Raw genomic sequence first — 109,639 nt, 5'->3', positions numbered from 1 at the left:
ACGCCGGCCTCCTCCACCGCCGCCGCACCGGCCGCTCAGTCCTCTACTACCAAACCCCCACCGGCCAAGCCCTCACCGCCGGCATCACCCATTGAGCAGCGACTCTCATCGAACTCGGGTGCTTTGCGAAGGCGTTCGTTGAATAACCTGTAGTGCTCATATCTGACACCGTCGGCGGGATTGACGTGCCTGCCGAGCACGACCGCCCCCACCTTGACCGCACCTGCGGCCTTCAGCGCGAATGCGAGCGACTGAACTCTCGCTCCCGTCGTCCAGGTGTCGTCGATGACCAGCACCCGAGGAACACCGTCGAGGGAGTGGCTGTCCACCGCGAATCTGTCCGGATGGAACTGTCTGTCGTCGGCGGGATATCGATCGTTTGCGGTGGCGAGCACGTGCGGCAACCGCACACCGCCGGCCAGGATCGTGTAGAGCGGATGCTGTCCCCGTCGCCCTCGCGTGGAGGGAACCGTGGCGATGTGGGTGAACGGGCCACCTAACGCGGCAGCGAAGCATCGGTGGTGGGTGCTCAGAAACGAGCTGCCGAGCGCGCGCAGATTGATCTGGGCATTCACGGAGGGTCGGACGGCAAGTGTCCATCCGGCACCGCAGGCTCCCCGGCACACCTGGCAGATATGTCCGCCGGCAGGGAAAGGATTTCGGAGGAACGCACGTTGCTGTGCAACCCGGGCGGCTCGATGCGCGGCACTGTCAGGTTGACAGCTAGGCATGCGACAAGTATGTCACACGAAGAGTAGTAGCGATCGTCAGTCAGGACACGAATTCACCAAGGCTGTCGGGTATCTGCCGAACGATCTCGTTGACCACCGTCACCAGCTCGTCGGGGTCGCGGACGACGTGGACGCCTGGCCTGGTCGCGTAGTCGCGTGCCCAGTCATGCACGAGCAATTCGTCCGGGAGTACAACTGGCCGGCCATGCTCCAATGCGAGCCGTGCCTGCATCCGGGCGCCGCTTCGATACTCGGCCTCCACGACGACGGTCGCCGCCGAGTAGCCGCTCATTACGGCATTCCGCATCGGAAATGAGAACTTGGTGGGGGCCGCGTCGGGCCAGAACTGGCTGATGACCAGGCCCTCGGCCGCGATCCGTCGTTGGAGCGCACGGTTCTCGGCGGGGTAATAGCGGGTTATCCCGGTGCCGATGACCGCAACTGTCCGCCCGCCCGCTGTCAGAGCGGCAGTGTGCGCTGCGGTGTCGATGCCCGCCGCGAGGCCTGAGACGACGGTGATGCCGTCCCCAGCCAGTGCGCCCGCGATCCAGCCGGCCATCTGAGCTCCGCGCTCGGTCGGCTTGCGGGTTCCCACTACGGCAACGGCCCGCCGGTCGGGCGCCAGAGTCCCTTGGCTGAACAGCAATGGCGGCGCCTGATGAACGTCACGCAGCCTCGTGGGGTAGCTGACATCGAAGAGTGAGTGGACACCGATGCCGCCCGACACCCACCCGTCGACGAGAGCGGCAGCCTCCGTCAGAGCGCGGTCGAGTGCCGCCTTGTCGTGGAAGAGGGTGTCGCCAATGCCGAACTGCCGGTTCAGCACCTCGACCGCGCTGCCGTTGTCGAGCAGCTCGGCCGTGACGTCGGCCCATTTGACCCCGGGTTGCCGCAGCAGGGTCACGAGAGCGACTCGCTGATCGAGCTCCGCAGGCATGGCGTCGATGGTATGCCCGAGGTGGTGGGGGTGCATCGGGAGTCCGCTCACTGTTTCTCCTCCTCAGAGACCATAATCGCACAGGTGTACGACACTTTGGTGTCAGGTGAGGGTGTGGCGGGCGGCTTGGCGGAGGTCGATTTCGTTGATGAGGGATCTGGCGGTTTCTTCGTCGACGGTGCCTTCGGTGACTGCGTGGCTGAGGGCTGTTCGTTGTTTGTCGTAGTCGTCGTCGGAGGTGCCGGTGGCGGCTGCGTTGACGAGGTCCTTGGCGTGCTGGCGCATGGCGGCGGACTGTTCGCGCTCTTCGCGTACGTCCAATCGAAGCCAATTCACCAGGAAGCGGATCGTGGTGCCCTGGATGAGGAGGGTTCCGAGGGTGACGATGAGGGCGATGGCCTGGATGGCGGATCTGCCGGGGAACTCCGCGCCGGAATCGGTGGTTTCCGGAATGCCTGCGGCGGCGGCCAGGGTGAGGATTCCGCGCATACCGGTCCAGCTCACGACGAGGGTTTCGCGGGTGCTCGGGGCACCCAGTGGGGTGTCGAGGCGTTTGCGACCGCGGGTGCGGCGGGTGCGGTGTTCTTCGAGGCGGCGGGCGAATTCGGGGTCGCGGGCCAGGCGGCGTTTGTTGAGGAGGTCGTTGAGGCGCCAGCGGCCGAAGAGGGCGTAGACGCCGGCGATTCTGATGACGATTGCTGCGAGGAGGAGGACCGCGGCCGCTATGAGCGTACGGCTGAGGCCTGGGTCTTCTGATTGCCGGAGGTCGTCGAGGACGAATCGGAGTTGCAGGCCGATGTAGGCGAACACGAACGTTTCCAGAAGGAAGTCGATGACCGGCCAGAACGACTCTTCCTGCAGGCGGGTCCGGTACGCCCCCGGATACTGGTGCCGCGGGTCCAGTGACGTGTTGATGCTGATCGAGAACGCCGCCATGACCACGGCGAGGATGCCCGAGGCGTGGACCTGTTCGGCGAGCAGGAATGCCGTGAACGGAACCAGCAGGGCCAGGGTGGTTTCGAGGGTCGGGTTGCGCAGGATCCGGCGTACCCAGAGGGTGATGAGGGCCAGACCCGCACCGATCGCCAGCCCCACCCCGGCGTTGTAGAAGAAGTCGCGGATGCCCGAGCCCCAGCTCGCGTGCACACCGCTGACCGCGCCGATCGCGATCGTGAAGAGCGTCAGCGCCGTCGCGTCGTTGACCAGGCTCTCGCCGGTGAGGATCGTGGTGACCCGGCGGGGTAGCCCCAGCTCCTCGCCGTGCGACACGGTGGTGATGGTGTCCGGCGGTGCCAGCACCGAGCCCAGGACGAACGCCGCGGCCAGGCCGATCGTGGGCAGCAGCCACGATGACAGGAACCCGAGCGCCGCCGCGGTGCCCAGCACCAGCAGCACACCCAGGTTGATGATCGCGCGCAGGTTCTGGCCGAACGCGGTGAACGACGCGCCCCGGGTCGCCGAGTAGAGCAACGGCGGCACCACGAGGGCCAGCATCACCTCGCTCTCGAGCTCGAGCCGCGGCATGCCGGGCAGAAAACTCGCCGCTGCGGCCAATGTCACCACGATCAGGCCGGGCTGCAGATTGCGCCGGTGGGCGACCGCGGTGATGACGATGCCGGCCCCGACGATGAGCAAGATCTGTACGCCGTTCACGAGCGACAGGGTAATAGCCGGTATGCTGGCCCGTGGGCCGTGACTGGCGCGTTCGGATGGATGACCATCGGGGAGCGGCCTCACCCAAGTAGTGGGTGACTCACCCAAGTAGTGGGTGAACTGCCGTGCGCCTGGGCCTCTTCACCTGTGATAGGGAGGCCCCATGTCTGAGCTCAACGCCGAATCGACCGCCTTTCGCGCGGCCCTTGATGTCGTCCGCGACGTCGACCCCCGCATCGCCGACGCGATCGCGAAGGAGCTGCACGACCAGCGCGAGTCCCTCAAACTGATCGCTTCCGAGAACTACGCGTCCCCCGCGGTGCTCCTCGCGATGGGCAACTGGCTCTCCGACAAGTACGCCGAGGGCACCATCGGCCGCCGCTTCTACGCCGGCTGCCAGAACGTCGACACCGTCGAGTCGATCGCCGTCGAGCATGCGAAGGCCCTGTTCGACGCGCCGTACGCGTACGTTCAGCCGCACTCCGGCATCGACGCCAACCTCGTCGCGTACTGGGCGATCCTGGCCGACCGGGTCGAGGTGCCGTACCTCAAGAAGTTCGAGAAGCGTCAGATCAACGACCTGACCGACGCCGAGTGGGCCGAGCTGCGCGCCGCATTCGGCAACCAGCGCATGCTGGGCATGAGCCTCGACGCCGGCGGTCACCTCACCCACGGCTTCCGCCCGAACATCTCCGGCAAAATGTTCGACCAGCGCTCCTACGGCGTCGACGCGGCAACCGGCCAGATCGACTACGCCGCCCTGCGCGAAACCGCCAAGGAGTTCAAGCCCGCGGTCATCGTCGGCGGCTACTCCGCGTACCCCCGCAAGGTGAACTTCGCCACGATGCGCGAGATCGCCGACGAGGTCGGCGCCACGTTCATGGTCGACATGGCCCACTTCGCCGGCCTGGTCGCGGGCAAGGTCTTCACGGGCGACTTCAACCCGATCCCCCACGCCCACATCGTGACGACCACCACGCACAAGAGCCTCCGCGGCCCCCGCGGCGGCGCGGTCTTCGCCCAGCCCGAGCTCGCCGACCAGGTCGACCGCGGCTGCCCCATGGTCCTCGGCGGCCCCCTCGCTCACGTCATGGCCGCCAAGGCAATCGCCTTCGCCGAAGCCCGCCGCCCCGAATTCGCCGGCTACGCCCAGCGCATCGTCGACAACAGCCAGGCCCTCGCCACCGGCCTCCTCAACCGCGGAGCCACCCTGGTCAGCGGCGGCACCGACAACCACCTAGTCCTCGTCGACGTCGACAAGTATGGCCTCACCGGCCGCCAGGCCGAGCAGGCCCTCCTCGACAGCGGCATCGTGACAAACCGCAACTCCATCCCCCAGGACCCCAACGGCGCCTGGTACACCTCCGGCATCCGAGTCGGCACCCCGGCCCTCACCAGCCGAGGCCTCGGCACCGCCGAAATGGACCAGATCGCCGACCTCATGCACACGGTCCTCTCCAGCACCAAACCCGGCGCCAGCAAGGCCAAATTCGACCTCGACCCGGCCATCGCCGACCGAGTCAGCAAGCAGGCCAACGAAATGCTCGGCGCCTTCCCCCTCTACCCCAGCGTCGATCTCGGAATCTGAAGCTCTAAAAGGCATTAAAGGCTGAAGATGTCGTAGGTCCGTGCGGGGTACAGACCGCAACTCCCGTCGAGGCCGGGCCCGGAGATCCAAGGAGCTGGCGCTCCAAAACGGACCTCCGGGCCCTTCCTTCTGCGTGCGTGCAAGACCAACACCCCGCCACTCCGATATCGCCTCTATCTGGAAATCCGACGGGCGGGAAACCGCCGGGACGCGATTACACTGAGTGCCGAATCCTATGCGGATCGGAGATCTCGATGTCACGACCGTGGGAAGCCGACCCGAGCGCCCGATTGGTCCGACGCCTGGGCAAGTCGGCATTGGAACTGGGGGCGACCAGCGCTGGGCCTACCTGTCCTGATGTCTGGGAGTTGGAGAACGCGACATCGCATTGATCGGGCGTGAGTACACCGCCGACTACATGGGACGTCTGCCCGATGGAGTCGCGATCGGCTCGGATGAGCGCCTCGTAATTATTCCCCGCAGCATGTTGATCGCGGCTAAGCTTGACATCCCCGATGCCTAGACTGAGTCCATGTCGCCGCTACTCGACGCTGTTGTCACAGAGTATCTTCCGCTCAAGGAGTACATCGCCGACTTCACGGTGGTCTCGGCTGATCTTGCCGGAGACATCTGGAAGTCCGAACGAGCGCAGTACTTTCGGGAACCCGGCAACAAGAGCTGGGAGTCATTCGTCGCCGGCCGGTGGGACGAAGCAGTCGAGACGGCAGAAGCCGATCTTCCCGATTTGACGGCCTACTACACGAGTCTTGCCCAACAGGGGTCCCGCTTCTACCGGGTGCGCGTTGTCGATTTTCCGGTAAGCGAATACCTGCGGTGGGAGCTGCACGTTCTCCGCGTTCGAGCCAAAGCGGGCGAGCGAATTAGAATCGCCCAGCCCGCCGTCACAGCTCCCGCCGAGCAGAAGTACGGCACCATTCCTGAGTTATTGATTCTGGGCGATCTCGCAGGCTATGTAGTTGACTATGGCGCCGACGGTGCGCCTTGCGGGGCGGCGAAGTTCGTCGAGCCCGCAGCGATCGCCCGGTGCCGCGCATCTCTCCGGGATATCTATGACAGCAGCGAAGAGTTCGAGGAGTTCTTTGCGCGGGAGGTTGCTACCGCCGAAGAGCACGACGACCGGTGAACCGCTCGGGTGCGATCGTTGGGCGTTCGTTGCGGGCTGCCATGTTGCGCACTGCAACGCTCGCGCTGATCGTGCTTGCCATCCTCGGCGCGTTGGGCGCCGTACTCCTCTCTCCATTCGCCCTGTCGCGGTTGCCGGCTGGGGAGCGCGTCGACTGGGGAACGCTGAGCGATGTCGGTCAGACCTACGGCGCTGCGTCCGCGGTTCTTTCTGTGCTCGCCCTGGGCGGCGTTGCCGTGTCCCTGCACATGCAAAGACGCGAATCCAAGGCGGCTCGAGAGCAGTCGATCCGTGGGCTGCACACCGAACTGTTGCGCATGGCGCTCGACGACGAGACTTTCCTTGAATGCTGGGGATCTATCGGGGACCCGGTCGACGTTGCCTGGTACCGCCAGCACATCTATCTCAACCTGATCGTGTCTCACTGGCAGATGATGTGGGAGATCGGTGCGCTCACCGAGGCGCATCTGCGGCTGACCGCAGCGGGACTGTTCGGCGGGCCGCTCGGGCGCCGTTACTGGGGGTGAGGCACGTGATGCCCGGCGGACCGTTGGACCGTGCCTCGGTGCATCCACGATCGTCGGTCCTGCAGAACGCTGCGTGGATCGGAGTGGGCGCGGCGGCGGGCGTCATGGTGTCCCGGGTTCTCGGAAGAAGATCTTTGCGTTAGATCCTTCTCAGGATTCGGCCGGGCCAGCAGGCCGAAGCCGGTCATCGGGTCGAGCTGATCGAAACCCCCCAGAACGTCCATCCCGGACTGAACTGCCTCAGTCCGGCACATAGGCGGTGCGGACCGGGACTACCTGGGCCTGCAGATCGAGCAATTCCCTGTTGCCGAGCGGCCGGGCCAGATTCAGAGTGGCGGTGCGGGTCGTGCCTTCCATGGTGCAAACCCCGCCGTAGGAATTGTGCTGCTCCAGAACAAGCACCACGACGACCGTGGCCGATTCCACAGCTTCACCCGCATAGTCGGCGCCACACGCCGTGCTGGCAGACCCTCGCGCGCCGGTGAAAGTGACCGAGATCCGTGTCGTGGCCGGATCTGCCGTCGCCGACAGAAGGGCTGCGCCGGCGTACATGTTCGGGGAGGGCCGGCCGGGATAGGTCGCCAGAATTGATTTCGCCTGTTCGCGTTGCGCCGACCAGGTCTCGCCCGGGGACAACGTCTGGTTGCCGATGCTGTCGTTCTTGGACCCGCAGCCGGACGTCAGCGCCGCCACTGCAAGAACGGCACACCACGCTCGCCCTGCAAAGAGGGTTGTCCTTCTCATCATGTTGATCTAACGAGCCGGCAGATTGTGGAGTTCGACGTCGAGGACGGAGCCTGACTCGATCGTTGCCGTCATGTAGGTGCAGGAGGGCTGGCGGCGGCGGTCGGTGGGGCTGCCGGGGTTGAGGAGGCGGAGTCCTCGTGGGGTTTTGGTGTCCCAGGGGATGTGGGAGTGGCCGAAGATCAGGACGTCGATGTCCGGGAAGAGGGCGTCGCAGCGGGCGGGGCGGCCCTTCGCATCGCCGGTCTCATGGATGACGGCCAGGCGGACGCCGTCGAGTTCCGCGCGGGCGATCTCTGGGAGTCGGGCGCGTAAGGCAGCGCCGTCGTTGTTGCCGTAGCAGGCGATCAGGCGCCGGGACCGGGCCTCGAGAGCGTCCAGCGTCGCCACGTCCACCCAGTCGCCGGCGTGGATGGCCACGTCCGCTGAGTCGATGGCTGACCAGAGGGCTGCCGGGAGGTCGCGCGCTCGCTTGGGGAGGTGGGTGTCGGTGGTGAGGGTCAGGCGCATGCTGCCACTGTAGGACGGGGGTGCCCTAAAAGTCAGAAATGACCGTCCTGCTTGGAGCTGTGGATTCCGGCGCCAGGTTCCGGAACCGGAAATGCGTTATCAGGGCTTGCCCAGCGCCTCGCGATGTGCCGTGCCGGCACCGGTCGAAAGTGCTGTTCTGGCAGCTCAGCAACGGTCTTAGGCGGTGCCGGGAGCGGCCGCGACGCATCGAGATCAAGTTATGGATTAACCAGGCCTCCCCGGGGTGGCGGAACCGGTTCCGTGGGCCGCGCGTAACAGCGTGGCCGAACCTTTGACACATCGGCGTAACGAACTTAGCGTCCACAGGAACCGGGTGAGCGCTCTCCGAAGATCGCTCGCCGGGTGGAGCTTCCCCTGCTCCCGGCCGCGTCCCCGCGCGTCCGTACCTCCGTAAAGGAGAAGTCATGACCGTCCCCACCACCATCCCCCGACCTCGCCGGCGGTGGCGCCTCGGCGCTGCCGGCGGCCTGGTCGTCGCGGTGGTCGCCGCATTCGGCGCTATGACCACACTGAGTGCGCACGCCGCTGAGACCCTGCTGTCGCAGGGCAAGCCCACCACCGCTTCGTCGTTCGAGAACGAGGGTGCGTTCCCCGCGGCCGCCGCGACCGACGGCAATACAGGTACGCGCTGGGCGTCCGCATTCGTCGACCCGAGCTGGCTGCAGGTCGACCTCGGTACGAGCTCGGCGATCAACCGCGTCGAGTTGAACTGGGAGGCCGCGTACGCGACGTCCTTCAAGATTCAGACCTCGGCGAACGGCAGCACCTGGTCCGACGCCACCGCGGCGATCGCGGGGCAGGCCGGTGTCCAGAGTGTCACCGTGAACGCGACCGCCCGCTACGTGCGCATGTACGGCACAGCGCGCGCCACGGCGTACGGATACTCGCTCTGGGAATTCAAGGTCTTCGGTGGCACCGCGACCGACCCGACCACGCCGCCGCCCACCGGGCCGACCGTGCCTCCGGGTGGCAGCCTCGGCGCGAACGTGATCGTGTTCGACCCGTCGCAGTCAGCGGCGTCGATCCAGAGCCAGGCCGACACGATCTTCCGGCAGCAGGAGTCGAACCAGTTCGGCACCGAGCGCTACGTGCTGGCGTTCAAGCCGGGCACCTACAACGGCCTGAACATCCAGGTCGGCTTCTACACCTCGGTGCTGGGGCTCGGGCAGAACCCGCAGGACACCCGGATCAACGGTGACATCACCGTCGACGCGGGCTGGTTCCAGGGCAACGCGACGCAGAACTTCTGGCGCTCGGTGGAGAACCTGTCGCTCTACCCCGTTTCCGGGGCGGACCGGTGGGCCGTCTCGCAGGCCGCGCCGTTCCGGCGGATGGACATCCACGGCGACCTCAACCTCGCCCCCGCAGGGTACGGCTGGGCCTCCGGCGGCTACATCGCCGACTCGCGGATCAGCGGCTCGGAGCAGCAGTACTCGCAGCAGCAGTGGTTCACCCGCAACAGCACGATCGGCTCGTCGCTGAACGCGGTGTGGAACCAGACGTTCGTCGGTGTGCAGGGCGCTCCGGCAACCAGCTTCCCGAACCCGCCGTACACCACGATCGCCACCACGCCGGTCATCCGGGAGAAGCCGTACCTGTTCCAGGCCGGCGGTGCCTACCAGGTGTTCGTGCCGAACCTGCAGACCAACGCGTCCGGGGTCACCTGGGCGAACGGCAACACGCCGGGCACCGCGCTGCCGCTGACGCAGTTCTACGTCGCCAAGCCCGGTGACAGCGCCGCGACGATCAACCAGGCGCTGGCGCAGGGGCTCAACCTGCTCTTCCAGCCGGGTGTCTACCACGTCAACCAGACGATCAACGTGACCCGGGCGAACACCGTCGTGCTCGGCCTCGGCTACGCGACGATCATCCCGGACGGCGGCGTCACGCCGTTGCAGGTGGCCGATGTGGACGGCGTGAAGATCGCCGGTCTGCTCTTCGACGCCGGCACCACGAACTCGGCGAACCTGCTGGTGATCGGCCCGAACGGCAGCAGCGCGAACCACGCTGCCAACCCGACCACCGTGCAGGACGTGTTCTTCCGGATCGGCGGCTCGATCGCCGGTAAGGCCACGAACAGCCTGCTGGTGAACAGCAACAACACGATCATCGACCACATCTGGGCGTGGCGCGCCGACCACGGCAACGCCGGCACGTACGGCTGGACGATCAACACCGCTGACAGCGGCCTGATCGTGAACGGTCAGAACGTCACCGCGTACGGCCTGTTCGTCGAGCACTACCAGAAGTACGAGGTCCAGTGGAACGGTAACGGCGGCCGTACGTACTTCCTGCAGAACGAGCAGCCGTACGACCCGCCGAACAACGCCACCTGGCGCTCGGGTGCCAACGGCTACGCCGCGTACAAGGTCGCCGACTCGGTGACCAGCCACGAGGCGTGGGCGATGGGCAGCTACTGCTACTTCAACGTGAACCCGGCGGTGCACTCGGACCGTGGCTTCGAGGTTCCGGTGAACAGCGGCGTGAAGCTGCACAACGTGTTCACGGTGTCCCTGGGCGGCCAGGGCGTCATCGACCACGTCGTCAACAACACCGGCGGCCCTGCTCAGGGCACCGACACCGTTCCCGTGAACGTGGTCAACTTCCCCTGACGGCACCGATAACAGAAATGTGAGCTGCCCCGCGGACGGAAGTCTGCGGGGCAGTTTTCTATGCACTTTGGCGACAAAACGACCGGTCGCCGAGAAGATCGTCCTAGCGTCGGACGTGGCCGCGGTGACGTTTCCCCGAACGCCCCGCGGCAAATCCCCCCTCGCTAGGAGCAAACGCTGTGAAGAAGAAGCGCTTAAGCGCGCTCGGAGCCGTGGTCGCCACAGTGGTCGGCGGTTACGCCGCGGTCACCGTGCTGCATGCCGATGCGGCCGAGCAGGAAGTACAGGCCGGCGGTGATCTCGGCTCGAACGTGATCGTCTTCGACCCGTCGATGGCCGCCACGGACATCCAGGCGAAGGCCGACGAGATCTTCAAGAAGCAGGAGTCCAACCAGTTCGGTACGGACCGCTACGTGCTCGCCTTCGAGCCGGGCACCTACAACGGCCTGAACATCCAGGTCGGGTTCTACACGTCGGTGCTCGGTCTCGGGCAGAATCCCGATGACGTCCAGATCAACGGCGACCTCACGGTTGACGCGGGCTGGTTCGACGGCAACGCCACCCAGAACTTCTGGCGGTCGGCGGAGAACCTGTCGATCACTCCCGTCTCGGGTGCGGACCGCTGGGCGGTGGCGCAGGCCGCGCCGTTCCGCCGCATGGATGTGCATGGAGACCTCAACCTCGCCCCTGACGGGTACGGCTGGGCGTCCGGCGGCTACATCGCCGACTCGCGGATCAGCGGGGCCCAGCAGCCGTACTCGCAGCAGCAGTGGTTCACCCGTAACAGCGAGATCAAGTCGAACGAGAACGGCGTCTGGAACATGACGTTCTCGGGGGTGAAGGGCGCCCCGGCCCAGAGCTTCCCGAACCCGCCGTACACCGTGCTGCCGACCTCGCCGGTCACCCGCGAGAAGCCCTACCTCTACGACGGCGGCGTGTTCGTCCCCGACCTGGCGCACGACTCTTCCGGCGTGAGCTGGGCGAACGGCAACACGCCGGGTAAGAGCCTGCCGCTGAGCGAGTTCTACGTGGCGAAGCCGGGTGATTCGGCGGCCACCATCAACGCCGCGCTGGAGCAGGGCCTGAACCTGCTGCTCACCCCGGGCGTCTACCACGTCGACGACACGATCAAGGTGACGCGGCCGGACACGGTGGTGCTCGGCATCGGCTACGCCACGATCATTCCCGACAACGGCGTGACCCCGATGCAGGTCTCCGACGTGGACGGCGTGAAGATCGCCGGTGTGCTGTTCGACGCGGGTACCGCCAACTCGGAGAACCTGCTGGTCATCGGCGAAGATGGAGCCTCGGCGGACCACGCGGCCAACCCGGTTTCCGTGCAGGACGTGTTCTTCCGGATCGGTGGCGCCGGGCCCGGCAAGGCGACGAACAGCCTGCTGGTGAACAGCGACGACACGGTCATCGACCACATCTGGGCGTGGCGTGCCGACCACGGCGCCGGCGCGGGCTGGACCGAGAACCCCGCCGACTCGGGCCTCGTCGTCAACGGCGACGACGTCACCGGGTACGGGCTCTTCGTCGAGCACTACCAGAAGGACAACGTCGTCTGGAACGGCGAGAACGGCCGGACGATCTTCCTGCAGAACGAGATGCCGTACGACCCGCCGAGCCAGGACGCCTGGCGCGCCGACGCCAAGGGGTACGCGGCATACAAGGTCGCGGACACCGTCAAGAACCACGAGGCGTGGGGCCTGGGCAGCTACTGCAACTTCACCGCCGACGAGAGCATCCACGCGGAGCACGGCTTCGAGGTGCCGGTGACCGACGGCGTCAAGCTGCACGATCTGCTGACCGTCTCGCTCGGCGGCAAGGGCACGATCGACCACGTCGTCAACCAGACCGGCGACGCCGCACAGGGTGCCGAGACCGTGCCGGTGAACGTGGTCAGCTTCCCGTAGCAGGCCGGATCTCCCCGGAACCGCGGGCGATCAGCGTTGTAGGGATGCTGATCGCCCGCGCTCCCTGCGTACCCCCATCGATCTGCTCGAAGAGTGCCCCCGCGGCCGCCCGGCCTGTCGCGGCAGGATCCTGAGCCACCACGGTGACCGCGGGTTCGAGCAGGTCAGCCGTGGGAAAGTCACCAAGCCCGACCAACGCCACCCGGTCCCGCAGCCCGCGCTCGCGCAGCGCCCGGACCACCTCGATCGTGACCGACGTGCTCCCGGCGAGAATCGCAGTGGGCGGATCCGGCAGCGCGAACACCGCGTGAACCTCCCGCTCCACAAACACAATTCGCCGATGCCCGTGGTTCCTCAGATGGCGCATCCCCTGACCGATCCCGGCCTCGCGGTCGATGACGACGCTCGGCAGGTCCACCACCGCCGGAGCCGTCAGGATCACCCCGTCCACGTGCCGCCGGGCGAACGCCTCCACCAGGTCCTGCGCCCGCTGCGGGTCGTCGTCGGTGCTGCCACCGAGCACATGTACGCCACGCGCGCGGGCCTCGTCCTCAACAGCGCGATGCACCGCCGCGGAGAACGGTCCGGCCAGGTCGGTGAGCAGGACCCCGATCATCCGGGTACGCCGATCGTTGCGCCGCAGCATGCTGGCACCGAGGTTCGGCCGGTATCCCAGCGCGGCAACGGCCGCCCGCACCCGCGCGGCGAGCCCGGGGTCCACTGTGGTCTCGCCGTTCACCACCCGGGACACGGTTTTCAGGCTCACGCCCGCGTTCCGGGCGACATCGTTCATGGTGGGCCGCCCCACGACAGACCTCCCAATGATCACTGTACGCAATCTGCCGGAAACTTATTGTTGACAGTCGATGCATGGCGACGTCTACTGCAAGACAACGTTGTCTCTCGATTTGTGCTAAATCGGTTTGGAGGGGACATGCGGCAATGGATCGTGCCCCGGGGCGGGCGACTCGGCCCGGCAGTGGTCGTCGGGGTGCTGGTGGTGGGCACCGCGGCGGCATGCGGCGGCGGGACGGGCGAACCGGTCGTCGGCCTCATCACCAAGACGGACACAAACCCGTTCTTCGTGACGATGAAGAAGGGCGCCCAGCGCGAAGCCGGCCAGCAGGGTCTCGAACTGCAGTCGTTCGCGGGCAAGCAGGACGGCGACAACGAGGCGCAGGTGCTGGCGATCGAGAACCTGTCGTCGTACGGTGCCAAAGGTTTTCTGATCACTCCCAACGATTCCAAGGCGATCGTCCCGTCGATCGACCTCGCCCATGAGCGGGGCATGCTCGTCATCGCCCTGGACACGCCGACCGACCCGCCGGACGCGGCCGACGCCACCTTCGCGACCGACAACTACCAGGCCGGGAAGCTCATCGGGCAGTGGGCGAAGGCGAAGTTCGCGAAGGACGGCCGGACGGCGAAGATCGCCATGCTGGACCTCAACGCCAACCAGGTCTCCGTGGACGTCAAGCGGGACCAGGGATTCCTCGACGGGTTCGGCATCCCGGTCGGCGACGCCAACAAGATCGGTGACGAGAGCGACCCGCGGATCGCCGGACACGACGTCACCGACGGCGCGGAGGACGGCGGGCGTACGGCGATGGAGAACCTGCTGCAGAAGGACCCGTCGATCAACCTCGTCTACACGATCAACGAACCCGCGGCGGCCGGCGCGTACCAGGCGCTCAAGGCCGCCGGGCGGGACAAGGACACGGTCATCGTCTCCATCGACGGTGGCTGCCCCGGGGTCGAGAACGTCAAGAAGGGCGTCATCGGCGCGACGTCGATGCAGTTCCCGCTGAAGATGGCGAGCATGGGCATCGAGGCGATCGCGAAGTTCGCCAAGGACGGCTCGAAACCGCAGGCCACGGCCGGTAAGGACTTCATCGATACCGGCACCACCCTGATCACCGACGACCCGCAGGCCGGCGTGGAAGCCAAGGATTCCACGTGGGGCACGCAGAACTGCTGGGGCTGAGCATGGCAACTGCCACCGAGACCGCCACCGACTTCGACGTCGCCAGGAACGACTCGTTCGGCCTGCGCGTCCAGCACATCCTGCACGGCAACCCGGTCCTCGGGCCGCTGGCCGTCCTGATCGTGGCGATCATCGCGTTCTCGATCGTCAACGTCCGCTTCTTCTCCGCCGCCAACCTCTCACTCGTCCTCGCGCAGGTCACCGTCATCGCCGTGCTCGCCCTCGGCCAGACGCTGGTGATCCTGACCGCCGGTATCGATCTCTCGGCGGGCGCCATCGCGGTCTTCTCCTCGATCCTGATGGCGGTTTTCTGCACCCGGGCCGGGCTGCCCGGCGTGCTTGCACTGCTGTTCGGTCTCGCCTTCGGCACGGCCATGGGCGCGCTCAACGGCTTCCTGGTAACCCGGATCAAGCTGCCACCGTTCATCGTCACGCTCGGCACGCTGACGATGTTCTTCTCACTGAACTCGGTGATCTCCAACAGCGAGACGGTCCGCGGCTCGGACATGCCCTCGATCATGACGTGGACCGGCAACTCCATCCCGATCGGCGGCTTCCGGCTCACGTACGGCTCGATCTTCATGTTGCTGCTGTTCGGGCTCTTCTTCTATGCCCTGAGCAGGACCGCATGGGGCAAGCACGTGTACGCGACGGGCGACGACATCGAGGCTGCCCGGCTCGCGGGTATCCGTACCAGTCGCGTGTTGTTCTCGGTCTACACGATCGCGGGTCTGCTCTACGCCGTCGGCGGCTGGATCCTGATCGGCCGCCTCGCCTCGGCCAGCCCCAACGTCGGCACCGACTACAACCTCGACTCCATCACGGCCGTCGTCCTCGGCGGCACCAGCCTCTTCGGCGGCCGGGGCAGCGTCCTCGGCACCCTGATCGGCGCCCTCATCGTCGGCGTCTTCCGCAACGGCCTCCAGCTCGGCGGCGTCGAAGTCGTCTGGCAAGGCTTCGCGATCGGCCTCCTGGTGCTCGTCGCCGTTTCTCTCGACCAGTGGATCAGGAAGGTGAAAACCTGATGACGACTCCCGTCCTGGAAGCGCGTGGCCTGACCAAACGGTACGGGCGGGTCGTCGCCATCAACGGCAGCGATCTCGAGCTCTACCCCGGTGAGATCCTCGCGGTCATCGGCGACAACGGCGCCGGCAAATCCAGCCTGATCAAGGCACTCTCCGGCGCCATCGTCCCGGACGAGGGCGAGATCTACCTCGACGGCGAACGGGTGACGTTCCGCAATCCGATGGAGGCCCGCGAGGCCGGCATCGAAACCGTCTACCAGACCCTCGCCGTCGCCCCCGGCCTCGACATCGCCGACAACCTGTTCCTCGGCCGCGAACAACGCAAACCCGGCGTGCTCGGCAGCGTCTTCCGGATGCTCGACCGCGGCCACATGCGCGCGGAGGCCCGGCGGCACATGTCGGAGCTGGGCATCGGCACCCTGCAGAACATCGGCCAGGCGGTGGAGTCGCTCTCCGGCGGCCAGCGCCAAGCGGTCGCGGTGGCCCGCTCCGCGGCCTTCGGCAGCAAGGTCGTCATCCTCGACGAACCCACCGCCGCCCTCGGCGTCAAAGAGGGAAACCGGGTCCTGCAACTGATCCGCGACGTCCGCGACAAGGGCCTCCCGGTCATCCTGATCAGCCACAACATGCCCCATGTCTTCGAAGTCGCCGACCGCATCCACATCCAGCGCCTCGGCCGCCGCGCCACGGTCATCACCCCGAAGAGCCACAGCATGTCCGACGCGGTCGCCATCATGACCGGCGCCGCCGAGCCGCCACCCACTGCTAAGGCTTGAGGACGACCTTGCCGAGGTTCCGCCGCGTCTCAATGATGCGGTGGGCCTCGGCAGCGTCGCCCAGCGGCAGCTCGGCGTGGACCGCGGGCCGAAGCCGGCCGTCCCGGGCGAGCTTCCAGAGCAGATCGTGGTGCTGGTCGTAGAGGTCCCGATGGGCGGCGGCGAAGTGCCGGACGGCCATACCGGTCACGGTCTTCGCGCCGCCCAGCAGGTCGGACGCGTCGATCGTCCCACCGCCCGAGTTGAAGAAGACCAGCCGCCCACCGGGCCGGACCGCTTTCAGCGCGGTGCCGAGCAACTCCCCACCGGCCCCGTCGAGCACCACATCCACCTGCACGTCATCGCCATACCTGACAACTTCGTCGGCCCCCAGCTCGCGGAGAAAGTCACCCTTGGCGAGATCACCAACTGCCGCAACCACTCTGGGTACGCCCTGCAGCTTGGCCAACTGCACAGCGAGGTGCCCCACCCCGCCGGCCGCCGCGGTGACCAGCACCGATTCTTCCGGCTTTACGTTCGCGACGCTCAACGCCGCCAGCGCCACGTGTCCACTACGGACGAGTGCGACGGCTTGTGAGGCGCTGCTGCCCTGCGGAAGGTGGGTCGTCATCACGGCGGGGACGACGACCAGCTCGGCATATGAGCCGGTGAAGGGCAGGGACACCACCCGATCCCCGACGGAAAACCCCGTGACGCCTTCACCGACCGCGAGCACCTCGCCGGCGACTTCCCCGCCGAGCACTCCGGGGAGCGGGCTCTTGGGGTCCCGCACCATGCGTACGGCGGGGAGGGTGACGCCGATGGACTCCGGGCGTACGGTCAACTCGCCCTGACCTGGCACCGGATCCGCTGCCTGCTCCACCGTCAGCACTTCCGGCCCGCCGTGCTCGTAATAACGCACTCTCCGCATGCCCGCCAGGCTAATATAACTCGTTGGGATATCCCAACGGTTTAGCTAGGCTACGGCCGTGACCGACGTCCCGTACGCCCCACACAGCATCCGAGTCCTGCCAAGCTGGCTACTGGGCCGGGCGGCCGCCCGAGGCCACCGCCTCGTCACCGAAGCCCTCGCCGCCGAAGGCCTGCGAATGATGCACCACGCAGTCCTCGCCACGGTCGCCGAGCTGGGCCCGCTCTCCCAGGCCGACCTCGCCCGAACCCTGCGAGTCGATCCCAAAGACATGGTCGCCATCATCCAGGACCTGCACGGCGACGACCTGATCGACCGCACCCCATCCCCGGTCGACCGTCGCAAGAACTCCATCACCCTCACCCCAGCGGGCCAGGCAACCCTGACCCGCACCACCCACCTCGGCAATCAGGCCAACGCCACCCTCACCGCCGCCCTGACCCCCGCCGAACAATCCCAGCTCATCGCCCTGCTCACCCGAGTGGTCGCCGGTTGAGTGGGGCTTCTCAGGCGATCTGTCGCAGGTCGTTGCCATAGGCGAAGATGATCCACATCTTGGCACCCAGCGCCTGCGCGTAACGGCTGAGCGTGGCGACCTCGTTCACATCGAGATCGCCGTTCTCGATCTGACTGACCCGCCCGGGCGTCACCCCCATGAGATCAGCCACCTGCCGCTGCGTCAGCCCCAGCCGCCCATTCCGCGTAAGGGTCTGCGTGCGTTCGGTGACCGTCCCGAGAATACGACACCACCCTCCGACGTAGCCGGTGGACGGAGTAACAGCCTGCTCAAAACGGCAAACCATGACGTGCCGGCCCGGCAATCATCGCCCTCCCGAAATCCATTCACCACCTCGCGGCTATCCCGATATTCACCATTCGCCATTCAGTCCCATGTGATATCCCTCAATACGATAAAGGCACACCCGCCCTTCCGATCAAGGTCCCCGCTGAGAAGGATCAAGGGATGACATTCGCTCAGCTGGAAATCTTTACCACAGTCGAATTGGCGTGGATTCGTGACCCGACCCGACGCCGAAACTACTCCCCAGCAACCGAGGAGTTCCGGCGTGAGCACCGGGTCCGGCGGGCTTTCGGAAAAGCACTAGGTCATGCCGCCCGGCTGCGCCGCGACTCTCCCGACGCCCGGACAGCGGACGGCAAAATCATGTGGATCGAGGCCGCACGTGCGTTGTTCCGCGACGCGAACACCAGCCGGGCTCAAGCCGACGCCGCATACGAGCGTGACCGCAGACGCGCCACCGGCGACCTGTTCGACTGGGGCCGTTTCACCAACCGCTGGCGAGTCAAATACGGCACCGCCTGCTGACAAATGACTAGACGATATCCACAGCCCCCAACGAGAGATGAAAGGAAGCCGACTTCATACAGAGCAGCACACGCCAGGCGACCTACGCCACCACGGGTTCCGCCTACAACGCCACACCGCCCGCATCCAAGGACACCGAACACCGGACGCCTCGCGACCACGACCCGAACCCGGCCGCTGGGCCGTTACCCAGCAGGCAACCCCGAAAGCCACACCCTGACCGCCGGCCGGGATGCCACACACCGGGCCGACACCCGCAGTCGACCCCCGAGAATCGACAAACACCACAACCACGCCGGGACCCTGGACCACCGGCCGGATCACCACGGCAGCCCTCGATCCCGCATATCGAACGCGGCCGCGCGACCCGAACAAAACCGTCACCCAACGTCAACGGCCGTTACCTGGAAGGCCTCATTGCTCGCCCCTCCGTCGCATTGACCGGCCGGTAGTTCTCCGGGTCGGTCTGTCGCAGGGTTCGCAGCCACGCGCGGACCTCTGTGGTGATTTTGATGGTGCGGGGTTCGGTTACCAGGAGGGGAGCATGGCTTCGGGGTAGCGGGAGCCGGCGGCGCCGTGGGGGAGGATCTGCTGGATGCGGGTGAGGTCGTCGGGGGTGAGGGTGACGTCGGCGGCGGCGACGTTTTCGGCGAGGCGGGCGGGGCTTCGGGTGCCGGGGATCGGGACGATGTGGGGACCCTGGGCGAGGAGCCAGGCGAGGGCGAGCTGGGTGACCGCGATGCCCTTGCTCTCCGCGAGGGTGGTCAGCTGCTGGACCGCGGCCAGGTTCTTCTCGTAGTTGCCGGGCTGCCAGCGGTCGTCCCAGCTGCGCATGTCGTCCGCCGGGTATTCGGTGGCCGGCTTGACCGTGCTGGTCAGGAAGCCGCGGCCGAGCGGGGAGTAGGGCACGAAGCCGATGCCGAGCTCGCGGACGACCGGGAGGACGTCGGCCTCGACCGCGCGTTCGAAGACGGAGTATTCAGTCTGAAGGACCGAGACGGGGTGTACGGCGTGGGCCCGGCGGATGATGTCCGGGCCCGCCTCGCTGAGGCCGAAGTAGCGGACCTTGCCCTCGGCGATGAGCTCACCGATCGTGCCCGCGACGTCCTCGATCGGGACGTCGGGGTCCACGCGGTGCTGGTAGAGGACGTCGATGTGGTCCGTGCCCAGGTAGCGCAGGCTGTTCTCGGTGACCTCGCGGATGTGGGACGGGCGGCTGTCCAGGCCGACGCCGACGTTGGCCGGGTCGCTCAGGTCGAAGCCGAACTTGGTGGCGATCACGATGTCGTCGCGGAAGCCCTTCACCGCCCGGCCGACCAGCTGCTCGTTGCTGCCGGTGCCGCCGCCGTAGAGCTCGGCGGTGTCGATGAGGGTGACGCCGAGCTCGTACGCGCGACGGATCGTGGCTGTTCCGCCTTCTTCGTCGCCGGCGCCGTACGCCATGGTCATGCCCATCGTGCCGAGGCCGATGGCGCCCACGCTGAGGCCTTGTGTTCCTAGATCGCGTTTGTTCATGAGCCCAACGCTACGAACGTGGCCGGTCACCGTCATGGGTTCTGACTCGCATAGGATTGCCTGATCCTCTCAGGGAGCGCCGCATGCTCGAACGCCTTGCCGAAGCCGTGAACCGGCACCACGTCGGAATCTGGGGCGAAACCGCCGTCCCCCGCCAGACCCTGGTCGCCCTCGACGAGTCCATCGCCCCCAGCGACCAGCAGTACGTCCCGATGATCTGCTTCACCGTCGCCGGCGCCAAACGCAGCGTCTCCGGCGAACGCAGCTGGGTCACCCGAGGCGGCGAGATGTTCCTGAACTCCCTGGCCACGCCGGTCAGCGCGATCTTCGAGCGGGTGCCGTACCGGTCGGTGGTGCTCCACCTCGACAGTCAGGTCCTGGCCGGCTCGATCCTGGAGATGGGCGACAAGGTCACGTCCGACGGCGAGGTGCGCACCACGGCCCCGATGACGCCGGAGATCGTCGACGCGGTCACCCGCTGGGTCTGCCTGCTGGATGCGCCGCAGGACATCGGTGCACTGGCCGGCCGCGTCGAGGGCGAGATCCTCTACCGGCTGCTGGCGGGCCCACTCGGCCCGGCGCTGCGGCAATGGTCGCGCACCGACACCGCGGCGGCCCGGATCCGCGAGGCCGCCGCGTGGATCGTCACCCACTATGACGAGCCGCTGGCCATCGACGGCATCGCGGCGGTCGCCCACATGAGCCCCGCGACCCTGCACCGGCACTTCAAGGCTGCGACGGGCATGAGCCCGATGCGGTTCCAGAAACAGCTCCGGTTGCAGGAAGCGCGGCGCCGCATGATGGCCGGCGAGGGAAGCGCGGCCGAGGTCGCCCAATCGGTGGGGTACGCGAGCGCGACGCAATTCAACCGCGAATACCGCCGCTTCTACGGGCTGCCACCGGGTCAGGACACGAAGCGCCTCCAGGTCAGGCGTTGAGGCCGCCGTCGATAGTGATCGTGGTTCCGGTGACGTGCCGCCCGCCCTCGCCTGCGAGGTAGGCGATCATGGCCGCGATGTCCGCCGACTGCCCGTAGCGCCCGAGGGCGATATGGGCGATGGCCTGGGCGGCGTGCGGTGCGTCCGCGGGGTTGCCGTCGGTGTCGGTGGGGCCGGGCTGAACGACGACTGCAGTGATGTTGCGCGGCCCGAGCTCGCGGGCGAGCCCCCGGTTGAGCCCCTGCAGCGCCGACTTGCTCGCCGCGTAGAGAGCGCCACCCAGGAAGGGCATCCGGTCTGCGACGTTGCTGCCGACGGTGATGATCCGCCCGCCGTCCGGCATGTGTCCGAGGGCAGCTTGGACGGCGACGATGGTCGACCGGACGTTGATGGCCAGCACCCGGTCGATGTCGTCGACGCTCATGGTTCCGATCGGGCCGAAGAGTGTCGCCGCTGCGTTGTTGACCAGGATGTCCACCTGCCCGAACGCCTCCGCGGCGCGCTCGACGGCACTGGTGACGGCGGCGGGGTCGATGCTGTCGGCCTGGATCGCCAGCCCGCGGGCGCCGGTCCCGGCGATCCGGCCGACAAGTTCGTCGGCCTGCTGCCGGGAGCTGACGTAGGTGAACGCGACGTCGGCGCCCTGCTCGGCCAGCATTAGTGCCGCCTCGGCACCGATGCCCCGGCTGCCACCGGTGATCAGGGCGGTCTTGCCCTTCAGTGCACTCATGAGCGAACCCCGTTTCTGTGTCGGTCAGCACAGAATTGGGTACGTAGAATCGGCCCGTCAAGGATTCTGTGTCGATCGGTAGAGAAAGGTGGGCCATGTCACCGCGAGGGCGTCCCCGCTCCTTCGACCGGGAGGCAGCACTGCGGGAGGCGATGTTCGTCTTCTGGCGCGGCGGTTACGAGTGCGCCTCGATGACCGACCTGACCACCGCGATGGGTATCGGCTCACCCAGCCTCTACGCCGCGTTCGGCAGTAAGGAGGCGCTGTTCCGCGAGGCGGTGATCCTCTACGGCGACACTTTCGGCTCGCTGACGCGCCGCGCGCTGGCCGAACAGCCGACCGCGCACGCCTCGATCTCCGCGATGCTCCACGACAACGCCGCGAACTACACCGAGCCGGGCCGCCCGCACGGCTGCATGGTTGTGCTGACCGGCATGAACTGCTCGGAACCGGGAGTGCAGGACTTCCTGACCGTCCTGCGCAAAAACTGCCACGAGTTGATCCGCGACCGTCTCCATAAGGGAGTCACTGACGGTGACCTGCCGCCCGCGACGAACATCGAGGCGATGAGCGCCTTCTACAACGCCGTGCTGAACGCGCTCTCCCTCCAGGCCCGCGACGGCGCCGACTTCAAGGAACTCACCGCCATCGCCGACGGCGCGCTGGCCGCATGGTCTTCCTATGCCCCGGCCCCCCGCGTCAGTGCAGGCTGATCGGCATGGCGTTGAGGTTATGGTTCTCCACGATGGTGAATGAGCGGGTCTTGCCGTTCACCTGGAACTTCGCACCCGGCAGGAACGCACCCACGACACCTTTGCGGAAGCCGTCGTCGACCAGGAAGATCGCCGAGTAGCCGCGCCCACCGCGAATGGTTGTGGTCCACGGTTGGACGATGTAGAGCTGCCCGCCGGAGCGGATCCAGAGATAGCCGGAATCGGTGTCGGCGGCATGGCTGTCCTCAAGCGGCGGGGGCGTCGGCGATGCCGTCGTGGGCGGCGCGGTGGTCGGTTCGGTGACGGGCACCGAGGTGGTGGCCGCAGGCGAGGGTGATGGCGTCGTCGCGGCGACCGGCTCACCGGGCCCGCAACCAGCAGCGCCGGCCAGTAGAAGAGCTGCGATCAGAACTTTCCCCGTGTTCACCGACCCATGGTCCGGCCCGATCCACCAGGCGCGCGACCCCGTCCGGGCGATACCGGAAAAACACGACACCATCATCCGCCCCTGCTATGCGCAAAGCCCGCTGGGCGCGTCGCCCTCGCGGACGTTGTGCAGGAATTCTGCCAGCGCCGTGGGGTCGGGATGTTCGCCGTTGAGCAGGGAGGCGCTGACGTTCGCCTTGTCGGACTCGGAGAGTGGCTCCAGGGAGATGCAAGGTCGTCCCAGAAGGCGCCGCGGTCCGGTTTGAACTCCTGGCCAGTCACCCCAGAAACGTATTATTAATGCCACGTTTTTGGCCAGGAGTTCAAACCGAGGCCGATGTCAGGCGCCCCAGCCGGCCTGTTCGCCGCCGACGCGGTCGGCGACGATCTTTTCCTGGTAGCCGCTGCGCTTGTAGGCGGCGACCGGGTCCGGGTCGAGGCCCAGGTCCGTGCGGACCTCGGCGAGCAGCGGCCGGACGTCCGTGTTGTAGGCGTCCATGATGACGGCGTTGGCTTCGAGGACGTCGCCGTCGTTCTGGGCCTTCGTCAGGGCGTCGCGGTCGACCAGGAGGGCCTTGGCGGTGGCTTCCTGGATGTTGAGGATCGAGCGGATGATCGCGGGGATCTTCGCTTCGATGTTGTGGCACTGGTCGAGCATGAAGTTGATGCCGTACGCCGGGTCGAGCGCGCCGCCGCGGACGATCTCGTACATGATGCGGAACAGCTGGAACGGGTCCGCGGCACCCGCCATCAGGTCGTCGTCGGCGTAGAAGCGGCTGTTGAAGTCGAAGGCGCCGAGCTTCTTCTGGCGCAGGAGGAACGCGACGATGAACTCGATGTTGGTGCCGGGGGCGTGGTGGCCGGTGTCGATGCAGACCGTGGCCTTGGGGCCCAGCTCGAGGCAGTGGGCGTAGGACGTGCCCCAGTCCGGGATGTCCGTGGCGTAGAAGGCCGGCTCGAAGAGCTTGTATTCGAGCAGGATCCGCTGGTCGTCGCCGAGGCGGGCGTACGTTTCCTGGAGGGCCGCGGCCAAACGGTCCTGGCGGTTGGTGAGGTCGTCCTGGCCGGGGTAGTTGATGCCGTCGGAGAACCACAGTTTCAGGTCGCGGGAACCGGTCGCGTCCATGATGTCGATGGCTTCCAGCAGGTGATCGGTGGCCTTGCGGCGCACGGCCGGGTCGGGGTTGGTGACCGAGCCGAGTTTGTAGTCGTCGTCCTGGAAGACGTTGGTGTTGATCGCCCCGATGCCAACACCCAGACTCTTCGCGTACGCCGTGAGCGCCGAATAGTCGTCCACTTTGTCCCAAGGGATGTGCAGCGCGACCGTCGGGGCGACACCCGTGTACCGATGCACGACGGCGGCGTCGGCGATCTTCTCCTGGGGGGTGCGCGGGACGCCCGCCTGGGTGAAGACCTTGAAGCGGGTGCCCGAGTTGCCGAACGCCCAGGACGGGGTCTCGACCCGCTGTGCGGTGAGGGCGCGCTTGACGGCGGCGAGGTCGGTCATGGTGTCACGCTTCTTCCGGTTCGGTGAGGTGGAAGACCTCGGTCAGCAGGGGGAAGCCGTCGTCGGGGGTGGTGCCCGCGAAGAACGGGGCCATCTCCGCCTGCCAGCGGGTGTTGACGTCCGTTGCGGCCATGGCGGCCTCGGACTCGGCCAGGTTGTCAGCCTCGACGTAACCGATGAGCAGGCCGTCGGGGCGCAGGAAGAGGGAGTAGTTGCGCCAGCCGGTGGCCCGAAGTGCGTCCTGCATCTCGGGCCACACGGCTTTGTGCCGCTCTACGTACTCCTCCAAGCGGTCCGTACGGACCTGGAGTTGGAAGCAGTAGCGGGGCATGTGAATCAGAAGTTGAACTGGTCGATGTTCTCGGCGGTGAACTCGGTGGGCGGGCCGAGGACGATCTCGCCGGCGGCACCGATCGTGTATTCGCCGAGCTTGCCGGCCTTGAACTTCTCACCCTCGGCGCCGGTGATCTGGCCGGAGGCGAGCGCGGCGCCGGTGAAGGCGGCCAGGTAGCCGATGTCGGCCGGGTTCCAGAGCGCGAACTTCTTGACGGTGCCGTCCTTGACGTACTGGCGCATCTGGTTCGGCAGGCCGAGGCCGGTGATCGCGACCTTGCCCTTGTAGTTCGAGGAGCTGACGTAGCGCGAGGCCGCGGCGATGCCCACGGTGGTCGGGGAGACGATCACCTTGAGATTGGGGTACGACTGGAGCAGCCCCTGTGCCTCCTGGAACGACTTCTGGTCGTCGTCGTTGCCGTACGCCGTCTTGACCAGCTTCAGCTTGCTGTATTCAGGCTTGGCCAGTTCCTTCTTCATGACGTCGATCCAGGCGTTCTGGTTCGTGGCGTTGGGGGTGGCCGAGAGGATCGCGATGTCGCCCTCGCCGCCGGCCAGCTCACTCGCCATCTTGGTCAGGCTCTCGCCGATGCCCTGGGTGGTGGCCTGGTTGATGAACGCGTCGCGGCAGTCCTTGGAGGCGTCGGAGTCGAACGAGACGACCTTGATGCCGGCCTGGCGAGCCTGGTTGAGCGACGGGCAGACCGCGTTGGGGTCGTTCGCCGCGACCACGATGACGTCCTGCTGCTGCTGGATCAGCGTGTTGATATAGCTGACCTGCGAGGAGGCGCTGGCGTCGTTCGGGCCGACAAGCTTGTACTCGCCCTTGAGCTCGCCGACCGCCACCTTGCCGCCGCCGGTCTCGACGTCGGTGTAGGGGTTGTTGAGCTGCTTCGGCAGGAACGCGATCTTCAGGCCGGCCTTGGTCTCGGCGTTCGGGTTGGCGGACGCGCCGGGCTGGGCCGCGCCGCCGCCGGTGCTCTCCGCGCTGTCCTTGGTGGTGCCCCCGCCACAGGCAGAGAGACCGAGGACGAGAAGTGAGGCGCTGGTGGCTGTCAGTAGTCGTCGGTGGGAACGGAACATGGCTGACTCCTATGGACGGGGGGAAATTCAGCTGGCTGCGGCTTGGCGGACTTTTCGCCTTTGCCGCGAGGTGCGGATCGAGGACACGACATTGGGCAGAAGAACGGAGAGCACGAGCAGCGTCCCGGTCACGATGTTGAGAGCCTGGCCGGAGACGTCCTGCAGGCGGAGGGCGTTCTGCAGGGCGGCGAGCAGGACCACCCCGGCGAGTACGCCCGGCAGGTTGCCTTTACCGCCGAAGATCGATACACCGCCGAGCAGCACCGCCGCGACCACGGCCAGTTCGAGCCCCGAACCGTTGTCGGCACGGGCGCTGGAGTAGCGCAGGGTCCACAGGATGCCGACGAGGGCAGAGACCGCGCCGCTCGCGACGTACAGCCAGAATTTGGTCCTGGCCACCCGGATGCCGGCGAAGTGCGCGGCCTGGTCGTTGGCACCGATCGCGTAGAGCGAGCGGCCGAACGGCGTCGCGTGCAGCACGATGCCGAAGACGATGGCGAGCGCCACGATCGGGATCAGGACGTTCGGGACGGAGCCGCCACCGATCGTGCCGGTGACCCAGCCGGTGTAGTCGAACGGGAAGTCCGCCACCGCGCCGTCGCCGAGCACCACGAACGCGAGGCCGCGGTAGAGCGCGAGGGTGCCGATCGTGACCGCGAGCGACGGCAGGCCCAGCGCGTTGACCAGGAAGCCGTTGATCGCGCCGAGCACCGCGCCGATCACGATCACGAGCGGGATGATCATCTCGATGGAGAGCCCGTTGTTCCAGAACCAGCCCATCAGCGAGCTGGCCAGGCCGAGGATGCTCGCCACCGACAGGTCGATCTCGCCGGTCACGATGATCAGCGTCATCGGCAGCGCGACCAGCACGATCGGCATCAGGTCGAGGATCAGGAACGTGAAGTTACGGCTCGTGCCGAAGTTGGAAACCCCGAGCGACGCCGCGACGATCACCACGACGGTCAGCAGGATGATGATGCCGTCCCAGGTCGCCAGCCTGCCGAGGCCGTCCTTGAGGCTGCGAGGGTTCGCTGTGGCATCAGACATGGGAATCCCTCTTTCGCAGCGAGCGGGCGATGCGGACCGCGACGATCCGGTCGGCGCAGATCGCGAGGACGATCAGCGCGCCGACGATGGCCTGCTGCCAGAACTGGTTGATGTCCAGCACGGTCAGGGCGCTGCCGATGACGGTCAGCAGCAGCGCGCCGAGGCCCGCGCCCCAGACCGTGCCGCTGCCGCCCGAGACGGCCACCCCGCCGACCACGACCGCGGCGACGACGTTGAGTTCGTAGCCGTTGCCGGCCGAGGCGTCGATCGTGCCGAAGCGGGAGGCGAAGAGCACCCCGGCGAGCCCGGCGAGCGCGCCACTGATGATGAACGCGGCGAGCATGTTGCGGGCGACCTTGATACCGGCCAGCTCCGCGGCGCCGGGGCTGGAGCCCATCGCGTACAGCTCGCGGCCGACCCGGTAGTTGCGCATCATCAGCGAGACGCCGCCGACCACGACCAGTGCGATCAGCACCAGCCACGGGATGCCCAGGATCGAGTCGTTCGCGAACTGCAGGAAGTGCCCGGGCAGCTCGTCGGCGTTGACCTGGTCGCCGCCGGCCCACGAGTAGATGAGGCCGCGGAAGATGTACATCGTGCCGAGCGTGACCACCAGCGCCGGCACCCGGCCGTAGCGGACCAGGACGCCGTTGAGCAGCCCGGCGATCGCGCCGACGGCGAGGCCGACCAGCAGCGCCACGATCATCGGCAGGCCAGGGTTGTCGCTCATCATCGAGGCGACCGTGAACGCGCTGATGCCGAGCACCGAGCCGACCGAGAGATCGATGTTGCGGGTGATCACCACGACGGCCTGCCCGGCGGCCATCACCGCGAGGATCGACGTGTTGAGCAGGATGTCCCGGATGCTCTGCGCGGACAGGAACCGCGGCTGGCTCGCGGTCGTGTAGATGATCAGTGCCGCGAGGGCGACGATGATGCCCAGCTCGCGGGTCTTGACCAGCCCGCTGAACACCTTCTTCGCGGGTGAATGCGTAGCGACGGCGGCCACTATGCTCGAGCCCCCTTAGGCATGCTCTTCTGGCCCTCACAGTCGCGGCCGTCGCGAGCTTCAGCCAGGTGAAGTTCGGTGCAGGCGATCATGCCGCACCCATTGCCGCGTACATGACGCTCTCCTCGGTGGCTTCTTCTCTGGTCAGCTGGGCGGCGATGTGGCCCTCGCGCAGGACGACGATGCGGTCCGCCATGCCGAGCACCTCGGGGAGCTCGGAGGAGACCATGACGACGGCGAGCCCGCGCGCCGCCAGGGACGACAGCAGCCTGTGCACCTCGGCCTTCGTGCCGACGTCGATGCCGCGGGTGGGCTCGTCGACGATCAGCAGCTTGGGGCCGGTGGCCAGCCACTTGGCGAGCACGACCTTCTGCTGGTTGCCGCCGGAGAGCGTGCCGACCGGGTCGGAGAGCCGGCCGAACTTGGTCTGCAACTGCTTCGTCCACTCGGCGGCCTCACGGCGCTCGGAACCGCCGAAGAGCAGCCCGAGTTTCGCCAGCGCCCGGGATCGGGGCAGCGTCACGTTGCGCTCGATGGAGAGCTCCATGACCAGGCCCTGCTGGCGGCGGTCCTCGGGGACCAGGCCCATGCCCGCCGCCATCGACGCGCGGGGGTTGCCGCCCTTGAGCTTCTTGCCGAGGAACGTGACCGTGCCGCTGTCGTACTTGTCGACGCCGAACACGGCCTGCATGACCTCGGAGCGGCCGGCCCCGACGAGCCCCGCCAGGGCGACGATCTCGCCGGCCCTGACCTCGAAGCTGATGTCGCGGAAGACGCCCGCGCGGCTGAGCCCCTCCACCCGGAGCACGTTCTCGCCGATCGTGGCGTCCTGCTTGGGGTAGAGCGCGCTCAGGTCGCGCCCGACCATCCGCCGGATCATGTCGTCGACGCTCAGCTCGCTGACCGGCTCGGTGCAGACGTGCTTGCCGTCGCGCATGATCGTGACGCGCTGGCAGAGCGCGGTGATCTCCTCGAACCGGTGCGAGATGAACATGATCGCCGCGCCCTCGTCACGCAGCGCCCGGGTGACCGCGAAGAGCCGGTCAACCTCGACACCGCTCAGGGCCGCGGTCGGTTCATCCATGATGAGTACGCGGGCCTGGCTCGACAGCGCCTTCGCGATCTCGACGAGCTGCTGGTCGGCGATGGAGAGGCCCCGCGCCGGGCGGGTCGGATCGATCTGCACGCCGAGCCGCGCGAACAGCCGCGTGGCGTTCGCGTTCATCGTCCTGCGGTCGATCTGGCGCAGCCGGGTCAGCGGCTGGTTGCCCATCGCGATGTTCTCGGCGACGGACAGGTCGGGAAAGAGCGTCGGCTCCTGATAGATGACGGCGATGCCGGCTGCCTTGGCGTCGGCCGGGCCGGTGAAGGTGACCTCCTCGCCGTCGACCAGCAGCGTGCCGGTGTCGGGCCGGTGCACCCCGGCGAGCATCTTGACGATGGTGGACTTGCCGGCGCCGTTCTCGCCGACGAGCGCGTGCGCCTCGCCGGACTCGAGGGCGAAACTGACTCCCTGGACGGCAGCCACCGCGCCGAATGACTTGCTCACGTCGCGGACTTGGAGCAACGCGCTCACGGCCACCTCCTTGCTTGCCCGCAGCGGAAACAGAGGAAAAGATTCTGGGGCGGGTTGAAATGTTTCAGACGCCGATGTGACGAAAGTAGGTGGCTGCGATCACACATGTCAAGGCTCAATTAGAAACCTTGCTGAAACACGGACCTGGCGGTGCTAATGGGTCGCGTACGATGCGACTTCAACGTTTCAAAGGGGGCACAGTGGCGATTGGCAGGAGCCCGTCGGTCAAGGACGTGGCCGCATCCGCGGGCGTCTCGCTGGGCACCGTCTCGAACGTCATGAACCGTCCGGAGGTCGTCAGCCCGGCGACTCGCGAGCGCGTCGAGCGGGCGATGGCCGAGCTCGGGTTCGTCCGCAACGAGTCGGCCCGGCAGCTTCGCGCGGGAACGAGCCGCACCCTCGCGTACGTGATGCTCGAAGGCAGTAACCCGTTCTTCCACGACGTGGCCGCGGGCATCGAGATGGCGGCGGAGGACTCGGACCTCTCGCTGTTCATCTGCAACAGCAACGGGCGCTCCGGCCGCGAGGAGGTGCACCTCGACCGGCTGATGCAGCAGCGGGTCCAGGGCATCCTGATCACCCCGGTCGACCCCGGCGCGCGGCACCTCGCCGACATCGCCAAGCGCGGCATCCCGGTCGTCATCGTCGACCGGGTCGGCGAGGGCGGCGCGTTCTGCTCGGTGGCCGTGGATGACGTTCTGGGTGGCCGGATCGCGGTCGAGCACCTGGTCGAGCAGGGGCACACCCGGGTGGCGGTGATCGGTGGCCCGGAGAGCATCGGGCAGGTGCGCGAGCGGCTCGAAGGCGCTCGCCAGGTCTGGGCCGAGCTGGGGATGAAGCCCGACGACCTGACGTATCTGCCGACCTCCGAGATGACCGTCGCGGAGGGCCGGTCCGCGGGGGAGCGGCTGGCCGGGCTGCCCGCGCGGCGCCGCCCGACCGCCGCGTTCTGCGCCAACGACCTTCTCGCCCTGGGGCTGCTCCAGCAGGCGATCGGCGCCGGCCTGCGGATTCCGGAAGAGCTGGCGATCGTGGGCTTCGACGACATCGAGTTCGCCGCGGCTGCCGCGGTGCCGCTGACATCGGTGCGCCAGCCGCGTCAGGAGCTGGGCCGCGCCGCCGCCGGTCTGGTGCTCGACGAAGCGACAAATCCGGCGCACGAGCACCAGCAGCTGACGTTCGTGCCGGAGCTGGTCGCACGGGCTTCCACGGTGGCCCGCGCTAGGTCCTACTAAGAACGTTTCAGAACCCATCGTTTACCCGCCGGGCTATTGACCCCGCGCATGTTGCGGCCGTAACCTGCTCGCAATCTGTGAAACGTTTCACGAAGGCGACGTGAAGGACACTCATGGCGAACCCGGCAGTCAGCGATCTTCTCGGCCGCAGCAACCGGCTCGGAGCGGACCCCCGCACCACGAACTACGCGGGCGGCAACACCTCGGCCAAGGCGACGGAGACCGACCCCGTCACCAACGAGCCCACCGAGCTGGTCTGGGTGAAGGGTTCCGGCGGTGACCTCGGCACGCTGAAGGAATCCGGCCTCGCGGTGCTGCGCCTCGACCGGCTCCGCGCGCTGGCCGGTGTCTACCCCGGCGTCGAGCGCGAGGACGAGATGGTCGCCGCGTTCGACTACTGCCTGCACGGCCGGGGCGGTGCCGCCCCGTCGATCGACACGGCGATGCACGGCCTGGTCGACGCGCCGCACGTGGACCACCTGCACCCCGACGCGGGCATCGCGCTGGCCACCGCCGCCGACGGGCCCGCGCTGACCAAGGAGATCTTCGGCGACAAGGTGCTGTGGGTGCCGTGGCGCCGGCCCGGTTTCCAGCTCGGCCTCGACATCGCCGCCGTGCAGCGGGCCAACCCGCAGGCCATCGGCGTCATCCTCGGTGGGCACGGGATCACCGCGTGGGGCACGACCAGCGAGGAGTGCGAGGCACGGTCGCTGGAGATCATCAACACCGCCGCGGCCTATCTGGCGGAGCACGGGCGGGCAGAGCCGTTCGGTGCGCTGGCGCACGAGCCGCTCGCCGAGGACGTCCGGCGCGAGCGGGCCGCGGCGCTTTTCCCGATCGTGCGGGGGCTCGCGTCGACCGACCGGGCGCAGGTCGGCCACTACACCGACTCGCCGGTCGTGCTCGATTACGTGGCTCGCGAGCGGATGCCCGAGCTGGCGGCGCTGGGGACGTCGTGTCCTGACCACTTCCTGCGTACCAAAGTGAAGCCTCTGGTCCTTGACACCGCGCCCGACGCACCGCTGGAAGAAGTCGAAGCGCGGTTGAAGGAGTTGCACGCGGCCTACCGCGACGACTACCGCGGCTACTACGAGCGGCACGCCACGCCCGAGAGCCCGGCGATGCGCGGCGCGGACCCGGCGATCGTCCTGATCCCCGGCGTGGGCATGTTCAGCTTCGGTGCCAACAAGCAGACCGCGCGGGTGGCCGGCGAGTTCTACGTCAACGCCATCAACGTGATGCACGGCGCCGAGGCGGTCTCCACGTACGCGCCGATCGACGAGTCCGAGAAGTTCCGGATCGAATACTGGGCGCTCGAGGAGGCGAAGCTGCAGCGGATGCCGAAGCCGAAGCCGCTCGCCACCCGGATCGCGCTGGTCACCGGGGGTGGCTCGGGCATCGGCCGGGCGATCGCGCTGCGGCTCGCCGCCGAGGGGGCCGTCGTGATCGTCGCCGACCGTAACCTCGCGGGCGCCACCGAGGTCGCGGCTGAGATCGGCGGGCCTGACGCCGCCGTCGCGGTCGAGGCCGACGTGACCTCCGAAGAAGCGGTGGCTGCCGCCGTACGCGACGCCGTGCTCGCCTTCGGCGGTATCGACCTCGTCGTGAACAACGCCGGGCTCTCCATCTCGAAGCCGCTGCTGGAGACCACCGAGGGCGACTGGGACCTGCAGCACGACGTGATGGCCAAGGGCTCGTTCCTGGTCTCCAAGGCGACCGCCAAGGTGCTGATCGCACAGGGGATGGGCGGCGACATCGTCTACATCTCCAGCAAGAATTCGCTGTTCGCCGGCCCGAACAACGTGGCGTACGGCGCTGCGAAGGCGGATCAGGCGCACCAGGTCCGGCTGCTCGCCGCGGAGCTCGGCGCCTACGGGATCAAGGTCAACGGGGTCAACCCGGACGGCGTGGTCCGTGGCTCGGGCATCTTCGCCGGCGGCTGGGGTGCGCAGCGTGCCGCGGTCTACGGCGTGCCGGAGGAGAAGCTCGGCGAGTTCTACGCCCAGCGCACGCTGCTCAAGCGCGAGGTGCTGCCCGAGCACGTGGCCAACGCGGTCTTCGTGCTGACCGGGGGCGAGCTGTCCCACACGACCGGCCTGCACGTCCCGGTGGACGCGGGCGTCGCGGCTGCGTTCCTGCGGTGACGGGGGTTGCGGCGGCTGCAAAGGCGGCCTCAGGCGGGGCGGCCCGTTTCGCCGCCGTCGATCTCGGCGCTTCCAGTGGGCGCGTCATGGTCGGCGAGGTCGGGCCCGGCGAACTCACGCTGACCGAGGCGCACCGGTTCGTCAACGAGCCGGTGAGCGTCGGCGGCACGCTGCACTGGGACATCCTCGCGCTGTACCGCGGTGTCCTCGAAGGACTGCGCAGGGCCGGGCCGGTCGACGCGATCGGCATCGACTCGTGGGCCGTGGACTACGGCCTGCTGGACGAGAGCGGGGCGCTGCTCGGCAACCCGATCCACTACCGGGACGCGCGGACCGACGGCATCGCGGCGCAGGTCGGCCGGCTCATCCCCGAGCCGGAGCTCTACGGCGCGACGGGGCTGCAGAAGCTGCCGTTCAACACGATCTACCAGCTGGTGGCGGCCGCCGGGTCGCCCCAGCTGAGCGCCGCGCGGCGGATGCTGCTGATCCCGGACCTGCTCGCCTACTGGCTGACCGGGGTCGCGGGGGCGGAGGTCACCAATGCCTCGACGACCCAGCTCCTCGATCTGCGCTCGGGGGAATGGGCCACCGGGCTGATGAAGCGCGTGGGGATCGAGCCCGGCCTGTTCGCGCCGCTCCGGGCGCCGGGTTCGGTGATCGGGCCGGTGCTGCCATCGGTCGGGATCGGGACGCCGGAGGTGATCGCGGTCGGGTCGCACGACACGGCTTCGGCGGTTGTCGGGGTGCCGGCGGGTGACGACGATTTCGCGTACATATCGTGTGGGACCTGGTCTTTGGTCGGGGTTGAACTCGACGCTCCGGTGCTGACCGAGGCTTCGCGCCTGGCCAACTTCACGAACGAGGGCGGCGTCGACGGAAAAATTCGATATCTCCGGAACGTCATGGGATTGTGGCCTTTGCAGGAGTGTCTCCGAGAGTGGCCCGACTCCGACATTTCTGATTTGTTGGCGGCGGCGAGTGACCTCGAACCCCGCGCCCTGGTAGTTGACCTCGATGACCCGATCTTTCTGGCGCCGGGGGACATGGCGCGACGGGTGGCGGGACAAATCGGACGAGAATTGACGCGCGTGGAGACTGTCCGATGCATTGTGGACAGCTTGGCGCTCGCGCATCGGAAGGCGATTCGGCAGGCTTCGGATCTGTCGGGAAAATCGGTCAGCGCCGTGCACGTGGTCGGGGGTGGCGCGCGGAACGAACTGCTCTGCCAGCTCACCGCCGATGCCTGTGGCCTGCCCGTCCTCGCCGGCCCGGTCGAGGCTACGGCGCTCGGCAACGTTCTGGTCCAGGCTCGCGCGGCCGGCGCGATCAGCGGAGACCTGCGCGCGTTGCGGGCCCTGGTGCGGCAGACTCAGCACATCGTGCGTTACGAGCCGCGCGGCGACGAGGCAGCGTGGCAGGCAGTCGAGCGCCGGTGGGGAGGCTGACGTGCGCATCGCCCTGTTCGTCACGTGCCTGGCCGACACCATGTTCCCGGCGGCGGCGAAGGCCACCGTCCAGCTGCTCGAGCGGCTGGGCCACGAAGTGGTTTTCCCGCCCGGCCAGACATGTTGCGGCCAGATGCACGTCAACACCGGATATCAGGATCAAGCTCTGCCGTTGGTACGCCGCCACGTGCGCACCTTCGCCCCCTACGACGTGATCGTGGCGCCGTCCGGGTCCTGCGTCGGCTCGGTGCGACACCAGCACGCGATGGTGGCCCGCAACGCCGGCGACGCGGGACTCGCCGCACGGGCGGAGGATGTCGGCTCGAAGACGTACGAGCTGTCCGAGCTGCTCGTCGACGTGCTCGGCATCGAGGATGTGGGCGCGTACTACCCGCACCGGGTCACGTACCACCCGACCTGTCACTCCCTGCGGATGCTGCGGGTGGGGGACAAGCCACTGCGGCTGCTGCGCAACGTGCGAGGGATCGACCTGGTCGACCTGCCCGACGCGGACCAGTGCTGCGGGTTCGGCGGCACGTTCGCGATCAAGAACGCCGACACCTCGACCGCGATGCTCGCCGACAAGATGGGTCACGTCCTCGAAACCGGCGCCGAGGTCTGCACGGCGGGCGACTCGTCGTGCCTCATGCACATCGGCGGCGGGCTGTCCCGGCTCGACTCGGGCGTGCGTACGGTCCATCTCGCGGAGATCCTCGCCTCCACGTCGTCCTCGTCGGAGGAGAGCTGATGACCACGTTTCTCGGAATGCCGACGACCGCGCCGCGTGGGGTGGGCAACCTGCGTGGCGATGAACCGTTCCCGGCGGCAGCCCACAAGGCGCTGCAGGACGGACAGCTGCGCCGCAACCTCGGGCACGCCACCACCACGATCCGGCGCAAGTCCGGTGCGGTGATCGGTGAGCTGCCCGACTGGCAGGAGCTGCGCGAGGCTGGCTCGACGCTGAAGGCCAACACCATGGCCCGCCTGCCCGAGCTGCTCGACCAGCTCGAGGCGAACGTCACCGCGGCCGGCGGCGTCGTGCACTGGGCCGCCGACGCCAACGAGGCCAACGAGATCGTCACCGACCTGGTGAAGGCCACCGGGCACGACCGGGTCATCAAGGTCAAGTCGATGGCGACCCAGGAGATCGGGCTCAACGAGGCCCTCGAAGCGGCCGGGATCGCCGCCGTAGAGACCGACCTCGCCGAGCTCATCGTGCAGCTCGGGAACGACAAACCCAGCCACATCCTGGTCCCGGCGATCCACCGCAACCGCGCGGAGATCCGCGAGATCTTCCTGCGCGAGATGCCCGGCGTGGACCCGGCGCTGACCGACGAACCCGCCGAGCTGGCCGGGGCGGCCCGGCGCTACCTGCGTGAGACGTTCCTCAGCACCAAGGTCGCGGTCTCGGGGGCCAACTTCGCGATCGCCGAGACCGGGACGCTGGCCGTGCTCGAGTCCGAGGGCAACGGGCGGATGTGCCTGACGCTGCCGGAAACCCTGATCACCGTGATGGGCATCGAGAAGCTCGTGCCGACCTGGCGTGATCTTGAAGTCTTCCTCCAGCTGCTGCCGCGGGCGTCGACGGGGGAGCGGATGAACCCGTACACCTCGATGTGGACCGGGGTCACCCCCGGCGACGGGCCGCAGAACTTCCACCTGGTGCTGCTCGACAACGGGCGCACGGCGGTGCTCGCCGACGAGGTGGGGCGGCAGGCGCTGCACTGCATCCGGTGCTCGGCGTGCCTCAACGTGTGCCCGGTGTACGAGCGGACGGGCGGGCATGCCTACGGGTCGGTGTATCCGGGGCCGATCGGTGCGATCCTGTCGCCGCAGCTCACGGGGGTGGAGGACAACGCCTCGCTGCCGTACGCGTCGTCGCTGTGTGGTGCGTGCTTCGACGCGTGCCCGGTGAAGATCGATATCCCGTCGATCCTGGTGCACCTGCGCAACGAGGTGCCGCACCCGCGTGCGGAGAAGGCGGCGTTCGGCGCTGTGGCGTACACAATGGATCATCCTGCGCTCTACACCCGCGCGCAGCATGCCGCGAAGCTGAGCAGACATGCGAAGAAGCTGCCCCCGCCCCTGAACGGCTGGACGGCCTCCCGCGACCTTCCCGAACCGCCGGCGGAGACGTTCCGCGACTGGTGGGCCAAGCGATGAGCAGCCGCGAGCTGATCCTCGGCCGCATCAAGGCCGCCCTCGGTGACACCGCCGTGCCCGAGGTCACCCGGGACTACCGCCCGGCCGCCGGCCAGGAGCCCGACATCGAGCTGCTCATCGACCGGCTCGTCGACTACAAGGCGGTGGTGCACCGCAGCGACGACGTGGCCGGCGTCGTTGCCTCCCTGAATCCCGGGCGGCTCGTGCTGCCCCCCGGCCTCGACCCCTCCTGGGTGCCGTCCGGTGCCACGATCGTCGACGACGAATACCAGGCCGAGGCCGTGCTGACCGCCTCCACCGTGGCCATCGCCGAGACCGGCACGATCGTCCTCGACGGCTCCCCGGACCAGGGCCGGCGCCGCATCTCGCTCCTGCCCGACCTGCACATCTGCGTCGTACGTCCGGACCAGATCGTGGCCTCGGTGCCGGACGCCATCGCCCGCCTGGACCCGCGCCGCCCGCTCACCTGGATCAGCGGCCCGTCGGCGACCAGCGACATCGAACTCAACCGCGTCGAAGGGGTCCACGGCCCCCGCAATCTGCACGTCGTTCTCCTGGGAGGTTCCGTTGAGTAAGCCCCGCGTCGGACTGGTCGCCGGGGGACTCGGCACCTATTGGCCGCAGTTCCCCAATCTGCTTCCGCAACTTCAGGAATCTGCGGCCTACGTGTCGCAGCGGTTCCAGGAGATGGACGCCGATGTCATCGACGCCGGTTTCATCTCGGACGCCCAGGAAGGTGCGGTCGCCGCTGAGAAACTCCGCCTCGCCGACTGCGACCTCATCGTCGTCTTCCTGGCCACCTATCTGACCGCCTCGATGGTGCTGCCGATCGCGCAACGGACCAACACCCCCGTACTGATCATCGATCTGCAGCCGACCGAGAAGATGGACCACGCCACCTTCGGCACCGGCGAATGGCTCGCCTACTGCGGCCAGTGCCCCGTCCCGGAAATGGGCAACACGTTCCGCCGAGCCGGCATCCCGTTCCGCTCGGTCTCCGGCTGGCTGCGCCAGGAATCCGCCTGGGAACGCATCGGCCAATGGATCCGGGCCGCCCACGTCCGCGCGGCATTACGGCACGCACGGCACGGCCTGATGGGCCACCTCTACCCCGGAATGCTCGACGTCTCCACGGACCTCACCCTGCTGCCCGCGACCTTCGGTTCACACGTCGAGGTCCTGGAATTCGACGATCTGCGCGTACGCGTGGAGAAGGTCACCGACGCCGAAGTCAGCGACCGGATGCAGGAAGTCCGCAAGATCTTCACCCTCGACGACACGGTCAACGAGGACGACTTCGCGTGGGGCGCCCGCGTATCGGTAGGCCTGGACCGCCTCGTCGCCGACTTCGACCTCGACAGCCTCGCCTACTACCACCGCGGCCTCGACGGCGAACAACACGAACGCCTCGGCGCCGGCATGATCCTCGGCGCCTCCCTGCTCACCGCCCGAGGCATCCCCACCACCGGCGAATACGAGCTGCGCACCACCGTGGCGCAGCTCGCCACCGCGGCGGTAGGGGCGGGCGGCTCCTTCTGCGAGCTCCAAGCCCTCAACTTCGAGGACAACGTCGTCGAAATGGGCCACGACGGCCCGGCCCACCTCGCCGTCAGCTCCCGCGAGCCCCTCCTGCGCGGCCTCGGCGTCTACCACGGCAAACGAGGCTGGGGAGTCAGCGTCGAATTCGACGTCCGCCCCGGCCCGGTCACCCTGCTCGGCCTCGGCCAGGACCGCGACGGCTCCCTGTCCTTCATCGCCGCGGAGGGAACGGTCGTCCCCGGCCCCCTGCTGGCCATCGGCAACACCACCAGCCGCGTCGACTTCGGCCGTGACCCAGGAGAATGGGTCGACGCCTGGAGCGCCTCCGGCGTAGGCCACCACTGGTCTCTCTCCCTGGACCACCGCGCCGCGGACTACCGCGCCGCAGCCGGACTACTGGAGATCGGATTCACCCAGGTCTGACCGTTACCAACTGGCCCTCGTCCAGGTCCCACGCACATCCGCCGCCTCCTCGAAATCACCGGCCTGGCCGAGATCTCCCTGCTCTGACAACCGATGCGGATGCGCTGTCCGAAACAGGACAAAGTCTCCGGCCCGAGCGGCTGTCGCCATGTTGAACAGCGGTCTTGTGCGTCAGTGGCCGGCAGTGGGCCTGTCGGCGGATCGCGGGATTGCCGGCGCCGCGCTACGGTCAAAGCAGACTTTTTGATAGCAGGCGTGATCGAACGACCGGATGGCAAGGTCGTGCTCGGAACCGAACTGCGTAGGCTCGGGCGCGCCCAGCTCCTGCACTACGACTTCGTGCGGCCATTCGCCGGGATCCGACCAGCGCTGTCCTTGAGCTGAGAGCCGCCAACTACACCGCGATCGAGCCGGACCAGGTCACTGCACGGGTGGTGCCCATCGGTTCTGGGCGTAAGCCTCGGCTCGGCAGGCAGCGTTAGGTGTGTCGGGCGGATAGCGGTCACTCGGTGTCCGCAATGGTGGGCAATCTAGTGGTATGACGCTTGACCGTTCTGGGTCCAGGATTGATCACCTCAACGTTGCCGTGCCGGATCTGGCTGCCGCTGTGGCGTTTTATGAGCCGGTGCTGGCGAGTGTCGGGATCACCAAGATGTTGGAGATTCCGCCGAATGCCACGCCGAACCAGCCGACTGCGATGACGGGCTTCGGGTTGGCAGACGTGAAGCCCTACTTCTGGCTGATCGACGGTGGCACGGTCGGGACCAACATGCACGTGGCCTTCACTGTCGACAGTCGTTCGGACGTCGCTGCCTTCTATGAGGCGGCCCTCGCTGCCGGGGCCAAGGACCTGCTGGCGCCGGCTGTTCATCCGGAGTATCACGCTGACTACTTCGGTGGGTTCGTGCTCGATCCGCACGGCATCAACCTGGAGGCCGTCTGTCATCAAGGATCTTGACGGCGTGCTGCGTAATGCCCGGCTCCGGGCGCTGCGCTGGTGGGCGGGCGGTCTCACGGCGGCCTACCTCGCCGCGCTGGTCCTCTGGGCGGTGGGACCGGACCGCGCCCCGAGCCTCTCCAAGGATCTCCACCCGGTAGCCGCCACGGTCATCGTCGCCGCGGCGGCTGCCACCGCAGTCGCCTACCACGTCCTCCGCCGACGCCGCGAAATCTAGCCCGCGGCAGGGTCCGGCCCGCGGCGGAGTCAAGCTCGCGGTAAAGCCTGCGGCGAAACTTCGGGCCGCAGCGAGACTCCGGGCCGCGGCAGAGTCCAGTCGCGGGGGAATCTAGCGTGGTTTGAGTCTTTGATCCGTTTGCGGTGGGCGGCGAGGGCAGCAGGATCTGGCCAAAGGCACGAAGTTGCGCCGAAACCGGCTATGCCGCAATCTTCTGCGGCGTCAGGTGTCAAGCGTGGGCCAATCACGTCTGGCCATGAAGCATACTTTCTTCCGTCAGACGTGATTGACCGGATTTGAGGAGCAGCACCGCAGAAAGTTCTCGTATCCCGGTGTCCGGCGCAACATTCAGCCTCGCGGCATGGACTGCGACAACTCGGGCGCGGCCGGTGGGTGGTTAGGGAAAGCGGTGATCCACCCGGACCGCACTGACAAGCAACTACCGACTCAGGACACTAGGCCGAGGGGATGTCGCGGTGGCGGAAGGCGAGCGTGCCGGCCGTTGCCAGGACCGCCGCGATCGCGGTGAGGGTGACAAATGGTGTGGCGGACAGGCCGTGGCCGACGTGGGTGAACGGGGAGAGGTCCAGGACCCACTGGTCCAGCCCCAGCACCGCCCCCATCATCAGGATCAGGAAGCAGGCCGCAACCGCGCCCCAAGCCGCCGACGCCTGCCGGGGAAACGCCCCGAAGAGCAGAACCGTCAGCGCAGTCAGCACCCACACCGCCGGGAGCTGAGCAGCAGCCGCGCCGAGGACCGTAGCCAGCTGATGGCCTCCCGCGGTGAGCCCGCAGAGCAGACCGCCGACCAGCAGAGCGGCAGCCGGACCGAGTAGCGAGAACACCACATGACTGGCCAGCCAGCGCAGCCGGCCAACGGGGGTCGCCAGGATCGCTTCGGTGTGGCCGGTGGCTTCTTCGTCGCGGAGGCGCAGGGCGGCCTGGACGCCGTAGGCGGCGGCGATCAGGCCGAGGACGGCGATCATGCCGACGAGGAAGCTGTTGCCGCCGAGGCGTCGCAAGATGGCGGCGAGGTCGGAGTTGTCGGCGGCGAGGTCGGCGATGCTCGATGCGACGCCGCCGAAGACGAGGCCGAGGGCGGCGAAGCCCAGGATCCAGCCGGTCAGGACGCCGCGGTGCAATCGCCAGGCCAGGCCGATCGGGCCGCTGATGGTGCCGGTGGCGGGGCCGGGCCGCGCGGCGATCAGCCCTTCGCCGACGTCGCGGCGGGACACCAGCACGCTGCCCAGGACAACCAGACCGGCAACAAGAAGGAGCGCCAGGAGAAGCGGCAAGACGTCATTCTCACCGTACGCAAAAACGTGCTGAACCCACCCGATAGGCGAGACCCACGACAGCCACGAGACGCCAGTGTCCACATCGCCGGCGAGCCGCAGCACAAAGGCCACCCCCAGCACGACGATCGCGATGGACCGGGCGGTGCGCGCCGACCCGGAGAGCTGAGCGGTGACCGCGCCGAGAGCAGCGAAAACGCAGCCGGACAACGCGAACGACAACCCCAGCAGCACCGACCCGCCGACCGGCTGGCCCTGGCCGATCATCGTCACGCTGATGATGGCGAAGAGCACGAGGTTGGCGCCGACGGTGGTGATCAATGCTGCGGCGAAAGCGGCGTGCCGGCCGACGATGCCCGAGCCGATCAGTTCCGTGCGGCCCGCCTCCTCCTCGGTGCGGGTGTGGCGGATGACGGTGAGCAGGCTGATGAGGCCGATGATCACGGGGAAGAAGCCGGCTCGCCACGCGACGATCTCGCCGAGGCTGTCGCCGCGCAGCGGGCCGTAGAGCGCGATGAAGCCGGGGCTGGACATGCTGACCCGGGCGTATCCGGCCAGGTCGGCGGCGGTGGGGAAGAGGCCCTTGAAGGAGCTGGCGTAGCCGGCGGGGATCAGGGCCACCAGGATCGCCCAGAGGGGTAGCAGGACGCGGTCGCGGCGCAGAATGAGCCGGATGAGGGTGCCGGTGCCGGTCATCGCGCGTACTGCCGGAGGAAGAGCTCTTCGAGCGTGGGTGGTTTGCTGGTCAGGCTGCGGACGCCGGCGTCGATGAGCTTGCGCAGGGCGGGTTCGAGCGTTTCGGTGTCCACATCGAACGTCACGTGGTGGTCGTCGACGCGCAGGTCGTGCACGCCGGGCAGGGTGCCGAGGCCGTTGACGGCACCGACGAGTTCGGCGTCGATGGTGGTCCGGGTGAGGTGGCGCAGCGAGGCGAGGGTGCCGGTCTCGACCGTGCGGCCCTCGCGGATGATCGTCAGGCGGTGGCAGAGCGCCTCGACCTCGGTGAGGATGTGGCTGGAGAGCAGCACGGTCCGTCCGCCGCGCCGGTGCTCCTCGAGGACAACCTGGCGGAACACCTCCTCCATCAGCGGGTCCAGGCCGGAGGTGGGCTCGTCGAGGATCAGCAGCTCGGCGTCCGAGGCGAGCGCCGCGACCAGGGCGACCTTCTGCCGGTTGCCCTTGGAGTAGGTCCTGGCCTTCTTGCGGGGGTCGAGGTCGAAGCGGTCGAGCAGTTCGTCGCGGCGTCTGCGGTTGAGGCCGCCACGCAGCTGGCCGAGCAGGTCGATCACCTCGCCGCCGGTGAGCGTGGGCCAGAGCGTGACGTCGCCCGGAACGTACGCCAACCGCCGGTGCAGCGCGGTCGCGTCCGACCAGGGGTCGCCGCCGAGCAGTCGCACGTCGCCGCCGCTCCTGCGCATCAGGCCGAGCAGGATCCGGATCGTGGTGGACTTCCCGGCGCCGTTGGGCCCGAGGAAGCCGTGCACCTCGCCGGCCTCGACGTGCAGATCAAGACCATTGAGCACCTGGGTACGCCCGAAGCTCTTCACGAGCCCCGTGACACCGATCGCTTCCGTCATGGCGGTTACTCCTGAGCGGTGATGAGCATGGCGGTTACTCCTGAGCGGTGATGAGCCGGTCGAGCGCCGCGCGGGCGTCGGCGGCCATGTCGGGGGGCAGCAGCGGCTGCGCGAAGATGTCGACGGCGGCCTTGAGCATCCGGGCCTGCCCGACCTGTTCGTGCGTGTCGGCGCCGATGGTGGCGGAGATGCGGTCCCGCATCAGGAACATGCCCATCTGCAGGGAGACGAGCACCGCGCAGTAGGCCCGCGGGTCGTCGGTTTTGATGTCTGATTGGGCCAGCCAGGTCTCGGCCTCGTCGACGTTGCGCTCGAACATTTGCGCCCCCGCCGGGGTGCCGTCCATGGTCGAGCGGACCACGTAGTTCTGCAGCCGGAGCGGCACGCTGTTGAGCGCGTTGCTCATCGCCTGCGCCCCGAGCGTCTGGTTGCCGGCGAGGTAGGGGGCCCGGACCCGCGCGAGCTCGGCCATGACGTAGTCGTCGCAGGCGTCGCGCAGCCCCTCCTTGGAGCCGAAGTGGTGCCGGAGCAGCCCGGAGGAGACCCCGGCTTCCTGGGCGATGTCGCGGATCGTCGCGCCGTCGATCCCCTTCGCGGCGAAGAGGGTCAGCGCCGCTTCCCGGATGCGGGCGCGGGCGGTCAGATCCGTCGGGCTACTCACATGTGCAATTTACTACACAAGTGTGTAGCGGAGAAGGGCCTCCCGCACCGCGGCCCGGGGCGAGGTCAGGACGGGTTTTCCAAGATCCGCGAGCAAAATCTCGGCAGGGGCCATGCTCGCCTGGGCCAGCACGATCACGTCCACGTCGAGGGCTCGGGCGCAGGCGGCGACGCTCCGGGCGTACCCGTCGAGGTCGTTGGCCTGGAAGAGTGACCATGCAGCCAGGCAGGGCGCCTCGACGATCTCGACGCCGGGACGGTCCAGCAGCTCGCGGGTCGGCGCCAGCGTCGACTCGACCGCGAAGACCACCCCGATCCTGGGTCCCGCTGCGACCGCGGCGTCGGCCATAGGGCGATCAACCCGCAACACCGGTACGCCCACAGCGTCCCCCAACTGCTCGGCGCGCCCGCTCAACGTCGAACACGTGCAGACGATCAGCTTCGCTCCCGCATCGGCAACCTCGTGGAGCCGCGCGAGCAACCTGTCGTCGACCCCGGGCCGCGCTGAATCGGCGAGCAGCGACTCATCGACGACATGAACGCTCGCCACGCCCGGCCCCAGTTCGCCGAGCAGCCGTTCGAACGTGTCGACATGGACGGGCGCGGTGTGCAGGAAACCGATCATCCGTCCAGCGTGCCGGACGGCAGCGAGAGCACCATCGTCAGGCCGCCGCCGGGTGTCTCCTCCGGGAGCAGTGTCCCGCCCATCGCCTCGGTCAGCCCCCGCGCGAGCGCCAGCCCCAGCCCGACCCCGGTGTGGTTGTCCCGGTCGCCGAGCCGCTGGAACGGCAGGAAGACCTCGTCCCAGCGGTCCTCGGGGATGCCACGGCCGTGGTCGATGACGCGCAGCTCGATCGTGCCGCCCCTGGCGCTCGCGGTGATCATCGGCGGGCGTCCGGCCGGGCTGTAGCGCAGGGCGTTGCCGATCAGGTTCACCAGGACGCGTTCCAGCAGGCCGGGGTCGGCGAGCAGCGCCGGCAGATCGTCCGGGATGCGGGTCCGCACCGTACGCCCGGCCGGGCCCAGCTCGTCCAGCGCGCGGGGCACGATCTCCTCGGCGCCGATCGCGAGCAGGGTCACGCCGAGCGCCCCCGCCTGCAGCCGGCTCATGTCGAGCAGGTTCGTGACGAGCCGGGTCAGCCGGTCGAGCGATTCGTCGGCGGTCAGCAGCAGTTCCGCGCGGTCTTTGTCGTCGAAGTGCACGTCGTCGCTGCGGAGGCTGGCGACTGCTGCTTTTGCGGACGCTAACGGCGTACGCAGATCGTGGCTCACGGCAGCGAGCAACGCCGTGCGCATCCGATCCGCCTCGGCCAGCGGTTTTGCCGTGGCGGCCTCGGCCGCGAGTCTTTCCTGACGCAGCGCGACCGCGGCCTGGGCGGCGAACGCCTCCACGATGCGCCGGTCGGGCGGCTTGAGCGGGTGCCCGCGCAGCAGCATGACCAGGGCGTCGTCCACCTTCACCACGTCGTCCGCCTCGCCCGGCCCGTCCTCGCCCACCTTTGCCACCTCGGTGCCGTTCTCGAGCAGCGTCACCGATCGCAGGGTGAACGTCTCGCGCAGCCGTTCCATCAGCGCGATCAGCGGCCGGGCACCGCGCAGGACGCTGCCCGCGACGTCGGCCAGGATCCGCGCGTCGGCGCCGGCCTGCGCGGCCTGCCTGGTCCGCCGCGCGGCGGTGTCCACCACCCAGCTCACCGCGAGCGCGACCAGCACGAAGATCGCCAGGGCGAGCAGGTTGCCGCTCTCGGCGATGGTGAACGTGTGGAACGGCGGGGTGAAGAACCAGTTCAGGACCAGCGAACCGGTGACCGCGGCGAGCAGCGCGGGCCACAGGCCGCCGATCAGGGCGACGCCGACCACGGCGGCCAGGAAGACCAGGATGTCGTTGGTCAGCGTCAGCCCGGTGCCGATCTTGAGCAGCAGGGTCAGCGCGGGCAGCCCCGCACCGACGGCGACGAAGCCGGCGATGCGGCGCTCCCGGGAGAGCGCGGCGGGCACGGGCATGGCCAGCTTCTCGATTTCTCCGCGTGCCATGCCCTGCCCCTCCTACGCCCTCGGACGGTCCGGCAGGAGCCGTTCCTCGTGGTCCAGCTCGCGTTCGAGGACGCGAAGGCCCTCGTCGTCGAGCGTGCCCGCGTCACGCCAGCGGATCAGCTCCTCGCGCTGGGCGTCGATCACGGCCCGGCGTACCCGTAGAGCCGCTTCGTACTGCGGCGACACCGGCACCTCGTCGGAATCCGACTGGTCGAGCAGGTCGATGCGGCGCAGATAGCGCTCGAGCCGGTGGTTCAGCTGCTTGCGCATCGTCTCGATGGCCTGGTCGTCGGCGTCGTCGTGCTCGTCCTGCTGGATCTCCTCGAGCCGGTCCATCGCCGCCCGCACCGAGGCCGAACGAGCCTCGTTGCGCTGCCGCGCCTTGTCCGACTTGTTGGCGCGCAGACCCAGCATCCGCACCAGCGGGGCGAACGTGAGGCCCTGACCGACCAGGGTCACCAGCACCACGACGAACGCGCAGAACAGCAGGAGGTCCAGGTCGGGGAAGTTCGCCCCGTCGTCGGTTTTCGCCGGGATGATGAAGACCGCGGCCAGCGTGATGACGCCCCGGGTGCCGGCCCAGCTCAGCGCCGTGATCTCGCGGCCGTTCAGCGCGCGGTCCCGTTTGATGGCGTTCTCCTCCGGGTCGCCACCCAGCCGGGCATGCATCGACGCCGGCAGCTTCTGGGTCACGAGCAGGAAGAGCGGCCGCAGCAGCAGCACCACGCCGACCGTGATCGATACGGCGATCACGATGGTCGAGGTCTTGTACTCCGAGAGCCCGTCGATGACCCGCGGCAACTGCTGCCCGATGAGCAGGAAGACCAGGCCCTCCAGGAGGAAGTCGACCAGTCGCCAGACCGCGGCCACCTGCAGCCGGCTCGCACCGGAGCTCAGCCGCGGGGTGTCGTGCCCGACGATCAGGCCCGCCACGACCACCGCCAGCACACCGGAGACGTGCACCTCCTCGGCGATGACGTACGCGAGGAACGGCGTCGACAGCGAGATGGCGTTCGCGATCAGCGGGTCACGCTGGATGGGACGGGAGGCGCGGTTGGCGTACGCGACCACGATGCCCGCGATGACACCGCCGCCCGCGGAGACGAAGAACTCGAGCACGGTGTGACCGAACGAGAAGTGGCCACTCGACGCGACATTCACCGCGACGGTCAGCAGGGTCAGGGCGGTGGCGTCGTTGAGCAGCCCCTCGCCCTGGATCAGGGTCACGATGTTGTGCGGCAACCCCACTTTTTTGCCCACGGCGAGCGCGGCGACCGGGTCGGGCGGGGCGACCGCGGCGCCCAGGGCCACCCCGGCGGCCATCGTGGCACCGGCGACCCAGAGCGAGAAGCCCAGACCGATCAGCAGGGCCGTGACCACGACCAATACGACAGAAAGGCTGATTACGGTACGCAGGTTGCGCCGGATGTCCAGCAGCGAGGAGTCCAGGGCCGCGTTGTAGAGCAGCGGCGGGAGGACAAGGGTCAGCACCACCACCGGTTCAAGTTCGATGTTCGGCCCCGGTAGCACCGCGTACAGGATGCCGATGAGGGTCAGAAGGGCGGCGGCAGGCAGCCCGGTGCGGTCGGCGATCCACCGGATCGCCACCACCACCGCCACGCCTGCGAGGATGAACAGCAACGTCGTCTCGACACTCACCGGTTCATTCTCCCGGACGGGGATACTCTGTCCCGCTGTTGCCCGGCAGAACAGGGAGTTTCGATGCGATTGGTACGGATGGCGCTCGCGGGCGTGCTCGTCTGCGGGGCGCTCGTCGGCCTGGGCGGCAGCTCCTCGTCGCCGTCCATGGATCAGCGCGTGGAAGCCCTGCTCGCGAAGATGACCCGCGCCGAGAAGCTGACCCTCATGCACGGCGGCAAAGCCTGTGGGTACGTCGGCTGCGTCGACGGCATCCCCCGGCTCGGCATCCCGCCGCTGCACCTGCAGGACGGCCCGGCAGGCGTCGGCGGGAGCCTGACCGGTGTCACCCAGCTCCCCGCACCCGTCGCGGCGGCCGCTTCCTGGGACCCGGCGCTGATGACCGCGTACGGCAAGGTCCTCGGCGCCGAGGAATGGGCCAAAGGCGCCAACGTGGTCCTGGCCCCCACGATCAACATCGTCCGTGACCCCCGCTGGGGCCGGGCCTTCGAGTCGCTCGGCGAGGACCCCTACCTGGCCGGCCAGTCGGCCGCCGCGGAGATCGCCGGAATTCGGTCCCAGGGCCCTATCGCGCAGGTCAAGCACTATGCGGTCTACAACCAGGAGACCAGGCGCAACACTCCCGGCAGCGACGCGCGGATCGACGAGCGCACGATGCGCGAGATCTACCTCCCCGCGTTCGAGGACGCGATCAACGCCGGCGTCGGCTCGGTCATGTGCGGCTACAACCCGGTCAACGGCACCTTCCCCTGCGAGAACAGTGAGCTGCAGGAGAAGATCCTGCACGACGAGTTCGGCTTCGACGGCTTCATCACCTCGGACTGGGACGCCACCCACTCGACGGAGGCTTCGGCCAGCAACGGCCTCGACATGGAGATGCCGGGCGACAAGTACTTCGGCAAGCCCCTGACGGACTCCACGATCAACGTCGACGAGTCCGCCCGCCGCATCCTGACCTCGATGTTCCGCCAGGGCCTGTTCGACAACCCCCCGACCGGCACCCTCGACACCCGGGTCACCAGCACCGCCAACGCGGCGATCGCCCGGCAGGTCGCCGAACAGGGCAGCGTCCTGCTCAAGAACGCCGGCAACCTGCTGCCACTCGACGCTGCCCAAACCGGCTCGATCGCGGTGATCGGCAACGGCGGTGAGACCAGCGTGCTCAGCCAGGGGGGTGGGAGCGCTCGGGTCGATCCGGAGTACGTGGTCTCGCCGTACCAGGGCATCAAGGAGCGGGACCCCTCGACGACCTACCAGCCCGGCACGGTGCGTGCGGACGGTGCCTTCCCGCCGGTCTTTTCGACATTCCGGACAAACTTCTTTACGGGTACTGGCTTGAGCGCGGTTTTTAGCTCCCGAACCGACAAGGTGCTCGACGGCAGCTGGCGTGGCGGCGACCCCGGCACCGGCCGCAAGTCGCAGTGGTCGGCCCGCTCCACCACCACGATCACCCCGTCAGTCTCTGGCGTCTACCGCTTCTCGCTGAGCAACACCGACGGCGCCCGGCTGCGCGTGGGGGACAAAACGGTCATCGACACCGGCTGGGCCGAACACAAGGCCCGCACCACAACGGGCTCGATCACGTTGACCGCCGGCAAACCGGTCCCGGTCACCGTCGAATACGCCCAGTTCACCGGCAACGCGGTGCTCACCCTCGGCTGGCTCCAACCCGGCCAGGACCTCCACAACGACGCCGTCCGAGTAGCCGCCACCGCCGACCTGGCCGTGGTGGTCGTCGGCCGCTTCGGCACCGAAGGCGCCGACCTCCCCGACATCAACCTCCCCGAAGCCCAGAACCGCCTGGTCCAGGATGTCGCCGCCGCCAACCCCAACACGATCGTCGTGGTCAACAGCGGCTCCGCGGTCACCATGCCCTGGTCCGCCTCCGTCCGAGCCATCATCGAAACCTGGTTCCCCGGCCAGGAATACGGCCATGCCCTGGCCAACCTCCTCTACGGCACCGTCAACTTCTCCGCCAAACTCCCGGTGACGTTCCCCGTCTCCCTCGCCGACGCGCCGGCTGCCGACCCCGCCCGTTTCCCCGGCGGCAACTACTCCGAAGGCCTGTCAGTGGGCTACCGCTGGTACGACACCCAGGCGGTCCAGCCCCTCTTCGAATTCGGCTTCGGCCTCTCCTACACCACCTTCGCGTACTCAGACCTCCGCCTGTCACCCGCCAAGAACGGCAGCATCCAGGTCCAATACACAATCACCAACACCGGCAAACGCCCCGGCGCCGAGGTCGCCCAGGTCTACGTCCAGCAGCCCCCCGCCGCAGGAGAACCCCCACGCAACCTCCGCGGCTTCGCCAAGGTCCAGCTATCCCCAGGCCAATCCCAGCGAATCACCACAACCCTCGCCGCCCGAAGCTTCCAACACTGGCAAAACGGCACCTGGCACACCATCCCCGGCACCTACACCATCTCCGTCGGCGCCTCCTCCCGAGACCTCCGCCTGATCGGAAGCCTAATTGAGTAGTGATTGTGACCTTTTACCCAATTACAAGAACCTGTGTCCGTAAGTTGATGAATGGCAACGTTCGACGACTTACTGACCGGGAGTGCATGCTATGAATGACTTCGGCCCTGCTGTTCTTCAATGGCGCAAAAGCGCAAGGTCAGCTGTCAGCGGCAACTGCGTCGAAGTCGCTGATGGCGACAATGGCTACGTATACGTGAGGGATTCGAAGAACCCGCGCGCCGCAGTGCTGACGTTTGATGCCGCAGCCTTCGCCACGTTCATCGCGGCCGTCAAGGACGATGAGTTGAGCGCCCTCGCCTAGCCCGCCGCCGATAGACATGGGCCGCTGCGCCGGCCCCCAGAAGAGCGAGCGAAAAGGCCGCCCTACGGCGCTTCCTGCCCGGCTGCTGCCGCGTGGTTTCCCCGCGCGGCAGTTCTGGCCGCTGTTCTGCCCTCTGTGAGGCTGTGGTGTTCGCCGCCGTCCACTCCTCGTCGGCGATCGCGATGAACCGGCGCCGGCGTCGGGTGCGAACCGTCATCCAGGTCCCTTGCTGTTGCTGCCACCAGGTCCGCGCGAGGTCGCCCTTGAACAAATTTCTGGTCAGGTTGCGCAACTCGGCCTCGCCTATCTCGCCCAGCTCCCACATGGCGAGCCAGTAGTTCATCATCAGGTTGGCGTAGACCTTCAAGCGGTCGCGCGGGCCGGTTACCTGGCCGATGTCGATGACCTCGAAGAACTCCGGGTTGTCCAGCGCGAGCTTGATGAGCTCGAAGTGGCGCTGCTTGTCCAGGCTGGTCAGCTCCTGCCGGAGCTGTCGCGACTGCAGGATGAGTGAGAATCCGATGCCGCAGAGCGCGGCGGCGGAGAGCAGGGCGGAAGCGCCGCCGTAGGCCTGGCCGACGTCGGCGAGGTCCTGCCAGGGCATGGCGCGGCCGAGGATGCGGTAGAAGATCATCGGTGACCAGAGCACGACTCCGGTGCCGATGGTGAGGCCGGCGATCGTGCTTACGAGGCGGAGTCGCTGCCGCCTTTCGAGGCGCACCTTCATCGTTCTTTGAACGTAGGGCGCTTGCGAGGGTCCTTCACGTGAATCTGAGCTTCACTCATCTACCACTCGGTGGCTGTCTTTGCGGGAGATTGCGGGTGACTCTGGATGGTTGGTGAGGTTTGCTGGCGGACACGCCGAGAAAAGCTGGGTTGGGGGTACTAGCTTTCTTGGCGGGGGGTGGTTAGTGTTCTGGGGGTAAGGCGGTTGTTCGAACGTGTTGGGGCCATGAAGTTGCGTGGGGCTCCGGCGCCGGGGAGTTGCCTTGCGAGTTGGTGAGTTCAGGTAATGCAAGTTGAGGAAAGGGAGGGCGGACACCGTTGGATCGCCCGCGGCCTGCTGGTTTTTTCGGTTTGGCGCGGACACCGCAGTTTCCATCGAACGAAAGGTGGTCTCCGGTCACGCATACGCGATCCTCGCGCCTGGGCCTGTGTTTCAGGGCCGGTGCGGAAACGACAACCCGGCGAAAACGTCGGCAGATGGTGTTTTAGTCCGCAACCCTCGGACCCCGGCGCGTGAGCGCCGGGGTCCTCGTCGTGGAGGTGACATGGGTCAACCCGATGACATGTTCGGGGACGAAAACTATCCGGCGTACACGATGGGTCGTGCTGCGGAGATCGTGGGCACGACGCCTGACTTTCTGCGTCGGCTCGGGGAGGCGAAGCTGTTCGCGCCGTTCCGGTCGGCGGGTGGGCATCGTCGCTACTCGCGGTACCAGTTGCGGCTTGCTGCGCGGGCCCGGGAGATGGTCGATCAGGGGACTGCCCTGGAGGCGGCCTGCCGGATCATTATTCTCGAGGATCAGCTCGAGGAGGCGGAGCGCCTCAACCAGCAGTATCGCGAGGCGCACGGCGGGGTTTGATTAGATCTCGCCATGGTCGTCACTGTTGTCCCCATGCCGAGAGGCGCCACGGTTCCCGATTTTGGGGGGCTTTCCTTCGAGATCCCGGTCGAGGCTGTTGCTGTTCCCGGTGGCGTGCTGGTCACCGCCGAGAACGCGGCGCCTGGGGCCGGGCCTCTTCTGTATGTGCACGGCGGCGGGTTCGAGCACCGGAATCCGCCGTTGATGAACCGGGCCGCCTATCTGTTCTCGAAGGCGACGGGGCGCCCCGTGTTCGTGGTGCATTACCGGCTTGCGCCGGGCGATCCTTACCCCGCTGCGTTGGAAGACGTGCTGACGGCGTACCGAAATCTGGCTGGGCCTGTGTACGTGCTGGCCGAATCGTCCGGGGGTGCGCTGGCGCTGGGGGCGCTTCTGCGGTTGAAGGCGGACGGCGAGGAGTTGCCGGCGGGGGTGATGACCTGGTCCGCCGTGACTGATCTGGCCATTACCGGGGGCTCGGTTGACGATTCGCCGCGGGATCCGGTGGGGCGGGAGTTGCTCACGCACCTGATCGGCCAATATCTGGGCGGTGCGGCGGCGGACGAGGCTCCCCAGTCACCGCTCTACGGGGATCTTTCGGGGCTGCCGCCGCTGGTGATGGCCGTCGGCGGGGCCGAGGCGCTGCGGGATGACACGCTGCGGTTCGCGGAGAAGGCTGACGCTGCCGGGACCGAGGTGCGAGTGGAGATCTACGAGGACATGGTCCACGTTTTTCAGACTGCGATTTTCGAGGAAGACAACCCGCTCGGCCGGGAACTGCTGGATCGGATCGCCCGGTGGGGCCGTTCCTGAGAACGGCCCCAGCGGGAATCGATCAGTAGCGGTAGTGGTCCGGCTTGTACGGGCCTTCGACTGCCACGCCGAGGTATTCGGCCTGCTTCTTGGTGAGCTCGGTGAGCTTCACGCCGAGCGCGTCGAGGTGCAGACGCGCGACCTTCTCGTCGAGGTGCTTCGGGAGGACGTAGACCTGGTTGTCGTACTCACCGGGCTTGGTCCAGAGCTCGATCTGCGCGATCACCTGGTTGGTGAAGGAGTTCGACATGACGAAGCTCGGGTGACCGGTGGCGTTGCCCAGGTTCATGAGGCGGCCCTCGGAGAGCACCAGGACGGCGTGACCGTCCGGGAAGCGCCACTCGTGCACCTGCGGCTTGACCTCGACCTTTTCGATGCCGGGGACCTTGGCCAGGCCGGCCATGTCGATCTCGTCGTCGAAGTGACCGACGTTGGCGACGATGGCGTTGTGCTTCATCGCGGCCATGTGCTCGGGCGTGATGATGTCGGTGCCACCGGTGGTGGTGATGAAGAGGTCCGCCTGGGAGACGAAGTCCTCGATCGGGGCGACCTGCATGCCGTCCATGGCGGCCTGCAGTGCGCAGATCGGGTCGACCTCGGTGACGATGACCCGGGCGCCCTGGCCGCGCAGCGTCTCGGCGGAGCCCTTGCCGACGTCGCCGTAGCCACAGACGATGGCGAGCTTGCCACCGATCATGACGTCGGTGGCGCGGTTGAGACCGTCGACCAGCGAGTGGCGGATGCCGTACTTGTTGTCGAACTTGCTCTTGGTGACCGAGTCGTTGACGTTGATCGCCGGGAAGAGCAGGTCGCCGGCCTTGGCGAACTTGTAGAGGCGGGCCACACCGGTGGTGGTCTCCTCGGTGACGCCGCGGATCTCGCCGGCGATCTTGGTGAACCGGCCCTTGTCCGACGCCAGGCTGGCACGCAGGGTGTCGAGGATGATCGAGTATTCGTGGCTGTCCTCGGCGGTGGTCGCGGGGACCGCGCCGGCCTTCTCGAACTCGAGGCCCTTGTGCACGAGCAGCGTGGCGTCGCCGCCGTCGTCCAGGATCATGTTGGGGCCCTGGCCGTCAGCGAACTTGAACAGCTGCTCGGTGCACCACCAGTACTCCTCCAGCGTCTCGCCCTTCCAGGCGTAGACCGGCACACCGGTGGGCGCCTCGACGGTGCCCTCGGGGCCGACGACAACCGCCGCGGCGGCCTCGTCCTGGGTCGAGAAGATGTTGCAGGAGACCCAGCGGACGTCGGCGCCGAGCGCGGTCAGCGTCTCGATCAGCACGGCGGTCTGGATGGTCATGTGCAGCGAGCCGGCGATCCGGGCACCGCGCAGCGGCTGCGCCGCACGGAACTCTTCGCGCACGGACATCAGGCCCGGCATCTCGACCTCGGCCAGACGCATCTGGTGCCGGCCGAAGGCCGCGAGGTTCAGGTCGGCAACCGCGAAGTCGAGACCGTTGAGCTTCTGCAGACGATCCGCATCAAAGTTGGACATGAAGAAGGGCACCCCCTCGTCAGGAGGCGCCCTTGAAGTAGTGACCGTCGGGCCGAGCGTGGCGGTCCGGATCTCGCGGACCCGTCCGTCGCAGCGCCCCTCGACCCGGGGCTGCGCCGGAAAGCCGACGCGACGTCAATCATAACGCCGAGCTTCCAAGATCGTCTGGACGGCGCCGAAAAACCTATCGTCATAGACGGCCAAATGCCTTGAAAACCTCTCAGTGTGTACGCGTGCCAGCGGCCGCACCTTCTTGATCGTGGAGGCGCTGCCGAGGTCCACGGAGTCGGTGCGCGCGGCGCTGGAGCGGAGATCCCCGCGCTGCTGCGTTGCCGAAGATCGAGCAGGCTGTGGGTGGTTCGCGGGAATGCTGATTGTGACGTTCGTTACGGACCTGTCGACCGGTGCCCGAATCGCCTGTGTCGGCATCGCCAACCGCGTAGCGGGAAACCGCTGGAAGTGATCGACGACACGAGGGCCGGGGCGACGCCGTCCACAGCAGAATCCGCGCTGTCCTGGCGGCCGACCCGGACGGGGAGAATGCTGTCCTGGCAGCCGACCCGACCTGGACGGGGAGAATGCGGAGCGGCGCCTGACCGCGGTGCCGCGCCACGATCTGCGCCGCGCCTGCCACCTGATCCAGCGGGCCCGGGGCACGCTGACCGGCCCGATCCGCTTCGGCCCGTCCGCCTTGCCGATTTTTTTTAAGCTTTTCTGAGCGAAGCTGTCCGATAGCGCGTCCCTCGATCGTCACTCCGGTGAGAACACCTTGATGGAACATCCGCGAGAGGAACCCAGAGCCATGAAGTACATGATGTTCGTCTGCACCGACACCGAGCCGGAGACCGACGAATCCCTGGTTCCCGACATCGACACCTGGGTCGACGAGAACGACAAGGCCGGCCGCCGCCTGACCGGCAATCAGCTCGTCCCGCCGTCCTCGGCCACCACGGTGCGGGTGCGCGGTGGCGAGCTGCTCCTGACCGACGGCCCGTTCGCCGAGACCAAAGAGGTGATCGTGGGCTTCGACATCCTCGAATGCGCCGACCTGGACGAGGCGATCGAGGTGGCCCGGAACCACTCCATGGCCTACGCCGGCCGCATCGAACTCCGCCCGTTCCACCAGGACTGATCACCTATGGGTACGCCCGTCGACGTCGTTGTCGCCGCGGCCAGCCGGGAGTCGCACACGCGGATCGTGGCGACGCTGATCCGGGTGACCGGCGACTGGGATCTGGCCGAGGACTGCGCGCAGGAGGCGCTGGCCCTGGCCCTTGAGCGGTGGCCGGCGGAGGGCGTACCGAACAATCCGGGTGGCTGGCTGATGACCGTCGCGCGCAATCGAGCCATCGATGCGCTGCGACGGGCGAACCTCGAACGCCGCAAGCTGAGCGAACTCGCCAGTTTGCCGCTCGACCCGCCCGCACCGGCGCACGACGACCGGCTCCGGCTGATCTTCACGTGCTGCCATCCCGCGCTCTCGCTGGAGGCCCGGGTCGCGCTGACCCTGAGAACGGTGGCAGGAATGCCCGCGGCGGATATCGCGCGGGCGTTCCTGGTCACCGAATCAACCATGACCCGCCGCCTGACGCGGGCGAAGGACAAAATCGCGCAGGCCCGGATCCCTTACCGGGTGCCATCGGGACCGGCGCTGAACGAGCGGCTCCCCAGCGTTTTCGCGGTGCTTTACCTACTGTTCAGCCGCGGCTATGACGCCGATGGCGAACCCGCGTTCGCCGACGAGGCGATTCGCCTGACCCGGCTGCTCGCGCAACTGATGTCCGACAGCGAAGTCGACGGGCTGCTCGCGCTTTTCCTGTTGCAACATTCGCGACGGGCTGCGCGGCGTGACGCCGACGGAAATCTGCTGACGCTGGCGGAGCAGGACCGGGCCCGATGGGATCTGGACGCCATAACCGAGGCACTGCGGATACTGCCGTCCACGGACGGTCCCTATGCGTTGCAAGCGAGCATCGCTGCCTGTCACGTTGCCGAAAAGACGGATTGGACGCGAATCGCCGCGCTCTATGACCGGTTGGCCACCGTCGTTCCGTCACCCGTGGTGCTGCTCAATCGAGCGGTCGCCTATGGGTACGCCCAAAGCCCCGCAACAGGCCTGGCAATGCTCGAATCCGCTCGCGTCGGCGGTGGGCTGGACGGATATCCGCTCGCGCTGGCAGCCGAAGCGGACATGACCGCGCGGGCCGGCGATCGATGGCGCGCGGTCTCGCTCTATGAACAGGCCGCCGCCGTTGCTCCTTCGCCGGCGGAACAACGAGCTCTGTTGCGCCGTGCCACGGAACTGTCGCGAAATTAGGTTCAGAGTTCGAGGAGGCGGGCGGCGCTACGGCGTACATCTGCGATCGGGCCTTCGTCAGTGGGTTCGGCAGCCAGAATGGTGTCCTGCTCCAGAACCCACCAGCCGTCGTAGCCGTGCTTCCGCAGGGCGGCCACGACCCGCTCGAAGTCGACATCTCCGTCGCCGATCGGCCGGAACATGCCTGCCCGCACCGCATCCGTGAAGGCACGCCGTCCCTCGCGGACCTCGGTGGCGAGCGTTGCGTCGACGTCCTTCGCGTGGACGTGCGCGATGCGCTGGCCGGCCCGTTCGGCGAGCTCGGCCGGGTCGGTGCCGCCGATCAGGAGGTGGCCGGTGTCGAGGCACAGGGGGATTTCCGAGCCGTCCAGGACGCGTTGCACGTCATCCGGGCGCTCGATCATCGTGCCGACGTGCGGGTGCAGCACAGCGGTCAGGCCTTTGGACCGGGCTGCTTCGGCGAGTCTGTCCAGATTGGAGAGCAGGCGTTTCCAGCCGGCGTCGTCCAGAACCGGGCGGGTGTCGTAGCCGTCCAGCCCGGTGGAGGCGGCGAGGACAACGGTGTCCGCCTTTGCTCGCACAAAACGGTTCAGGTCCACTTCCGGGTCGCCCTCGTGCAGTACGACCGGGATGAAACCGCCGACCGCCCGCAGGCCGTATTCGCCGAGAATGTCGTCGTGGGGCAGGAAGCCGTCGGGGCCGAACTCCGTGGCGCTCAGGCCCACGTCACGCATGTCGCTCAGCACCTGCTCGACGGGCAGCTGGTAGCCCCAGCCGGGAACCTCGCTCACGCCCCAGGAGATGGGGGCACCTGCTATCCGCATGCCCCGAGCATGGTCGCGTAACAAGATCGTAACAAGTCCGGGCGTACCTCAAAAACACCTCAGGCTGAGGTCTTCCGTGACCCGCGGGGGTCGGCCGAAAGTCGCAGGGCGCGGGCGGTAGTTCGGGCCAGGAGCCGATGCGCGGAGGCAGGCCCGGCGGTGACGCTCTTGGGGTCAATCATCATGTGAGGGAGCAGCCATGAGCCAGCCTGTTCGGCAGCGGGTGACGCTGACCGGTATCAGTTCGCGTGCCTGGGAACACCCCGCGGATCGGGGCGCGCTCACCGCGCTGCGCGAGCTGCGGGGCTTCGACGACGTCGTCCGGGCGTTCTTCGGGATGTGGAACGAGCGCGGTTTCCGGCTGCAGTACCTGGCCGGTGCGGTCCGCGTCGACCACCGGCAGTACCCGCGGGTCTACCAGCGGTTCACCGAGGCCGCCACGACGCTGGACATCGCCGAGCTGCCCGAGCTGTTCGTAGCCCAGAACCCCGCGATCCACAGCCAGGCGATCGGCATGGACAAGCCGTTCATCGTGATCTCGACGGCCGCGGTGGAGAAGCTCGACGACGACGAGCTCCGGGCGCTGCTCGGCCACGAGATCGGCCACGTCCGCAGCGGCCACGCCGTCTACCAGACGATCATGATGATCCTGACCCGCTGGGCCACCAATGTCAGCTGGATCCCCGTCGGCGTGATCGCCCTGCGCGCCATCATCGCCGCCATGTACGAATGGTGGCGCAAGGCCGAACTATCCGCGGACCGGGCGGGTCTGCTCGCCGATCAGGACCCGGCGGCCTCGATCCGGTTGCTGATGAAGATGGCGGGCGGCGGCGACCTCTCGCAGATCGACACCGCGGCGTTCCTCGAGCAGGCAGCGGAGTACGAGGGCGGCGGCGACCTGCGCGACAGCTTCCACAAGATCGGTATGACCGCCTGGACCAGCGTCCCGGTTCCGGTGGCCCGCGCGGCCGAGCTGCGCAAGTGGGTGGATTCAGGCGACTACGCCCGCATCCTCGGTGGCGACTACGACCGCCGCGACTCCGACGGCAACGCCTCGGTGACGGCGGACGTGAAGGCGGCCGCCGCCCATTACCGCGAGACGTTCCGCAACTCCCAGGACCCGCTCGTCACCCTGGCCCGCAGGGTCGGCGGCGGGGCTGCCGACCTCGGCGACTGGGCCGGATCGCAGGCCGGCAAGGCGGCGAACTGGGTGAGCACGGCCGCCGGCGCCGCCTCCCGTGCCGCACGTCGCGACACCTCGGAAGCAGACTCCGACGGTGGTGCAGCCGAAAACTAGAATGGGGCCGTGCAGACCCGGGCAGGAACCCCACGACCGATAACCCGTTACGGCAATCCGGTGCTCCACCGGCGCTGCGCCGAAGTGACAGTCTTCGACGATGCCCTGGAGCAGCTGATCGCGGACATGTTCGCCAGCATGGCCGCCGCCGAGGGGGTGGGACTCGCCGCCAACCAGATCGGCGTGGACGCCCGGGTCTTCGTGGTCGACTGCCCGGACGAGACGGAGACCCACGTGGTCGCGCACGTCGTCAACCCGGTCCTGCACCTGCCCGACGACCGCGGCCTCGAGGTCGACAGCGAAGGCTGCCTCTCCGTCCCCGGGGTGCGAGCCGACGTCGGCCGCCCGGTCACCTCCTACGTGACCGGCGTCGACATGCACGGCGAACCCGTCCGCATCGACGGAACGGGCCTGCTCGCGCGCTGCCTCCAGCACGAGACCGACCACCTGGACGGCCTGCTCTACGTCGACCGCCTCCCGGTCAAGCAGCGCAAGAAGCTGCTGTCCCGCAGCGCCGAGGCACCGGCCGTCGGAGTGTCCGACTAGAACCGCTTGCCCCGATCAGCACCTCGCTGACCTCGGCCGACCGGCCATCCACCGCCGCCGCTTCGGATCGAGCTTCATGATCGACGGTACGGATGGACAACAACCGCCCCGATCGATACTCTTTCAAGGACGCCGTTGCGAGTTCTTCCCCCGTGGAATTCGCAGCGGCGCTCCTATTTTCCGACGTTTTCAGTCGTCGAAGCGCCGCCGGCCACCGATCCCGCTCCAGGGCGTACCCCGGCCGGCATCTGTCTTGCTCTCAGGAGCCGGTGTTCACCGGCAGGCTGGTGTAACCGCGCAGCGTGAGGCTGTTCCGGCGGACGGGATCTCCGGCGAGCCGGAGCTCCGGGAAGCGCCGGACCAGCGCGGGCAAGGCGATCTCCGCCTCCATGCGGGCCAGCGGTGCGCCCAGGCAGTAATGGATGCCGCCCCCGAACGAGAGCGGGCCGTTGTCCGGTCGGGTGAGGTCGAGGCGGTCCGGGTCGGGGAAGCGTTGCGGGTCGCGGTTGCCGGCGCCGAGGTAGGCGACGATGCGGTCGCCGCCGGAGATCGGGATGCCGGCGATCTCGACGTCCTCCCAGGCGACGCGGGTCAGGAGCTGCACGGGGGTGTCGTAGCGCAGGAGCTCGTCGACGGCTTCCCGGGCGATCTCCGGCTTGTTGCGGAGCAGGGCGAGCTGGTCCGGGTTGTGCAGCAGCGCCATCAGGCTGTTGGCCAGCAGGTTGGTCGTGGTCTCGAAACCGGCGGCGAACAGCAGGCCCGCCATGGTGAGCAGCTCGTCCTCGGTGAGTTTCTCGCCGTCCTCCTCGGCCAGGACCAGGGCACTGATGAGGTCGTCCCGCGGTGCGGCACGCCGGTCCGCGGCCAGGTCCGACAGGTACGCCCGGATCGTCGCCGCCGCCGGATCAGCGGTTTCGAGCACGGCCGGGTTGATCTGCTCGAGAACCTGGGTCCAGTCGCGGACCAGGTGCTGGAACTGGGCCCGGTCGGCGGGCGGGATGCCGAGGAGCTCGCCGATGACGTTGACCGGCAGGGGGAAGGCGAACGCGGTGATGAAGTCGGTGTCGCCGGACATCCCGTCGAGGAGGTCGTCGACCATCCGGGTGATCGTGGGGCGCAGGGCCTGGACGCGGCGGGCGGTGAAGGAGGAGCTGACCAGGCGGCGCAGGCGGGTGTGGTCCGGCGGGTTGATGGTCAGGATGCTGGTGAAGAGCTGGCGCAGGGCCGGGTGGTCGTTCCAGCCGGGGCTGACGAAGTCGAGCATGTGGGACGGCACGTGGCCGAGGCGTGGGTCGCGGGTTATCGCGGCGCAGTCGGCGTAGCGGGTGGCCACCAGGGCGCCGTCCTCGGCGCGGACCAGCGGGGAAATCTCCTGGAGCCGGTGATAGCGGGGGTAGGGATCTTCGCGCCCCGTCATCCGGGTCAGCTCGTCGAGCAGGGTTGAGGTTTCCGCACTCTCCACGATGTCCGTCATGCAAACGATCCTATCGATGGGTTGAGTGACGACTGTCCATCGTTTACGCTCACGTCGAGCTTCGTAAATCTGAGTTTACGGTCGTTCGTTGATGCGCACATCGGGGGATGTGCAGCCCAGTTGGTTGCTCATGGGCATCGACGTGGCGGCCGTGCTACATCGGTACGATCGGAAAATTGCGGCGCCGCCGGCAGGCAGTCCGGAAACAGGGACTGCGAGCGGCGCCGCCCGGGGTGAGCGGTGCGGCACGGCATGGGGGAGAGGGGAACCGGTGGGCTCCGACATCTCCATCGCGGCCAAACTGGACCAGCTCTTCCGGCAGGTGCGTGGAGCCGGTCAGACCGAGATCAGCTACATGGCGGTGGCCGAAGCGATCCGGCGTGACCAGGGGATCGCCATTTCCCACACGTATATCTGGCAACTGCGCACGGGGCGGCGGGACAACCCCACGATTCAGCACCTGCGGGGATTGGCGGCCTTTTTCGGCGTACCCGTCGCGTATTTCCTGGATGACGACGAGGCGCGCAAGGTCGACGGTCAGCTTGAGTTGCTCCGGACCCTGCGAGACGCCAAAGTCACCGAGATAGCGTTGCGGGCGGCGGATGTGTCGCAGAGCAGTCGCGACACGATCGGCGAGCTGGTCCGCAAGGTGTGGGAGCTGGAACGCGACCGCAAAAAAGAATCAGGCTGACGCCGCACGCGTGAATTGCGCCGGCCGGTTGTCCCGGTAGGCCGCGCTGACCGCGCTGAGCCAGGCGATCTCCTCGCCCAGTTCGCCGGCCGTGCTGGTGTCCGTCCAGCGTGCGCCGGTTTCCAGGGCCTGCGAGCCGTGGCGGTGGCGCTCCAGGGCGAGCGCGATTCCGCAGGCCTCGACCAACGCCGGGGTCGCCTGGGCGCCCAGGAACGCGGCCGCCGAGTGCAGGCCGTCCGCGGGCAGATAATCGCGCAGCGTCAGCATCCCGTCGCGGATTTCGATGACCCGCCGGTAGACCCGGAGCTGCACCGCCTCGACCCCGCTCAGCTCGACCAGGGCCCGGCGCCGGGAGAAGAGAATGACCTCGGGAAACGTACGACGCATGACGCGCCACAGTGGACGCAGTGCCCACAGCGACCGGTATTCGCCGACCACCGTCCTTAGCCTGCTCGTAGCCGGGACAGCGGCGCCGCCCACCGCGAGGATCGTGCCGAGGGCGCGGATGGCGTCGGCCTGCGGCTGGATCGGATCGAAGGTGACCGGGATGCCCAGCCCGTGCGCGACGATGAGGCTGGTCTTGACGACCCCGTAGGACGCGATGATCAGTACGCCGACCGCGATCGCCCGCAGCCCCAGCCGCAGCAGACCGGGCGGCGCCGGGCGGCTCACCCGCCAGACGATGGCCCCGGAGATCGTCAGCACGCTGACCACGTAGCCGTTCAGCACGACCCAGTACGCGGGATGCGTACCCGGCAACGGCACCAGAACGATGATCACCGCAACGGGCAGCACGACCTGTTCCCACCGGGCTTTTTCGCCGTTGATCAGGAGGATGAAGCGCAGCAGGAAGAAGCCGGCGGCGACGCCCAGCAGCTGGGGAGATTTCTCCGGGTGTGGGATCCAGGTGCCGAGCCAGTCGTTGACGCCGGGCAGGGCCACCGTCTTGACCAGCGCGAGCAGCGCGATCGTCGCCCACATCGCCCGCTGCTGCGCGTCGCGCCACAGGGTCGGGACCCGGACCAGCGCCGTACCCCACAGCAGGACCAGCAGGGTCACGCTGAGCGGACCGGTCACGGGCGGAACTTCAATACTTCGGCCAGGCGGCCGAGGGAGTCGCCGCCGTTGCGGGCGGGTGACGCGGCACGGGCGCGGATCATGGAGGCGAGCATCTCGGCCTCCCGCTCCTGGGCGGTCGTGTAGCTGACCCGCCCGAGGATGCGTTCGACGGTTTTCGGGTCGAGGTCGGGAACGAGCCGGCCCAGCGCGCCACCGGCGAGGTCGAGGCCGGTGCTGTGCTCGCTGAGCATGTGGGCGAGCTCGTGCAGCACGATGTGCTCCGCGTGCAGGCGTGACGTGCCCGGGTCGTAGAAGACGTAGTCGGCCTCCGCCAGGGAGATCCACAATCCACACGGCGCGCCGATACCGAGGCCGGGCATCGGCCGCAGAGTCAGCGGACGTTTGCGGTGTGCGGCGACAACAGCCGCAAAAGCGTCCAGATCGAACGGAGTGGGGATCGCCAGCCCCGCGAGGCGTTGTTCGCAGCGCCTGCGCAGCCCTCTCACACCGATTCCCCCCGGTCGCGGTCCGAGATCGCAAGGCTACCCGTACGCGTCGAGTACTGCTTCCGTGGTAGCCGGGCGCCGACGGGACTACCGCACAGGGAGGACGCGCCGGGTAACCGTCCGCGCGTACGGTCGAATTCATGGGGGTTGTCGTCGCGGTCCTGCTCTGCGTCACCTCTGCGGTGGCGTATGCGGCCGCGGCGGTCCTGCAGGAACGCGTAGCCGACAAACACCTCGGGACCCTCCTGCGCCTGCCCGTCTGGTGGGCGGCGATCGCGTTGAACGGCCTCGGTGCGCTGCTGCACGTCGGCGCCCTCCGCTTCGGGCCGTTGTCCCTGGTCCAGCCGTTCGGTGTGCTGACCCTCGTGCTCGCCGTGCCCGTGGGCGCGGTGCTCGCCCGCCGCGCCGTCACCCACATCGAGTGGCACGGCATCGCCATGACCGTTCTCGGGCTCGGCGGAATCCTCGCGCTCGCGGGCTCGGCCGGTGTGGGCGTCCTCAGCGGTGCCCAGCTCATCGGGCTGCTATTGATCACCGCCGCCGCCCTGACCGCGCTGGGCGCCTGGAGCGCGTCCGGTCTTTGGGCCGCGGCCGCGGGAGGCATCGCGTTCGGCGTCTCGTCGGCGCTGACCCAGACCTTCGTGGTGAATCTGACCGGCGACGGCATCGGGGTCCTCGGGATCGTCACCGTCGTGGCCATCGTGGTGCTGGCCTGCGCGGGGCTGCTCTTCTCCCAGCGCTCCTACCGCGACGGCCTGGGCGCGCCGCTGGCCGTCGGCACCCTCGCCAACCCCGTGGCCGCCGCCGCGATCGGCCTCATCCTGCTGGGCGAGCGGGTCACCGGCGGCTCGGCCGGCGCAATGGTCGCCGGCTGCAGCGCGCTGGCTGCGGCACTGGGCGTGATCTTGCTGGCGCGCGCCCGCGTCGTCAGCGATCACCCCCTAGTCTCATCAGGTGGCTAAGTACTTCGACGTGCACCCGGACAACCCGCAGCCCCGAGCGATCAACCAGGTCGTGGGGATCCTGCAGGACGACGGGCTGATCGCGTACCCGACGGACAGCTGTTACGCGCTCGGATGCCGGATCGGCAACGCCGGAGGGCTCGACCGGATCCGCGACATCCGCCATCTCGGCAGCGGCCACCACTTCACCCTGGTCTGCCGCGACTTCGCCCAGCTAGGCCAGTTCGTGCAGATCAGCAACGCGGTGTTCCGGCTGGTCAAGGCGTCGACGCCGGGCAGTTACACGTTCATCCTGCCGGCCACCCGCGAGGTGCCCCGGCGCCTGCTGCACCCCAAGAAGAAGACCGTGGGTGTACGCATCCCGGAGCACGCGGTAACGCAGGCGATCCTCGCCGAGCTGGGGGAACCGCTGCTGTCCAGCACGCTGCTCCTGCCCGGCGAGGAGGAGCCGCTGACCCAGGGCTGGGAGATCAAGGAACGCCTCGACCACTCACTCGACGCGGTCATCGACTCCGGAGAGTGCGGCACCGTGCCGACCACCGTCGTCGACCTCTCCGAAGGCGAACCCGAGATCCTGAGGATCGGCGCCGGAGACCCCGCCCGTTTCGAGTGAACTCCTAGGAATCCCACAGCATCTGGATTTCTTCTCCACAAAGTCGACCCCTAGGGTCAACTTTCATGGCATGGCGAAAAAGGGTTAATGTCCGTTTAGCGCGCAGCACCGGCATGCAGGTCGTCAGGCGCGAAGGCAAGCTCCGGCTGATCCCGAACCCCCACCGCGACCTCTCCGCACCGGCATTCATCTTCTCGTCGGTACGCTCCGGCTCAACCCTGCTCCGCATGATCCTCGACAGCCACACCGACGTGTACGCCCCGCACGAGCTGCACCTCGCCCACGTCAGGGTGAAACTCGAGATCCCGGCCGCCCAGAAGGCGATGGACGCCCTCGGCTTCAACGAACGCGAACTGCAGAACATGATCTGGGACCGGCTCCTCACCCGCGCCCTGCAGAACAGCGGCAAGAAGATCCTGGTCGAGAAGACCCCCAACCTGGTCTTCCAGTGGGCTCGAGTCGGCCAGGCCTTCCCCGACGCCAAATTCATCTACCTCCTCCGCCACCCCGCCTCCATCCTCGACTCCTGGCAACGAGCCCGGACGGCGCAGACGGAAGAGGAAGCGATCGCCAGCGTCACCAAATACCTGACCGCCCTGCGCGAGGCCCGCGACAACCTCCCGGGCGGCCACACGGTCCGCTACGAAGACCTCACCCGCGACCCGGCAGCGGAGGCCAGGAAGATCTGCGCCTACCTCGGCGTCGACTTCCAGCCCGCCATGGTCGACTACGGCCAAGCCGACCACGGCCCGCTTGTAGCAGGCCTCGGCGACTGGCAGGAAAAGATCCAGACCGGCGCGGTCCAACAGGCCCGCCCCGTCCCGAAGATCGACCTCCCCGAAAAACTCAAGGTCCTCGCCGCCGATCTGGGCTACTGAGGACGGGGCGGCTTCGAGCAGCCGCCCCGCGACCGTTACTTACGCAGCGTGGAGAGCGCGCCGTGCAGTCGCGCCAGCTCGTTCACCATCGGGGCGATGCCTGCGGTGATGACCTCGTTGGGGACGAATTCGCCCTCGTCGTTGAGGAACTGGCCGGCGAAGGGGATCGGGACCGCTTCGAAGATGGGGACCATGCGCAGGGTCGTGACGACCTGCTTGAGGGCCTGGGTGGCGCGGAGGCCGGCGGAGACGCCGCCGTAGCTCACGAAGGCGACCGGCTTGTCCGCCCATTCCTGGTGCAGGTAGTCGATGGCGTTCTTGATGGTGGCGTTGAAGCTGTAGTTGTACTCCGGGTGCACGATCACGAACGCGTCGCCGCGGGCGATGGTCTCGCTCCAGCGCAGCGTGTGCTCTTTCGTGTATTGGCGCAGCCGCGGGTGGTTGGGCTCGTCGAGCAGGGGCAGGTCGAACTCCGCGAGGTCGACCAGCTCGACGTCGAATGCACCGACCTGGGATGCGGCCTCGGCCGCCCAGGTGGCGATCGGGAGGCCGATGCGGCCGGGACGCGTACTGGCCACGATGACCTGAAGAATGGGCATGATCTCGACTTTAGTGCGCATGGTGCGGCGAATCCTGCGTGAGTCTGGCCACGACCTGGTCGGAGATCGTGGCGAGCGCGGCGAGTTGCTCGGCGGAGAGGACGTCGCCGAAGTATCGCCGGACAGCGGCCTCGTGGCAGTCGCGCGCGGCGGCGATCTGTTCGCGGCCCTTGTCGGTGAGGTGGATCACCGCGCCCGGGGCTTTTTCGATCAGCCCGCGCTGCTCCATCCGGCGCAGCTGGTGTGACAGGCGGGATTTCTCCCAGGCCAGGCCGCAGCGCAGGGCGATGGAGCGCACACTGCTGTCCTGGGACTGCTCCAGGAAGAACAGGATGTCGTAGTCGGCCTCCGACAGCCCGGTGGAGCGGCCCAGCTCACGGTTGATCTGCCCGTTCAGCAGCACACGCATGCGCTGGTACGCCTGCCACGCGGCGGAGACGTCGGGGGTCGTGGTCACGCGTTGAATATTACGTCTGTTTGCAGATCACCGGCCGGTTGATGTATCAACGAGTTGACACATCAACCATGGTTCGTGGAGGGCTACCGCGATGAAGCACCCGCTACGGTTCGGCGCGCTGGTCACCACGGTGGCCGAGGCGATCCGGGCCGAGGAACTGGGCTACGACCTCGTGGCGATCTCCGACGGCCCGGCGTCCGCCGAAGACCCCTGGACGCTGCTGACCTGGATAGCCGGGCGGACCGAGAGGATCGGGCTCGCCGTCATCGGCCTCGACGTGTCGCAGCGGGAGCCCACCGTGCTGGCCCGCGCTGCGGCCAGCCTTGACCTGCTCTCCGGCGGGCGGCTCAACATCGGGCTCAGTGGCGATCATCTCGACGAGGTGACCGATATCGTGCGGGGGGTCCTGGATGCGGGGGAGGCCGGGCCGCTGCGTCATCTCGGCAGGCACCACCGGGTTCCGCAGGCCCAGCGCGGGCCGCTGCCGGCTCATCGGATCCCGGTCTGGCTGACCGGTAACGAGCAGCTTGCCGGGCGTACGGCGGATGGCTGGGTTGCTGCCTCGGAGGACGTTGATGATCTCGTCACGGCGTACAAGACAATTGATGAGGCCGCGGCAGAAGCCGGGCGTGACCCTCTCGAGGTTCGTCGGATTTTGATCATCGAGCCGGGGCTGACCGCGGATGATCTTCTCAAGCTCGGTGCGGACACGTTCCTCGTGCGGGGTGTAACAGAGCTCACGTCGTGGGGAAGCTTGCGGGAGGCCGCCGGGCCGTCCGTTTTCCGGCCCGCTTCAGTACGAGCAAAGCGCCGCCCCGGCATCGCCTACGACTCCCTCCCCGCGAGCCTCGCCGAAACCGCCGTCGAACCCGGTGACCTGGACTACGCGCGGGTCCGCTCGACCTACATGCGCGGCGGCGCCCCGGGCCTCGTGCTGCGACCGCGCACGACCGCCGGGGTCGTGGACGCGCTCGCCTACGTCCGCGAGCACCCTGAGCTGCCGTTCAGCCTGCGCAGCGCCGGCCACGGGGTCAGCGGACGCTCCACAAACGACGGTGGCATCGTGCTCAGCGTCGCGGCGCTGAACACGATCGAGATCCTCGACGAGTCGCGGCGCCTCATCCGGGTCGGACCGGGCGCACGCTGGACGGACGTGGCGCAGGCGCTGCTTCCGTACGGCTGGGCGCTGAGTTCGGGCGACTACGGCGGTGTCGGCGTCGGGGGTCTCGCGACGGCGGGTGGCGTCGGCTGGCTGGCCCGTAAACACGGCCTCACCATCGACCATCTGACCGCGGTGGAAATGGTCCTCGCCGACGGCGCGATCGTGCGCGCCTCAGCCACCGAGAATGCGGACCTCTTCTGGGCTGTGCGAGGCGCCGGCGCCAATTTCGGCGTCGTGACCTCTTTCGAATTCGAGGTGTACGAGGTCGGCAACGTCGGTTTCGCGCAACTCGTGGTGGCCGCCGACAACCAGGCCGATCTGCTGGTCAAATGGGGCCGGGCAATCGAGGCCGCACCGCGCGACGTCAGCGGCCAGCTCATCATGGGCCCACCCCGCGCGGGACAACCCGCCTTCGCCCAATTGATGGCCGTGGTCGACAACGACGACCCCGAAACGATCGTCGAACAGCTCCAGCCGATCGCCTCGGTGGCGCCGCTCTATCAGCAGAACGTCATTCTCACGCCGTACGCGGGAGTCATGGCGAACGCGGCCGACGGTTATCACCAGGGCGCGGGCGAACCGACCTCACGCTCGGGCCTGATCGAACACCTGACGCCGGAATTCGCGCGAGCCGCGGTCACGTTGCTGAACAGCGGCGCGGTGCACTGGTTCCAGATCCGCACGGTTGGCGGGGCGGTCAGCGATGTGCCTTCGGACGCCACCGCGTACGCCCATCGGTCGGCGAATTTCTCGGTCATCGTGATGGGCTCCTCGAAGCGCCGGGTTGATGCCGCATGGGCCGAGCTCAGCGGGCATTTCGAGGGCCTCTATCTGAGCTTCGAAACCGACCTTTCGGCGCTCGAAACCGCATTCCCGCCGGCCACTCTCGCGCGGCTGCGCGAGCTGAAACTGCGTTACGACCCGCACAACCTCTTCCGCGACAACTTCAACATCACTGTGGAGACGCGATGACCGACTACGGCCACGACCTGCTTTTCGGTACGTTCATCACGCCCACGGCCCAGCCGGTGCAGCAGGCCGTCGAGCTGGCCGTGGTCGCCGATCGGGCCGGGCTCGACCTGGCGACATTTCAGGACCACCCCTATCTGCCGCGCTTTCATGACACCTGGACTTTGATTTCGTACGCCGCAGCGCTCACGTCCCGGATCCGTTTGAGTGGCAACGTCCTGAGCCTTCCGCTACGGCAGCCGGCCCTGCTGGCCCGTAGTCACGCGAGCCTGGACAGGCTGAGCGGCGGCCGCATCGAAATGGCGTTGGGAGCGGGCGCATTCTGGGACGGCATCGAGGCTATGGGTGCTCGCCGATTGACCGCGGGCGAATCCGTCGCGGCGCTGGGCGAGGCCATCAAGGTTGTCCGCGCGGTATGGGATTCTTCCGCTGTCGGCCCTGTGAACATTCATGGCGAGTACTACCAGGTATCCGGTCTCAAGCGCGGTCCGGCGCCGGCGCACGACATGAGCATCTGGGTCGGCGCGTACAAGCCGAAGATGCTGCGCCTGATCGGTAAGGCCGCCGACGGGGTGCTGCCGTCGCTCTCGTACCTCAAGGGCGGCCCGGCCGACTACGCCGAGATCAACAAGCATATCGACGACAGCGCGCTCGCCTCCGGCCGCGAACCGGCCGCTGTCCGCCGCCTGCTCAACATCAACGGCACGTTCAGCGAATTCGGCCGCTCATTCCTGGACGGCCCGGCCGAACAGTGGGCCGAAGACCTCGCCGGCCTCACCCTCGAACACGGCATCAGCACCTTCATCCTCGCCACCGATGACCCCTCCGCCATCGAGGAATTCGCCGCCGAGGTAGCCCCCGCCGTCCGCGAGCTGGTGACCGCCGAGCGGGGCTGATTGTCCGCTTTTTGTGGCCGCCGAGCGCGCCTACTTGCCCTCGACCTCACGGGCCATCGCGCGCAGCATCATTACGAAACCCGCCTTGCCGACCAGGGACAACAGCGGCGCACCGAACCGGGTCACCCGCACCGGCGTCACCGTCACGTCCTCGTCCCAGACGACCTGGCACCGGCCGCCGGGCAGGGGCGTCACCGAGAACCAGGCCCGGCCGTGCAACACGCGACCGACCTTCACCACCTCGCACAGCCCCCGCTTGTCGCCGTCCGGCGGCTCCCACCGGACCACCCGCATCGGATCGTCGAACGCGACCGGCCCGAGCCCGGTCCGTCCGACAAACTCCGCCCCGACCCCATCGGCCCGATCCGTCGTCACCCACACGCGCGTGAGCGGCACCCAGTCCCCGTGCCGCGGCCAATCAACCAGGGCGTCCCAGACCTTCGTCGCGGGTGCGCCCACCTCCGAGCTCACCGTGAATCTGGCCATGGCTCGAAGCTACTCCGTCACGCGCTCCATCCGGGTCCAACTGACCCAGCCGCGCTCACGCATGAGTTCCCGCATCCGGGCCGCCCGCGGGTCGTACTCCACAGCGAGAGCGTCCAGGAGATCGAACGGCAGCTCGTCCTTCGCATCCGGATCGAGGTCAGTGTGCCCGGCAGCGGCCGCCTGCTCGGCGAGCTCAGCCATGATGTCGGCGGCCTCCACCAGAAGTGGCTCGTCGATCGCCGTGCTGTCAGCGATCGTGGAGAGGATCTGGTAGAGCTTCACGACCCTCGGGTCCTTCAGCTCCTCGAATTTCGCCGGAATCCATTCGCGGACGCGATCGGGCCAGCGAGCCGTGATCAGGATCCACCCGTCCCGCTCACCCTCCAATACCCGCCCCTTCACCCCGATCTCCCGGAGCCGATTGAGATAGCCGATCACCTCCGGCGGGAGCGTCAGGCCGTCACCACTGGTGAGCTGGGCGATCTGCTTACGGCTGGTCTCCAACCGATCGATCTCGCTCCGCAGCTGATCATCGATCTGCGCGATCGCCTCGGCGAAGGCCGGCGCATCGGCTTCGAGCATCCGAGCGATCCGAGCCAGCGGCACCCCGGCATCGGCGAGAGTGCGGATCTTGACGAGCCGCAGGACCGCCGTCGGCCCGTACCGTCGATATCCGGAAGCATCCCGCTCCGGCTCGGGCAGCAGTCCGATCTGGTGGTAGTGCCGCACCGCCCGCACGGTAACGCCGGAGTAGGTCGCCAATTGGCTGATCGTCAGCATGCTCGTCAGGCGATCTTGCGGCGGTAGGTGAGGGTAGCCAGCACGTAGGCGACCACGAGGACGCCGAGGCACCACCCGAGGGCGATCCAGACACCATTACCGACGGGCTCCTGGGCGAACAGATCCCGGATCGTGTTGACGATAGCGGTCGCCGGCTGATGCTCCGCGAAAGCACGCACCGGGCCGGGCATGGAATCGGTGGGCACAAAAGCCGAACTGATGAACGGCAGAAATATCAGCGGGTACGAGAAAGCGCTCGCGCCGTCCACCGACTTCGCGGTCAGCCCGGGAATCACGGCGATCCACGTCAGCGCGAGCGTGAACAACACCAGAATCCCGGCAACCCCGAGCCACGCCCAGAAGTTCGCCCCGCTCCGGAACCCCATCACCAGCGCAACGAGGACAACGACCACCAGCGAGATCAGATTGGCGACCAGCGACGTCAGCACATGCGCCCACAACACGGCGGACCGCGCGATCGGCATCGACTGGAAGCGCTCGAAGATCCCACTCTGCAGATCCAGGAACAACCGATAGGCGGTGTACGCGATCCCCGACGCGATCGTGATGAGCAGAATCCCGGGCAGCTGATAGTTGACGTACGAGTCCGACCCCGTCCGGATCGCGCCCCCGAACACGTAGACGAACAACAGCATGAAGCCAACCGGCATGATCGCAGTCGTGATGATGGTGTCCGGGCTGCGCGCGATATGGCGCAGCGACCGACTCAGCAGAGTAGCGGTGTCCCGAATCATTTCCGGCTCCCCACCAGGCTCAGAAAGACATCCTCGAGCGTCGGCTGCTTCTCGACATACTCCACCTCGGCGGCCGGCAACAACCGCTTGAGCTCCTGCAGCGTCCCGTTCACCAGGATCCGCCCCTCATGCAGGATCGCGATCCGGTCGGCGAGTTGCTCCGCCTCATCCAGATACTGCGTCGTGAGCAGCACGGTCGTGCCACCCTTCGCGAGCTCCTTCACCGCCGCCCACACCTCGATCCGCCCCTCCGGATCAAGCCCGGCGGTCGGCTCATCCAGAAAAATAACCGGCGGCTCCCCGATCAGGCTCATGGCGATGTCCAGCCGTCGCCGCATCCCCCCGGAATAGGTCGCCACCCGCCGCCCGCCGGCCTCACTCAGCGAGAACTGCCCCAGCAGCTCATCCGCGATCGCACCCGGCCCCTCGAGATGCCGCAGCTTGGCAACCAGAACAAGATTCTCCCGCCCGGTCAGAATCTCGTCCACCGCCGCAAACTGCCCGGTAAGACTGATCGACCTCCGAACCTCCGCGGCCTGCATCCCGACATCAAATCCGTTGACCTGCGCGGCCCCGCCATCCGCCTTCACCAAGGTGGCCAGAATCTTCACCACGGTGGTCTTCCCGGCCCCATTCGACCCGAGCAACGCAAAAATGCTCCCCTTCGCCACCTCAAACTCCACGCCGCGCAACACACGCAGCTCCTTGAACGACTTCTCCAGGCCATGAACCCGAATCGCCTCACCACTCATGCCCGCCAGCATGGAGGGTTGACGCAGCGTCATAGTCAAGCCCGCCCTAGGCAGGCTGCCCCCGCATCTTCCGGACCTGCGGAAGGTACAGCGCCCCCACCGCCGGATACTTCTGACAGGCCTGCTCGGCGCGGTCCAGGCTGTCGACCTCGCCGGTGGCCCGGAAGTGCTTCACCAGCACCAGCACCAGCTCCTCGGCCCGCCTGTCGGTCACTTCGGAGGGGCTCATCCGGACGACAACGTCGGCGAGCATCACCGTCGCGAGGTAGAGAGCAGAGGAATCGCGCGTGTCCTCGTACTTGTAGAGCTGCAGCTGGGCCAGCAGCCTCTGCAACTGAGTGATCAACTCATCCTGACGATGAAGCCACCAGCCCACCTCATCCGCGAGCGCCTCAGCCACCGCGCGGTCGCGCCCCACATCACGGACCGTCAGCAACTCGGCCGCACAGGCGAGGGTCACAGGAACATCATCCGGCCAGGCCGGATCAAACCGGCGATTGAGCAGCTTCACAATCACCCCGCCGGCCCGGAACCACTCCGCGGACCCCGCCGCCCCCGCCCAACAAGAAAAGCCGGAGCCCGACGACCGGCTCGCGCTGGTCGCCCAACTCGCTGCCGACACAGTCATCGACCGGCACGGGTGCGCCGAGATCCACGGCGTACCCGGCGACCAGCAGAGCCAGCTTCGCAAAGCCGTCCGCGCCCGCATCCGGCAAAGGACCGGCTTCGCCGTACGCACCCACCTGATCAACGGTGCCATCTACATCGAGTGCGACGAGGCATACAAGAAGTACGCCGGCGGGCACGGTAGAAACGCCGCAGAGGCGATGAGTGCCGCACTCAACGGCGAGCCGATACCCCAGCGGGAACGGGATTGGGTGATCCACTGGTCCACCTGAGGCGTCTCGTAAGGCGCCGATCGGCGGGGACCCGTTCCGCGACAGCTGACGGCTTCACCCACGCGAGTGAAGCCGTCAGAACCGTCGATAGGGTTGGCCGATCCATATCGGATTCATGATCGGGAGCACCGGTGGTTGATCCAGAAATTTTGGAACGGGCGGGCAATCTCAAGGGCGAGCTGGTGGCGTTCTCCCAGCAGCCCAGGTATGACCGTGCCGCGTCCGAGTTCCTCGACCGGTACGGCAGCGGGTCAGAGGAACTCGACGAGCAGCGGCTGATCCTGCTGTGGGACTGCTTCGTGCTGGAGCACAAGCTGGTCAACGGCCGCACCGTGGTGGAGCAGTTCGTCGCGGCGAACCCGCAGTTGCCCGAGGCGGAGCGGGAGATGCTGCTGGGCTGGCGGGACGTCGTGCAGGGCCCGTTCGAGGTGCTTCGCCGTGATGGTCCGGCGCTGCTGGTGCAGAGCCTGGTGGACGAGCTGACCTATCGGGTGCGTTCCAACATGGGGCCTGGCATCTTCCGGCGTACGCCACGCGGGTCTTTCCTCATCGCCCGCCTGGTCGCGGTCGGTGACGAGTGGATGCTGTCCGGGCCGATCACCCTGCTGCGCGCCGCTGACCGGGATATCGCGTACGGGTTGGCGATGGACATGGCATTGCGGACCCCGGAGGCGGTGTTCCGGAACCCGGACAAGCTGGCGCTGGCGTGGAAGCAGCAGCGCGCCGACCGGGACCGGTTCGTCAGGTTCTTCGGCGCCGACCTCGTCGTGGTCCCCGGTGAGCAGGCGCAGGACAGGTTGAACGCCTTCTACGCGTTTTGCCGGGAGGAGATCCTCGGCCGGCCGGAACCCGACGGACCACCCGCCGGAGTCGCGGTGACGTTGCCGCCGGCCATGGTCGACTCCGACACGGTGGCGCTGATCTATGACGAGACAGACGGGATCGGCTTCTACGCCGAGTTCGGCCTCGTCGCGCAGGCGTTCGCCAACCCCGACCTGCTGCGGCGCCGCCGGTGGCGTGAACACACGCTGGAGTACCTGCACGACGACAGCGTGGAGCCAATGGTGCTCCGGCGGCTGGCCGAGCAGGACCCGGAGAAGGCGACCATCGTGTTCCGGCGGCTGCTGAAGCGGCCGAAATTCGAGTGGAGCCGTGACGGCGAGAACCTGCTCCGCGAGGTCAAACCGGACTATTACACCCGGCCGCCACGTCCACACGTCAGCCCGGTGAGTGAACGACTGGCAGCGTTCGTCGCCCAGCAATGAGCCACAATCGCAGCGCAACCAGCCGCTGATCCGGCTGCAGGGCAGGTCAAGGTTTACGCAAGACAGCCCGACCCGAGGTGTATTCGATAGAGCGGGAGACCCAGCGGTGACCGTCGGAGTCCGGCCATCCGCCCCCACGCCCACAAACAAACAACCCGGACCTACGAAAACGTAGGTCCGGGCTATTCCGATGTCCCGAGACATCACACAGGTGCCCCCGGCAGGAATCGAACCTGCGACACACGGTTTAGGAAACCGATGCTCTATCCCCTGAGCTACGAGGGCCTACGGCCGACATCTTACCTACCACGTGATCCCCCCGGTTGTTCGGGCGCGCTGAGTGGTCTCCACCGGTGCTCCAGGGGAATGTCGGCGCTGGTGGTAGGACTCGCGATGGGTTTGGGTGCGCTGTGTACGAGATGCCGACATGTGACGTTCCGCGGTTGGTGGAGTTGGGCCTGGTGAGGCCCGGCTCGCGCAGGTTCTGGAGGCGCGTTGCCGTCTGGAAGGTTCGGTGGCGGTAAGTGACGGGGCAGATACAGAAAGCAGTCTTCGGTATTCTTCTGATGGATGTCAATGGATGTCGCGCTGCGGGGAGGCACGCGACACGGCGTTGACGAGGTAGGGCGGTGGGTGAATGTGGCCGAGCGTGAGGAGGGTCGATGAGCGAGGGGATGGCGTTTCCGGCTGAGACGGTCTTGCGGCACGCGGGCTCGGTCGGCGAAGCATCCGATGGCATGGCCCAGGCTCGGGATGCGGCGGCAACGGTTGCGATGGGCAGCGAGGCGTACGGCCAACTTTGCCAATTCCTGCCTGCGCTGCTCAACCCCTTGTTCAGCGGCGCTACCGACGTCCTGAGTGACGCGGTGGATGCGCTCGGGGAGACTGAGCTGAACCTGCGCGCGACAGCCTCTGCCATGACGGGCGCCGACTCCGGTAGTGCCCAACGGTTCCGGTCAGCCGTGGTTCCGGGCCTCGAACTGCCGCTATGACCGACAACCCCCTGGCCGCGAAGGCGGAAAGCTCGACAACCTGGTTCACCGGTCTCGGTTTGGCCGAGGACGCGGCGCAGATCAGCGACGGCATCCATGACAACAGCTGGGTTGACGGCACGCTGGGTGGCGTCGGCGGCACCTTGGATGTGCTCGGTGTGGTTGTCGACCCGCTCGGATCGCTGGTGGCCTGGGGCGTGAGCTGGCTGATGGAGCATGTCAGGCCGCTTCAGGAGGCCTTGGACTGGCTGGCCGGCCAGCCAGACGAGGTCGCTGCCCACGCCGCGACCTGGCGTAATGTCGCCGCGGCCACTATCGCCACCCAGCAGCGATACGCCGACGCTGTCCGATCGCAGACAGCGGAATGGTCTGGTTCCTCCGGCGATGCATATCGTGGGCATTCAGCCCTGCACCTGAATGTTCTCGGCGGTATCGCTAAGGCATCCGAAGCCATCTCTTACGCGGTGGAAGGTGCCGGACTGCTTGTCGGTCTGGTCCGGGGCATCGTCCGCGATCTGATAGCGCAATTCGTTGCCACGCTTGCCGCCCGTCTGCCTCAGTGGCTGGCAGAGGAAGGCCTGACTCTCGGTCTTGCCACCCCGGTGGTGATCGGTCAGGTGGCTGCCTTGGTCGCCAAATGGTTCGATCGCATCCAGGGCTTTGTCCGAGCGTTGCTCAACAGCCTGCGCCGACTGACCGGAAAGCTCGACGAACTGACCGGCGTGCTGGATGGACTCAAGCGGACACTCCACAAGCTCAGCCGCTCCGATCCGGCAGACGCCGCCTCGGAAGCCCCCTCCCCTCTCCGCCAGACCGGTGGCGAGTTGCGGCGTCCGCGTGGCGACATTGACTTCGAGGATGTGTGGGCGGATCGAGCTTATGAGTTGTTCAGGGCCGGCGACGACGAGCTGTCGGCGGTCGCTGCGGCTGCGCGAGAACACGGATTCAGCCCTGAGGACATCACGTTGATCAAAAATCATGTTTTTCGCGAGGAACACTTACTCGACCTGTACGGGGACAGCACCCTGGCTCGTTTCGATGCCAATCCACGTATGGCTGAGGCGTGGCAGCGGCTCGCTGACGGCAACCCACACCCGGCCGATATCGATCTGCTCAGGCACGAGCGCTTCGAGGCGGAGTACATGGCCAGCACCGGCGATCCAAGCTACGGCCGCGCGCACACCGCCACGAACGATGCCGGCTATACGTGGGATCCTGAAGCTGCGGCTCGGGACGGGGTCGGCTACCAGCGGAAGGACTACTGACGGTGCTCGGTAACTGTGGGCGGTGCCGGCCATGACCGCCTCGATCGGCATCTGGGCCGAAGGTGACCAGGGCGGTGAGGTGGTGCTTTATCGCTGGGAGGCCGATCAGCGGCACGGCTTCGTGACGTTCGAGGTTGAAGCGCAGAGGTTCAGGCCGGTAGATAGCAGTGGGCGACCTGTCGGCGACCTGTTGTTTGACTATGCCGCCGGTGAGGCCGTGGGGGCCGCGGAGGGTGTGGACCGGGGGTTGTTCGGCCAGGTGGTGGTTGCGATCATGCGGGCTTATCGGCGGGCGGGGGTGGCGCCGGCTACCGCTCATGCCTACTACTACTGAGGTGTTTGATCTTTTGCGGTTGGGTAACGGTAGGGTCTCACCCGCGCCGGGCGTCCGCTCGGTGGTTCCCTACAGTGAGGAACGCATGCAATGGCGATCTCCGTGAACCTCGACGCTGCTCTGGTCAAGGCCTACGAGTCCACTCCGCTGGCCGAGCTGGTCAACGCTCCTGTCACCGCGCTGGCCGGGGTCAGCGACGCGGACGGTGAGGCGCTGCAGAAGGCGTTCAACATCAAGACGGTTGGCGACCTCGCCGGCAACAAGTACATCAAGGCCGCTCAGGCGATTGCGGAACTGAGCCGCATCTCCAAGTAAGCCCCGACGGCGGCAGGTGTGGCGGGAACGTCGCGCCTGCCGTTTTCAGTTGAGCGTCAGTACGTCACCCGCGTGAATAGCCGCGGCAGTGTCAACGGGCGATGGTGGTCATTCCGGTGACGAAGAGCCAGGGGCGACCGGAGATCCGGTCGGTTCTTTCCACCGCGAATCGGGTCCTTCTGAGGACCCACACTCGCCCTACCCCTACGTGTACGCCGTCAGCGCGATCGACGACCAAAATTGTCTCGCCCGTGAGGCGGGTTCGGGGCGTGGGGTGGTCGACTCCGAGAACGCGGATGGGCCGGCCGGTGGCGGCGTCACGTAAGCGGGGGATGCCGGTGAATTCGACGGACCTGCCCACGACGACGAGGCCCCCGCGGTTGGGGATGTCGTGGACCTCGGTGATGACGAATTGCGGGGTGTCCATGGCGTGCCAGGATAGGGATGGAGATCACCAGGGACCAAGGGAGAGCGGCATGCCTCGTGTTGTTGTTACGGGTGGGGCGGGGAAGCTTGGGCGGGCGGTGGTTTCGGAGCTTGCGGCGTACGGATGGGATGTTGTTGTTTTTGATCGGGTGAAGCCGGCTGGGGCTGAGGCGGCGGCGGGGGCGGTGTTTGTTCCCGTTGATCTGACGGAGTACGGGCAGGTGCTCGACGCCATGCACGGGGTGGAGGAGCGGTACAGCGGGGTTGATGCGCTGGTGCATCTTGCGGCGATTCCGGCTCCGGGGATCGCGCCTGATCAGGTGACGTTCAGCAACAACATGAACTCCAGTTTCCACGTGGTGACGGCGGCTCGGCGGGCTGGCGTACGGAATATTGTGTGGGCTTCCAGTGAGACTGTGCTGGGGTTGCCGTTTGATGTTCCGCCGCCCTACATTCCGGTCGACGAAGAGTACGCACCGCGGCCTGAGTCGACGTATTCGCTGGTCAAGACGCTGGAGGAGCGGATGGCCGGTGAGCTCTGCCGGTGGGATCCGACGTTGAAGATGATCGGGCTGCGGTTCTCGAATGTGATGGAGCCGGCCGATTATGCGGCGTTCCCGTCGTTTGATGCCGATGCGCAGTTGCGGAAGTGGAATCTGTGGGGATATATCGATGCTCGCGATGGTGCGCAGGCGGTGCGGCTGGCCTTGGAGAGCGCGGCGACGGGCGCCGAGGTCTACATCATTGCCAATGCGGACACGGTGATGTCGCGGCCCAACGCGGAGTTGGTCGCTGAGGTGTTCCCGGGGGTCGAGATCCGCGGTGAGCTCGGGGTCAACGACACGTTGCTGTCGATCGGCAAGGCTCGGCGCGACCTGGGCTACGCGCCGCGCTTCAGCTGGCGCGACGAGTAGGCGCGACGAGTGGGTCTGCAGTGGATGGCACGGGGTTGAGTAGCGCGGACGGGACTTGAACCCGCAAATTCCCGGGTGAAAACCGGGCGACTCTACCTGTTCGTCCACCGCGCCTCGGGGGACGTTCGTGTTCCGACCTGGATTTGAACCAGGGTCCTCCGTCTTGTCGAAACGGCGCTCTACCAAGCTGAGCCATCGGAACGGGAGCGGGAGCCGGATTTGAACCGGCGATCTCGGGCTTATGAGGCCCGCGAGCACTCCGAGCTGCTCTGTCCCGCAGTACGCCGTGCAGGGTTCGAACCTGCGACAAGCCGATTAAAAGTCGGCCGCTCTACCCACTGAGCTAACGGCGCTTGCTGTGTCTTGCCTTGCAGAAAAGGCGGGCCTTGCCTTGCGGAGGAGGGCGGGGTCGAACCGCCACGGGTGTTGAGCCCCAACCGTTTTCGAGACGGTGGCCGGCGCCGGCTGTCGGCTGGCTCCTCCCTGTGAAGCTTGCGAAATCCCGCCGGTGAAGCTGCGAAATCCTGCAAAACGTGTCCCCAGCAGGATTCGAACCTGCGGCCTCGACGTTCGTAGCGTCGCGCGCTGTCCAGCTGCGCCATGGGGACCTTGCGCCGACGACGGGGATCGAACCCGCGACCTTCCGCTCGACAGGCGGATGCTCTACCAATTGAGCTACATCGACATGTACCCGGAGGGGGATTCGAACCCTCAACCTTCCGACCCTGAATCGGACGCCTCTACCGTTGGGCTACCCGGGCAAGATGTTGCTGCGAGCGGAGGACTCGAACCCCCAACCTCCCGGTTCAGAGCCGGGCGTGCTGCCAGATTGCACTAGCTCGCATCGCGAGCGGCTGCGGGGAGTCGAACCCCGGTATCCGCCATGGCAAGGCGGCGCACTGCCGTTGTGCTACAGCCGCGTCGTCCGTCCGGGGGTCGAACCCGGTCTTTCGGATCGAGAGTCCGATGGTCTACCTACCTCAGCCTCACGGACGTATTCTGCCGCCATTAAAATCGGCGGCAGGCATGTGCCATCCACTGTTTAATTACCAAATAGCAAAGCGCACGGGTGACAGGAATCGAACCTGCAACCTTCGGATTTGGAGGCCGGTGCTCTACCGTTGAGCTACACCCGTAGGGTACGAAAAAGCCGCCCCGTCCTCGGCTGAGGTGGGCGGCGCAGAAGCAGACTAAATCTGCTCTACCCGCACCATCGCTCCAGCTCACGGCCCTGCAGCGAGCGACCTCGCAGTGATACGCCACGCAGCGAGCGACCTCGCAGTGATCGCCAGACGAGCGACTCCCCGGCAAGCGATCCGCTGACCAGGGACTGTTCGACGAGAGACTGATCGACTGACGCGACGGACCATTTATCCTGCTGCGACCCGTTCTGCGACATGGCGTTCAACTCCCCTCAAGGTGGCTGTCCCCGTCAGCGTCGTTCGCTGCCGATGGATACAGCTTGCACCATGCCGCACAGCAGCGCCAGTGAATAAAATGGCGACATGCTTTTCACTACTGGACAGCGCATTGTCTTCATCGGCGACAGCATCACCGACTGCGACCGTCGGGGCGCGGCCGCGCCCTATGGGGACGGTTACGTCGATCATGATCGGGATCAATGACATCTGGCACGCCTTCGGCAGCCACCCCGACAGGGCAGTGCCCAGCGCGGCCGAGTTCGACGCCGTTGCCGTCCGTACCCAGGATGGGTTTGATGAGGTGCTGCGTTCGACGGCGTCGCGGGACTGGGCCGAGGACCGGATTCATCCGAACCGGTCCGGGCATGCGGTGATCGCGGAGGCGTACTTCAGCGCGCTGGAAGGCGTACCGAAAATAGGGGCCTAACCCAGGATGCGGGTGAGGATCAGGCGGTTGTCCTCTTCTTCGAGGTGGGCGCCGGAGGTGACCACCCGGTGGCGTTCGGCGGCCCGGTGGGCGGCGACCGCGGTGACCCAGGCGGGGATGTCGTCGTTCTGCGTGTGGTAGCGAGCCAGCCACCAGACCTCGACGAACGTGGCCTGCACGACGGCTTCGACGTCGTGGGGGTGGGAGAGGACGCGCTGGATCTCGCGGTAGGCGGCCTCGCACAGGGCGCCGTACAGCGTGCGGAGGGCTATGGGATCCCCGGCTGCTATGCGGCTGACCAGGCTCTGGTGCAGGCTCTGGTCGGACAGCATGGTCATAGCGACTCCCCGGTGATGGACCTCCGCCAGGGTCCGGAGCTATGTGGTATCTCATTCAACAACGGGAGGGGCCTTCAAGGCATTCACCCGCAAGAGTGACGTACGCGGCGAGTCCTCTGACGAGTACGTCACCTCAGGGGAGTGGCACCCAGTTTCCGGTGGCGGCCGAGAGGGACATGGCGTCGAGGGCTTCGGCGCTGCGGACGGCGTCGGTGAGGGTGGCGCCGTGCGGGGTGCCGGTGGTGATCGAGTGGACGAAGTGGCGGGCCTCGATGACTTTGAGGTCGTCGTAGCTCATGGGGTTGGCGGCGCCGGGCTGGAACGCTGCGTAGGCGCCGTCGCCCGGGCCTACGAAGACGGTGCCGACGGTGCTGAGGGAGAGTTCACCCATGCGGCGGTAGTCCCAGGCGAGCGCACCCTGCGTACCGTGGATCTCGAAGCCGTAGTTGTTCTGGTCCGCGACCGAGACCCGGCTCGCCTCCAGGATCACCCGGGCGCCTGACGCGAGGCGCAGCTGGGCCGACACGTAGTCCTCGTTCTCGACCGGCCCCAGCGTGCCGCCGTCGGCGCGGGCGTGGCCCGAGGTCGCCGAGGTGGGGATGGCACGGTCGGTGATGAAGATGGCCGTGTCCGCTACGAGCGCGGAGATGTCGCCCAAGAGGTGCCGGATCAGGTCGACGCCGTGCGAGGCAAGGTCTCCCAGCACCCCGTTGCCGCCGCGCTCGCGCGAGTATCGCCAGGTCAGGGCGCTTGACGGGTCGGCTGCGTAATCGCTGAGGAAACGGAAGCGCGCGTGGGTGACCGTGCCGATCCCGCCCTTGGCGATCACGGTGCGGGCGGTGTCGACGGCGGGGGCGTTGCGGTAGTTGAAGCCCACCGTGCCGGTCACGCCCGTGGAACTGGCGGCGTCGGCCACGGCGAGGGCGTCGGCGCGGGTCAGGCCGACCGGCTTTTCGATCCAGATGTGTTTACCGGCCCGGGCAAATGCCTCGCCGAGTTCGCGGTGCAGGAAATTCGGGGCGGTGATGCTGACCGCGTCGATCGCCGGGTCTGTCAGTAGTTCTCGCCAGTCCAGCGTGGACTTCGCGAATCCGTACGTGGTGGCTGCTTCTGCCGCACGGCCGGGGACTTCGTCGGCCACCGCGATCAGCTCCGGGCGTACCGACAGATCGGGGAAATGGTGGGGGAGTCGCAGATAGGCCTGCGTGTGCACCCGGCCCATCCACCCGAAACCCGCGATGGCAACTCCCAGAGTCCGCATCGACCGAGCTTAAGATGCGGCGTGCTGGCGCGGGAAGCCGTGAGACTGGCAGGCCGGGATCTGCCCGACCTGCCAGTTGTCGCGATTGTGCATCCCGGGAATGTGGCGTCGTGGCGGGTTGCCGAACGCGTTGGGCTGGAAAGGATCGGCACTACTCAGCGCGCGGACGGGCCGAGGCTGGTCTACGGCGCTGGGGCTAAGGCCAGGTAGTCGGGGCGGGCGGGGGGACGACCGGTGGGCGGTCGTTGCAGGTGATGGTGTTGGGGACGTACGGGCTGAGCCAGGCGCCGTCGTTTCTGCCGCGGTCGGTGAGGGTGAACTCGGAACCGGCCGGGGTGAAGTGGAAGGAGCCGCAGTTGTTCACGCCGACCGCGCCTACGTTGCGGGCGTCGACGTTTTCGAATGAGGCGGAGCCGGCTGTGCGGGCGCTGACGACCGAGGTGCCCGTACCGTCGATGTGGAGGTTTTTGAAGGCTACGTCGTTGATGGAGTAGAGGTCCTTCACGCCCCAGTCGCTGACCAGCAGGACGGCGTTGTAGGTGCTGTCGAGGTAATGGTCGCCGGTGACGCTGATGTCGGCGTTGATGCTGCCGTCGAGGGCGTAGAACCAGATGGCGCCGAGGCCGATGTTCCAGTTCAGTTCGAGTGTGCCCGCGCGTACGACGGAATTGTCCTTGATGGTCAGGGCGCCGGCGAACGGTTCGGCGCCGAAGCGGGAACCGACGTGCAGGCCGCTGCCCTCGCGGATCGGGTCGGCGATCAGGTTCGCGGAAATCGTGTTGTCCGTGCCGCCGTAGACGGCGATGCCGTTGGCCAGGGTCGGGGTCTGCACCGTGTTGTGGTCGAACGTGTTGCCGGAATCCGCCGTCTTCTCCGACCACAGGGCGAGGCCGTCGTCGCCGCTGTTACGCACGAAGTTGTTGCGTACCAGGGAATTGGTGACGCCGGTGTGGAAGTTCAGGCCGTCGGCGATCTGGTCGACAATGATGTTCCCGCTGATTCTCAGGTTGTCCATCGGGCCGTCGAACCACATGCCGACCTTGGTGTGCCGGATGTGCAGGCCCTCGATCGTGGAATTGCTGAGCGCGCCGCCGACGCCGTTGACCTGGTCGGTGTCGATCCGTTCGCGCACGTCGCCCTCGATGGCGAAATCGCGGAGGTGGACGTTGCTGCTGCCGCCTTCCTTGCCGTAAAAGCCGACCCCGGTGTGCACCGAACCGTCCGGGGCCGGAGTTGGGAGGGTCACCTGGTGGCCCTTGATGATCGTGTACCAGTTACCCGCGCCCTCGATGGTCACGTCGTCGACGATGATGTGCCGATTGACCTGGTAGGTGCCGGGTGGCACGTAGACCTTGAGCTTGGCCTTACGGGCGAACGCGATCGCCTTGTCGAATGCGGGCGCCGAATCGCGCCGGCCGGTCGGGTCGGCGCCGAAGAGCAGGACATTGGCGGCGACCAGCTCGACATGGGGAGCCGATACAAGTGAGGAGTCGAGCAGGTCGATCACGGTCGGCGAAGAAGCGGTGAGCCGAATGGTCGAACCCGCGCGGTAGGTCTTGCCGAGGAGAAGACGCTGCTCGTCGTAGAAGTGCATGGGGCGGAACGGCTTGGTGATCTCCGGCGCCGGTGAGGTGGCGGCGGGCACGCATGCACACTCGGTGATCCACCAGTCGGGGTGCAGCAGACCGGTCTGCGGGTCGTTGCTGAACGGGTACTGGTTGTAGAGATACGAGTACTGCGAGGTCAGCGTCATCGTGCGGGAGTCACGTCCGGCGGTGACTGTCAGCGGTGCCGTGATTCCGCCGCCACCCTGCGCATCGGGAATGGAGTAGCGGACGGTGATCGCATTGGTGGCCGCGGGGAGGGTGAACTCGACGTACTGGCCGGCGGCGAGCTGGACCGCCTTGCGGCCGGACGCCTCGGCGGGCAGGGAGTAGGCGCTGCGGTCCGGGCCGATGAGCGTGCCGGTGAAGCGGGCGTTCTCCGCCTCCTGCTCGGCGAAGTTCACGGCAGCACCACGACCGGCGACGAGTGCCGGATCGAGCCCGGCCCGGGTGACAAAAGGCGCGGGGGCGGCGTGGGCCGGGGTGGCGTTGAGGGAGACGGCGACAAGGGGGATAACGGCAAGGGCGGCCAGGCGCGGTGGAACGCTGCGCCGCCTCGCTTTCATCAGCATCGAGGGGCTTCTTTCTCCGGAGAAGGACGTGAGGGGACCTTAGGTCCTCTGTGATGAAACCCACAAGAGACTGTCCAGTGTTTGCAAGCTTTTGCTGCGAAATTTCAGCGAAGGGGCCGCACCGGGCCGGCAACATCCGGTTGGTACGCGTCGAGCAGCGCCCACAGGGGTGGGTGCTCGAGCGCCGCCTCGGCCACGGCGGGATCGGTCCGGTGGAGGAATGCCAGGTGGCGGGCGGCGTGGGCGATCACGTCGGCCCGATCGACGTGCGGCGGTGACGGGTTGAGGGCCGTACCCGTCGCGGTCGTGGCCCCTAAAGCTGGGAAGCGCTGTGCCGTGGCCGGATCCGGATCGGGGAGCGCCGCATAGGTGAGGACGATGCGCCCGCCGTCGAAGCGCCATGAGGTCGAGTGGATCAGCCGGCCGTTCACCGGCGGGCCGAAAGGCGGGCCGAAAGGCGGCCCGAAACCGGCCAGGCGCCGGGCTGCCGCGTCGGGGTGTTCGTTGTCGGCGAGGCTCTCCTCGGCGGCCCGGTAGGTGAGATGGCCGTCGTGCACGCCGATCAGGAGGGTCTCGACCGCGACCATGGCTAGATCCACATGGCAATGATCCGGCAATTGCCATAATGTGGCAACAAGAACGACGTGAATGTCCCCCGACTCAGGGTGGTTCGCTTGTTTCTGGCAATCATGGGGTCGGGCGAGACCAGCCCGACGATGGTCAGCATTCACCGCACGATCGCCGCCCGGCTCGGCCCCGGCGCGTCCGCCGTCCTGATCGAGACGCCGTACGGGTTTCAGGAGAACGTCGCTGAGATCTCCGCCAAGGCCTGCCAGTATTTCGAGCGCAGCGTCGGGCTCCGCGTCGTCACCGCCCCCGGGCTGAGGGGGCTTGATCATGGTGGCGACGGGGACCGCGGGCTGGCGATGGTCCGCTCCGCCGACTGGTTGTTCTCCGGGCCGGGCAGCCCGACGTACGCGATGCGCTCCTGGTCCGGCTCGACCGCACAGGCCCTGCACGACCGGTTCCGGCTCGGGCAGAAGGTCACGGTGTTCGCCTCCGCGGCGGCCGCGACCCTGGGGAGATGGGCGGTCCCGGTCTACGAGGTCTACAAAACCGGTGAGCCACCGCACTGGGTCGACGGCCTTGACCTGCTGAAACACCTGGACCTGCGGGTCGCGCTCATCCCGCACTACGACAACGCCGAGGGTGGCACGCACGACACCCGCTTCTGCTACCTGGGCGAGCGGCGGTTGCGCGGGATGGAGGAGAGCCTGCCGGACGATGCCGCGATCATCGGGGTCGACGAGCACACCGCCGTTTTCCTCAACCCCGACGAGGACTCGGTGCAGGTGGTGGGTCGAGGAGTTCTCACCGTACGAAGACAGGGCCGAAACACGGTCTTCCCCGCCGGTGTCACGCTGACCCTGACCGAGCTCCGTGCCCTCGCCCACCACGGCACGATCGCCCGCGCCATCCCGAAACAGCGGACCGCCGTCGTGGAACCGCAGCCCACGGTGTCGGAGGTCGCCGCCGAGTGCGAGCACCGTTTCGACCAGGCACTGCGCCGGCGTGACGCGTCCGGGATGGTCCGCTGCATCCTCGACCTGGAGTCCACTGTGCACGCCTGGAGCTCCGACACCGAGGAGGACGACGGCGCCGGACAGGCCCGTGCCGTGCTGCGGGCGCTGGTCGTACGTCTCGGGGAGGTCGCCGCGACCGGAGTCATCGACCCCGCCGACCGGTTCCGCCCGCTGGTGCAGCCGCTCCTCGCCATCCGCTCCCAGCTCCGGGACCGCCGCGACTACCCGATCGCCGACGCCGTCCGGGACGCGCTGGCCGCCGCCGGCATCGAGCTCAGGGACGGTGCCGACGGCGTGAGCTGGTCCTTCTCACGGGATTAGCACCACCCGCTCATCGCGGGCTCCGGGGGTCTGCCAGGCCTGGGTCACTTCGGAGAGCGGGACCGTACGCGTTTTGATGCCGAAGGAACCGGCGGCGAGCTCGTCGATCAGAGCGGGCAGCTCCGCGAGGTAGCCACGGGTCGAGACCGCGCCCTGGCCGTTGCCGAGGATGCGGAAGTTGGCCGAGCGCAGGACCACTGACGGCAGCTCGATCGTCGGGCCCGCGACTGAGCCGATCTGGATCCAGTCCAGGGCCTTGCTGCGGTCCGCGCGGGCTTTGATGATCGGCGTCATGGCTTCCTGGGCCGGTTTGCCCCAGAGGTAGTCGAGGACGATGTCGACATCCTTGGCGGCCTCGGCCAGCGCGTCCGGGTCCAGGGGCAGCACGGCTCCGGCGTCGGTGCCGGCTCCGCCGCTGCTGCTGCCGGTGCTGGTCCAGCTACTGCCGTCGCTGCTGGTCCTGCTGGTGCTGCTGCTGGTGCGGCCGGCTGCGATGACCTGGCCGGCGCCGAGGTGTTTGGCGACCTGGACGGCCATGGCTCCGGCGTTGCCCGTTGCGCCGAGGACCAGGACGCTCTGGCCCTTCTGCAGGGGGACGCGCCGGCGCAGGGCCACCCAGGAGGACATCGCGGGGTTCATCGCTGCCGCGATCGTCGGGATGTGGGCGGTGGGTGGGAGTGGCACGGTGCGGCGTACATCGATGAGGGTCTGCTCTGCCATCGGACCGGGGAGGTCGTCGTCGGCGACGAAGTAGACGACGGTGCCGTCGGGGCGGCGGGCGACGCCGTCGATGCCGGGGATCAGCGGCAGGGCGCCGGTGCTCGTGTAGTGCCGGCCCGATGCGCCGGAGCGGACCCTCGGGTGCAGGCCGACCGCGAGCACGTCGACCAGCTCCACGTCGGGATCGTGCACCTGGGGGAGGTCGAACTCCTGGTAGTGCGGCGGTTCGTCGAACGAAGTGACTACGGCTGCGTGCATGGGAACCCCCTCGTTTAGTTTGTGACACCAACTAATGTAGTTGGGGTCGCAAACCAAATCAAGTATGGTGGCTGACATGTCACAGGATCTGGGGATCGTCGACGGGCTGGCGCAGCTCACTTTTCTGGTGCAGGGGGCGCTGGCCAAGCGGGCCGCCGCCCACGACCTGTCGATGACACAGGTTCGGCTGCTGGGCGTGCTGCGGGACCGGCGGCCCGGGGTCAATCAGCTGGCCGCACTGCTTGAGCTGGACAAATCGAGCATTACGGGCCTGGTGGATCGTGCGAGCGCGCGGGGGCTCGTCACCCGGGTTCCCTCGGAGCGTGACCGGCGGGCTGTGGAGGTCGTTCTCACCGATCGGGGGCGGGCGCTGGCCGAGGAGGTCGAACGCGACTTCGGCGCGGACGTCGCCGTCCTGGTCAGCGGTCTCACCGACCCCGAGCAACGCCGCCTGTCCGCCCTCGCCAGCCGAGTGATCGAAACCAGCCCTGCCTGACTCAGCCTGCCCTGAGTCAGCCCTGTCTGAGTCAGCCCTGTCTGAGTCAGCGCGGCCTGGTCTGGAGGCGGGTGGTCAGGTGGCCTGGGGAGTGGGCGGTGTGCGGAGGTGGGGGTCAGGCGGCGGCGCGGGCGAGGATGGCTTCGGCGAGGTTGGCGCATTCGGCGGGGAAGAGGGGGAGGAATTTCACCGGGGCGACGAGTTCTGCTTCGAGGAGCAGGAGGCCGCTGGGGGATGCGGGATCGATGACGTAGTCCAGGCGTACCGAAAGCGGTTCGTTGATCAGTAGAGCTCGCAGGGCCGAGTAGGTCTGGTGGATCACCCGGTCGTGCTGGGCGGTCAGGCCGGGGTAGGGCTGCGGATCGGGGTGCAGTTCGCGGATCGGCTCGTCCGGGCGCAGGAGCGGGGCCTTGGTGATCGCGTGCGAGATGCTGCCGTCCAGGGTGACCACGCCGAGCTCACGGTGGGTGTCGATGGCCGTGACGTAGGGCTGGACAATTGCCGGGCCCAGGGCGCGCAGGTGGGCGACCAGGTCGGGAAGCTGCGCGATGGTGAATTCGCGGGCGCCCAGGGCGCCACCGGATGCGATGGGTTTGGCCACCAGCGTCGGCCGGGGGGAGTCGGGCGCGGGGAAGAGCTCACGCAGCTGTGCCGGGTCGGGCTCTTCGATCAAAGTCGACGGCACCACGGGTACGCCCGCAGCAGCCAACTGGGCAAGATAGCGCTTGTCGGAGCCCAGCCGAACCGTGTCGGCAGGATTGAGCAGGCGGGTGCCGTCGTTCTCGCGCGCCTTCAGCCAGGTGGCGAACTCGTGGGGCCGGGTCCACATGCTCCACGGCGACTGCAGCATCACCGCGTCGTACGAGGTCCAGCCCACCGGTTCGCCACCGTCCCAGGTCACCGTCTTGACGGTGGCGCCGCGCGAGGTCAGTTCCGCGGCGAGCACGGCGAGGTCGTCGTCATGCCAGTGTGGCTGCGGGAACGCGCGCGAGGTGACCAGAGCGATAAGCATGCGGGTCAGCGTGCGCCCGCGATGCTCGGCCGGGCGCCGGTCGGCTGGGCCCAGGCGGGCAGCTCACGCCGGGAACGCGCGGCGCGCCCCTCAGGTGTCGGCCGGCCTTCCTGGGTGGGCCGGCCTTCCTGGGTGGGGCGGCCCTCTGGGGTGGGGCGGCCCTCTGGGGTGGGGCGGCCTTCCGGGGCCTGGCGGGCGTCCTTCGCGGCTGTCGGCTCGGTTGCTGCCGGCTCGCCCTCGGAGATGGCCTGGCTCGTCTCGGCACTGCGGACCTTGGTCACGACCCGCTGTGTCGCCTCTCCGCTGCGCTGTGTCGCCTCTCCACTTCGCGCGGCCGGCACGACCTGCGCCGCGTCCGTGCCACCGGCCTGCGCGTCGGCCCGCGCGAGCTTGGCGGCGACCGCTTCGGCCTGCGCGAGCTTGGAGGCGGCAGCTTCGGTCCGCGCGGGCTGGGCGGTGACCGCTTCGGTCTGCGCGAGGTTGGAGGCGGCTGCATCGGTCCGCGCGGGCTGGGCGGCGGTTGCTTCGGAGTGGGCGGACGGGGTGGGGTTCGAGATGGCCTGGACGAGTTGGGTGGCTTCCGAGGCAACGCGCACGAGCTGGGTGGCGTCTGCGTCGGACCGCGCGGGCCTCGAGGAAGTTTGGACGAGCTGGGTGGCGTCTGCGTCGGGGAGGGCGGGGTGCGGGGTCTTGGCGGTGGTCCGGACGAGCTGGGTGGTGTCGGAGGCGTTGCTCGGCTGCGGTGTGCCGTTGGCAGTGGGGAGCGGGGTGGTTTTGGTGGAGCGGTAGGTGCGGGGGGAGGGCTTGCGCTGGGCGGGGGCCGGGGCCATGACCGCCTGGGTGGAGGAGGCGGCCTGGGCGGTCACCATCACCGCCGTGGCCTCGGACTGCTTGGCTGCAGCTGCGGCGGCTGCGGTCGTCATGATGACCGTGGTGTCGGACTGCTTGGCTGCTGCAGCTGCGGCGGCTGCGGTCGTCATGATGACCGTGGTGTCGCTGCTGTCGGATGCCGGGCGGGGGATGGGCATGGTAGAGACCGTTTCCATCGCGTTGACGATCGGGGGCTCGACGGCGGGGCGGCTGGTGAGGGATTCGAGCAGGGAGCCGTCGCGGGAGCGCTCCGGCGCTGACTCGGTCGTCATGCGCTGGGTGGTGACGATGATGGGGGTCAGGCCGGCCTTGTCGAGGATTGCGCGGGCCTGCTCCGGGAGGGCCTCGCGGGCGGCGGCGGCCAGGGCCTGGGCCTGGTTGACCTCGTCGCGCAGGGTGCGGATGGCGGCCGTGGCGACGTCGGCGAGCTGCCAGGCGGCGTCCTCGGTGTTCAGCGCGCGCTGGTAGGTCGCGAAGCGGTGGTCGACCGTGGCGCGGGCCAGGATCAGCTCCTGCTCGACCGGCTGCAGGGTGGGGTCCCAGCCGTTGCGGTGGGTCAGTGCGTCGAGGAGTTGCTCGTCGGAGAGGTCGCCGCGGCGGTGGGCGGCCTGGGCGGCGCGGCGCAGGGCCTGCTCGCGGTCGTCGTCGGTCTCCGCGTCGCTGTCGGTGTCGGGCAGCGCGTAGGCGGTGGCGCGGCGGGCGCGCTCGAGGGCGGCGTCGGCGTCCTGCCATGACTGCCACGCGCGCTCGACACCGGCCTGGGCCTCCTGGCAGTCCTCGCGGCGGCGCTCGGCGGTGGCGGCGGCGCCGCGCGCGGCGACGGAGATCTCCTCCGCATACCGGACGACCTCCTGGGCCTCCGCGGCCCGGCGCTCCATCTCGGCACGCTTCTTCGTGGCCGAGTCGGAGAGCCACGCGCTGATCTGCCGGGGCCGCCGGACGCCACGAGGCATCGACAGACCGGCGAGCGCGACGAACGCGAGCACGATCAGGGTCAGCCAGATGAACGCGACCCGTCCACTGTTGCCACCGAGAAGCTGGAAGGCGAGATCCATGTCCTGTTCCTTTTCCACCGAGGAGCGCCGTTAATCGATGACCCCGGATTCATTCCGCTGGGCGGGACGGCACCGGGGGCCCTGCCTGAAGGATCAGGCAGCGGCGGGCGGCGCCCGTGGGCCGGCAACAACGCCGCTGACCAGGCCGATCAGGCGGGCGGCCCGGGAACGGGCTGCCGGAACGCTGAGCAGAACGAGAACAAAAGACGCGAAAATCGCGGCGAGACCCGGCCCGGTGCTGACCGATGCGGCCGCCCAGACGCCGGCAGTCGCACGCACAGGAGCGGCTGCAGCCCCGGAACCCATGGTGGGAGAGCCGGTGGGGGAATCAGAACCCGTGAAGGTGGGGACGTGCCCGGTAACGGACCGGAAGCCGGCCGATGCGAGCCCGTTGACCGACGAGAGCCCGGCAGCCGACGAGAGCCCGGTGACCAGGGACAGCCCGGTGACCGAGGCCGGCCCGCCGACCGGCGCGTGATCGGTGGCAGCGACACCGTCGGAAGCGACCAGCGGCGAGGATGCCAGGGAAGCAGCGGCAGAGGCAGCCAGCGGTGAGGCGGGCTGTGCGGCGGCGGCCACCGCGGGCGAGTGGGCGGGACCACCGAGGAGCGCGCCCAGGAAGAGGGAGGCGACAAGCGAGAGCCGCGCACGACGCAGCACGCTCTTCAGCTCCATATACGACAACCTATCCGCCGGCACCAAGGTCCCGCATCCCGTGGCTGGATATGGTGAGCGACGCAACGTCACTACCGGAGGGGGCCGGCGCGTGCGGCTGGTACTGCTTGACCTGGACGGCACCATGTACGACCGGGAGGCGCCGGTTGCGGGAGCCGCCGAGGCGGTCGAGGCTCTGCGCGCGGGTGGGTTCGCGGTGGGCTTCTTCACCAACACCGACTCGCAGTCGGCCGCGAGCATGCTGGCCCGAGCCCGCGCCCGGGGCGTTCCCGCCGCGCCGGGTGACGTGTTCACCCCGGTGACCGCGGCGCAGCGCTACCTCGGGGAGTCTGCCCGGGTGCTGCTGCTCGCCAACGCGGCGGTGCGCGGCGACCTGGCCGCGTTCTGCACGCTGACCAGCGCCGACGTCACCCACGTGATCATCGGGGATTGCCACGAGATTCTCACTTTCGACCTGCTGGACGCGGCCTTCCGCGCCGTCCGCGCCGGAGCCGAGCTGATCGCCCTGCAGCGCGGCCGCTACACCCGCAACGCGGACGGCGACCACCTCGACACGGGTGCGGTGGTGGCTGCTGTGGAATATGCCGCTGAAGTCGAGGCGCGGCTGCTCGGTAAGCCCAGCGTGGACTTCCTGCGACTCGCGGCGGGGGACGCCACCGAGGTATGGGTGGTGGGCGATGACCGGAGCACCGACATCGCGATGGCCAACGCCGGCGGCGCCCGTTCGGTGCAGGTCCGGACCGGCAAGTACGCGGATCAGTTGGGCAGGGATGATCTGCCTGTCCCGGCGTACACGATCGATTCGGTGGTTGATCTGCCGGGGTTGCTCAGCTGTTGAGGTCTGCCATCCGGGCTATCTCGCCGCCCTGCTCGATCGCCATCTCGCCCGCCATTTCGTTGAGTTGCAGGTCGGTGCCGCCGCGGAGAACGTCGTTGGCCATCTGGATCGCGCCCTGGTGATGGCTGGTCATCATGGCCACGAACCTGCGGTCGAAATCGGTGCCCTCGAGCGTGGCGAGCGTTGCCATGTCCGCCTCGCTCTGCATCCCCGGCATGGTGGCGTGGTTGTGCGAAGGGTCGCTCGCGGGTAGCCGGCGGTCCCGCAGCCAGCCCTGCATCCAGGCGATCTCCGGGGTCTGCGCCGCGCCGATCCGGGCGGCGAGCTGGGCGAGCTGCTTGTCACCGGCGCGTCCGGGTGCCAGCGCCGCCATGGTGACCGCCTGTCCATGGTGGACGATCATCATCTGGGTGAACGCGGTGTCGATCGAGTTGAACGTGGCGACGCCCGGAGCCTTGATCTTGTCGGAGTCGCTGACGCGGGCCGATTCGCCCGGCCGGCCCGGCAGGATGACGCGCTGGGGCGGTGTCGAGCTGACGGCGGGGCGCGGTGCGGCGGCGGATTCCCGGTCCTGCGAGCGCGTCGCGACGACCACGAAGATCGCCACGGCCAGAGCCATGGCCGCGGCGGCGAACTTCGCTGTCCGGTTCATCGCTTCCCACCCCGAAAGATCAAGAATTGCCCCCTCCCGAAGAAAAATAGCATTGATGTAAACAAATGTTCCCGGGACTTCACCCGGCCATTACTGTAGCGATGAAGGTGAATACGCACCGTACGTGACATCATCCTGCCCGCAGCGGTGCGTGGACCGGAAGGAGCCTTCATGAAGGACTCTGCCCCACGAGGTCGGCAGGTCAAACGGCTGGCGGTGCTCAGTGCGGCCATGATCGGCCTTGCCCTGCTCACGGCGCCCGCGAGTGCGCAGGACCCGCTCGATCCGGGTACGCCACCCGGCGTCGACGAGATCGTGAGTACGCCCAACCTCAAACAGGTCGCCTATCTGCCGAAGACCGGCCCGTTCGCGTCGACGACGAACTCCGACTGGGCCTTCAAGGGCCACTACGCATTCGGCGGCAATTACAACGGTTTCGCCGTCTATGACATCAGCAAGCCGAAGACGCCGACCGTTGCCGCTCAGGTGCTCTGCCCGGGCTCGCAGAACGACATCTCGATCAGCGGGAACCTGCTCTTCCTGGGCACCGACTCGCAGCGCACCAACGACTCGTGCGACAACGTCGCGGCGACCACGGCGCAGCCCGGCGAGCGCTGGGAGGGCATCAAGATCTTCGACATCAGCGACCCGCTCACGCCGGTCTACCTGAAGTCGATCAAGACGGACTGCGGCTCGCACACCCAGACGCTGATCCCCGGCAAGTTCGGCGACCCCAACGTCTACCTGTATGTGTCGTCGTACAACACGTCCGGGGTGGATCAGCCCAACTGCGTCCTGCCGCACGACAAGATCTCGATCGTCCAGGTGCCGAAGGCCGACCCCACGGCCGCTGCCGTGGTCGCGGCGCCGGTGCTCTTCCCGGACGGCGCGTACCCGGGCGCACCCGGTCACACCGCGACGAGCGGCTGCCACGACATCACCGCGTACCCGGACAAGAACATCGCCGCGGGTGCGTGCATGGGTGACGGGGTGCTCTTCGACATCTCGGTACGGACGGCGCCGCGGGTCATCACGACCGTACGTGACACCGTGAACTTCGCCTTCTGGCACTCGGCGACGTTCAACAACAACGCGACCAAGATCGTCTTCACGGACGAGCTCGGCGGCGGCGGCCAGGCCACCTGCAACCCGGAGATCGGGCCGAACCGGGGCGCTGACGCGGTATACGACATCGTGGGCCGCGGCAACAACCGCACGCTGGAGTTCCGCAGCTACTTCAAGATCCCGCGAACCAACACGGCGACCGAGAACTGCGTGGCCCACAACGGCTCGCTGATCCCGGTGCCTGGCCGCGACATCATGGTGCAGGCGTGGTACCAGGGCGGCATCTCGGTCTGGGACTTCACCAACTCGTCCCGGCCCAGGGAGCTGGCCTACTGGGAGCGGGGCCCGATCTCGGCGACGCAGTTCGTGAGCGGTGGTTCGTGGTCGGCGTACTGGTACAACGGCTTCATCTACTCCAACGACATCAACAAGGGTGTCGACGTACTGGAGTTGAAGGACATCCGTACCGATCTGGCCAAGCTGTTCCGGACGAACGTGTTCAACGCGCAGACGCAGAAGAACTTCCTGCTGCCGTGATCGGCTGAGTGGACCGGCCCGGAACCCCTGCACCGGGGAGCCGGGCCGGTCTCATTTGTTGGTCGGGCTGAAGTGCATGTAGTCCTTCAGCGTGTGCCAGCGCCCGCCCCAGTAGAAACCGTTGGTGGTGAAGGCCCGGACCGCACCGGCGGCATGCATCATGCCTCTTCGGTACGCCCACCGCGTCATGAACGTGACCTGGGTGCCCGAGTCGACGTAGGTCCCGCGGTACATCGGGTTCTGCACCGGGTTGACGTCGATGGCCAGCCCGTACGCGTGCTGGGAAACGGTCTTGGTCCCGCCGACCAGCCGGCAGCTGTATCCGGCCGTGACGGTGCCGTAGTCGGTTATGTAGGGCGCGTTGATCGTCATCGGGCTCATCCCCTGGATCCGGAACCGCATCCGGTAGAGCGCCAGGAAGACGCTCTGGGTCCGCGCCGCGATCGCCTTGTTGACGACGATGCTGCCGGGGTGGGCGACCCCGTAGAAGTCGATGTACGTGACCCAGACCTTGCGCAGGTCCTCCGGCGGAACCGGGCAGTTCTTCGCCGGGTCCCAGTTGACCTGTCCTGGGGTCACGGTCTCAACCCAGGAGCGCCACCCGGTGAGCGGGCTCAGCGGTTTCGCGAGGTTCAGCACGCCGTCGACGCTGGGCTGGTTGGGCTTGACGATCGCGTTCCACGCGCGCAGCTGCTTCGGGGTGATTCCGTAGAAGTCGGCGATCTTCTTGATCGTCTCGCCGGGCCGCACCACGTGGTAGGGCGGCGTCACGGCCGCCGGGGACGCGGTGCCGGCGCGGGCCGGCGCGGCTATGCCGAACGGGAGGGCGAGGACAGCGAGGAAGGCGAAGAACTTTTTCATCACGACGACCATTACGCCCCGAAAGACCATGATCAGGTGCGAATTTGGCGAAACCGGTGGCCCGGTTTCCGACATCCCCCGTCTGAATGTCGGAGCCCGGCCCACCGGTCGAAGAGCCCCTAGCCAGATTGCGCAGGGCGGCCGACGGGGTCAACGGCCGAGGGGGTGGTCGGGGGGAAATTGCGGGAAACAGAAGCGGGCGCCGGATTGCTGGACCGGCGCGGGCGGCCCGTGATTGCATCCCCACGATGTCCCAGAAACCGAAGATCAACCTGTCCGACCGCGAGCGTGCGCTGGTCGCGCTGCTGGCGCAGGGCTGCACCGACGTGTCCGCGGCCGAGCAGCTCGGCATCAGCGCACGCTCGGTGACGAACATTCTGCGTAACCTCATGGATCGCCTCGGAGTGGACAATCGCTTCCAGCTCGGACTTGCCCTCGGATTCCTCCGCAAGGCCAACGTTCCCGGTCCGTCCGTCGGAGGTGAGGGTTGACCAACACGATGAGAATCGATGGAGTGACGCGTACCCGGGTACCCCTGGGCGCCGCCGTTCCGTCCCTGGTCCGCTGGGGACTGTCCAGCGACGCTGATCTCGTCTTCCGCACCCTGACGACGTTCGGCTCGCGCACCGAGCGCACCCTCGCGGTCGAGCTCGGGCTGCCGGCCCGCCGCACCGCTGAGGCCCTAGCCGAGCTGCGCGAATGCGGCGCCGCCGTCTCCACCACGGATGTGCGTGCCGTGAGCCGGATCTGGACCGCGCGCCGCCCGGCCGCCGTCATCGACATGCTCCGCTCCCGCAACCGGCGGCAGATCGACCCGGACTCGCGAGTGCGTAGCCACCGGGAGGTCATGAACGGGTTGCGCCTCTCCGGTATCGCCGCGGCCCTGCCGTCGTCCACCGTTCCCGGTCTGCCGGGTCGCTTCGCGGAAGGCATGCGCTACCTGTCCAGCCGGGCAGCGGCCCGCACGCGTCTCGCTGAAGTCGTCGGGCAGGACATTCACGAGCTCTGGACGATGAGCCCCGATCAGTCGCCCGACGCCGAATCGGCGCGGGCCGCGGCGCCGGTGGACGCGGCGCTGCTCGACCGGGGCGTCCGGTGCCGGCTGTTGCGCCCGCCGCTCGCCGACGGTGACCGGCTGGATGTCAGCAGCCACCTGGTCAACGGCACGTCCTACCAGTGCTACGACTCCGAGGACGTGCCGCTGCGGATGCTCATGGTGGACCGGCGGGTGGCGTTGATCCCGGCCGATCCGCGTGACCTCGAGCGCGGCTACTTCGAGTTCAGCGGCCCCGCTGTCATGGACGCGCTGGCCGGCCTGTTCGACCGGCACTGGAGTTCCGCCGTCACCCGGCAGCAGGCACTTGTCGCACCGATCCAGCTCTCGGAGCGCGAGCACGCATTGATCGCCCTGCTCGCGACGGGGCACACGGATCGGACCGCCGCCGATATCCTGACGATCAGTCCTCGTTCGGTCACCAACATGCTGCGCGCGCTGATGGATCGTCTCGGCGTGGAGAACAGGTTCCAGCTCGGTCTTACCCTCGGCGCCCTGCGCGTCGTCACCCCACCGATGAACCCGGAGTCATGATGCGTTCCCGTCTGATCGTCCTTGCCGTCGCCGTCCTTGCCGTGCTGGGCATCGCTTTCCTGGCGACGACCACGTCATCTACCCCCGCCCGGGACAAGAGCCCCGTCACCGCCGTGCGCTCCGACGACCCCTGGAACTGCCTCACCTGTCTGTGAGGGGCGACAGCCGGAAGTAGTCGAGGTTGAAGCCTCCGGTCTCGCAGTGGACGGTGACGAGCTGGTCGCCCGCGGTCAGCTCGACCGTGGTGTGCAGCGACTCGTAGGAAGCCCAGCCCCCGGTCGCCGGCACGGTGAGCGTGGCAAGGGTGGTGCCGGTGGCGCCGGTCGCGTCGCGGAAGGAGACGGCATCGACGGCGTCGGAGCCGGATCCGTTGGCGGCGCGCAGTTCCAGTTCGTAGCGGCCGGGCTGCGCCACGTCGATCCGGAACTGCAGCCAGTTGCCCGCGGCGGTCCAGCCCACGTTCTTGCCGCCGCTCGCGGACGCGGTGTTCTCGACGAAGTTCGCCCCGCCGTCCGTCCAGCCGTGTTGCGCGGTGTAGGCCTCGGCTTCTACGCGTACGCCCACAGGTGCCCCGTGCGGTTCCACGGTGACGTGCACCTTGGCCTCGGCGCGCGCACGGCCGTCGGTGGCGTAGAACGTCAGGTCCTGCGATCCCGCCGCGACCGGGGTCAGTGTGACGAGCCCGGTGGCGGCGTCCACGCTCACGCCCGGGGGCAGGTCGACGGCGTAGTAGGAGAGCCGGCTGGTGCCACGCAACGAGAACGTCGTGGTTCCGTACTGCTGGGCGACGACCTCCGCGGGCGCGGTGAGGACCGGCGGGTGGCTGTGCCCGGTGGGCGGGTTCTGGGTCCAGCGATAGGTGGCGTACGCCCCGGCAGGCACCTCGGCGACGAACGACTTCCCTGCTACGACGACGCGGACGCGGGCGGCATCCGGGTTGCTGTTGCCCACCACGGCGACGTAGGAGTTGCGGTCCCGGAATACGACGTTGCTGATGCCGTGGCCGGGGGTGCCGGACTCTACGCGTACGAAATCGGGGGTCAGGTATTTGGCGAACTGGCCCATCGCATAGAGCTCGTCGCGCACCGAGAAGGTGCGGGTCGTGGTGTCGACCTTGACCAGGCGATCGGGCCACTTGGTGGTGCGGCCGACCTCTTCCCAGTCCACATTGTTGTCGCGTTTGTCGGTCCAGTGCAGCGTGCCGCCGTCCTGATCCGTGGTCTGTGCCCACATGACATACGAGCTCGCGTCGAGCCGGAAATAGTCGAGAATTGTCGCCGGGCTCAGATCGCTGGTCTCGGTCAGGTGCACGGGTTTGCCGTACTGCTCGTACGCGTCCCGCATGACCTCCGGGTCGCCCCAGTATGGGTGAAACGCTATGGCATCGGCCGCCCGCAGGGCCTTAGGGTCATCGAAGATCCGGTAGTAGTTCTTGGTCGCGGTGCTGTTCGGGTCCCGCCAGTCCCAGAAATTGAAGTCGTGCACATAGAGGTCGGTGCCAAGCCGCGCGGCGGCGAGTTCCCGCTTGATCGCGACGGAGAGTTTCTGCTGCTGGGCCACGGTGATGTCCATGGCCGGGTAGACGACGTCCATGCCCGGCTCATTGAGCAGTGTCAAAGCATCGATCCTGATTCCCTGCTTCGCGTACGCCTGCAGGTATTTGACGTAGTACCGCGCGAATACGTCGATGCAGTCGTCGCGCAGCTTGCCGGCCTGGTAGTAGGAGCTCGTGCTCCCGGGCAGCAACGCGACCTCGCCGGTGAATCGGTTGTTCGTCTTCATCCACGCCGGCGCGCTCCAGGCCGAGGCGAAGAACGTGGCCCGCGGGTTGTAACGCTGGATGAGTTTGACCGTGTCGACGATGTGCAGGTCGAGGTCGCGCTGGATGGAGAAGTGCCGCAGCGGGAAATCGTCGCTGACCCCGGCGGGGAGCTCGTCGTAGGACCAGAACGGCAGATGCTCGATGAGGTCGGGGCTGCCGATGGTGAGGCGGAAACGGTCGAGCCCGGCGCCGGTGCGCGGGTCCACGAGCAGCTGGATCGCCCGGTCCCGCTCGGCGGGTGTGAGCTTCCACAGGTTGGACACGCTCGTCTCGTCGAGCGAGAAGCCGATCCCCGAGTAGCGCTGCCGGGGCTGGCTCGGGTCCACGACAACCGTGGCGTCGGCGGCGGTGCCGCTGTCCTTGCCGAGCCAGGTCGCCGGCAGCGGCTGCCACGAGGTGTTGCCGGCCGAGTAACTGCCGAGCACCAGCTCACGGCGGTGTGCTTCGGCCGGTGCGGCAGCGGTGGCCGCGGCCAGCACGGTCACCAGGGCAACGGTCAGGGATCGCCTCACAAGGCCTCCTCATTGACATCGACAGGCATCGACATAAAAGAAGACTTACTATCCGGCGCGGTTAAGTCAAGATCTGACTTAACCGAATGGCAATGTGGAGCCCGATGAGTTCAGAGGTCTTCAACGCGATCCGAGCCCGCACTCCGCAGACCGCCGCTTTGTTGATCATCGCCGCTCTGCTCGCCGCCGTGGCCGCCGCCGGGCCGTGGTACGCCCTGACCGTCACCACCCGCGCCGCCACCACGGTGGTGGAGTCCGCGCCACCCGAGCAGCGCACCGTCACCCTGCACGGCTCGATCCCGATCAACGGTGACCCGGCCCGGGCCCTCGACGAGTTCGCCGGGGTCGCCCGGGCCGCGCTGCCCGTTCCCGGTGCACATCCGGTGCTCGGCCTGAGCCGCGACAAGCTCGTCTACCGCGCCGACTTCTGCTCGACCGCGCGACTGACCGGCTCCTGCCCGCAGCGGGCCGGCGAGGTGGCGGTCGGTGTCGCGAGTGCGCAACGGCTGAAGCTGAAGCTCGGCAGTGAGCTGACCGAGCCCGTACGCCTGCGGGTCGTCGCCATCTACGAACCGGGAAGCGACACCCTTTACACATCGGCGGCCACGTTCACGGATCCGCGCCTTGCGCAGGCCGACGTCACCTACACGGTGCCGCTGCCGGTCGCCGCCCTGCGTGGGGACGACGGGTACGACCTGCGCCCGGTCATCGCCTCGGCCGCCGCGGGCGCGAAGGTGGACAACGCCACCGGCCCCCTGCTCGACGCCGTCGACGACGAGCGGGGCACGATCCGGCGCGGCGTGCTGATCGCGCTCGGGCAGGTGCTGGTGCTCGGCTGGCTGACGGCCGGGCTCGCCGGGCGCTACACCGGGCGCGAGCGCCGGGCCGACGCGGCGTTGCTCAAGCTTCGTGGCGGCACCCGGTTCGGGGTGTTGCGCCTGGCGCTGGGCCAGCATCTGCTGCCGCTGCTCGGCGGGGCGATCGCCGGTGCGCCCCTCGGTGTGCTGGCCGCTCGGCTGCTGTCCGGCGGGGCACCCGTACGCCCGGAGCTGGGTTCTGCACTTGGTCTCGGAGCCGCCGCAGTCGGTGCGGCCATGCTGATCGCCCTGGTGGTGCTCGCGCTGGTCGACCTCGTGCTCGCGCGGGGGCCGATCGCGGTCCTGTTGCGCCGGGTGCGCGTGGGCCGCCGCGACTGGCGCGGGGACGTCGCCGACCTGGCCCTGATCGTGGTGGCCGCGGGTGCGGTGGTGCAGGCGCGTTCCGGCAGCCCGGACAGCGGCGTCGGCTCGGTCGCCCCCGCCCTGGTCGCACTTGCCGTAGGACTGGTGCTCGCCCGGCTGCTCGGCCTGGTCGCGGATCGCGCCGGCGGGGTGGCACTGCGCGCCGGGCGGCTGCGCTCCGGCCTGACCGCGGTGCAGGTCTCCCGTCAGCCCGGCACCGACCGGGTGTTCGCGCTGGCCGTCGTCGCCGTGGCGCTGGCCGCGACCACCGCCGGAGGGTTCGCCGTGGCACGCACCGATCGAGCCGGCCGTGCCGCGCAGGAGCTGGGCGCCGCCCGCGTTCTCACCGTCCAGGCCCCGACCGTGACCAGCCTGCTGTGGGCCGTCCACCGGGCCGACCCGGGCGGGAAGCAGGCGCGGGCAGCCCTGGTCGATCGGTCGGCGAGCCCGCCGCTCGTCCTGGTGGAGAACAACGGCGTCTCCGCGCCGAGCCTGCCGCTGATCACCGGAACGACGCTCAGCCTGACGGTTCGCAACGGCCGCGCGGTCCCGGCCGACCTGACCCTGCTGGTGCAGCACGAGGCCACGGGTGTCATCGCCCGTGTCCGGTTCCCCGCGGCCGCGCCGGGTGAGCACACGGTCGAAGCGGCCGTCCCGGGCTGCACCGCGACGCCGGGCTGCCGCCTGGTCCGGTGGCAGCTGACCAGCCCGTCGACCCCGGACGGTCGTCGCGTCCCCGGCACGGTCACCATCCGCGGCCTCGCCCAGCGCGGCCCGGACACCGCGATCGCGGGCGCCGCGCAGCTCGCCGACCCCACCCTGTGGCGGACCGACTTCACCGGCGTCTCGCTGGCGATCGGCACCACGGCCGCTGGGCTGTCCATGACACCCGACCCGGGCCCGAACGGGGTCTCGGGCGACTCGGTCTACGCCGCGGACAGCCGGCTTCCGCTGCCGGTCGTGCTGGCCGGTAACGCGCCGAGTGTCTGGCGGCTGGCCGACCCGGCCATCATCGGGGTCGGTACGCAGCCCCTGCCGGTCCAGGTCACCGGCACCGCGCGGAGCCTGCCCGTGGTCGGCGCGACCGGCATCCTCGCGGACCTGGACGCTGCCCGGCGGGTCGCGGGCGAGTCCGAGCTGCGGGGCGAGGCACAGGTCTGGCTCACCGCGGACGCCGATCCCGGCATAGTCACGGCGTTGAAGGCAGCCGGCGTGACGGTCCTGGGCGAGGACACCACCACGGCACGCGCCGAGCGGTACTCGCGGCAGGGGCTGGCTGCCACAGGACGGTTCGCGCTGTTCACGGTCGTGGTGGCGGTGCTGCTCGCGGCGGCGATGACCGCAGTCGCGGCCGTTGTCGACCGCGGACCTCAGACCGATCGGTTGCGCTCGCTGCGCGCGCAGGGCCTGCCGTCGCGTACGGCGATCACCATCTCGTACGCCGTCCCGGCCGCCCTCGCCGTCGTATCCGTCCTCGGTGGACTGATTGCGGCGCTGGTGGCCGTACCCGTCGCCGGTGCCGCGCCCCCGTGGCTGCCCGCGATCCCCGCAACTCTCGGGTTGTTCGGCCTGACCGCCTGGATCTCCGCCCGGAGCCGCTCATGATCGCGCTCGTCCTGTCCATGGCGTGGAGCCGGCGTGGGCAGGCGTTCACCGTGGCGCTGCTGGCGTTGCTCGGGGTCGCCGCGGTGGTTGCGGCACCCGCCTACCTGCGCGCGGCTGACCGTGCCGTGGCCGCCGGCCAGATCGCGACGGCGAGCGCCGCCGAGCGTAGCGTCGAGATGAGCACGGTCCAGCAGGACGAGCGCGACGCCGGGGTCGCGGCAGCCCCGGTCCAGGACGTGACGTTCAGCGGAGCCGGAGCGGCACTGGTCGACCTGCCCGGCTTCTCCTACGTGTACTCCGCCGAATACGCGACCATCGGCATCGAGCGCGACGAGGAGTTCCGGACCAGATTCGTCTTCCGCCAGCAGGCCTGCGAGCACCTTGTCATGCGCAGCGGCCGCTGCCTCGCCGCCGAGGGCGACCTCGTGCTCGGCGAGCACACCGCTGACCGGCTCGGCCTGCACGCCGGCGACTCGATCACCCTTTCCTACGCCGTCTACGTCAGTAACCCCGAAGTGCGCAAGTACGTGGCCCGGGGCGCTAGCAGGAAGTTCTTCGTCGCCGGCATCTACCACGTCGCGGATCCGGGGGACGCCTACTGGGGAGCGCACGGCTACTTCGCCGCGGACCCGGGTGGCTGGCCCGGAGAGCCGGCCTTCGTCGGCAACCCCACGATGGTGGCGATGGACCGCGGCAGCGTCCAGCTCTTCATCGACGGCATCGCCGGCCCGGACGCGCTGGACGTGGACAGCCTGCCCGCGTTGCGCTCGGGTCTCGCGTCGCTCCAGGACGCCACCGAGGCGGGGAACGGCGGGATCACGCTCAGCACCGGGCTGCCCGATCTGCTCGACCGGATCGACGCGGGACGCTCGTCGGCCCACCTGATCGTGCCGGTGCTGGCCGTGCCGCTGATCGTGCTCGCGTGCCTGACCATCTTCCTGGCCGTCAGCTCCGGCATGGACACCCGCCGCCCCGAACTCGCCGTGGTCGCCCTGCGCGGTGCCCGCCGGGGCCAGCGCTGGTGGCTCGCGACCGGCGAGAGCCTGGTGGCGATCGTGGCCGGGTCCGTCGCGGGCTGTTTCGCGGGTCAGCTCCTGGTCAACGCGCTCACCGCCGTACGCTTCCCCGGTCTCGGCGCGGACCCGGGACTGGCCTCCCTGAAGTACGCGCCGCTGGCCACGCTGGCCGCCGCCCTCACCGCCGGGGTCGCTGCGCAGCGCCACGTCCGTACCCCGGCCGCCACCCTGATCCGCCGCGCCGCCGGAGGAAACGGGATGGCGGGCACGATCGTCCTCGACATCGCCCTCGCCCTGCTCGCTGCCGGAGCCGGAGCGCAGCTCGCGGTCTCCGGCGGGACGCTGACCGGGGTCGGCACGTTCGCGGCGGCGCTGATCCTGATCGCCCTGTCCCGGCTCGCCGCGTGGGCGCTGCTCCCGGCCGCTTCCTGGTACGCCGCGCGCTCCCTGCGCCGTGGCAGGCTCGGCGCCGCCCTCGCCGGATACCACCTCTCCCGGCGGCCCGGCGCGGCCCGGTTGTTCGCTCTCGTCACCGCCGCCGTGGCGATCGCCGGGTATGCCGCCTGCGCCAACGGCACGGCCGCCCGTGACCGTGAGGTCCAGGCGGGCCTCGGCACCGGAGCCGACCGCGTCCTCACCGTCGCCGACGTCACCCGCCGGCAACTGCTCACCGCGGTGCGGACGGCTGACCCGTCGGGGGCGTACGCCATGGCAGCGATGTCCTTCCCGGACACGCCCGCCCTCGCCGTCGACACCACCCGCCTCGCCACCGTGCCCACCTGGCCGGCCAGCGCCCCGGACCCGAAGACTGTCGCCGCGGCCCTGCACCCGCAATCCGCCCCGCCGATCACCCTGACCGGCGCCGACGTGGTTCTCGACGTCACCGCCGAAGGCTTCCCCGCGGGCCAGAGCCCCCGGCTGAGCGTGACCTTCGACGACTCGGTGGTGACGGTCGGCAGCATGCTCCCCGGCCCGCACACCTACCGCGAACGGGTCTCGGCGTGCACCGACGGCTGCCGGCTCAGCGTCATGAAGATCGTCGGGAGCTACGGCACCCTCGACACCGCGGGCACGCTGACGGTGAAGCTCTCCGGGGTCAAGGCCCTCGGACCGTGGCGCAGCTCCGAGGGCGGCTCGGTGACCGTCGGCGCGGACAGTCTGCGGATCGGTGTGCAGGGCCTGGCGGGTCTGCCGAACGGCGTACTGGTCCGGCCCGCCGACACGCCCTACCCGCTGCCGGTCGCCGTCGCGGGCCGATCGCCCGGCCCGACCCTGCCCGGCCTCGACGGCAACACCTTCCCGATCACCCCGCGAGCCACGCTGCCGGTGATCCCGGGCCTCGGCGCCACGGGCACGCTGACCGACCTCGATTACGCCGACCGGCTGGCCGTCGACCCGGACACCACGGCCAGGGCACAGGTCTGGCTCTCGGCCTCGGCACCGGCCGACATCAAGGTAAAAATTCAGGACGCGGGTCTCGCCATCACCGCCGACATCCGGCAATCACAGGTACGCACCCAGCTCGGCAACGAGGGTCCGGCGGTCGCTCTCGAGTTCGCGCTCCTCGCGGGGATCCTGGCCGCACTGCTCGCGGCGGGCGCACTGATCCTCGGCAGCACGGTCGACCGGGCCGATCTTGCGGCGCTGCGGGTGCAGGGGTTGAGCCGGGCGGGATCGCGGGCGGTGACGCTCTGGGCGTACCCCCTGCTGGTTGTGGCCGCAGTCCTCACCGGGACCGGCATCGCCCTGCTCACGTGGCAGCTGACCGGCTGGTCCCTCCCGCTCGCGAAGTCGGCCTTCCCGCTCCCGCACTGGCCCGGACTTACGGTGGTCGCGCTGACAGCTCTCGCGGCCTGCCTGCTCCTGACCGCCACGGCCGCCCTGACCAGCAGAAGACGAAACGCCTGAGGCGGAATGGCAGGTGCATTCGGACTGCCATCGCGACTGTGAAGCTGGTCTATGAGTCCTGCGGCCAGGTTATCGTCGCAGCATTGGTTCAAGGGTGGGGTGGCGCGCGGGAAGGTGACGATCAATGCTGGTTCTGATAGCTACGGTCGTCGGAGTGATCGGTGTCCTGGCGTCCCTGGCTTTCAACGGTTGGCAGGCCACGCAGCTCCTGAAGCAACTGCGGCTGCAATGGTCCATGGCGGGATTGAGCGGTACGCATCAACCGATAGAGCTGCTCCATGGAATTCTGCGATTCTTCTACGAGGATCCCTCCTTGCGGCCATATTTCTACGAGGGTAAGGCGCTGCCTGCCGTGGGCGATCGACGGTCGCAGGTCCTGGCTGTCGGCGAGATGTTGGGGGATGTGCTCGAAGTCGGACTGTTTCACAGCAGGGAGATCGAGGCGGCAGCTAATCATGAGGATTGGCTGGATTATGCGACGTTCCTGATGGAGAACAGCCCCACTCTCGATCACCTGGCTCGCGCTCACCCGCGGTGGTACCCATTGCTGGTTCCCCTTCTTCGTGACGTGCCGAAAGACCTCAGCGGCCCCGAAGGTGTGCAGGTCGGCGCGGAGACGTGATGCGCCGCTCAGCGCGGTTCGACGAGGCCTTTGTCGTAGGCGAAGATGACGGCCTGGATGCGGTCGCGGGCCTCGATTTTGGACAGGACGCGGCCGACGTGTTTTTTCACCGTCGATTCGGTCAGGACGAAGTGCTGGGCGATCTCGGTGTTGGTCCAGCCCTGGCCGATGGCGACCAGGACCTCGAGTTCGCGTTCGCTGAGCGATTCCAGGCCTTGGCCGGCCGGTGCCGGCTTGCTTTTTGTGTACGCGTTCATCAGCCGGCGGGTGAGGCTCGGCGCGACCACGGCGTCGCCGGTTGCCACGGCTCGGATGCCGGCGAGCAGTTCGTCGGGGCGGGCGTCCTTGAGCAGGAAACCGCTGGCGCCCGCGCGGAGGCCCGCGTACACATATTCGTCCAGGTCGAAGGTGGTGAGGATGAGGACCCGGGTGCGGTCACCGGCGGCGGTGATGCGGCGGGTGGCCTCGATGCCGTCCATGCCGGGCATGCGGACGTCCATCAGCACCACGTCGGGCCGGAGCTCGGCGGTCATCCGGACGGCCTCGGCGCCGTTGCCCGCCTCACCGACCGGGTCCATGCCGGCCGTGCCCTCCAGCAGCATCCGAAAGCCCATCCGCTGCAACGGCTGGTCGTCGGCGATCAGGACGGTCGTCATCGGTCCTCCGGGGCGGGGCGGTTGTGCAGCACCACGTCGACCAGCCAGCCGCCCTGGTCGCGGGGGCCGGCGACGACCTCGCCGCCGTAGAGACCCGCGCGTTCGCGGATGCCGACCAGGCCGTGGCCCGGTTCGCCGGCCGGCCCCTGGGGGTACGCCGACCCGGTGTCCGTCACGCTGATCCGCACCGAGCCATTGTCCTCGTCGACCAGGACCGTGGCCGAGGTGTCCGTACCCGCGTGCTTGAGGGTGTTGGTCAGCGCCTCCTGGACGATGCGGTAGATCGTCAGCTGGACGCCGCCGCCGAGATCCCGCACGTCGCCGGTGGTGCGGTAACTGATCGCCGGGCCGGCCGCCCGCACCCGGGCGATCAGGTCGTCCAGGTCGGCGAGGCCGGGTTGCGGGCTGAGGCCGTCCTCGTCGGTGGGCTCGCTGCGCAGCACGCCGAGCACCCGGCGCAGCTCGCCCAGCGCCTGCCGGCCGGTCTCGCCGATCAGCCGCAGCGGCTCGCCCGAGCGTTCACCACGGCTCTCCGCGAGCACCGCCGCGCCGTCCGCGAGCCCGATCATGACCGCGAGGTTGTGCCCCACGATGTCGTGCATCTCCCGGGCCACGCGGGAGCGCTCGGTCGCGGTGGTGAGCCGGATCCGCTGGTCCCGCTCGATCTCCAGCTGCGCCGCCCGATCTTCCAGGGCGTTCAGGTACGCGCCCCGCGTGCGCACCACCAGCCCGATCGACGCCGCACCCGCCGTGGTGCCGAGCAGCAGGAACAGGCCGACCAGCGGCTCTCCGAACGGCACCAGCAGGAACACGGCGAGGCTCAGTTCGACCGCCGTGATGCCGTACGCCCAGGCGAGTGCGCGCAGCGATCCGTACGCGGCCACGCTGTAGATCGCGACGAGCAGGCTCACCCCGGTCTGGAGCCAGACGCCGAACCCGAACTGCACCAGCGAGACCGCCGCGATGGCCCCGAACGCGGCGATCGGCACCCGGCGGCGCCACCACAGCGGCAGGATCATCCCGGCGACCAGCGCGATGAGCGCCCACATCGGCAGGTCCGCCTGGTGGATGTTCTCGAACGGCCCCCGGGAGTCGGGCGACACCAGGTCATGCACGCTCGTCGCGGTGACCAGGGCCATCAGGGCGAGGTCGAGCACCCAGCGGTGGCGCTGGTCGGCGCGGCGCAGCCAGCCTTGGACGGCCAGCAGGCGGGCCTGCGCGCTCGGCGTTGTGCTCATCGGGACCATTGTCGCGGATCAGGCTCAGACGTCGGTCTTGACCAGCCGATAAGCCGCCCCCGCGAGGGCCAGGGCGACCCAGCCGGCGAAGACTGCCAGGCCCGTCCACGGTCCTAACGAACCCGACGACTCGTGCAGGGCCATGACCGCGCCGCCGGCGTTGCTGGGCAGGTAGGGCGAGATGTTGTCGGCCCACGAGTCCGGCAGCAGGCCGGTCAGACCCGGGATGATGAGCAGCAGCCCGACGAGCACCGCGATGCCACCGGCGCTGGAGCGCAGCAGCATCCCGAGCGCGACCCCGAAGACGCCGACCAGCCCGAGGTAGAGGCCCGCGCCGATCAGGCTGCGCAGCACGCCGTCGCCACCGATCCCCAGGGCGATCGCCTCGCCGCTGATCAGGGGAGAGCCGAGGACGAAGGCGAGCACCGCACCGACGGCGGTGACCAGGAACGCGACCACCCCGAAGATCAGTGTTTTCGCCCCGATCAGCGGCAGCCTCGTGGGGATCGCGGCGATGGTCGCCCGGATCAGGCCCGTGGAGTATTCGCCGGCGGCGATCAGCACGCCGAGGACGCCGACGGCGAGCGACGCGAAGGTCGAACCGGCCAGCGCCAGACCGACAGCGTTGGAGGCGTCCGTGCCGGGCGGACCGGGCGCCTCGGCCGCGCCGGGGGTGTAGGTCAGGGCGGCGATCACCCCGATCGCCACGAGCAGCAGCAGCGAGACGCCCAGCGTGATCCAGCTGGAACGCAGTGACCAGAACTTGGTCCATTCGCCGGCGACCACACCGCGGAAGGTGAGGCGGTAGCGGACCGGGGTGGCAGCGTGGGTGGCCATCAGGCGGCGACCTTTCCGTACTCGACGGCGTCCCGGGTGAGCTCCATGAACGCCTCCTCCAGGGACACGGCTCGGGAGCTCAGCTCGTACAGCGGGATGTTGTTCCGGTTGGCGATCTCCCCGACCTCGCGAGCGCTGAGCCCGGAGACCTCGAGCTCGCCGTCTGCGCTGGAGGCGACGCTGACCCCGGGGCCGGCCAGCACCTGCCGGAGCCGCTCGGCCGCATCGCTGCCCACGCGGATCCCGGCACCGATGCCGGCCTGCTGCACGAGCGCCTCGACGCTCGTGTCGGCCAGCAGTTTGCCCCGTCCGATGACCACCAGATGATCGGCGATCAGCGCGGTCTCACCCATCAGATGCGAGGAGAGCATCACCGTACGGCCCTCGGCTGCCAGCCCGGAGAGCAGGTTGCGCACCCAGAGCACCCCCTCCGGGTCCAGCCCGTTGACCGGTTCGTCGAGCATCACCACGGCCGGGTCCCCGAGCAGCGCCGCGGCGATCCCCAGGCGCTGCCCCATCCCGAGGGAGAACGCTCCGACCCGCTTGCGGGCGACAGAGGTCAGACCCGCCAGCTCGATGACCTCATCCACCCGGCGACGCGGGATACCGGTCGTCTGGGCCAGACCCCAGAGATGGCTGTACGCACTCCGCCCGGGATGCACGGACTTGGCCTCCAGCAGCGCCCCGACCTCGTGCAGCGGCGCGGAATGCTCGGCGTACCGCTTCCCGTTCACGGTCACGGACCCGCTCGTGGGCGCGTCCAAGCCGATGATCATGCGCATGGTGGTCGACTTCCCGGCGCCGTTGGGCCCGAGAAAACCGGTCACCTGCCCCGGTTTCGCGGTGAAGTCGAGCGCGTCGACGACGGTCTTCGTGCCGTACCTCTTCGTAACCTGCCGCACCTCGATCATGGTGCCGCCTCCCTCGTTCGATCCTGGGATCAACGCTAGGGAGCCGCACCGCCCGGACCTTGGTACCGCGGGAGGCAATCCGCGGAGTCAGTGGTACCCCGGTACCACTGACTCTCTCAGGGTCTTCCTCAGGCTTTTTTGAGAGCGGTGAGGGCGGCCCGGGCGCGGAGCTGGCCGGGGACGAGTTCGCCGCCGGCGCGGGCCTTGTCGAGAGCCGCGGTCCACCAGGTCAGGTCGTCGAGCATGATCTTCAGGGCGGCGCTGGTCATCGGGTTGACCGGCTGGCCCTGGTCGTCGAACGCGTCGTTGACGAACGGCAGCACGGTGGCGTTGCGCAGGGGAACGGCCTCCGTCTCGACGAACATCTGAGCCAGGTGCTCGATGGAGCGGATGCCGCCACCGATGCCGGCGCTGTAACCGACCGTGGCGACGGGCTTGTTGCGGAAGCCGAAGGACAGCCACACGCTGTCGATCGCGTTCTTCAGCACGGCCGGGACGCTGTGGTTGTACTCCGGGGTGACGATGAGGAACGCGTCCGCCTCTTTCACCTTCTTGTTCCAGGCGCGCACGAGCGGGTCGGAGTAGGTCGGGTCGGTGATGTCGCCGAGGGTGCCCGGGTGCTCACCGAAGATCGGCAGCGGCCACTCGCGCAGGTCGGCCAGCTCCACGTCGAAGCCCTCCTGGGCCTGCGCCTGGGCCAGGACCCACGGCACCACCCGGTCGGCCGCGCGGGTGGGGCGGGTGCTGCCCACGATTACCAGAAGCTTCGCCATCAGAGTTCTCCCCAGCTGGAACGACAAGTAGTTAACGCAGCATACTGTACGCGGCATTAACTGTCTGCGGCATGTAATGTATCTCCCGTGGAGGAACTCGCACACGATTGCGCCGCGGACGCCGACGGGCCTGTCGAGGACCTCGCCACCGGGTTGATCCAGCTCACCCGGCTGATCCGCGGGATCTACCGGCGCACGGCCGAGCGGCACAATTTGACCCCCGTCCAGGCGAAGCTCCTCTGCGGCCTGCTGGACGGCCCACGCGGCATGGCGGCGCTGGCACAGACGTTCGGCGTGGAGAAGGCCGCCCTCACCGGCCTCATGGACCGCACCGAGAAACTCGGCCTCGCCCAGCGCTCACCCGTCCCCGGCGACCGCCGCGCCCTCCAGGCCACCCTCACGGACGCCGGCCGCGCCGCGGCCCGGGCCTTCAACGCCGACGTCACCGCCGAAATGGGCAAACTGACCGAACACCTCGGCCCCGACACCAGCGAGCAACTCCGCACCACGGTGACCGACATCCTGGAGCGCCACCGGGCCCACTCGGCCTAGACAGGCCACCGGGCCCACTCGGCCTGGACAGGCCACCGGGCCCACTCGGCCTGGACAGGCCACCGGGCCC

General features: G+C 68.1%; 107 protein-coding genes, 13 tRNA genes, 1 pseudogene and 1 riboswitch (1 of these 122 cut by a window edge). Of the genes and pseudogenes, 55 read left to right on the top strand and 66 right to left on the bottom strand.

The window, feature by feature from the left end; all coding sequences use genetic code 11:
* Positions 1-95: the end of an ArsR/SmtB family transcription factor gene (locus Ahu01nite_RS12725; protein WP_203836684.1), read on the top strand. 856 nt of this gene lie to the left of the window's left edge; only the last 95 of its 951 coding nucleotides appear in the window; its start codon lies beyond the left edge, outside the window; the stop codon is at positions 93-95.
* Here Ahu01nite_RS12725 and Ahu01nite_RS12720 read toward each other — a convergent pair.
* From Ahu01nite_RS12720 to Ahu01nite_RS12710, 3 genes are all read right to left on the bottom strand, one after another.
* Positions 36-575 carry a phosphoribosyltransferase gene (locus tag Ahu01nite_RS12720; RefSeq protein ID WP_239158806.1) on the bottom strand — a complete coding sequence of 180 codons (540 nt, stop codon included), beginning with the start codon at positions 573-575 and terminating at the stop codon, positions 36-38. The two genes, Ahu01nite_RS12725 and Ahu01nite_RS12720, sit on opposite strands and share 60 nt — an antisense overlap.
* Positions 576-771: 196 nt before the next feature.
* Positions 772-1,668, bottom strand: a complete 897-nt coding sequence (locus Ahu01nite_RS12715) for a DNA-processing protein DprA (protein WP_203836682.1) — start codon at positions 1,666-1,668, stop codon at positions 772-774.
* A 102-nt stretch (positions 1,669-1,770) separates the two neighbouring features.
* On the bottom strand, positions 1,771-3,321 hold the full coding sequence (locus Ahu01nite_RS12710; RefSeq protein WP_203836681.1) for a cation:proton antiporter: 1,551 nt from the start codon (positions 3,319-3,321) through the stop codon (positions 1,771-1,773).
* Between the two features lie 29 nt (positions 3,322-3,350).
* Positions 3,351-3,465, top strand: a riboswitch (ZMP/ZTP riboswitch).
* A 19-nt stretch (positions 3,466-3,484) separates the two neighbouring features.
* Between Ahu01nite_RS12710 and Ahu01nite_RS12705 the strand changes: the two genes are divergently transcribed.
* The 3 genes from Ahu01nite_RS12705 to Ahu01nite_RS12695 all read left to right on the top strand — a co-directional run bounded on the left by Ahu01nite_RS12705 (position 3,485) and on the right by Ahu01nite_RS12695 (position 6,580).
* Positions 3,485-4,909: a glycine hydroxymethyltransferase gene (locus Ahu01nite_RS12705; RefSeq protein ID WP_203836680.1), complete on the top strand. Its 1,425-nt coding sequence runs from the start codon at positions 3,485-3,487 to the stop codon at positions 4,907-4,909.
* Between the two features lie 532 nt (positions 4,910-5,441).
* Positions 5,442-6,053 carry a DUF6879 family protein gene (locus Ahu01nite_RS12700; RefSeq protein WP_203836679.1) on the top strand — a complete coding sequence of 204 codons (612 nt, stop codon included), beginning with the start codon at positions 5,442-5,444 and terminating at the stop codon, positions 6,051-6,053.
* Positions 6,050-6,580 (top strand): DUF6082 family protein, encoded by a 531-nt coding sequence (locus Ahu01nite_RS12695; protein ID WP_203836678.1) that lies wholly within the window; start codon positions 6,050-6,052, stop codon positions 6,578-6,580. Before Ahu01nite_RS12700 ends, Ahu01nite_RS12695 begins: the two co-directional genes overlap by 4 nt.
* 240 nt (positions 6,581-6,820) lie before the next feature.
* On the opposite strand, the gene Ahu01nite_RS12690 is transcribed toward Ahu01nite_RS12695, so the two are convergent.
* Complete coding sequence (locus Ahu01nite_RS12690) at positions 6,821-7,273, bottom strand: hypothetical protein (protein WP_203836677.1); 453 nt, start codon at positions 7,271-7,273, stop codon at positions 6,821-6,823.
* Positions 7,274-7,333: 60 nt separating this feature from the next.
* On the bottom strand, positions 7,334-7,834 hold the full coding sequence (locus tag Ahu01nite_RS12685; RefSeq protein WP_203836676.1) for a metallophosphoesterase family protein: 501 nt from the start codon (positions 7,832-7,834) through the stop codon (positions 7,334-7,336).
* A gap of 425 nt (positions 7,835-8,259) precedes the next feature.
* On the opposite strand from Ahu01nite_RS12685, the gene Ahu01nite_RS12680 reads away from it, so the two are divergent.
* A complete protein-coding gene (locus Ahu01nite_RS12680) occupies positions 8,260-10,467 on the top strand; it encodes a discoidin domain-containing protein (protein WP_203836675.1) in 2,208 nt (735 codons plus the stop codon).
* A 179-nt stretch (positions 10,468-10,646) separates the two neighbouring features.
* The gene (locus Ahu01nite_RS12675) at positions 10,647-12,386 is read left to right on the top strand and encodes a pectate lyase-like domain-containing protein (protein WP_203836674.1); all 1,740 of its coding nucleotides are present in this window, start codon (positions 10,647-10,649) and stop codon (positions 12,384-12,386) included.
* On the opposite strand, the gene Ahu01nite_RS12670 is transcribed toward Ahu01nite_RS12675, so the two are convergent.
* Complete coding sequence (locus Ahu01nite_RS12670; protein WP_203836673.1) at positions 12,373-13,179, bottom strand: LacI family DNA-binding transcriptional regulator; 807 nt, start codon at positions 13,177-13,179, stop codon at positions 12,373-12,375. The genes Ahu01nite_RS12675 and Ahu01nite_RS12670 overlap by 14 nt on opposite strands.
* A 141-nt stretch (positions 13,180-13,320) precedes the next feature.
* On the opposite strand from Ahu01nite_RS12670, the gene Ahu01nite_RS12665 reads away from it, so the two are divergent.
* Genes Ahu01nite_RS12665 through Ahu01nite_RS12655 form a run of 3 tightly spaced genes read left to right on the top strand, consistent with a single transcriptional unit; the run spans position 13,321 to position 16,171 of the window.
* The gene (locus tag Ahu01nite_RS12665) at positions 13,321-14,370 is read left to right on the top strand and encodes a sugar ABC transporter substrate-binding protein (protein WP_203836672.1); all 1,050 of its coding nucleotides are present in this window, start codon (positions 13,321-13,323) and stop codon (positions 14,368-14,370) included.
* The gene (locus tag Ahu01nite_RS12660) at positions 14,343-15,395 is read left to right on the top strand and encodes an ABC transporter permease (RefSeq protein ID WP_239158805.1); all 1,053 of its coding nucleotides are present in this window, start codon (positions 14,343-14,345) and stop codon (positions 15,393-15,395) included. Before Ahu01nite_RS12665 ends, Ahu01nite_RS12660 begins: the two co-directional genes overlap by 28 nt.
* Positions 15,395-16,171, top strand: a complete 777-nt coding sequence (locus tag Ahu01nite_RS12655; protein ID WP_203836671.1) for an ATP-binding cassette domain-containing protein — start codon at positions 15,395-15,397, stop codon at positions 16,169-16,171. The genes Ahu01nite_RS12660 and Ahu01nite_RS12655 overlap by 1 nt, the downstream gene beginning before the upstream one ends.
* On the opposite strand, the gene Ahu01nite_RS12650 is transcribed toward Ahu01nite_RS12655, so the two are convergent.
* Positions 16,161-17,081 carry a quinone oxidoreductase family protein gene (locus Ahu01nite_RS12650; protein ID WP_203836670.1) on the bottom strand — a complete coding sequence of 307 codons (921 nt, stop codon included), beginning with the start codon at positions 17,079-17,081 and terminating at the stop codon, positions 16,161-16,163. The genes Ahu01nite_RS12655 and Ahu01nite_RS12650 overlap by 11 nt on opposite strands.
* Positions 17,082-17,139: 58 nt before the next feature.
* Between Ahu01nite_RS12650 and Ahu01nite_RS12645 the strand changes: the two genes are divergently transcribed.
* On the top strand, positions 17,140-17,577 hold the full coding sequence (locus Ahu01nite_RS12645) for a MarR family winged helix-turn-helix transcriptional regulator (RefSeq protein ID WP_203836669.1): 438 nt from the start codon (positions 17,140-17,142) through the stop codon (positions 17,575-17,577).
* A gap of 10 nt (positions 17,578-17,587) precedes the next feature.
* Here the strand turns inward: Ahu01nite_RS12645 and Ahu01nite_RS52005 are convergent, their stop codons facing one another.
* Positions 17,588-17,884 carry a helix-turn-helix domain-containing protein gene (locus tag Ahu01nite_RS52005; RefSeq protein ID WP_438874770.1) on the bottom strand — a complete coding sequence of 99 codons (297 nt, stop codon included), beginning with the start codon at positions 17,882-17,884 and terminating at the stop codon, positions 17,588-17,590.
* A 161-nt stretch (positions 17,885-18,045) separates the two neighbouring features.
* Between Ahu01nite_RS52005 and Ahu01nite_RS12635 the strand changes: the two genes are divergently transcribed.
* Complete coding sequence (locus tag Ahu01nite_RS12635; protein ID WP_203836668.1) at positions 18,046-18,408, top strand: hypothetical protein; 363 nt, start codon at positions 18,046-18,048, stop codon at positions 18,406-18,408.
* Between the two features lie 528 nt (positions 18,409-18,936).
* Here the strand turns inward: Ahu01nite_RS12635 and Ahu01nite_RS12630 are convergent.
* Complete coding sequence (locus tag Ahu01nite_RS12630) at positions 18,937-19,923, bottom strand: aldo/keto reductase (protein WP_203836667.1); 987 nt, start codon at positions 19,921-19,923, stop codon at positions 18,937-18,939.
* An 83-nt stretch (positions 19,924-20,006) separates the two neighbouring features.
* On the opposite strand from Ahu01nite_RS12630, the gene Ahu01nite_RS12625 reads away from it, so the two are divergent.
* Positions 20,007-20,861 carry an AraC family transcriptional regulator gene (locus Ahu01nite_RS12625; protein WP_203836666.1) on the top strand — a complete coding sequence of 285 codons (855 nt, stop codon included), beginning with the start codon at positions 20,007-20,009 and terminating at the stop codon, positions 20,859-20,861.
* Here Ahu01nite_RS12625 and Ahu01nite_RS12620 read toward each other — a convergent pair.
* On the bottom strand, positions 20,851-21,591 hold the full coding sequence (locus Ahu01nite_RS12620) for an SDR family oxidoreductase (protein WP_203836665.1): 741 nt from the start codon (positions 21,589-21,591) through the stop codon (positions 20,851-20,853). The two genes, Ahu01nite_RS12625 and Ahu01nite_RS12620, sit on opposite strands and share 11 nt — an antisense overlap.
* A 95-nt stretch (positions 21,592-21,686) precedes the next feature.
* On the opposite strand from Ahu01nite_RS12620, the gene Ahu01nite_RS12615 reads away from it, so the two are divergent.
* Positions 21,687-22,304, top strand: a complete 618-nt coding sequence (locus Ahu01nite_RS12615) for a TetR/AcrR family transcriptional regulator (RefSeq protein WP_203836664.1) — start codon at positions 21,687-21,689, stop codon at positions 22,302-22,304.
* Here the strand turns inward: Ahu01nite_RS12615 and Ahu01nite_RS12610 are convergent.
* The 7 genes from Ahu01nite_RS12610 to Ahu01nite_RS12580 form a co-directional block, all read right to left on the bottom strand.
* Positions 22,291-22,731, bottom strand: coding sequence for a hypothetical protein (locus tag Ahu01nite_RS12610; protein ID WP_203836663.1), 441 nt, complete (start codon positions 22,729-22,731; stop codon positions 22,291-22,293). The genes Ahu01nite_RS12615 and Ahu01nite_RS12610 overlap by 14 nt on opposite strands.
* A 339-nt stretch (positions 22,732-23,070) precedes the next feature.
* Positions 23,071-24,237: an L-rhamnose isomerase gene (gene rhaI, locus Ahu01nite_RS12605; RefSeq protein WP_203836662.1), complete on the bottom strand. Its 1,167-nt coding sequence runs from the start codon at positions 24,235-24,237 to the stop codon at positions 23,071-23,073.
* A gap of 4 nt (positions 24,238-24,241) precedes the next feature.
* Positions 24,242-24,568: an L-rhamnose mutarotase gene (locus tag Ahu01nite_RS12600; protein WP_203836661.1), complete on the bottom strand. Its 327-nt coding sequence runs from the start codon at positions 24,566-24,568 to the stop codon at positions 24,242-24,244.
* Positions 24,569-24,573: 5 nt separating this feature from the next.
* Positions 24,574-25,653 (bottom strand): rhamnose ABC transporter substrate-binding protein, encoded by a 1,080-nt coding sequence (rhaS, locus tag Ahu01nite_RS12595; protein WP_203836660.1) that lies wholly within the window; start codon positions 25,651-25,653, stop codon positions 24,574-24,576.
* 27 nt (positions 25,654-25,680) lie between these two features.
* Positions 25,681-26,700: an ABC transporter permease gene (locus Ahu01nite_RS12590; protein ID WP_203836659.1), complete on the bottom strand. Its 1,020-nt coding sequence runs from the start codon at positions 26,698-26,700 to the stop codon at positions 25,681-25,683.
* On the bottom strand, positions 26,693-27,709 hold the full coding sequence (locus Ahu01nite_RS12585; protein ID WP_239158804.1) for an ABC transporter permease: 1,017 nt from the start codon (positions 27,707-27,709) through the stop codon (positions 26,693-26,695). The genes Ahu01nite_RS12590 and Ahu01nite_RS12585 overlap by 8 nt, the downstream gene beginning before the upstream one ends.
* Positions 27,710-27,797: 88 nt before the next feature.
* On the bottom strand, positions 27,798-29,285 hold the full coding sequence (locus Ahu01nite_RS12580) for a sugar ABC transporter ATP-binding protein (RefSeq protein ID WP_239158803.1): 1,488 nt from the start codon (positions 29,283-29,285) through the stop codon (positions 27,798-27,800).
* Between the two features lie 200 nt (positions 29,286-29,485).
* Here Ahu01nite_RS12580 and Ahu01nite_RS12575 point away from each other — a divergent pair, with 200 nt between their 5' ends.
* The 9 genes from Ahu01nite_RS12575 to Ahu01nite_RS12535 all read left to right on the top strand — a co-directional run bounded on the left by Ahu01nite_RS12575 (position 29,486) and on the right by Ahu01nite_RS12535 (position 39,409).
* Entirely contained in the window at positions 29,486-30,520 is a 1,035-nt protein-coding gene (locus Ahu01nite_RS12575; RefSeq protein WP_239158802.1) for a LacI family DNA-binding transcriptional regulator, read from the top strand.
* Between the two features lie 113 nt (positions 30,521-30,633).
* A complete protein-coding gene (locus Ahu01nite_RS12570) occupies positions 30,634-32,664 on the top strand; it encodes a bifunctional aldolase/short-chain dehydrogenase (protein ID WP_203836656.1) in 2,031 nt (676 codons plus the stop codon).
* On the top strand, positions 32,661-34,109 hold the full coding sequence (locus tag Ahu01nite_RS12565; RefSeq protein ID WP_239158801.1) for a rhamnulokinase: 1,449 nt from the start codon (positions 32,661-32,663) through the stop codon (positions 34,107-34,109). The genes Ahu01nite_RS12570 and Ahu01nite_RS12565 overlap by 4 nt, the downstream gene beginning before the upstream one ends.
* Before the next feature lies 1 nt (position 34,110).
* Positions 34,111-34,857 (top strand): (Fe-S)-binding protein, encoded by a 747-nt coding sequence (locus tag Ahu01nite_RS12560; RefSeq protein ID WP_203836655.1) that lies wholly within the window; start codon positions 34,111-34,113, stop codon positions 34,855-34,857.
* On the top strand, positions 34,857-36,272 hold the full coding sequence (locus Ahu01nite_RS12555; RefSeq protein ID WP_203836654.1) for a LutB/LldF family L-lactate oxidation iron-sulfur protein: 1,416 nt from the start codon (positions 34,857-34,859) through the stop codon (positions 36,270-36,272). The genes Ahu01nite_RS12560 and Ahu01nite_RS12555 overlap by 1 nt, the downstream gene beginning before the upstream one ends.
* Entirely contained in the window at positions 36,269-36,847 is a 579-nt protein-coding gene (locus Ahu01nite_RS12550; RefSeq protein WP_203836653.1) for a LutC/YkgG family protein, read from the top strand. The genes Ahu01nite_RS12555 and Ahu01nite_RS12550 overlap by 4 nt, the downstream gene beginning before the upstream one ends.
* Complete coding sequence (locus Ahu01nite_RS12545; RefSeq protein WP_203836652.1) at positions 36,840-38,234, top strand: L-fucose/L-arabinose isomerase family protein; 1,395 nt, start codon at positions 36,840-36,842, stop codon at positions 38,232-38,234. The genes Ahu01nite_RS12550 and Ahu01nite_RS12545 overlap by 8 nt, the downstream gene beginning before the upstream one ends.
* A gap of 538 nt (positions 38,235-38,772) precedes the next feature.
* Complete coding sequence (locus tag Ahu01nite_RS12540) at positions 38,773-39,192, top strand: VOC family protein (RefSeq protein WP_203836651.1); 420 nt, start codon at positions 38,773-38,775, stop codon at positions 39,190-39,192.
* Positions 39,193-39,196: 4 nt separating this feature from the next.
* Positions 39,197-39,409, top strand: a complete 213-nt coding sequence (locus Ahu01nite_RS12535; RefSeq protein WP_203836650.1) for a hypothetical protein — start codon at positions 39,197-39,199, stop codon at positions 39,407-39,409.
* A gap of 455 nt (positions 39,410-39,864) precedes the next feature.
* On the opposite strand, the gene Ahu01nite_RS12530 is transcribed toward Ahu01nite_RS12535, so the two are convergent.
* From Ahu01nite_RS12530 to Ahu01nite_RS12505, 6 genes and pseudogenes are all read right to left on the bottom strand, one after another.
* Positions 39,865-41,400, bottom strand: a complete 1,536-nt coding sequence (locus tag Ahu01nite_RS12530; protein WP_203836649.1) for an ABC transporter permease — start codon at positions 41,398-41,400, stop codon at positions 39,865-39,867.
* A complete protein-coding gene (locus Ahu01nite_RS12525) occupies positions 41,397-42,281 on the bottom strand; it encodes an ABC transporter ATP-binding protein (protein WP_203836648.1) in 885 nt (294 codons plus the stop codon). Before Ahu01nite_RS12525 ends, Ahu01nite_RS12530 begins: the two co-directional genes overlap by 4 nt.
* Before the next feature lie 34 nt (positions 42,282-42,315).
* A complete protein-coding gene (locus Ahu01nite_RS51350; protein ID WP_203836647.1) occupies positions 42,316-42,942 on the bottom strand; it encodes a TetR/AcrR family transcriptional regulator in 627 nt (208 codons plus the stop codon).
* A 12-nt stretch (positions 42,943-42,954) separates the two neighbouring features.
* On the bottom strand, positions 42,955-43,566 hold the full coding sequence (locus Ahu01nite_RS12515) for an aspartate/glutamate racemase family protein (protein WP_203836646.1): 612 nt from the start codon (positions 43,564-43,566) through the stop codon (positions 42,955-42,957).
* Positions 43,563-44,939, bottom strand: a pseudogene (locus Ahu01nite_RS12510) (sensor histidine kinase); the annotation flags it as partial. The pseudogene Ahu01nite_RS12510 and the gene Ahu01nite_RS12515, both read right to left, overlap by 4 nt.
* Before the next feature lie 48 nt (positions 44,940-44,987).
* Positions 44,988-46,634 (bottom strand): Na+/H+ antiporter, encoded by a 1,647-nt coding sequence (locus tag Ahu01nite_RS12505; protein ID WP_203836644.1) that lies wholly within the window; start codon positions 46,632-46,634, stop codon positions 44,988-44,990.
* Positions 46,635-46,697: 63 nt separating this feature from the next.
* Between Ahu01nite_RS12505 and Ahu01nite_RS12500 the strand changes: the two genes are divergently transcribed.
* Together Ahu01nite_RS12500 and Ahu01nite_RS12495 are read left to right on the top strand one after the other, a co-directional pair.
* Complete coding sequence (locus Ahu01nite_RS12500; RefSeq protein WP_203836643.1) at positions 46,698-49,112, top strand: beta-glucosidase; 2,415 nt, start codon at positions 46,698-46,700, stop codon at positions 49,110-49,112.
* A gap of 91 nt (positions 49,113-49,203) precedes the next feature.
* The gene (locus tag Ahu01nite_RS12495; protein WP_203836642.1) at positions 49,204-49,416 is read left to right on the top strand and encodes a DUF397 domain-containing protein; all 213 of its coding nucleotides are present in this window, start codon (positions 49,204-49,206) and stop codon (positions 49,414-49,416) included.
* On the opposite strand, the gene Ahu01nite_RS12490 is transcribed toward Ahu01nite_RS12495, so the two are convergent.
* Positions 49,385-50,143, bottom strand: a complete 759-nt coding sequence (locus tag Ahu01nite_RS12490) for a DUF6082 family protein (RefSeq protein ID WP_203836641.1) — start codon at positions 50,141-50,143, stop codon at positions 49,385-49,387. The two genes, Ahu01nite_RS12495 and Ahu01nite_RS12490, sit on opposite strands and share 32 nt — an antisense overlap.
* A gap of 544 nt (positions 50,144-50,687) precedes the next feature.
* Between Ahu01nite_RS12490 and Ahu01nite_RS12485 the strand changes: the two genes are divergently transcribed.
* Both Ahu01nite_RS12485 and Ahu01nite_RS12480 read left to right on the top strand, forming a co-directional pair.
* Positions 50,688-51,002 carry a MerR family transcriptional regulator gene (locus Ahu01nite_RS12485; protein ID WP_203836640.1) on the top strand — a complete coding sequence of 105 codons (315 nt, stop codon included), beginning with the start codon at positions 50,688-50,690 and terminating at the stop codon, positions 51,000-51,002.
* 12 nt (positions 51,003-51,014) lie between these two features.
* Positions 51,015-51,815 (top strand): alpha/beta hydrolase fold domain-containing protein, encoded by an 801-nt coding sequence (locus tag Ahu01nite_RS12480; protein ID WP_203836639.1) that lies wholly within the window; start codon positions 51,015-51,017, stop codon positions 51,813-51,815.
* Positions 51,816-51,837: 22 nt separating this feature from the next.
* Here Ahu01nite_RS12480 and ahcY read toward each other — a convergent pair whose 3' ends face one another.
* Positions 51,838-53,310, bottom strand: a complete 1,473-nt coding sequence (gene ahcY / locus Ahu01nite_RS12475; protein WP_203836638.1) for an adenosylhomocysteinase — start codon at positions 53,308-53,310, stop codon at positions 51,838-51,840.
* A gap of 802 nt (positions 53,311-54,112) precedes the next feature.
* On the opposite strand from ahcY, the gene Ahu01nite_RS12470 reads away from it, so the two are divergent.
* Entirely contained in the window at positions 54,113-54,442 is a 330-nt protein-coding gene (locus Ahu01nite_RS12470; protein WP_203836637.1) for a YciI family protein, read from the top strand.
* A gap of 6 nt (positions 54,443-54,448) precedes the next feature.
* Positions 54,449-55,627: an RNA polymerase sigma factor gene (locus Ahu01nite_RS12465; RefSeq protein ID WP_203836636.1), complete on the top strand. Its 1,179-nt coding sequence runs from the start codon at positions 54,449-54,451 to the stop codon at positions 55,625-55,627.
* 2 nt (positions 55,628-55,629) lie between these two features.
* On the opposite strand, the gene Ahu01nite_RS12460 is transcribed toward Ahu01nite_RS12465, so the two are convergent.
* On the bottom strand, positions 55,630-56,451 hold the full coding sequence (locus Ahu01nite_RS12460) for a TIM barrel protein (RefSeq protein WP_203836635.1): 822 nt from the start codon (positions 56,449-56,451) through the stop codon (positions 55,630-55,632).
* A gap of 199 nt (positions 56,452-56,650) precedes the next feature.
* On the opposite strand from Ahu01nite_RS12460, the gene Ahu01nite_RS12455 reads away from it, so the two are divergent.
* Together Ahu01nite_RS12455 and def are read left to right on the top strand one after the other, a co-directional pair.
* Positions 56,651-57,748, top strand: coding sequence for a M48 family metallopeptidase (locus Ahu01nite_RS12455; protein WP_203836634.1), 1,098 nt, complete (start codon positions 56,651-56,653; stop codon positions 57,746-57,748).
* A gap of 9 nt (positions 57,749-57,757) precedes the next feature.
* Positions 57,758-58,294, top strand: a complete 537-nt coding sequence (gene def / locus Ahu01nite_RS12450; RefSeq protein WP_203836633.1) for a peptide deformylase — start codon at positions 57,758-57,760, stop codon at positions 58,292-58,294.
* Between the two features lie 259 nt (positions 58,295-58,553).
* On the opposite strand, the gene Ahu01nite_RS12445 is transcribed toward def, so the two are convergent.
* Entirely contained in the window at positions 58,554-59,768 is a 1,215-nt protein-coding gene (locus Ahu01nite_RS12445) for a cytochrome P450 (protein ID WP_203836632.1), read from the bottom strand.
* 271 nt (positions 59,769-60,039) lie between these two features.
* Between Ahu01nite_RS12445 and Ahu01nite_RS12440 the strand changes: the two genes are divergently transcribed.
* Positions 60,040-60,459 (top strand): helix-turn-helix domain-containing protein, encoded by a 420-nt coding sequence (locus Ahu01nite_RS12440; RefSeq protein WP_203836631.1) that lies wholly within the window; start codon positions 60,040-60,042, stop codon positions 60,457-60,459.
* On the opposite strand, the gene Ahu01nite_RS12435 is transcribed toward Ahu01nite_RS12440, so the two are convergent.
* Entirely contained in the window at positions 60,451-61,536 is a 1,086-nt protein-coding gene (locus Ahu01nite_RS12435; RefSeq protein ID WP_203836630.1) for an MAB_1171c family putative transporter, read from the bottom strand. The genes Ahu01nite_RS12440 and Ahu01nite_RS12435 overlap by 9 nt on opposite strands.
* Complete coding sequence (locus tag Ahu01nite_RS12430) at positions 61,533-62,024, bottom strand: hypothetical protein (protein ID WP_239158800.1); 492 nt, start codon at positions 62,022-62,024, stop codon at positions 61,533-61,535. The genes Ahu01nite_RS12435 and Ahu01nite_RS12430 overlap by 4 nt, the downstream gene beginning before the upstream one ends.
* Positions 62,025-62,164: 140 nt before the next feature.
* On the opposite strand from Ahu01nite_RS12430, the gene Ahu01nite_RS12425 reads away from it, so the two are divergent.
* From Ahu01nite_RS12425 to Ahu01nite_RS12415, 3 genes are all read left to right on the top strand, one after another.
* The gene (locus tag Ahu01nite_RS12425) at positions 62,165-62,986 is read left to right on the top strand and encodes a DMT family protein (RefSeq protein ID WP_203836629.1); all 822 of its coding nucleotides are present in this window, start codon (positions 62,165-62,167) and stop codon (positions 62,984-62,986) included.
* Positions 62,979-63,599 (top strand): L-threonylcarbamoyladenylate synthase, encoded by a 621-nt coding sequence (locus tag Ahu01nite_RS12420; RefSeq protein WP_203836628.1) that lies wholly within the window; start codon positions 62,979-62,981, stop codon positions 63,597-63,599. The genes Ahu01nite_RS12425 and Ahu01nite_RS12420 overlap by 8 nt, the downstream gene beginning before the upstream one ends.
* 113 nt (positions 63,600-63,712) lie before the next feature.
* Positions 63,713-64,477, top strand: a complete 765-nt coding sequence (locus Ahu01nite_RS12415) for a sulfotransferase family protein (protein WP_239158799.1) — start codon at positions 63,713-63,715, stop codon at positions 64,475-64,477.
* A gap of 35 nt (positions 64,478-64,512) precedes the next feature.
* Here the strand turns inward: Ahu01nite_RS12415 and Ahu01nite_RS12410 are convergent, their stop codons facing one another.
* Together Ahu01nite_RS12410 and Ahu01nite_RS12405 are read right to left on the bottom strand one after the other, a co-directional pair.
* Positions 64,513-65,076, bottom strand: a complete 564-nt coding sequence (locus Ahu01nite_RS12410) for an NADPH-dependent FMN reductase (protein ID WP_203836626.1) — start codon at positions 65,074-65,076, stop codon at positions 64,513-64,515.
* Between the two features lie 10 nt (positions 65,077-65,086).
* Entirely contained in the window at positions 65,087-65,533 is a 447-nt protein-coding gene (locus Ahu01nite_RS12405; protein WP_203836625.1) for a MarR family winged helix-turn-helix transcriptional regulator, read from the bottom strand.
* Between the two features lie 91 nt (positions 65,534-65,624).
* On the opposite strand from Ahu01nite_RS12405, the gene Ahu01nite_RS12400 reads away from it, so the two are divergent.
* Together Ahu01nite_RS12400 and Ahu01nite_RS12395 are read left to right on the top strand one after the other, a co-directional pair.
* Positions 65,625-67,667 (top strand): LLM class flavin-dependent oxidoreductase, encoded by a 2,043-nt coding sequence (locus tag Ahu01nite_RS12400; RefSeq protein WP_203836624.1) that lies wholly within the window; start codon positions 65,625-65,627, stop codon positions 67,665-67,667.
* A complete protein-coding gene (locus Ahu01nite_RS12395) occupies positions 67,664-68,560 on the top strand; it encodes an LLM class flavin-dependent oxidoreductase (protein ID WP_203836623.1) in 897 nt (298 codons plus the stop codon). Before Ahu01nite_RS12400 ends, Ahu01nite_RS12395 begins: the two co-directional genes overlap by 4 nt.
* A 30-nt stretch (positions 68,561-68,590) precedes the next feature.
* Here the strand turns inward: Ahu01nite_RS12395 and Ahu01nite_RS12390 are convergent, their stop codons facing one another.
* The 5 genes from Ahu01nite_RS12390 to Ahu01nite_RS12370 are packed head-to-tail and all read right to left on the bottom strand — an operon-like array spanning position 68,591 to position 71,844.
* A complete protein-coding gene (locus Ahu01nite_RS12390) occupies positions 68,591-69,046 on the bottom strand; it encodes an SRPBCC family protein (protein WP_203836622.1) in 456 nt (151 codons plus the stop codon).
* A gap of 9 nt (positions 69,047-69,055) precedes the next feature.
* Positions 69,056-69,826: a MerR family transcriptional regulator gene (locus Ahu01nite_RS12385; RefSeq protein ID WP_203836621.1), complete on the bottom strand. Its 771-nt coding sequence runs from the start codon at positions 69,824-69,826 to the stop codon at positions 69,056-69,058.
* 5 nt (positions 69,827-69,831) lie between these two features.
* Positions 69,832-70,581: an ABC transporter permease gene (locus Ahu01nite_RS12380; RefSeq protein WP_203836620.1), complete on the bottom strand. Its 750-nt coding sequence runs from the start codon at positions 70,579-70,581 to the stop codon at positions 69,832-69,834.
* Positions 70,578-71,366, bottom strand: a complete 789-nt coding sequence (locus tag Ahu01nite_RS12375) for an ABC transporter ATP-binding protein (protein WP_275411734.1) — start codon at positions 71,364-71,366, stop codon at positions 70,578-70,580. The genes Ahu01nite_RS12380 and Ahu01nite_RS12375 overlap by 4 nt, the downstream gene beginning before the upstream one ends.
* A gap of 13 nt (positions 71,367-71,379) precedes the next feature.
* The gene (locus tag Ahu01nite_RS12370; protein WP_203836619.1) at positions 71,380-71,844 is read right to left on the bottom strand and encodes a hypothetical protein; all 465 of its coding nucleotides are present in this window, start codon (positions 71,842-71,844) and stop codon (positions 71,380-71,382) included.
* On the opposite strand from Ahu01nite_RS12370, the gene Ahu01nite_RS12365 reads away from it, so the two are divergent.
* Both Ahu01nite_RS12365 and Ahu01nite_RS12360 read left to right on the top strand, forming a co-directional pair.
* Positions 71,831-72,232 carry a hypothetical protein gene (locus Ahu01nite_RS12365; RefSeq protein ID WP_203836618.1) on the top strand — a complete coding sequence of 134 codons (402 nt, stop codon included), beginning with the start codon at positions 71,831-71,833 and terminating at the stop codon, positions 72,230-72,232. The genes Ahu01nite_RS12370 and Ahu01nite_RS12365 overlap by 14 nt on opposite strands.
* Positions 72,233-72,363: 131 nt before the next feature.
* Positions 72,364-73,497 (top strand): hypothetical protein, encoded by a 1,134-nt coding sequence (locus Ahu01nite_RS12360; RefSeq protein ID WP_203836617.1) that lies wholly within the window; start codon positions 72,364-72,366, stop codon positions 73,495-73,497.
* Between the two features lie 212 nt (positions 73,498-73,709).
* Here Ahu01nite_RS12360 and Ahu01nite_RS12355 read toward each other — a convergent pair.
* A tRNA-Arg gene (locus Ahu01nite_RS12355) sits at positions 73,710-73,782 on the bottom strand.
* A gap of 377 nt (positions 73,783-74,159) precedes the next feature.
* Between Ahu01nite_RS12355 and Ahu01nite_RS12350 the strand changes: the two genes are divergently transcribed.
* From Ahu01nite_RS12350 to Ahu01nite_RS12335, 4 genes are all read left to right on the top strand, one after another.
* Positions 74,160-74,489 carry a hypothetical protein gene (locus tag Ahu01nite_RS12350; protein ID WP_203836616.1) on the top strand — a complete coding sequence of 110 codons (330 nt, stop codon included), beginning with the start codon at positions 74,160-74,162 and terminating at the stop codon, positions 74,487-74,489.
* The gene (locus Ahu01nite_RS50340; RefSeq protein ID WP_239158798.1) at positions 74,486-75,754 is read left to right on the top strand and encodes a hypothetical protein; all 1,269 of its coding nucleotides are present in this window, start codon (positions 74,486-74,488) and stop codon (positions 75,752-75,754) included. The genes Ahu01nite_RS12350 and Ahu01nite_RS50340 overlap by 4 nt, the downstream gene beginning before the upstream one ends.
* A gap of 31 nt (positions 75,755-75,785) precedes the next feature.
* Complete coding sequence (locus Ahu01nite_RS12340; protein WP_203836615.1) at positions 75,786-76,088, top strand: hypothetical protein; 303 nt, start codon at positions 75,786-75,788, stop codon at positions 76,086-76,088.
* A gap of 90 nt (positions 76,089-76,178) precedes the next feature.
* Positions 76,179-76,403, top strand: a complete 225-nt coding sequence (locus tag Ahu01nite_RS12335; protein WP_203836614.1) for a hypothetical protein — start codon at positions 76,179-76,181, stop codon at positions 76,401-76,403.
* Between the two features lie 91 nt (positions 76,404-76,494).
* Here Ahu01nite_RS12335 and Ahu01nite_RS12330 read toward each other — a convergent pair whose 3' ends face one another.
* On the bottom strand, positions 76,495-76,830 hold the full coding sequence (locus tag Ahu01nite_RS12330) for a hypothetical protein (RefSeq protein ID WP_203836613.1): 336 nt from the start codon (positions 76,828-76,830) through the stop codon (positions 76,495-76,497).
* Positions 76,831-76,879: 49 nt separating this feature from the next.
* On the opposite strand from Ahu01nite_RS12330, the gene Ahu01nite_RS12325 reads away from it, so the two are divergent.
* Positions 76,880-77,743 (top strand): NAD-dependent epimerase/dehydratase family protein, encoded by an 864-nt coding sequence (locus tag Ahu01nite_RS12325; RefSeq protein WP_203836612.1) that lies wholly within the window; start codon positions 76,880-76,882, stop codon positions 77,741-77,743.
* 40 nt (positions 77,744-77,783) lie between these two features.
* Here the strand turns inward: Ahu01nite_RS12325 and Ahu01nite_RS12320 are convergent.
* The 12 genes from Ahu01nite_RS12320 to Ahu01nite_RS12265 form a co-directional block, all read right to left on the bottom strand.
* Positions 77,784-77,857: transfer RNA gene (locus Ahu01nite_RS12320), tRNA-Glu, on the bottom strand.
* A gap of 14 nt (positions 77,858-77,871) precedes the next feature.
* Positions 77,872-77,945, bottom strand: a tRNA-Ser gene (locus Ahu01nite_RS12315).
* A gap of 3 nt (positions 77,946-77,948) precedes the next feature.
* A tRNA-Met gene (locus tag Ahu01nite_RS12310) sits at positions 77,949-78,021 on the bottom strand.
* Positions 78,022-78,023: 2 nt separating this feature from the next.
* A tRNA-Lys gene (locus Ahu01nite_RS12305) sits at positions 78,024-78,096 on the bottom strand.
* A 41-nt stretch (positions 78,097-78,137) separates the two neighbouring features.
* Positions 78,138-78,226 (bottom strand) — tRNA-Ser (locus tag Ahu01nite_RS12300).
* 51 nt (positions 78,227-78,277) lie between these two features.
* A tRNA-Arg gene (locus tag Ahu01nite_RS12295) sits at positions 78,278-78,351 on the bottom strand.
* Positions 78,352-78,355: 4 nt separating this feature from the next.
* A tRNA-Asp gene (locus Ahu01nite_RS12290) sits at positions 78,356-78,428 on the bottom strand.
* A 3-nt stretch (positions 78,429-78,431) separates the two neighbouring features.
* Positions 78,432-78,504 (bottom strand) — tRNA-Leu (locus tag Ahu01nite_RS12285).
* A 9-nt stretch (positions 78,505-78,513) separates the two neighbouring features.
* A tRNA-Gln gene (locus Ahu01nite_RS12280) sits at positions 78,514-78,587 on the bottom strand.
* Between the two features lie 5 nt (positions 78,588-78,592).
* Positions 78,593-78,663, bottom strand: a tRNA-Gly gene (locus Ahu01nite_RS12275).
* A 1-nt stretch (position 78,664) separates the two neighbouring features.
* Positions 78,665-78,738: transfer RNA gene (locus Ahu01nite_RS12270), tRNA-Glu, on the bottom strand.
* A 69-nt stretch (positions 78,739-78,807) separates the two neighbouring features.
* A tRNA-Trp gene (locus Ahu01nite_RS12265) sits at positions 78,808-78,879 on the bottom strand.
* 472 nt (positions 78,880-79,351) lie between these two features.
* On the opposite strand from Ahu01nite_RS12265, the gene Ahu01nite_RS12260 reads away from it, so the two are divergent.
* Entirely contained in the window at positions 79,352-79,591 is a 240-nt protein-coding gene (locus Ahu01nite_RS12260; RefSeq protein WP_239158797.1) for an SGNH/GDSL hydrolase family protein, read from the top strand.
* Here Ahu01nite_RS12260 and Ahu01nite_RS12255 read toward each other — a convergent pair.
* From Ahu01nite_RS12255 to Ahu01nite_RS12240, 4 genes are all read right to left on the bottom strand, one after another.
* The gene (locus tag Ahu01nite_RS12255) at positions 79,588-79,929 is read right to left on the bottom strand and encodes an RNA polymerase sigma factor (RefSeq protein WP_203836611.1); all 342 of its coding nucleotides are present in this window, start codon (positions 79,927-79,929) and stop codon (positions 79,588-79,590) included. The two genes, Ahu01nite_RS12260 and Ahu01nite_RS12255, sit on opposite strands and share 4 nt — an antisense overlap.
* Positions 79,930-80,062: 133 nt before the next feature.
* Positions 80,063-81,190: a Gfo/Idh/MocA family protein gene (locus Ahu01nite_RS12250; protein ID WP_203836610.1), complete on the bottom strand. Its 1,128-nt coding sequence runs from the start codon at positions 81,188-81,190 to the stop codon at positions 80,063-80,065.
* Between the two features lie 196 nt (positions 81,191-81,386).
* A complete protein-coding gene (locus Ahu01nite_RS12245; RefSeq protein ID WP_438874769.1) occupies positions 81,387-83,366 on the bottom strand; it encodes a glycosyl hydrolase family 28-related protein in 1,980 nt (659 codons plus the stop codon).
* 104 nt (positions 83,367-83,470) lie between these two features.
* On the bottom strand, positions 83,471-83,965 hold the full coding sequence (locus tag Ahu01nite_RS12240) for a hypothetical protein (protein WP_203836609.1): 495 nt from the start codon (positions 83,963-83,965) through the stop codon (positions 83,471-83,473).
* Positions 83,966-84,040: 75 nt separating this feature from the next.
* Here Ahu01nite_RS12240 and Ahu01nite_RS12235 point away from each other — a divergent pair, with 75 nt between their 5' ends.
* Positions 84,041-85,270 carry a hypothetical protein gene (locus tag Ahu01nite_RS12235; protein ID WP_203836608.1) on the top strand — a complete coding sequence of 410 codons (1,230 nt, stop codon included), beginning with the start codon at positions 84,041-84,043 and terminating at the stop codon, positions 85,268-85,270.
* Here Ahu01nite_RS12235 and Ahu01nite_RS12230 read toward each other — a convergent pair.
* The gene (locus Ahu01nite_RS12230; RefSeq protein WP_203836607.1) at positions 85,259-86,248 is read right to left on the bottom strand and encodes a quinone oxidoreductase family protein; all 990 of its coding nucleotides are present in this window, start codon (positions 86,246-86,248) and stop codon (positions 85,259-85,261) included. The genes Ahu01nite_RS12235 and Ahu01nite_RS12230 overlap by 12 nt on opposite strands.
* Positions 86,249-86,324: 76 nt before the next feature.
* Here Ahu01nite_RS12230 and Ahu01nite_RS12225 point away from each other — a divergent pair, with 76 nt between their 5' ends.
* Positions 86,325-86,744, top strand: a complete 420-nt coding sequence (locus tag Ahu01nite_RS12225) for a MarR family winged helix-turn-helix transcriptional regulator (RefSeq protein WP_203836606.1) — start codon at positions 86,325-86,327, stop codon at positions 86,742-86,744.
* 115 nt (positions 86,745-86,859) lie between these two features.
* Here the strand turns inward: Ahu01nite_RS12225 and Ahu01nite_RS12220 are convergent, their stop codons facing one another.
* The 3 genes from Ahu01nite_RS12220 to Ahu01nite_RS12210 form a co-directional block, all read right to left on the bottom strand.
* Positions 86,860-87,756, bottom strand: a complete 897-nt coding sequence (locus Ahu01nite_RS12220; RefSeq protein ID WP_203836605.1) for an ATP-grasp domain-containing protein — start codon at positions 87,754-87,756, stop codon at positions 86,860-86,862.
* A 5-nt stretch (positions 87,757-87,761) separates the two neighbouring features.
* Positions 87,762-89,681: a hypothetical protein gene (locus Ahu01nite_RS12215; RefSeq protein ID WP_203836604.1), complete on the bottom strand. Its 1,920-nt coding sequence runs from the start codon at positions 89,679-89,681 to the stop codon at positions 87,762-87,764.
* A gap of 93 nt (positions 89,682-89,774) precedes the next feature.
* Positions 89,775-90,356, bottom strand: coding sequence for a hypothetical protein (locus Ahu01nite_RS12210; RefSeq protein ID WP_203836603.1), 582 nt, complete (start codon positions 90,354-90,356; stop codon positions 89,775-89,777).
* A gap of 91 nt (positions 90,357-90,447) precedes the next feature.
* On the opposite strand from Ahu01nite_RS12210, the gene Ahu01nite_RS12205 reads away from it, so the two are divergent.
* Complete coding sequence (locus tag Ahu01nite_RS12205; RefSeq protein ID WP_203836602.1) at positions 90,448-91,194, top strand: HAD-IIA family hydrolase; 747 nt, start codon at positions 90,448-90,450, stop codon at positions 91,192-91,194.
* Here Ahu01nite_RS12205 and Ahu01nite_RS12200 read toward each other — a convergent pair.
* The gene (locus Ahu01nite_RS12200; protein WP_203836601.1) at positions 91,184-91,846 is read right to left on the bottom strand and encodes a DUF305 domain-containing protein; all 663 of its coding nucleotides are present in this window, start codon (positions 91,844-91,846) and stop codon (positions 91,184-91,186) included. The two genes, Ahu01nite_RS12205 and Ahu01nite_RS12200, sit on opposite strands and share 11 nt — an antisense overlap.
* 171 nt (positions 91,847-92,017) lie before the next feature.
* Between Ahu01nite_RS12200 and Ahu01nite_RS12195 the strand changes: the two genes are divergently transcribed.
* Positions 92,018-93,448: an LVIVD repeat-containing protein gene (locus tag Ahu01nite_RS12195; protein ID WP_203836600.1), complete on the top strand. Its 1,431-nt coding sequence runs from the start codon at positions 92,018-92,020 to the stop codon at positions 93,446-93,448.
* A gap of 51 nt (positions 93,449-93,499) precedes the next feature.
* Here Ahu01nite_RS12195 and Ahu01nite_RS12190 read toward each other — a convergent pair whose 3' ends face one another.
* The gene (locus Ahu01nite_RS12190; RefSeq protein WP_239158796.1) at positions 93,500-94,309 is read right to left on the bottom strand and encodes a M15 family metallopeptidase; all 810 of its coding nucleotides are present in this window, start codon (positions 94,307-94,309) and stop codon (positions 93,500-93,502) included.
* 248 nt (positions 94,310-94,557) lie between these two features.
* Between Ahu01nite_RS12190 and Ahu01nite_RS12185 the strand changes: the two genes are divergently transcribed.
* From Ahu01nite_RS12185 to Ahu01nite_RS12175, 3 genes are read left to right on the top strand one after another with little or no spacing between them, the layout of a single operon-like run.
* A complete protein-coding gene (locus Ahu01nite_RS12185; protein ID WP_203836598.1) occupies positions 94,558-94,800 on the top strand; it encodes a helix-turn-helix domain-containing protein in 243 nt (80 codons plus the stop codon).
* Between the two features lie 8 nt (positions 94,801-94,808).
* Positions 94,809-95,897 carry a helix-turn-helix transcriptional regulator gene (locus tag Ahu01nite_RS12180; RefSeq protein WP_203836597.1) on the top strand — a complete coding sequence of 363 codons (1,089 nt, stop codon included), beginning with the start codon at positions 94,809-94,811 and terminating at the stop codon, positions 95,895-95,897.
* Complete coding sequence (locus Ahu01nite_RS12175; RefSeq protein WP_203836596.1) at positions 95,894-96,052, top strand: hypothetical protein; 159 nt, start codon at positions 95,894-95,896, stop codon at positions 96,050-96,052. Before Ahu01nite_RS12180 ends, Ahu01nite_RS12175 begins: the two co-directional genes overlap by 4 nt.
* Here the strand turns inward: Ahu01nite_RS12175 and Ahu01nite_RS12170 are convergent.
* Positions 96,039-98,231: a carbohydrate-binding protein gene (locus tag Ahu01nite_RS12170; protein WP_203836595.1), complete on the bottom strand. Its 2,193-nt coding sequence runs from the start codon at positions 98,229-98,231 to the stop codon at positions 96,039-96,041. The genes Ahu01nite_RS12175 and Ahu01nite_RS12170 overlap by 14 nt on opposite strands.
* A gap of 104 nt (positions 98,232-98,335) precedes the next feature.
* Here Ahu01nite_RS12170 and Ahu01nite_RS12165 point away from each other — a divergent pair, with 104 nt between their 5' ends.
* The 3 genes from Ahu01nite_RS12165 to Ahu01nite_RS12155 all read left to right on the top strand — a co-directional run bounded on the left by Ahu01nite_RS12165 (position 98,336) and on the right by Ahu01nite_RS12155 (position 104,602).
* Positions 98,336-101,056 carry an ABC transporter permease family protein gene (locus tag Ahu01nite_RS12165; RefSeq protein WP_203836594.1) on the top strand — a complete coding sequence of 907 codons (2,721 nt, stop codon included), beginning with the start codon at positions 98,336-98,338 and terminating at the stop codon, positions 101,054-101,056.
* On the top strand, positions 101,053-103,980 hold the full coding sequence (locus Ahu01nite_RS12160; protein ID WP_203836593.1) for an FtsX-like permease family protein: 2,928 nt from the start codon (positions 101,053-101,055) through the stop codon (positions 103,978-103,980). Before Ahu01nite_RS12165 ends, Ahu01nite_RS12160 begins: the two co-directional genes overlap by 4 nt.
* A gap of 124 nt (positions 103,981-104,104) precedes the next feature.
* The gene (locus Ahu01nite_RS12155; protein WP_203836592.1) at positions 104,105-104,602 is read left to right on the top strand and encodes a hypothetical protein; all 498 of its coding nucleotides are present in this window, start codon (positions 104,105-104,107) and stop codon (positions 104,600-104,602) included.
* An 8-nt stretch (positions 104,603-104,610) separates the two neighbouring features.
* On the opposite strand, the gene Ahu01nite_RS12150 is transcribed toward Ahu01nite_RS12155, so the two are convergent.
* The 5 genes from Ahu01nite_RS12150 to Ahu01nite_RS12130 all read right to left on the bottom strand — a co-directional run bounded on the left by Ahu01nite_RS12150 (position 104,611) and on the right by Ahu01nite_RS12130 (position 109,017).
* On the bottom strand, positions 104,611-105,258 hold the full coding sequence (locus Ahu01nite_RS12150; protein ID WP_203836591.1) for a response regulator: 648 nt from the start codon (positions 105,256-105,258) through the stop codon (positions 104,611-104,613).
* Positions 105,255-106,496 carry a sensor histidine kinase gene (locus Ahu01nite_RS12145; RefSeq protein WP_203836590.1) on the bottom strand — a complete coding sequence of 414 codons (1,242 nt, stop codon included), beginning with the start codon at positions 106,494-106,496 and terminating at the stop codon, positions 105,255-105,257. The genes Ahu01nite_RS12150 and Ahu01nite_RS12145 overlap by 4 nt, the downstream gene beginning before the upstream one ends.
* Before the next feature lie 24 nt (positions 106,497-106,520).
* Positions 106,521-107,333, bottom strand: a complete 813-nt coding sequence (locus Ahu01nite_RS12140; protein ID WP_203836589.1) for an ABC transporter permease — start codon at positions 107,331-107,333, stop codon at positions 106,521-106,523.
* Positions 107,333-108,244 (bottom strand): ATP-binding cassette domain-containing protein, encoded by a 912-nt coding sequence (locus Ahu01nite_RS12135; protein ID WP_203836588.1) that lies wholly within the window; start codon positions 108,242-108,244, stop codon positions 107,333-107,335. Before Ahu01nite_RS12135 ends, Ahu01nite_RS12140 begins: the two co-directional genes overlap by 1 nt.
* A gap of 128 nt (positions 108,245-108,372) precedes the next feature.
* Positions 108,373-109,017 carry an NADPH-dependent FMN reductase gene (locus tag Ahu01nite_RS12130; RefSeq protein ID WP_203836587.1) on the bottom strand — a complete coding sequence of 215 codons (645 nt, stop codon included), beginning with the start codon at positions 109,015-109,017 and terminating at the stop codon, positions 108,373-108,375.
* Between the two features lie 87 nt (positions 109,018-109,104).
* Here Ahu01nite_RS12130 and Ahu01nite_RS12125 point away from each other — a divergent pair, with 87 nt between their 5' ends.
* Positions 109,105-109,569, top strand: a complete 465-nt coding sequence (locus Ahu01nite_RS12125) for a MarR family winged helix-turn-helix transcriptional regulator (RefSeq protein WP_203836586.1) — start codon at positions 109,105-109,107, stop codon at positions 109,567-109,569.
* Positions 109,570-109,639: the final 70 nt, after the last annotated feature.

Origin of the sequence: Winogradskya humida, from assembly GCF_016862215.1 — a bacterium.
Taxonomy (GTDB): domain Bacteria; phylum Actinomycetota; class Actinomycetes; order Mycobacteriales; family Micromonosporaceae; genus Actinoplanes; species Actinoplanes humidus.
The sequence above is the reverse complement of the archived record's forward strand: the minus strand, read 5'-3'. Positions and strand labels throughout refer to the sequence as shown.

Excerpts from the sequence above, each read along its gene's own strand:
- Ahu01nite_RS12715 (WP_203836682.1), bottom strand. The coding sequence starts at position 1,668 with ATGCCTGCGGAGCTCGATCAGCGAGTCGCTCTCGTGACCCTGCTGCGG.
- Ahu01nite_RS12705 (WP_203836680.1), top strand. The coding sequence starts at position 3,485 with ATGTCTGAGCTCAACGCCGAATCGACCGCCTTTCGCGCGGCCCTTGAT.
- Ahu01nite_RS12700 (WP_203836679.1), top strand. The coding sequence starts at position 5,442 with ATGTCGCCGCTACTCGACGCTGTTGTCACAGAGTATCTTCCGCTCAAG.
- Ahu01nite_RS12685 (WP_203836676.1), bottom strand. The coding sequence starts at position 7,834 with ATGCGCCTGACCCTCACCACCGACACCCACCTCCCCAAGCGAGCGCGC.
- Ahu01nite_RS12680 (WP_203836675.1), top strand. The coding sequence starts at position 8,260 with ATGACCGTCCCCACCACCATCCCCCGACCTCGCCGGCGGTGGCGCCTC.
- Ahu01nite_RS12670 (WP_203836673.1), bottom strand. The coding sequence starts at position 13,179 with ATGAACGATGTCGCCCGGAACGCGGGCGTGAGCCTGAAAACCGTGTCC.
- Ahu01nite_RS12665 (WP_203836672.1), top strand. The coding sequence starts at position 13,321 with ATGCGGCAATGGATCGTGCCCCGGGGCGGGCGACTCGGCCCGGCAGTG.
- Ahu01nite_RS12655 (WP_203836671.1), top strand. The coding sequence starts at position 15,395 with ATGACGACTCCCGTCCTGGAAGCGCGTGGCCTGACCAAACGGTACGGG.
- Ahu01nite_RS12650 (WP_203836670.1), bottom strand. The coding sequence starts at position 17,081 with ATGCGGAGAGTGCGTTATTACGAGCACGGCGGGCCGGAAGTGCTGACG.
- Ahu01nite_RS52005 (WP_438874770.1), bottom strand. The coding sequence starts at position 17,884 with ATGGTTTGCCGTTTTGAGCAGGCTGTTACTCCGTCCACCGGCTACGTC.
- Ahu01nite_RS12635 (WP_203836668.1), top strand. The coding sequence starts at position 18,046 with ATGACATTCGCTCAGCTGGAAATCTTTACCACAGTCGAATTGGCGTGG.
- Ahu01nite_RS12630 (WP_203836667.1), bottom strand. The coding sequence starts at position 19,923 with ATGAACAAACGCGATCTAGGAACACAAGGCCTCAGCGTGGGCGCCATC.
- Ahu01nite_RS12625 (WP_203836666.1), top strand. The coding sequence starts at position 20,007 with ATGCTCGAACGCCTTGCCGAAGCCGTGAACCGGCACCACGTCGGAATC.
- Ahu01nite_RS12620 (WP_203836665.1), bottom strand. The coding sequence starts at position 21,591 with ATGAGTGCACTGAAGGGCAAGACCGCCCTGATCACCGGTGGCAGCCGG.
- Ahu01nite_RS12615 (WP_203836664.1), top strand. The coding sequence starts at position 21,687 with ATGTCACCGCGAGGGCGTCCCCGCTCCTTCGACCGGGAGGCAGCACTG.
- rhaI (WP_203836662.1), bottom strand. The coding sequence starts at position 24,237 with ATGACCGACCTCGCCGCCGTCAAGCGCGCCCTCACCGCACAGCGGGTC.
- Ahu01nite_RS12600 (WP_203836661.1), bottom strand. The coding sequence starts at position 24,568 with ATGCCCCGCTACTGCTTCCAACTCCAGGTCCGTACGGACCGCTTGGAG.
- rhaS (WP_203836660.1), bottom strand. The coding sequence starts at position 25,653 with ATGTTCCGTTCCCACCGACGACTACTGACAGCCACCAGCGCCTCACTT.
- Ahu01nite_RS12590 (WP_203836659.1), bottom strand. The coding sequence starts at position 26,700 with ATGTCTGATGCCACAGCGAACCCTCGCAGCCTCAAGGACGGCCTCGGC.
- Ahu01nite_RS12570 (WP_203836656.1), top strand. The coding sequence starts at position 30,634 with ATGGCGAACCCGGCAGTCAGCGATCTTCTCGGCCGCAGCAACCGGCTC.
- Ahu01nite_RS12555 (WP_203836654.1), top strand. The coding sequence starts at position 34,857 with ATGACCACGTTTCTCGGAATGCCGACGACCGCGCCGCGTGGGGTGGGC.
- Ahu01nite_RS12550 (WP_203836653.1), top strand. The coding sequence starts at position 36,269 with ATGAGCAGCCGCGAGCTGATCCTCGGCCGCATCAAGGCCGCCCTCGGT.
- Ahu01nite_RS12540 (WP_203836651.1), top strand. The coding sequence starts at position 38,773 with ATGACGCTTGACCGTTCTGGGTCCAGGATTGATCACCTCAACGTTGCC.
- Ahu01nite_RS12530 (WP_203836649.1), bottom strand. The coding sequence starts at position 41,400 with ATGACCGGCACCGGCACCCTCATCCGGCTCATTCTGCGCCGCGACCGC.
- Ahu01nite_RS12525 (WP_203836648.1), bottom strand. The coding sequence starts at position 42,281 with ATGACGGAAGCGATCGGTGTCACGGGGCTCGTGAAGAGCTTCGGGCGT.
- Ahu01nite_RS12515 (WP_203836646.1), bottom strand. The coding sequence starts at position 43,566 with ATGATCGGTTTCCTGCACACCGCGCCCGTCCATGTCGACACGTTCGAA.
- Ahu01nite_RS12500 (WP_203836643.1), top strand. The coding sequence starts at position 46,698 with ATGCGATTGGTACGGATGGCGCTCGCGGGCGTGCTCGTCTGCGGGGCG.
- Ahu01nite_RS12495 (WP_203836642.1), top strand. The coding sequence starts at position 49,204 with ATGAATGACTTCGGCCCTGCTGTTCTTCAATGGCGCAAAAGCGCAAGG.
- Ahu01nite_RS12490 (WP_203836641.1), bottom strand. The coding sequence starts at position 50,143 with ATGAAGGTGCGCCTCGAAAGGCGGCAGCGACTCCGCCTCGTAAGCACG.
- Ahu01nite_RS12485 (WP_203836640.1), top strand. The coding sequence starts at position 50,688 with ATGGGTCAACCCGATGACATGTTCGGGGACGAAAACTATCCGGCGTAC.
- Ahu01nite_RS12480 (WP_203836639.1), top strand. The coding sequence starts at position 51,015 with ATGGTCGTCACTGTTGTCCCCATGCCGAGAGGCGCCACGGTTCCCGAT.
- ahcY (WP_203836638.1), bottom strand. The coding sequence starts at position 53,310 with ATGTCCAACTTTGATGCGGATCGTCTGCAGAAGCTCAACGGTCTCGAC.
- Ahu01nite_RS12470 (WP_203836637.1), top strand. The coding sequence starts at position 54,113 with ATGAAGTACATGATGTTCGTCTGCACCGACACCGAGCCGGAGACCGAC.
- Ahu01nite_RS12465 (WP_203836636.1), top strand. The coding sequence starts at position 54,449 with ATGGGTACGCCCGTCGACGTCGTTGTCGCCGCGGCCAGCCGGGAGTCG.
- Ahu01nite_RS12460 (WP_203836635.1), bottom strand. The coding sequence starts at position 56,451 with ATGCGGATAGCAGGTGCCCCCATCTCCTGGGGCGTGAGCGAGGTTCCC.
- Ahu01nite_RS12455 (WP_203836634.1), top strand. The coding sequence starts at position 56,651 with ATGAGCCAGCCTGTTCGGCAGCGGGTGACGCTGACCGGTATCAGTTCG.
- Ahu01nite_RS12445 (WP_203836632.1), bottom strand. The coding sequence starts at position 59,768 with ATGACGGACATCGTGGAGAGTGCGGAAACCTCAACCCTGCTCGACGAG.
- Ahu01nite_RS12425 (WP_203836629.1), top strand. The coding sequence starts at position 62,165 with ATGGGGGTTGTCGTCGCGGTCCTGCTCTGCGTCACCTCTGCGGTGGCG.
- Ahu01nite_RS12415 (WP_239158799.1), top strand. The coding sequence starts at position 63,713 with ATGCAGGTCGTCAGGCGCGAAGGCAAGCTCCGGCTGATCCCGAACCCC.
- Ahu01nite_RS12410 (WP_203836626.1), bottom strand. The coding sequence starts at position 65,076 with ATGCCCATTCTTCAGGTCATCGTGGCCAGTACGCGTCCCGGCCGCATC.
- Ahu01nite_RS12400 (WP_203836624.1), top strand. The coding sequence starts at position 65,625 with ATGAAGCACCCGCTACGGTTCGGCGCGCTGGTCACCACGGTGGCCGAG.
- Ahu01nite_RS12395 (WP_203836623.1), top strand. The coding sequence starts at position 67,664 with ATGACCGACTACGGCCACGACCTGCTTTTCGGTACGTTCATCACGCCC.
- Ahu01nite_RS12390 (WP_203836622.1), bottom strand. The coding sequence starts at position 69,046 with ATGGCCAGATTCACGGTGAGCTCGGAGGTGGGCGCACCCGCGACGAAG.
- Ahu01nite_RS12385 (WP_203836621.1), bottom strand. The coding sequence starts at position 69,826 with ATGCTGACGATCAGCCAATTGGCGACCTACTCCGGCGTTACCGTGCGG.
- Ahu01nite_RS12380 (WP_203836620.1), bottom strand. The coding sequence starts at position 70,581 with ATGATTCGGGACACCGCTACTCTGCTGAGTCGGTCGCTGCGCCATATC.
- Ahu01nite_RS12375 (WP_275411734.1), bottom strand. The coding sequence starts at position 71,366 with ATGACGCTGCGTCAACCCTCCATGCTGGCGGGCATGAGTGGTGAGGCG.
- Ahu01nite_RS12350 (WP_203836616.1), top strand. The coding sequence starts at position 74,160 with ATGAGCGAGGGGATGGCGTTTCCGGCTGAGACGGTCTTGCGGCACGCG.
- Ahu01nite_RS50340 (WP_239158798.1), top strand. The coding sequence starts at position 74,486 with ATGACCGACAACCCCCTGGCCGCGAAGGCGGAAAGCTCGACAACCTGG.
- Ahu01nite_RS12340 (WP_203836615.1), top strand. The coding sequence starts at position 75,786 with ATGACCGCCTCGATCGGCATCTGGGCCGAAGGTGACCAGGGCGGTGAG.
- Ahu01nite_RS12335 (WP_203836614.1), top strand. The coding sequence starts at position 76,179 with ATGGCGATCTCCGTGAACCTCGACGCTGCTCTGGTCAAGGCCTACGAG.
- Ahu01nite_RS12330 (WP_203836613.1), bottom strand. The coding sequence starts at position 76,830 with ATGGACACCCCGCAATTCGTCATCACCGAGGTCCACGACATCCCCAAC.
- Ahu01nite_RS12325 (WP_203836612.1), top strand. The coding sequence starts at position 76,880 with ATGCCTCGTGTTGTTGTTACGGGTGGGGCGGGGAAGCTTGGGCGGGCG.
- Ahu01nite_RS12260 (WP_239158797.1), top strand. The coding sequence starts at position 79,352 with ATGATCGGGATCAATGACATCTGGCACGCCTTCGGCAGCCACCCCGAC.
- Ahu01nite_RS12255 (WP_203836611.1), bottom strand. The coding sequence starts at position 79,929 with ATGACCATGCTGTCCGACCAGAGCCTGCACCAGAGCCTGGTCAGCCGC.
- Ahu01nite_RS12250 (WP_203836610.1), bottom strand. The coding sequence starts at position 81,190 with ATGCGGACTCTGGGAGTTGCCATCGCGGGTTTCGGGTGGATGGGCCGG.
- Ahu01nite_RS12245 (WP_438874769.1), bottom strand. The coding sequence starts at position 83,366 with ATGCTGATGAAAGCGAGGCGGCGCAGCGTTCCACCGCGCCTGGCCGCC.
- Ahu01nite_RS12230 (WP_203836607.1), bottom strand. The coding sequence starts at position 86,248 with ATGCACGCAGCCGTAGTCACTTCGTTCGACGAACCGCCGCACTACCAG.
- Ahu01nite_RS12225 (WP_203836606.1), top strand. The coding sequence starts at position 86,325 with ATGTCACAGGATCTGGGGATCGTCGACGGGCTGGCGCAGCTCACTTTT.
- Ahu01nite_RS12220 (WP_203836605.1), bottom strand. The coding sequence starts at position 87,756 with ATGCTTATCGCTCTGGTCACCTCGCGCGCGTTCCCGCAGCCACACTGG.
- Ahu01nite_RS12215 (WP_203836604.1), bottom strand. The coding sequence starts at position 89,681 with ATGGATCTCGCCTTCCAGCTTCTCGGTGGCAACAGTGGACGGGTCGCG.
- Ahu01nite_RS12210 (WP_203836603.1), bottom strand. The coding sequence starts at position 90,356 with ATGGAGCTGAAGAGCGTGCTGCGTCGTGCGCGGCTCTCGCTTGTCGCC.
- Ahu01nite_RS12200 (WP_203836601.1), bottom strand. The coding sequence starts at position 91,846 with ATGAACCGGACAGCGAAGTTCGCCGCCGCGGCCATGGCTCTGGCCGTG.
- Ahu01nite_RS12195 (WP_203836600.1), top strand. The coding sequence starts at position 92,018 with ATGAAGGACTCTGCCCCACGAGGTCGGCAGGTCAAACGGCTGGCGGTG.
- Ahu01nite_RS12190 (WP_239158796.1), bottom strand. The coding sequence starts at position 94,309 with ATGAAAAAGTTCTTCGCCTTCCTCGCTGTCCTCGCCCTCCCGTTCGGC.
- Ahu01nite_RS12185 (WP_203836598.1), top strand. The coding sequence starts at position 94,558 with ATGTCCCAGAAACCGAAGATCAACCTGTCCGACCGCGAGCGTGCGCTG.
- Ahu01nite_RS12180 (WP_203836597.1), top strand. The coding sequence starts at position 94,809 with ATGAGAATCGATGGAGTGACGCGTACCCGGGTACCCCTGGGCGCCGCC.
- Ahu01nite_RS12175 (WP_203836596.1), top strand. The coding sequence starts at position 95,894 with ATGATGCGTTCCCGTCTGATCGTCCTTGCCGTCGCCGTCCTTGCCGTG.
- Ahu01nite_RS12165 (WP_203836594.1), top strand. The coding sequence starts at position 98,336 with ATGAGTTCAGAGGTCTTCAACGCGATCCGAGCCCGCACTCCGCAGACC.
- Ahu01nite_RS12160 (WP_203836593.1), top strand. The coding sequence starts at position 101,053 with ATGATCGCGCTCGTCCTGTCCATGGCGTGGAGCCGGCGTGGGCAGGCG.
- Ahu01nite_RS12155 (WP_203836592.1), top strand. The coding sequence starts at position 104,105 with ATGCTGGTTCTGATAGCTACGGTCGTCGGAGTGATCGGTGTCCTGGCG.
- Ahu01nite_RS12150 (WP_203836591.1), bottom strand. The coding sequence starts at position 105,258 with ATGACGACCGTCCTGATCGCCGACGACCAGCCGTTGCAGCGGATGGGC.
- Ahu01nite_RS12145 (WP_203836590.1), bottom strand. The coding sequence starts at position 106,496 with ATGAGCACAACGCCGAGCGCGCAGGCCCGCCTGCTGGCCGTCCAAGGC.
- Ahu01nite_RS12140 (WP_203836589.1), bottom strand. The coding sequence starts at position 107,333 with ATGGCCACCCACGCTGCCACCCCGGTCCGCTACCGCCTCACCTTCCGC.
- Ahu01nite_RS12135 (WP_203836588.1), bottom strand. The coding sequence starts at position 108,244 with ATGATCGAGGTGCGGCAGGTTACGAAGAGGTACGGCACGAAGACCGTC.
- Ahu01nite_RS12130 (WP_203836587.1), bottom strand. The coding sequence starts at position 109,017 with ATGGCGAAGCTTCTGGTAATCGTGGGCAGCACCCGCCCCACCCGCGCG.